This window comes from Phytobacter sp. RSE-02, assembly GCF_040578655.1.
GTDB lineage: Bacteria > Pseudomonadota > Gammaproteobacteria > Enterobacterales > Enterobacteriaceae > Phytobacter > Phytobacter diazotrophicus.
Map to the genome: position 1 here is coordinate 115,344 of NZ_JBEULY010000006.1, position 115,343 is coordinate 230,686.

The 115,343-nt window shown below is 52.9% G+C and carries 99 protein-coding genes and 1 riboswitch (2 of these 100 cut by a window edge); of the genes, 42 read left to right on the forward strand and 57 right to left on the reverse strand.

Going from position 1 to position 115,343, the window contains the following annotated elements; genetic code table 11:
* From ftsW to leuO, 13 genes are all read right to left on the reverse strand, one after another.
* Positions 1 to 852, reverse strand: partial view of a cell division protein FtsW gene (gene ftsW / locus ABU190_RS14740; protein ID WP_047371825.1) — the 5' portion only. It extends 393 nt beyond the left edge of the window; 852 of the gene's 1,245 nt are visible here — the first part of the coding sequence; its start codon is at positions 850 to 852; its stop codon lies beyond the left edge, outside the window.
* Positions 852 to 2,168 (reverse strand): UDP-N-acetylmuramoyl-L-alanine--D-glutamate ligase, encoded by a 1,317-nt coding sequence (gene murD, locus ABU190_RS14745; protein ID WP_354691700.1) that lies wholly within the window; start codon positions 2,166 to 2,168, stop codon positions 852 to 854. The genes ftsW and murD overlap by 1 nt, the downstream gene beginning before the upstream one ends.
* A 2-nt stretch (positions 2,169 to 2,170) precedes the next feature.
* Positions 2,171 to 3,253: a phospho-N-acetylmuramoyl-pentapeptide-transferase gene (mraY, locus tag ABU190_RS14750; protein WP_039078364.1), complete on the reverse strand. Its 1,083-nt coding sequence runs from the start codon at positions 3,251 to 3,253 to the stop codon at positions 2,171 to 2,173.
* Positions 3,247 to 4,605 carry a UDP-N-acetylmuramoyl-tripeptide--D-alanyl-D-alanine ligase gene (gene murF, locus ABU190_RS14755; protein ID WP_354691701.1) on the reverse strand — a complete coding sequence of 453 codons (1,359 nt, stop codon included), beginning with the start codon at positions 4,603 to 4,605 and terminating at the stop codon, positions 3,247 to 3,249. The genes mraY and murF overlap by 7 nt, the downstream gene beginning before the upstream one ends.
* A complete protein-coding gene (gene murE / locus ABU190_RS14760; RefSeq protein WP_354691702.1) occupies positions 4,602 to 6,089 on the reverse strand; it encodes a UDP-N-acetylmuramoyl-L-alanyl-D-glutamate--2,6-diaminopimelate ligase in 1,488 nt (495 codons plus the stop codon). The genes murF and murE overlap by 4 nt, the downstream gene beginning before the upstream one ends.
* A complete protein-coding gene (locus ABU190_RS14765; protein ID WP_296413770.1) occupies positions 6,076 to 7,845 on the reverse strand; it encodes a peptidoglycan glycosyltransferase FtsI in 1,770 nt (589 codons plus the stop codon). Before ABU190_RS14765 ends, murE begins: the two co-directional genes overlap by 14 nt.
* A 15-nt stretch (positions 7,846 to 7,860) precedes the next feature.
* The gene (gene ftsL, locus ABU190_RS14770) at positions 7,861 to 8,226 is read right to left on the reverse strand and encodes a cell division protein FtsL (RefSeq protein ID WP_039078360.1); all 366 of its coding nucleotides are present in this window, start codon (positions 8,224 to 8,226) and stop codon (positions 7,861 to 7,863) included.
* On the reverse strand, positions 8,223 to 9,164 hold the full coding sequence (gene rsmH, locus ABU190_RS14775) for a 16S rRNA (cytosine(1402)-N(4))-methyltransferase RsmH (protein ID WP_039078470.1): 942 nt from the start codon (positions 9,162 to 9,164) through the stop codon (positions 8,223 to 8,225). Before rsmH ends, ftsL begins: the two co-directional genes overlap by 4 nt.
* 2 nt (positions 9,165 to 9,166) lie before the next feature.
* Positions 9,167 to 9,625, reverse strand: coding sequence for a division/cell wall cluster transcriptional repressor MraZ (mraZ, locus tag ABU190_RS14780; RefSeq protein WP_039078359.1), 459 nt, complete (start codon positions 9,623 to 9,625; stop codon positions 9,167 to 9,169).
* A gap of 607 nt (positions 9,626 to 10,232) precedes the next feature.
* On the reverse strand, positions 10,233 to 11,237 hold the full coding sequence (gene cra / locus ABU190_RS14785; protein ID WP_085005538.1) for a catabolite repressor/activator: 1,005 nt from the start codon (positions 11,235 to 11,237) through the stop codon (positions 10,233 to 10,235).
* Positions 11,238 to 11,419: 182 nt separating this feature from the next.
* Positions 11,420 to 11,911, reverse strand: a complete 492-nt coding sequence (gene ilvN / locus ABU190_RS14790; protein WP_047371832.1) for an acetolactate synthase small subunit — start codon at positions 11,909 to 11,911, stop codon at positions 11,420 to 11,422.
* Between the two features lie 2 nt (positions 11,912 to 11,913).
* A complete protein-coding gene (ilvI, locus tag ABU190_RS14795; RefSeq protein WP_354691703.1) occupies positions 11,914 to 13,638 on the reverse strand; it encodes an acetolactate synthase 3 large subunit in 1,725 nt (574 codons plus the stop codon).
* A gap of 385 nt (positions 13,639 to 14,023) precedes the next feature.
* Positions 14,024 to 14,968 carry a transcriptional regulator LeuO gene (leuO, locus tag ABU190_RS14800; protein WP_354691704.1) on the reverse strand — a complete coding sequence of 315 codons (945 nt, stop codon included), beginning with the start codon at positions 14,966 to 14,968 and terminating at the stop codon, positions 14,024 to 14,026.
* Between the two features lie 626 nt (positions 14,969 to 15,594).
* Here leuO and leuL point away from each other — a divergent pair.
* The 9 genes from leuL to aroD all read left to right on the forward strand — a co-directional run bounded on the left by leuL (position 15,595) and on the right by aroD (position 25,766).
* Positions 15,595 to 15,681 carry a leu operon leader peptide gene (gene leuL, locus ABU190_RS14805; RefSeq protein ID WP_103244949.1) on the forward strand — a complete coding sequence of 29 codons (87 nt, stop codon included), beginning with the start codon at positions 15,595 to 15,597 and terminating at the stop codon, positions 15,679 to 15,681.
* A gap of 91 nt (positions 15,682 to 15,772) precedes the next feature.
* Positions 15,773 to 17,344: a 2-isopropylmalate synthase gene (gene leuA / locus ABU190_RS14810; protein WP_354691705.1), complete on the forward strand. Its 1,572-nt coding sequence runs from the start codon at positions 15,773 to 15,775 to the stop codon at positions 17,342 to 17,344.
* A complete protein-coding gene (gene leuB, locus ABU190_RS14815; RefSeq protein ID WP_039078353.1) occupies positions 17,344 to 18,435 on the forward strand; it encodes a 3-isopropylmalate dehydrogenase in 1,092 nt (363 codons plus the stop codon). The genes leuA and leuB overlap by 1 nt, the downstream gene beginning before the upstream one ends.
* Before the next feature lie 2 nt (positions 18,436 to 18,437).
* Entirely contained in the window at positions 18,438 to 19,835 is a 1,398-nt protein-coding gene (gene leuC, locus ABU190_RS14820; protein ID WP_039078352.1) for a 3-isopropylmalate dehydratase large subunit, read from the forward strand.
* An 11-nt stretch (positions 19,836 to 19,846) separates the two neighbouring features.
* Positions 19,847 to 20,452 (forward strand): 3-isopropylmalate dehydratase small subunit, encoded by a 606-nt coding sequence (gene leuD, locus ABU190_RS14825; RefSeq protein ID WP_039078351.1) that lies wholly within the window; start codon positions 19,847 to 19,849, stop codon positions 20,450 to 20,452.
* A gap of 397 nt (positions 20,453 to 20,849) precedes the next feature.
* Positions 20,850 to 22,883, forward strand: a complete 2,034-nt coding sequence (locus tag ABU190_RS14830) for an FAD-dependent oxidoreductase (RefSeq protein ID WP_354691706.1) — start codon at positions 20,850 to 20,852, stop codon at positions 22,881 to 22,883.
* A 10-nt stretch (positions 22,884 to 22,893) separates the two neighbouring features.
* Positions 22,894 to 23,757 (forward strand): shikimate dehydrogenase, encoded by an 864-nt coding sequence (locus tag ABU190_RS14835; protein ID WP_039078349.1) that lies wholly within the window; start codon positions 22,894 to 22,896, stop codon positions 23,755 to 23,757.
* 11 nt (positions 23,758 to 23,768) lie between these two features.
* The gene (locus ABU190_RS14840) at positions 23,769 to 24,980 is read left to right on the forward strand and encodes an MFS transporter (RefSeq protein ID WP_296414358.1); all 1,212 of its coding nucleotides are present in this window, start codon (positions 23,769 to 23,771) and stop codon (positions 24,978 to 24,980) included.
* Between the two features lie 30 nt (positions 24,981 to 25,010).
* Positions 25,011 to 25,766 carry a type I 3-dehydroquinate dehydratase gene (gene aroD / locus ABU190_RS14845; protein ID WP_354691707.1) on the forward strand — a complete coding sequence of 252 codons (756 nt, stop codon included), beginning with the start codon at positions 25,011 to 25,013 and terminating at the stop codon, positions 25,764 to 25,766.
* A 37-nt stretch (positions 25,767 to 25,803) separates the two neighbouring features.
* Here aroD and ABU190_RS14850 read toward each other — a convergent pair whose 3' ends face one another.
* The gene (locus ABU190_RS14850; RefSeq protein ID WP_354691708.1) at positions 25,804 to 26,700 is read right to left on the reverse strand and encodes a LysR substrate-binding domain-containing protein; all 897 of its coding nucleotides are present in this window, start codon (positions 26,698 to 26,700) and stop codon (positions 25,804 to 25,806) included.
* Positions 26,701 to 26,928: 228 nt separating this feature from the next.
* On the opposite strand from ABU190_RS14850, the gene ABU190_RS14855 reads away from it, so the two are divergent.
* Positions 26,929 to 28,239 carry an MFS transporter gene (locus ABU190_RS14855; RefSeq protein ID WP_039078346.1) on the forward strand — a complete coding sequence of 437 codons (1,311 nt, stop codon included), beginning with the start codon at positions 26,929 to 26,931 and terminating at the stop codon, positions 28,237 to 28,239.
* 42 nt (positions 28,240 to 28,281) lie between these two features.
* Here ABU190_RS14855 and ABU190_RS14860 read toward each other — a convergent pair whose 3' ends face one another.
* Entirely contained in the window at positions 28,282 to 29,460 is a 1,179-nt protein-coding gene (locus tag ABU190_RS14860) for a sugar efflux transporter (RefSeq protein ID WP_354691709.1), read from the reverse strand.
* 100 nt (positions 29,461 to 29,560) lie between these two features.
* A complete protein-coding gene (sgrT, locus tag ABU190_RS14865; protein WP_072039723.1) occupies positions 29,561 to 29,713 on the reverse strand; it encodes a glucose uptake inhibitor SgrT in 153 nt (50 codons plus the stop codon).
* 87 nt (positions 29,714 to 29,800) lie between these two features.
* On the opposite strand from sgrT, the gene sgrR reads away from it, so the two are divergent.
* From sgrR to thiQ, 4 genes are all read left to right on the forward strand, one after another.
* The gene (gene sgrR / locus ABU190_RS14870) at positions 29,801 to 31,456 is read left to right on the forward strand and encodes an HTH-type transcriptional regulator SgrR (protein WP_354691710.1); all 1,656 of its coding nucleotides are present in this window, start codon (positions 29,801 to 29,803) and stop codon (positions 31,454 to 31,456) included.
* 76 nt (positions 31,457 to 31,532) lie between these two features.
* Positions 31,533 to 31,633, forward strand: a riboswitch (TPP riboswitch).
* Positions 31,634 to 31,665: 32 nt separating this feature from the next.
* The gene (gene thiB, locus ABU190_RS14875; RefSeq protein ID WP_039078343.1) at positions 31,666 to 32,649 is read left to right on the forward strand and encodes a thiamine ABC transporter substrate binding subunit; all 984 of its coding nucleotides are present in this window, start codon (positions 31,666 to 31,668) and stop codon (positions 32,647 to 32,649) included.
* Positions 32,625 to 34,235 carry a thiamine/thiamine pyrophosphate ABC transporter permease ThiP gene (gene thiP, locus ABU190_RS14880; protein WP_354691711.1) on the forward strand — a complete coding sequence of 537 codons (1,611 nt, stop codon included), beginning with the start codon at positions 32,625 to 32,627 and terminating at the stop codon, positions 34,233 to 34,235. Before thiB ends, thiP begins: the two co-directional genes overlap by 25 nt.
* A complete protein-coding gene (gene thiQ, locus ABU190_RS14885; protein ID WP_354691712.1) occupies positions 34,219 to 34,914 on the forward strand; it encodes a thiamine ABC transporter ATP-binding protein ThiQ in 696 nt (231 codons plus the stop codon). Before thiP ends, thiQ begins: the two co-directional genes overlap by 17 nt.
* Here thiQ and ABU190_RS14890 read toward each other — a convergent pair.
* Both ABU190_RS14890 and araC read right to left on the reverse strand, forming a co-directional pair.
* Positions 34,907 to 35,671 carry a DedA family protein gene (locus ABU190_RS14890; RefSeq protein ID WP_079497263.1) on the reverse strand — a complete coding sequence of 255 codons (765 nt, stop codon included), beginning with the start codon at positions 35,669 to 35,671 and terminating at the stop codon, positions 34,907 to 34,909. The two genes, thiQ and ABU190_RS14890, sit on opposite strands and share 8 nt — an antisense overlap.
* A gap of 127 nt (positions 35,672 to 35,798) precedes the next feature.
* Positions 35,799 to 36,644 carry an arabinose operon transcriptional regulator AraC gene (araC, locus tag ABU190_RS14895; RefSeq protein ID WP_039078339.1) on the reverse strand — a complete coding sequence of 282 codons (846 nt, stop codon included), beginning with the start codon at positions 36,642 to 36,644 and terminating at the stop codon, positions 35,799 to 35,801.
* A gap of 335 nt (positions 36,645 to 36,979) precedes the next feature.
* Here araC and araB point away from each other — a divergent pair, with 335 nt between their 5' ends.
* The 7 genes from araB (at position 36,980) to rluA (ending at position 48,033) form a co-directional block, all read left to right on the forward strand.
* Positions 36,980 to 38,674: a ribulokinase gene (gene araB, locus ABU190_RS14900; RefSeq protein WP_354691713.1), complete on the forward strand. Its 1,695-nt coding sequence runs from the start codon at positions 36,980 to 36,982 to the stop codon at positions 38,672 to 38,674.
* 10 nt (positions 38,675 to 38,684) lie between these two features.
* Positions 38,685 to 40,187 carry an L-arabinose isomerase gene (araA, locus tag ABU190_RS14905; protein WP_039078337.1) on the forward strand — a complete coding sequence of 501 codons (1,503 nt, stop codon included), beginning with the start codon at positions 38,685 to 38,687 and terminating at the stop codon, positions 40,185 to 40,187.
* Positions 40,188 to 40,238: 51 nt separating this feature from the next.
* Entirely contained in the window at positions 40,239 to 40,934 is a 696-nt protein-coding gene (gene araD, locus ABU190_RS14910) for an L-ribulose-5-phosphate 4-epimerase (protein WP_079497267.1), read from the forward strand.
* 150 nt (positions 40,935 to 41,084) lie between these two features.
* Complete coding sequence (locus ABU190_RS14915; protein ID WP_354691774.1) at positions 41,085 to 41,711, forward strand: YdcF family protein; 627 nt, start codon at positions 41,085 to 41,087, stop codon at positions 41,709 to 41,711.
* 101 nt (positions 41,712 to 41,812) lie between these two features.
* The gene (gene polB, locus ABU190_RS14920) at positions 41,813 to 44,170 is read left to right on the forward strand and encodes a DNA polymerase II (RefSeq protein ID WP_354691714.1); all 2,358 of its coding nucleotides are present in this window, start codon (positions 41,813 to 41,815) and stop codon (positions 44,168 to 44,170) included.
* Between the two features lie 285 nt (positions 44,171 to 44,455).
* A complete protein-coding gene (gene rapA, locus ABU190_RS14925; RefSeq protein ID WP_354691715.1) occupies positions 44,456 to 47,362 on the forward strand; it encodes an RNA polymerase-associated protein RapA in 2,907 nt (968 codons plus the stop codon).
* A gap of 11 nt (positions 47,363 to 47,373) precedes the next feature.
* Complete coding sequence (gene rluA, locus ABU190_RS14930; protein ID WP_354691716.1) at positions 47,374 to 48,033, forward strand: bifunctional tRNA pseudouridine(32) synthase/23S rRNA pseudouridine(746) synthase RluA; 660 nt, start codon at positions 47,374 to 47,376, stop codon at positions 48,031 to 48,033.
* A gap of 257 nt (positions 48,034 to 48,290) precedes the next feature.
* Here rluA and djlA read toward each other — a convergent pair whose 3' ends face one another.
* The gene (gene djlA, locus ABU190_RS14935; protein WP_047371858.1) at positions 48,291 to 49,106 is read right to left on the reverse strand and encodes a co-chaperone DjlA; all 816 of its coding nucleotides are present in this window, start codon (positions 49,104 to 49,106) and stop codon (positions 48,291 to 48,293) included.
* A 195-nt stretch (positions 49,107 to 49,301) separates the two neighbouring features.
* Here djlA and lptD point away from each other — a divergent pair, with 195 nt between their 5' ends.
* The 6 genes from lptD to apaH are packed head-to-tail and all read left to right on the forward strand — an operon-like array spanning position 49,302 to position 56,029.
* Positions 49,302 to 51,659 carry an LPS assembly protein LptD gene (lptD, locus tag ABU190_RS14940; RefSeq protein WP_354691717.1) on the forward strand — a complete coding sequence of 786 codons (2,358 nt, stop codon included), beginning with the start codon at positions 49,302 to 49,304 and terminating at the stop codon, positions 51,657 to 51,659.
* Positions 51,660 to 51,704: 45 nt separating this feature from the next.
* The gene (gene surA / locus ABU190_RS14945) at positions 51,705 to 52,991 is read left to right on the forward strand and encodes a peptidylprolyl isomerase SurA (protein WP_107224014.1); all 1,287 of its coding nucleotides are present in this window, start codon (positions 51,705 to 51,707) and stop codon (positions 52,989 to 52,991) included.
* Complete coding sequence (gene pdxA, locus ABU190_RS14950; RefSeq protein WP_354691718.1) at positions 52,991 to 53,977, forward strand: 4-hydroxythreonine-4-phosphate dehydrogenase PdxA; 987 nt, start codon at positions 52,991 to 52,993, stop codon at positions 53,975 to 53,977. The genes surA and pdxA overlap by 1 nt, the downstream gene beginning before the upstream one ends.
* Complete coding sequence (gene rsmA, locus ABU190_RS14955) at positions 53,974 to 54,795, forward strand: 16S rRNA (adenine(1518)-N(6)/adenine(1519)-N(6))-dimethyltransferase RsmA (protein ID WP_039078327.1); 822 nt, start codon at positions 53,974 to 53,976, stop codon at positions 54,793 to 54,795. Before pdxA ends, rsmA begins: the two co-directional genes overlap by 4 nt.
* 3 nt (positions 54,796 to 54,798) lie before the next feature.
* Positions 54,799 to 55,176 (forward strand): Co2+/Mg2+ efflux protein ApaG, encoded by a 378-nt coding sequence (apaG, locus tag ABU190_RS14960; protein ID WP_039078326.1) that lies wholly within the window; start codon positions 54,799 to 54,801, stop codon positions 55,174 to 55,176.
* Positions 55,177 to 55,180: 4 nt separating this feature from the next.
* Entirely contained in the window at positions 55,181 to 56,029 is an 849-nt protein-coding gene (apaH, locus tag ABU190_RS14965; RefSeq protein ID WP_354691719.1) for a bis(5'-nucleosyl)-tetraphosphatase (symmetrical) ApaH, read from the forward strand.
* Between the two features lie 48 nt (positions 56,030 to 56,077).
* On the opposite strand, the gene folA is transcribed toward apaH, so the two are convergent.
* The 9 genes from folA to ABU190_RS15010 form a co-directional block, all read right to left on the reverse strand.
* Positions 56,078 to 56,557 (reverse strand): type 3 dihydrofolate reductase, encoded by a 480-nt coding sequence (gene folA / locus ABU190_RS14970; RefSeq protein WP_039078324.1) that lies wholly within the window; start codon positions 56,555 to 56,557, stop codon positions 56,078 to 56,080.
* Between the two features lie 189 nt (positions 56,558 to 56,746).
* On the reverse strand, positions 56,747 to 58,609 hold the full coding sequence (kefC, locus tag ABU190_RS14975; protein WP_354691720.1) for a glutathione-regulated potassium-efflux system protein KefC: 1,863 nt from the start codon (positions 58,607 to 58,609) through the stop codon (positions 56,747 to 56,749).
* Positions 58,602 to 59,132 carry a glutathione-regulated potassium-efflux system oxidoreductase KefF gene (kefF, locus tag ABU190_RS14980; protein ID WP_354691721.1) on the reverse strand — a complete coding sequence of 177 codons (531 nt, stop codon included), beginning with the start codon at positions 59,130 to 59,132 and terminating at the stop codon, positions 58,602 to 58,604. Before kefF ends, kefC begins: the two co-directional genes overlap by 8 nt.
* A gap of 224 nt (positions 59,133 to 59,356) precedes the next feature.
* On the reverse strand, positions 59,357 to 59,590 hold the full coding sequence (locus ABU190_RS14985; protein ID WP_039078321.1) for a YgdI/YgdR family lipoprotein: 234 nt from the start codon (positions 59,588 to 59,590) through the stop codon (positions 59,357 to 59,359).
* A 103-nt stretch (positions 59,591 to 59,693) separates the two neighbouring features.
* The gene (locus ABU190_RS14990; protein WP_335254954.1) at positions 59,694 to 61,025 is read right to left on the reverse strand and encodes an MFS transporter; all 1,332 of its coding nucleotides are present in this window, start codon (positions 61,023 to 61,025) and stop codon (positions 59,694 to 59,696) included.
* A 137-nt stretch (positions 61,026 to 61,162) separates the two neighbouring features.
* Positions 61,163 to 61,450 (reverse strand): ferredoxin-like protein FixX, encoded by a 288-nt coding sequence (fixX, locus tag ABU190_RS14995; protein WP_039078319.1) that lies wholly within the window; start codon positions 61,448 to 61,450, stop codon positions 61,163 to 61,165.
* Positions 61,447 to 62,733, reverse strand: coding sequence for an FAD-dependent oxidoreductase FixC (gene fixC, locus ABU190_RS15000; protein WP_354691722.1), 1,287 nt, complete (start codon positions 62,731 to 62,733; stop codon positions 61,447 to 61,449). Before fixC ends, fixX begins: the two co-directional genes overlap by 4 nt.
* A 55-nt stretch (positions 62,734 to 62,788) precedes the next feature.
* Positions 62,789 to 63,730 (reverse strand): electron transfer flavoprotein subunit alpha/FixB family protein, encoded by a 942-nt coding sequence (locus ABU190_RS15005; protein WP_039078317.1) that lies wholly within the window; start codon positions 63,728 to 63,730, stop codon positions 62,789 to 62,791.
* Positions 63,731 to 63,741: 11 nt separating this feature from the next.
* Entirely contained in the window at positions 63,742 to 64,515 is a 774-nt protein-coding gene (locus ABU190_RS15010) for an electron transfer flavoprotein FixA (RefSeq protein ID WP_354691723.1), read from the reverse strand.
* 535 nt (positions 64,516 to 65,050) lie between these two features.
* On the opposite strand from ABU190_RS15010, the gene caiT reads away from it, so the two are divergent.
* The 6 genes from caiT (at position 65,051) to caiE (ending at position 72,150) form a co-directional block, all read left to right on the forward strand.
* Positions 65,051 to 66,568, forward strand: a complete 1,518-nt coding sequence (gene caiT / locus ABU190_RS15015) for an L-carnitine/gamma-butyrobetaine antiporter (protein WP_039078315.1) — start codon at positions 65,051 to 65,053, stop codon at positions 66,566 to 66,568.
* Positions 66,569 to 66,598: 30 nt separating this feature from the next.
* Positions 66,599 to 67,741: a crotonobetainyl-CoA dehydrogenase gene (gene caiA / locus ABU190_RS15020; RefSeq protein WP_079497282.1), complete on the forward strand. Its 1,143-nt coding sequence runs from the start codon at positions 66,599 to 66,601 to the stop codon at positions 67,739 to 67,741.
* A gap of 60 nt (positions 67,742 to 67,801) precedes the next feature.
* Positions 67,802 to 69,022, forward strand: coding sequence for an L-carnitine CoA-transferase (gene caiB, locus ABU190_RS15025; protein ID WP_354691724.1), 1,221 nt, complete (start codon positions 67,802 to 67,804; stop codon positions 69,020 to 69,022).
* Between the two features lie 72 nt (positions 69,023 to 69,094).
* Complete coding sequence (gene caiC / locus ABU190_RS15030; RefSeq protein ID WP_354691725.1) at positions 69,095 to 70,651, forward strand: crotonobetaine/carnitine-CoA ligase; 1,557 nt, start codon at positions 69,095 to 69,097, stop codon at positions 70,649 to 70,651.
* A 110-nt stretch (positions 70,652 to 70,761) separates the two neighbouring features.
* Positions 70,762 to 71,547, forward strand: a complete 786-nt coding sequence (gene caiD / locus ABU190_RS15035; RefSeq protein ID WP_354691726.1) for a crotonobetainyl-CoA hydratase — start codon at positions 70,762 to 70,764, stop codon at positions 71,545 to 71,547.
* Positions 71,548 to 71,553: 6 nt separating this feature from the next.
* Complete coding sequence (gene caiE / locus ABU190_RS15040; RefSeq protein ID WP_354691727.1) at positions 71,554 to 72,150, forward strand: carnitine operon protein CaiE; 597 nt, start codon at positions 71,554 to 71,556, stop codon at positions 72,148 to 72,150.
* Positions 72,151 to 72,191: 41 nt separating this feature from the next.
* Here the strand turns inward: caiE and caiF are convergent, their stop codons facing one another.
* The 5 genes from caiF to ABU190_RS15065 all read right to left on the reverse strand — a co-directional run bounded on the left by caiF (position 72,192) and on the right by ABU190_RS15065 (position 79,426).
* Complete coding sequence (gene caiF, locus ABU190_RS15045; RefSeq protein ID WP_110295071.1) at positions 72,192 to 72,587, reverse strand: carnitine metabolism transcriptional regulator CaiF; 396 nt, start codon at positions 72,585 to 72,587, stop codon at positions 72,192 to 72,194.
* 270 nt (positions 72,588 to 72,857) lie between these two features.
* On the reverse strand, positions 72,858 to 76,082 hold the full coding sequence (gene carB, locus ABU190_RS15050) for a carbamoyl-phosphate synthase large subunit (protein ID WP_079497285.1): 3,225 nt from the start codon (positions 76,080 to 76,082) through the stop codon (positions 72,858 to 72,860).
* 19 nt (positions 76,083 to 76,101) lie between these two features.
* Positions 76,102 to 77,250, reverse strand: a complete 1,149-nt coding sequence (gene carA, locus ABU190_RS15055; RefSeq protein ID WP_039078307.1) for a glutamine-hydrolyzing carbamoyl-phosphate synthase small subunit — start codon at positions 77,248 to 77,250, stop codon at positions 76,102 to 76,104.
* 457 nt (positions 77,251 to 77,707) lie between these two features.
* A complete protein-coding gene (gene dapB, locus ABU190_RS15060; RefSeq protein ID WP_354691728.1) occupies positions 77,708 to 78,529 on the reverse strand; it encodes a 4-hydroxy-tetrahydrodipicolinate reductase in 822 nt (273 codons plus the stop codon).
* Positions 78,530 to 78,799: 270 nt separating this feature from the next.
* Positions 78,800 to 79,426, reverse strand: a complete 627-nt coding sequence (locus tag ABU190_RS15065) for an alanyl-tRNA editing protein (RefSeq protein WP_354691729.1) — start codon at positions 79,424 to 79,426, stop codon at positions 78,800 to 78,802.
* A gap of 92 nt (positions 79,427 to 79,518) precedes the next feature.
* Here ABU190_RS15065 and ABU190_RS15070 point away from each other — a divergent pair, with 92 nt between their 5' ends.
* A complete protein-coding gene (locus ABU190_RS15070; RefSeq protein ID WP_354691730.1) occupies positions 79,519 to 80,439 on the forward strand; it encodes a LysR family transcriptional regulator in 921 nt (306 codons plus the stop codon).
* On the opposite strand, the gene rihC is transcribed toward ABU190_RS15070, so the two are convergent.
* The 6 genes from rihC to ribF all read right to left on the reverse strand — a co-directional run bounded on the left by rihC (position 80,423) and on the right by ribF (position 87,224).
* The gene (gene rihC / locus ABU190_RS15075; RefSeq protein ID WP_354691731.1) at positions 80,423 to 81,337 is read right to left on the reverse strand and encodes a ribonucleoside hydrolase RihC; all 915 of its coding nucleotides are present in this window, start codon (positions 81,335 to 81,337) and stop codon (positions 80,423 to 80,425) included. The two genes, ABU190_RS15070 and rihC, sit on opposite strands and share 17 nt — an antisense overlap.
* A 65-nt stretch (positions 81,338 to 81,402) precedes the next feature.
* On the reverse strand, positions 81,403 to 82,353 hold the full coding sequence (gene ispH, locus ABU190_RS15080; protein WP_039078302.1) for a 4-hydroxy-3-methylbut-2-enyl diphosphate reductase: 951 nt from the start codon (positions 82,351 to 82,353) through the stop codon (positions 81,403 to 81,405).
* Positions 82,334 to 82,804, reverse strand: a complete 471-nt coding sequence (gene fkpB, locus ABU190_RS15085) for an FKBP-type peptidyl-prolyl cis-trans isomerase (protein ID WP_354691732.1) — start codon at positions 82,802 to 82,804, stop codon at positions 82,334 to 82,336. The genes ispH and fkpB overlap by 20 nt, the downstream gene beginning before the upstream one ends.
* Positions 82,805 to 82,901: 97 nt before the next feature.
* Entirely contained in the window at positions 82,902 to 83,402 is a 501-nt protein-coding gene (lspA, locus tag ABU190_RS15090; protein WP_071193614.1) for a signal peptidase II, read from the reverse strand.
* Positions 83,402 to 86,251: an isoleucine--tRNA ligase gene (gene ileS, locus ABU190_RS15095; RefSeq protein WP_354691733.1), complete on the reverse strand. Its 2,850-nt coding sequence runs from the start codon at positions 86,249 to 86,251 to the stop codon at positions 83,402 to 83,404. Before ileS ends, lspA begins: the two co-directional genes overlap by 1 nt.
* A 34-nt stretch (positions 86,252 to 86,285) precedes the next feature.
* A complete protein-coding gene (gene ribF / locus ABU190_RS15100; RefSeq protein WP_039078298.1) occupies positions 86,286 to 87,224 on the reverse strand; it encodes a bifunctional riboflavin kinase/FAD synthetase in 939 nt (312 codons plus the stop codon).
* Between the two features lie 327 nt (positions 87,225 to 87,551).
* Here ribF and rpsT point away from each other — a divergent pair, with 327 nt between their 5' ends.
* Positions 87,552 to 87,815, forward strand: coding sequence for a 30S ribosomal protein S20 (gene rpsT, locus ABU190_RS15105; protein WP_039078297.1), 264 nt, complete (start codon positions 87,552 to 87,554; stop codon positions 87,813 to 87,815).
* Between the two features lie 58 nt (positions 87,816 to 87,873).
* Here the strand turns inward: rpsT and ABU190_RS15110 are convergent, their stop codons facing one another.
* From ABU190_RS15110 to dnaK, 11 genes are all read right to left on the reverse strand, one after another.
* Positions 87,874 to 88,578: a winged helix-turn-helix domain-containing protein gene (locus tag ABU190_RS15110; protein ID WP_107224024.1), complete on the reverse strand. Its 705-nt coding sequence runs from the start codon at positions 88,576 to 88,578 to the stop codon at positions 87,874 to 87,876.
* Positions 88,562 to 88,960 (reverse strand): amino acid-binding protein, encoded by a 399-nt coding sequence (locus tag ABU190_RS15115; protein ID WP_354691734.1) that lies wholly within the window; start codon positions 88,958 to 88,960, stop codon positions 88,562 to 88,564. Before ABU190_RS15115 ends, ABU190_RS15110 begins: the two co-directional genes overlap by 17 nt.
* 4 nt (positions 88,961 to 88,964) lie before the next feature.
* Entirely contained in the window at positions 88,965 to 89,276 is a 312-nt protein-coding gene (locus ABU190_RS15120; protein WP_071193611.1) for an antibiotic biosynthesis monooxygenase, read from the reverse strand.
* A gap of 87 nt (positions 89,277 to 89,363) precedes the next feature.
* A complete protein-coding gene (gene nhaR / locus ABU190_RS15125; protein WP_039078293.1) occupies positions 89,364 to 90,257 on the reverse strand; it encodes a transcriptional activator NhaR in 894 nt (297 codons plus the stop codon).
* A gap of 62 nt (positions 90,258 to 90,319) precedes the next feature.
* A complete protein-coding gene (gene nhaA / locus ABU190_RS15130; protein WP_071193610.1) occupies positions 90,320 to 91,480 on the reverse strand; it encodes a Na+/H+ antiporter NhaA in 1,161 nt (386 codons plus the stop codon).
* Positions 91,481 to 91,651: 171 nt separating this feature from the next.
* Complete coding sequence (locus ABU190_RS15135) at positions 91,652 to 92,929, reverse strand: cytoplasmic protein (RefSeq protein ID WP_354691735.1); 1,278 nt, start codon at positions 92,927 to 92,929, stop codon at positions 91,652 to 91,654.
* Between the two features lie 21 nt (positions 92,930 to 92,950).
* Positions 92,951 to 94,156 carry an anaerobic sulfatase maturase gene (locus ABU190_RS15140; protein ID WP_071193608.1) on the reverse strand — a complete coding sequence of 402 codons (1,206 nt, stop codon included), beginning with the start codon at positions 94,154 to 94,156 and terminating at the stop codon, positions 92,951 to 92,953.
* 103 nt (positions 94,157 to 94,259) lie between these two features.
* A complete protein-coding gene (locus tag ABU190_RS15145) occupies positions 94,260 to 95,762 on the reverse strand; it encodes a sulfatase-like hydrolase/transferase (RefSeq protein WP_071193607.1) in 1,503 nt (500 codons plus the stop codon).
* A gap of 18 nt (positions 95,763 to 95,780) precedes the next feature.
* Positions 95,781 to 96,545, reverse strand: coding sequence for an outer membrane protein OmpK (locus ABU190_RS15150; RefSeq protein WP_039078288.1), 765 nt, complete (start codon positions 96,543 to 96,545; stop codon positions 95,781 to 95,783).
* Positions 96,546 to 96,975: 430 nt separating this feature from the next.
* Positions 96,976 to 98,121 carry a molecular chaperone DnaJ gene (gene dnaJ / locus ABU190_RS15155; RefSeq protein WP_039078287.1) on the reverse strand — a complete coding sequence of 382 codons (1,146 nt, stop codon included), beginning with the start codon at positions 98,119 to 98,121 and terminating at the stop codon, positions 96,976 to 96,978.
* Between the two features lie 86 nt (positions 98,122 to 98,207).
* The gene (gene dnaK, locus ABU190_RS15160) at positions 98,208 to 100,124 is read right to left on the reverse strand and encodes a molecular chaperone DnaK (protein WP_039078286.1); all 1,917 of its coding nucleotides are present in this window, start codon (positions 100,122 to 100,124) and stop codon (positions 98,208 to 98,210) included.
* Positions 100,125 to 100,421: 297 nt separating this feature from the next.
* Here dnaK and satP point away from each other — a divergent pair, with 297 nt between their 5' ends.
* The 5 genes from satP (at position 100,422) to ABU190_RS15185 (ending at position 105,554) form a co-directional block, all read left to right on the forward strand.
* On the forward strand, positions 100,422 to 100,994 hold the full coding sequence (gene satP, locus ABU190_RS15165) for an acetate uptake transporter (RefSeq protein ID WP_039078285.1): 573 nt from the start codon (positions 100,422 to 100,424) through the stop codon (positions 100,992 to 100,994).
* 118 nt (positions 100,995 to 101,112) lie between these two features.
* A complete protein-coding gene (locus ABU190_RS15170) occupies positions 101,113 to 102,432 on the forward strand; it encodes a chloride channel protein (RefSeq protein WP_354691736.1) in 1,320 nt (439 codons plus the stop codon).
* Between the two features lie 124 nt (positions 102,433 to 102,556).
* On the forward strand, positions 102,557 to 103,630 hold the full coding sequence (locus ABU190_RS15175) for an iron ABC transporter permease (RefSeq protein WP_354691737.1): 1,074 nt from the start codon (positions 102,557 to 102,559) through the stop codon (positions 103,628 to 103,630).
* The gene (locus ABU190_RS15180; protein ID WP_193795076.1) at positions 103,627 to 104,403 is read left to right on the forward strand and encodes an ABC transporter ATP-binding protein; all 777 of its coding nucleotides are present in this window, start codon (positions 103,627 to 103,629) and stop codon (positions 104,401 to 104,403) included. The genes ABU190_RS15175 and ABU190_RS15180 overlap by 4 nt, the downstream gene beginning before the upstream one ends.
* Positions 104,404 to 104,426: 23 nt before the next feature.
* On the forward strand, positions 104,427 to 105,554 hold the full coding sequence (locus tag ABU190_RS15185; RefSeq protein ID WP_354691738.1) for an ABC transporter substrate-binding protein: 1,128 nt from the start codon (positions 104,427 to 104,429) through the stop codon (positions 105,552 to 105,554).
* 48 nt (positions 105,555 to 105,602) lie between these two features.
* Here the strand turns inward: ABU190_RS15185 and ABU190_RS15190 are convergent, their stop codons facing one another.
* The 3 genes from ABU190_RS15190 to tal all read right to left on the reverse strand — a co-directional run bounded on the left by ABU190_RS15190 (position 105,603) and on the right by tal (position 108,680).
* Entirely contained in the window at positions 105,603 to 106,907 is a 1,305-nt protein-coding gene (locus ABU190_RS15190) for an MFS transporter (RefSeq protein WP_039078281.1), read from the reverse strand.
* A 126-nt stretch (positions 106,908 to 107,033) separates the two neighbouring features.
* Positions 107,034 to 107,621, reverse strand: coding sequence for a molybdopterin adenylyltransferase (gene mog / locus ABU190_RS15195; RefSeq protein WP_354691739.1), 588 nt, complete (start codon positions 107,619 to 107,621; stop codon positions 107,034 to 107,036).
* 105 nt (positions 107,622 to 107,726) lie between these two features.
* A complete protein-coding gene (gene tal / locus ABU190_RS15200; RefSeq protein ID WP_071193601.1) occupies positions 107,727 to 108,680 on the reverse strand; it encodes a transaldolase in 954 nt (317 codons plus the stop codon).
* A 200-nt stretch (positions 108,681 to 108,880) separates the two neighbouring features.
* Between tal and ABU190_RS15205 the strand changes: the two genes are divergently transcribed.
* Both ABU190_RS15205 and yaaA read left to right on the forward strand, forming a co-directional pair.
* Positions 108,881 to 110,308 carry a sodium:alanine symporter family protein gene (locus ABU190_RS15205; protein ID WP_354691740.1) on the forward strand — a complete coding sequence of 476 codons (1,428 nt, stop codon included), beginning with the start codon at positions 108,881 to 108,883 and terminating at the stop codon, positions 110,306 to 110,308.
* 77 nt (positions 110,309 to 110,385) lie between these two features.
* Positions 110,386 to 111,159, forward strand: coding sequence for a peroxide stress protein YaaA (gene yaaA, locus ABU190_RS15210; protein WP_354691741.1), 774 nt, complete (start codon positions 110,386 to 110,388; stop codon positions 111,157 to 111,159).
* Positions 111,160 to 111,204: 45 nt separating this feature from the next.
* Here yaaA and ABU190_RS15215 read toward each other — a convergent pair whose 3' ends face one another.
* The 4 genes from ABU190_RS15215 to thrA form a co-directional block, all read right to left on the reverse strand.
* Positions 111,205 to 111,498, reverse strand: a complete 294-nt coding sequence (locus ABU190_RS15215; RefSeq protein WP_354691742.1) for a DUF2502 domain-containing protein — start codon at positions 111,496 to 111,498, stop codon at positions 111,205 to 111,207.
* Positions 111,499 to 111,721: 223 nt separating this feature from the next.
* The gene (gene thrC, locus ABU190_RS15220) at positions 111,722 to 113,008 is read right to left on the reverse strand and encodes a threonine synthase (protein ID WP_039078275.1); all 1,287 of its coding nucleotides are present in this window, start codon (positions 113,006 to 113,008) and stop codon (positions 111,722 to 111,724) included.
* 3 nt (positions 113,009 to 113,011) lie between these two features.
* Positions 113,012 to 113,941: a homoserine kinase gene (gene thrB, locus ABU190_RS15225; RefSeq protein ID WP_039078274.1), complete on the reverse strand. Its 930-nt coding sequence runs from the start codon at positions 113,939 to 113,941 to the stop codon at positions 113,012 to 113,014.
* Between the two features lies 1 nt (position 113,942).
* A protein-coding gene (thrA, locus tag ABU190_RS15230) for a bifunctional aspartate kinase/homoserine dehydrogenase I (RefSeq protein ID WP_354691743.1) crosses the window boundary here: on the reverse strand, positions 113,943 to 115,343 show its 3' portion. 1,062 nt of this gene lie beyond the right edge of the window; only the last 1,401 of its 2,463 coding nucleotides appear in the window; its start codon lies off the right edge, out of view — the gene reads right to left on this strand; the stop codon is at positions 113,943 to 113,945.

A 115,343-nucleotide genomic window follows, 5' to 3' on the forward strand; every position in this document is an offset into this window, starting at 1 on the left:
CGAGTTCCCAAGCCCCTGCCCCCACAGTTCACCGCGACCAAATGCCATCAGCGACTGCGTTAGCTGGTAGCCACTGCCAAACGGATCATCCCAGGGGTTCCAGAACGATGTCACACGACGAATACGGTATGGCTCAGCCAAAATCAGCAAAATCACCGCTGCGATACCGGATCCGATAATGGCGATGAACTGCCACAGTTTTGCCCCGGCCAGGAATAACATCGCCAGTGTGGTAATAAAGAGCACAACCACGGTACCCAGGTCAGGCTGTGCCAGCAGCAGCACGGCGAGCACCATAATGACGCCCATCGGTTTAAGGAAGCCGCGCAAGTTATTGCGCACCTCATCAACCTTACGCACCAGGTAGTTCGCCAGATAACAAAACAGCGACAGCTTGGTAAATTCCGCAGGCTGGAAACGCATTACTCCAAGGTCAATCCAGCGCGATGCCCCGTTGATTGAGCTACCCACCACCAGAACCACCAACAGCATGACAATGGCGGCCACCAGCATTACCGAGCTCCAGCGCTGCCAGAACTCCATTGGCAACCGCAGCGTTACCAGCCCCAGACAAAACGCCAGAAACAGATACAGCGCATGGCGTTTGGCAAAGAAAAACGGATCCGCCGTCAGTCGCTGCCCTACCGGCATGGATGCCGAAGTCACCATGATGAATCCGATCGCCGCCAGGCCCAGCGTCAGCCAGAACAGCGTGCGGTCATACATGACCAGGCTGTCGTTGTCCTTCTGGCGTGAGCCCATCACCCAACCTTTTAATGCCCCAAATAACCAGCTCAGGATCCCAAATCCTGGCAGGTGCGGCATTCTCGGGCGGGGGAGACTTAAACGCATCAACCTAACTCCTGCGCCAGGCGGGTAAAGACATCGCCACGCTGTTCAAAATTCTTAAATTGATCAAGGCTGGCGCAGGCGGGTGATAACAACACCATATCGCCCGGTTGCACACGCGTCGCAATCAGGCGCATCGCCTGTTCCATATCCTGTGTTTGATCGGTAATTTCCGGACGCAACGTAGCCAGTTCTGCACCGTCACGGCCAAAGCAATACAAGCGAACATTACTGCCTTCGAGATAACGTTTCAGCGGAGAGAAATCCGCCGATTTACCGTCGCCACCGAGCAGCAGGTGCAGCGTGCCATCCACATGCAGGCCGTTCAGTGCCGCCTCTGTACTGCCGACATTGGTCGCTTTGGAATCGTTAATCCAGCGCACGCCGTTGTGCTCCAGCGCCAACTGGAAGCGGTGCGCCAGACCAGTAAACGTGGTCAACGCTTTCAGGCTGCTGGCGCGCGGTAACCCCACGGCATCGGCCAGAGCCAGTGCCGCCAGCGCGTTCGTATAATTGTGCTGGCCGCTAAGCTTCATTTCTTTAACGTTCAGCACCTTCTCACCTTTCACGCGCAGCCAGGTTTCACCCTGCTGGCGATTGAGATGGTAATCGCCGACATCCACGCCAAAGCTGACGCAGCGCTCATCGGCACCACGCACTGGCATGGTCAGCGCGTCATCTGCATTCACCACGCAAACCTTCGCATTTTCATAAACACGCAGTTTCGCCGCACGGTACTGCTGGAGACCAAACGGATACCTGTCCATATGATCTTCGGTAACGTTGAGGATGGTCGCCGCCGCCGCATGCAGGCTGGATGTGGTTTCAAGCTGGAAGCTCGAAAGTTCCAGCACGTAAAGATCGCAGGCAGATTCCAGCAGCATCAGCGCGGGCAGGCCAATATTGCCGCCGACGCCAACGTTCTTGCCGGCGGATTTCGCCATTTCGCCAACCAGCGTAGTGACCGTGCTTTTGCCATTCGACCCGGTGATCGCCACGATCGGCGCCTGCGCTTCACGGCAAAAAAGCTCGATATCGCCAACGATCTCAACGCCCGCATCTGCCGCTGCGCTCAGCGACGGATGCGCCAGTGCGATCCCCGGACTCGCGACGATCAGATCGGCCGCCTGCAGCCAGTCATCATTCAGACCACCAAGATAGCGCTCCACCTCTTCCGGGAGCTTATCCAGCCCCGGAGGCGAAACGCGGGTATCCATCACTTTCGGCGTAACGCCGCGCGCGCGGAAAAATTCCACGCACGAGAGTCCCGTCAGACCAAGACCAATAATGACGACTTTTTTACCCTGGTAATCTGCCATGATTAACGTACCTTGAGCGTTGCCAGACCAATCAGGACCAGCATCAGCGAAATAATCCAGAAGCGCACAATAACGCGCGGTTCCGGCCAGCCTTTCAGTTCATAGTGATGGTGAATCGGCGCCATACGGAAAATACGCTGACCACGCAATTTGAACGACCCAACCTGCAAAATCACAGACAGGGTTTCGACGACGAAGACGCCGCCCATAATGACCAACAGGAATTCCTGACGCAGCAGCACGGCGATAATGCCCAGTGCGCCGCCTAACGCCAGCGAGCCCACATCCCCCATAAAGACCTGAGCCGGATAGGTGTTAAACCACAGAAATCCCAGCCCAGCGCCGACAATTGCCGTACAGACGATAACCAGCTCGCCCGCATGACGCAGATACGGAATGTGCAGATAACTGGCAAAGTTCATGTTACCTGTCGCCCAGGCCACTAACGCAAAACCCGCCGCCACAAACACGGTGGGCATAATCGCCAGACCATCCAGGCCGTCAGTCAGGTTGACCGCGTTACCTGTTCCCACAATCACGAAATAAGCCAGCAGGATGTAGAAAATGCCCAATTGCGGCATAACATCTTTAAAGAACGGCACCACCAGTTGCGTAGCGGGCGTATCGTTGCCCGCAAGGTACAATGCAAAGGCGACGCCCAGGGCAATCACCGACATCCAGAAATATTTCCAGCGCGCAATCAGGCCTTTCGTGTCTTTGCGCACCACTTTGCGGTAATCATCGACAAAACCAATAATGCCGTAGCCAACCAGGACAACCAGAACGCACCAGACGTATGGATTGGACGGGTAAGCCCACAGCAGCACAGAAACCACGATCGCTGTCAGAATCATGATGCCGCCCATGGTCGGCGTACCGCGTTTACTGAAATGCGACTCAGGACCATCGTTACGCACGACCTGGCCAAAAGAGAGTTTTTGCAGACGGGCAATCATGCGCGGCCCCATCCATAAAGAGATGAAGAGCGCAGTCAGCAGGCTGACGATGGCGCGAAACGTCAAATAGGAGAAGACGTTAAAGCCAGAATAATATTTGACCAAATGTTCGGCCAGCCAAACTAACATGCCCTTTTCTCCTGTAATGCGCGTGCGACCTCTTCCATGGCGGCACTACGTGAACCTTTCACCAAAATGGTAATAATTTGCTTCTCGGCAATCAGCGCCTCTAAACGCGCAATCATTGCCGCCTTATCATCAAAATGCTCGCCGACGCCACTGGTATCACTGATGGCTTTACTGAGCTTGCCAACGCTTAACACATGATCGATACCAACAGCTTTTGTCGTTTCACCCACCTGAATGTGACACGCCTCGCTTTCATCACCCAATTCCGCCATGTCACCGACCACCATGACCCGATAGCCTGGCATTTCAGCTAACACATGCGCTGCCGCCGTCATCGACCCCACGTTCGCGTTGTAGCTGTCGTCCAGCAGTAATTGGTTTTCTCCAAGTTGCACCGGGAAAAGACGCCCCGGAACAGCTTTCAAATTTGCCAGACCTTTTTTCACTGCGTCATGCGGTGCCCCTACCGCCATCGCCAGCGCGGTTGCGGCCAGCGCATTCGCGATATTGTGGCGCCCAGGTAATGGCAACGTGACATCAATACCGCCCGTTGGGGTTTGCAGCGTAAATTCAGTACCGTGGGAGGTCACATGAATATTGGTCGCGGTAAAATCGCTGTTGGCGGCATTTGGCGAGAAACGCCAGACTTTGCGATCGCCAATGATGTTCTGCCAGTTCAGCCAGTCATTGTTATCGGCATTCATAATGGCGATGCCGTTGACAGGCAGGCCGGTATAAATCTCGCCCTTGGCTTTTGCCACCCCGGCCAGAGAGCCAAACCCTTCAAGATGCGCTGCCGCAAGATTGTTAACCAGCGCCGCTTCCGGGCGTGTCAGCGACACAGTCCAGGCAATTTCTCCCTGGTGATTAGCGCCAAGTTCAATCACTGCGTACTGATGTTCATTTGTCAGGCGCAACAGAGTCATCGGCACACCGATGTCATTGTTCAGGTTCCCGGCGGTATAGAGCGTATTGCCACATTCGCTGAGAATAGCGGCCGTCATCTCTTTCACCGAAGTTTTGCCAGATGAGCCGGTCAGCGCCACAACACGAGCGGGAACCTGCTGGCGAACCCAGGCTGCCAGTTCGCCAAAGGCGAGACGGGTATCCTTCACCACCAGTTGCGGCAGGTCGATATCCAGTTTGCGACTGACTAACAGCGCGCCAGCACCGCCCTCTTTTGCTTTATCAGCGAAATCGTGGGCATCGAAACGTTCGCCTTTCAGCGCCACAAACAGGCAACCAGAGGTCAGCTTGCGGGTGTCCGTAGTGACCGCCTCAATGGTTGCGTCTGCACCATGCAGTTCGCCATGCAAAATGCCGCTGAGCTGGCTAAGCGCTACGCTAATCATGCGATGACTCCCAACAGACGCGCCGCGGTTACACGGTCTGAATAATCGAGACGGTGGCTACCGACAATCTGATAATCTTCGTGACCTTTACCTGCGAGCAGAACAACGTCATTTTCTTTCGCTTGCATGATCGTGTTGGTAACCGCTTCTGCGCGGCCTTCCATCACATGTGCGCGGCCCGGATCGAGCATGCCCGCCAGAATATCGTCGATGATGGCGCGCGGCTCTTCGGTACGCGGATTGTCATCTGTCACGACCGGAATATCAGCGAACTGTTCAGCTATTGCGCCCATCAACGGACGTTTGCCTTTATCGCGATCGCCACCGCAGCCAAATACACACCACAGATTTCCGGTGCAGTGCAGTCGTGCGGCCTGCAGCGCTTTTTCCAGCGCATCGGGGGTATGGGCATAATCCACCACCACGGTCGGTTTGCCCGGCGCGCTGAACACTTCCATACGCCCGCATACCGGCTGCAGTCGTGCGCCAGTATTGATTAAATCGGCCAGCGGATAGCCCAGCGCCAGCAGTGTCGAGAGCGCCAGCAGCAGGTTGCTGACGTTAAAAGCGCCCATCAGACGGCTTTCAATCTCGCCCTCGCCCCAGGAGGAGGCAAAGTGGATAGTCGCGCCACTGTCGTGGTACACCACCTCGGTTGCTTTCAGCCAGCGGCCATGGCAATTCGGGTTGATATGGTCTTCCATCGACACGGCGACCGCATCAGGCAGTTTTGCTAACCAACGGCGTCCGACTTCATCATCCGCATTGACGATGGCCTGGCCGAAGTGGTGAGCAGAAAACAGCAGCCATTTAGCCGCTTCGTAATTGGCCATGTCACCGTGATAGTCCAGATGATCGCGGCTCAGGTTCGTGAAGACAGACGCGGCGAATTTCAACGCCGCCACGCGGTGTTGAACCAGCCCATGAGAGGAGACTTCCATCGCGGCGAAAGTTGCGCCTTGCTGAGCAAGGCTTGCAATCACATGCTGTACGTCAACGGCGGAACCGGTGGTATTTTCCGATGGGATAACTTTGCCCAACAGACCATTCCCCACCGTGCCCATTACCGCGCTGGTTTCGCCAAGCAATTGGCTCCATTGCGCCAGCAATTGCGTAGTCGTGGTTTTACCGTTAGTGCCGGTCACACCAATCAGACGCAGTTGCTCAGAAGGCTCGTTATAAAAACGCCCCGCAAGCGCAGAAAGACGCTCATTTAACTGGCTCAGATAGATAACCGGAACGCCGTGCATCTCGCGAATTTCGCCGTCAGTAGCCTCATCTTTCGCCTCGGCAATAATGGCAGCCACACCTTGCGCAATCGCCTGCGGGATATATCGACGCCCGTCCGCCTGATGACCCACTACTGCCACAAAAAGATCACCCGACGCCGCTACCCGGCTGTCGAGTGTCATTTCTCGCAGTGCTCGCTCCGGCGCACCTGGCACCCACGGAGCAAGAAGGTCGCGCAAATTACGATCTGCCACCTGTCCCCTCGCCTTGATTAATTACGAATTCATTCTTATCGCCCGTTGTCAGTGCATCCGGCTCGATGTTCATGGTGCGTAAAACACCGCCCATGATGGCACCAAACACCGGCGCAGAAACGGCGCCACCGTAGTATTTACCTGCTTGTGGATCGTTAATAACGACCACCAGCGCAAAGCGTGGATTACTGGCGGGCGCAACACCCGCGGTATAAGCAATGTATTTGTTGATGTAGCGGCCATCCGGCCCCACCTTCTTCGCCGTACCGGTCTTAATTGCGATGCGATAGCCTTTAATCGCCGCTTTCACACCGCCACCGCCAGGCAGGGCCACGCTCTCCATCATATGTACGACATTACGTACGATAGACTCATTGAAGATGCGTTCGCCCGGAACAGGTGGATCAACTTTGGTTATCGACAGCGGACGGTACACACCGTAGCTGCCAATGGTTGCATAGACTCGCGCCAACTGTAACGGCGTTACCATTAGCCCGTAGCCGAAAGAGAAGGTGGCCCTCTCTATGTCAGACCACCGTTGTTTTTGAGGAAATAAGCCACTGCGTTCTCCGACCAACCCCAAATTGGTCGCCTTTCCCAATCCAAAACGTGAGTAAGTATCTACTAACGCTGAGGACGGCATCGCTAACGCCAGTTTAGAAACACCAACGTTACTCGACTTCTGTAGTACCCCGGTCAGGGTCAATTCGCTGTAGCGCGCCACGTCTTTGATTTCGTGGCCGTTAATTCGATATGGAATGGTGTTCAACACGGTGTTAGGCGTCACGACGCCACGCTGGAGCGCGGTCATCACTACCATGGGTTTAACCGTTGAACCCGGTTCGAAGACGTCAGTAATCGCGCGGTTACGCATGGTGTCTTTCGCGGTACCGGTAAAATTGTTCGGGTTGTAAGAAGGGCTGTTCGCCATCGCCAGCACTTCACCGGTGCTCACATCCACCAGTACAGCACTGCCCGATTCCGCTTTGTTAAATGCCACCGCATTATTCAGCTCGCGATAGACCAGTGCCTGTAGACGTTCGTCAATGCTCAGCGCAAGGTTATGCGCCGCCTGGCTGTCAGTGGAGGAGATATCCTCAATCACGCGGCCATAACGGTCTTTACGCACAATACGCTCACCCGGCTGACCAGTAAGCCACTTATCAAAGCTTTTCTCGACCCCTTCAATGCCTTCACTGTCGACGTTAGTAAAGCCGATGAGGTGAGCAGTTACTTCGCCCGAAGGATAATAACGGCGGGACTCCTCCCGAAGGTGAATGCCAGGCAGCTTAAGCTTTTTAATGTACTCGCCAAGGTCCGGGTTGACCTGACGCGCCAGATAGATAAAGCGCCCTTTCGGGTTCGCATTAATGCGCGAGGAAAGCTGATCAAGCGGGATGGTCAATGCGTCGGACAGGGCTTTCCAGCGATTATCGAGCGTTACGCCACCGGCATCCTGCACCTCTTTAGGATCGGCCCAAATAGCTTTGACCGGCACACTCACTGCCAGCGGACGTCCGGAACGATCGGTAATCATGCCGCGCGAGGTCGCGACTTCCTGAACGCGCAGCGAGCGCATATCCCCTTCACGCACCAGCATATCGGGGTTTACAATTTGCAAATACGCGACGCGGCCCAGTAAAAAGCCCAGCGCCAGCAAAATGCAGCCGCAAAGCAAGGCAAAACGCCAGCTCACAAAGCTGGCCTGTTCTTCCTGGCGTTTCGGTTTTGGCGTTTTAACCGCTGCGGCTTTCATGCGTCGCGTGGTTCCTTATTTCTGTACAACAATGTTTTCCTGGGACGGATCGACATGCTGCATTTGCAGCTTCTCGGTCGCGATCCGCTCAACCCGGCTATGATCGCCGAGCGCATTCTCTTCAAGGATCAAGTTGCGCCATTCGATATCCAGCGCATCGCGCTCCAGCACGAGTTGTTCACGCTGGGCCGTCAACAGACGGGTATGATGCGAAGTGGTGACAACCGTCACCGCCGTCATGATGATGCAAATGAACAGGCAGAGTGGCAGTTTCCCAAATCGCAAAAGGTCGTCGCCGATCACGCCAGGCAAGGCGTGGCGCTCGTTGCTTCCTAACGACACTTTAACTTTGCTAAGGGTCTCTGACACTCTGCCGATCATGCGTTCGTCCTCTCTGCAATACGCAGAACTGAACTACGGGCACGTGGATTCTCAGCCACTTCTTCTTCGCCCGGCATCAACTTGCCTAGTGCTCGTAACTGACGTCCACCCAGTTTCCTGAGTTGTTCTTCCGTCATCGGTAACCCTGCCGGAACCTGCGGACCGCGGCTTTGTTCACGCATAAAACGTTTTACAATGCGGTCTTCCAGCGAGTGGAAACTGATGATCGAGAGCCGCCCTCCCGGGGCCAATACGTCGATCGAGCTTTTTAGCGCCAGCTCTATCTCCTCCAGTTCACTGTTTACCCAGATGCGCACCGCCTGGAAGGTACGGGTCGCAGGATGTTTGAATTTATCTTTCACCGGTGTCGCTGCCGCAACCACCGCAGCCAGCTCTTTGGTGCGGGTCATCGGTTCTTCACGGTTACGTTCAACGATGGCGCGCGCGATGCGTTTACCAAAGCGCTCTTCACCAAAGGTTTTTATCACCCATGCGATATCGGCTTCATCGGCCGTTCGTAACCACTCCGCAGCAGATTGACCGCGCGTGGGGTCCATACGCATGTCAAGCGGACCGTCGCGCATAAAGGAAAAACCGCGTTCAGCATCATCGAGTTGCGGAGAAGAGACACCAAGATCGAGCAGAATTCCGTCGATCTTACCGGTGAGGCCACGCTCGCTGACATACTCAGCCAGCGCGGAAAAAGGACCATGTACGATGGAAAAGCGGGGATCATCAATGGTTTTTGCGACGGCAATTGCTTCTGGATCACGGTCAATAGCCAGCAGACGTCCTTCCGCTCCCAGTTGGGAGAGGATCAGGCGTGAGTGACCACCGCGGCCAAAAGTGCCATCAATGTAAATGCCATCCGGACGAATGTTCAGGCCATTAACGGCCTCATCCAGTAGCACCGTTGTGTGTTTAAAATTTTCCATCATCATTACAGAGACAAATCCTGCAACCGGTCTGAAAGTATCTCAGTACCCGTTTGCTCAGCGTCGATATCTTCCTTGACCTGTTGATACCAGGTCGTTTCGTCCCACAGTTCAAACTTATTGAACTGTCCGACCAGCATCACTTCTTTCGTCAGCCCGGCGTGTTGCCGCAAAACGGGCGCGATTAATAAGCGCCCTGCGTTATCCATCTGACATTCGCTGGCATGCCCCAACAAGAGACGTTGTACCCGGCGCTCTTGCGGATCCATGCTCGACAGACGCGACAATTTTTGCTCAATAATTTCCCATTCGGGTAAGGGGTAAAGCAGCAGGCAGGTGTGACGGATGTCAATGGTACAAACCATTTGACCGGAAGCTTTCTCCAGCAGCAAATCCCGATAACGGGTCGGCACGGCTAACCGGCCTTTGCTGTCGAGATTGACTAATGTAGCTCCACGGAACATACCAGCCCCACCCCTGAGTGACCTATTTCACCACTTTATCCCACAAATCCCCACCGAAGGAGTTTACGGAGCGGAGGAAAAGCTTGTCAAGCCAGTGCAAAGGCTAACCAGAATAAAAGATCCCTTATTCGCGGTTACATTCCACTTTGGTGAAATACCGCTCAACTAATGAGGCAAATTAACGTCATGAATATTTGTAAGAAAAAAACTGAATATGCATTGGGGCGTTAAAAACCAGTTATTTCATGCGTGCCAAATATAAAGTGTCAGTTTGCGACGCGGGCGGCATTTTAAGACATATTGCAGGCAGATAACAGTGCCAGATAGCGCTTGCGCGCCGCGGAAGCGATAAGAAAAACCGTAGGGTTAAAACCCATAATCAAAAAGCGGTTGTTATTTCAACGATTGCGATGGGAAATGTAACAAAGTAATACAGGAGACACGTTCAGTTACCTCTTAATTACTTTAAAATGTGTCACAGGCGAAATAAGGCAAATTAATTAAATTAACGGCCTTAAAAATAAGGATTTATCTGAATTGGCTATAAAATTAATTATCGCCTTTCATTCGCAACAAAAAGGCAGCAATGACTGCCTTTATTGGATTACTAAACGCGGCTTAATACACCACGACGGTAGAGGTTGCGACGAATACGGCTCAAACCCGCTTTAGGTTTACGCGGCTCGTCCAGACTTGCCAGCACAATTTCCAGCACGCGCTCAGCAACATCACGATGACGCTGTGCCACCGCCAGAACCGGGCATTGCAGGAAGTCCAGCAGTTCATGATCACCAAAAGTAGCAATGGCCAGATCAGACGGTAGCTTACCATCGCGGCGTAGCGTAACGTCCAGCACACCTTGTAGCAGTGCAAAAGAGGTAGTAAACAGCGCCTGCGGCATGGTGTGCGTTTCCAGCCACTTTTCAAATAACTGTGCAGCGGCTTCACGCTCATAGCTATTGGCATAGAGATAATCCACTTCGCGCGGATCGTCCTTCCAGGCCGTACGGAAGCCCTGTTCACGCAGAAAGCTGACAGAAAGCTCAGGTAACGCGCCCAGGTACAGTACTTTTTCCGCCGGGAATTTACGTAATTCCGCCGCCAGCATTTCCGAATCGTCCTGATCAGCGCCAACAACGCTGGTGAAGTGTTCACGATCCAGCGCGCGGTCAAGTGCGACTATTGGAAACGCGTCATTGGCCCAACGCTGATAGAAAGGATGCTCCGGCGGCAACGATGTTGAAACGATTATGGCGTCGACCTGGCGCTGAAGCAGATGTTCAATACAGCGCATTTCGTTATCTGGCTGATCTTCCGAGCAGGCGATAAGTAGTTGATAACCGCGCTGACGCGCCTGACGTTCCAGATAATTCGCAATCCGCGTATAACTGGTGTTCTCCAAATCCGGAATAACCAGCCCAATGGAGCGAGTACGTCCCGCTCGCAACCCAGCCGCCACCGCATTCGGGTGGTAATTATGCTCACGTACGACCGCCATAACTTTCTCGACGGTTTTGTCGCTGACACGATATTGCTTTGCCTTTCCATTAATGACATAGCTTGCCGTGGTACGTGAGACGCCGGCTAGCCGGGCGATTTCATCCAGTTTCACAATTGCCCCTCAAAAAATAAAAGATACTCCATAACCTTTTTAGGGATATAGGTTAAATTCCATAACATCTAAGCGCAGAATAGACACTGCGGCAACCGCTTTTGTGTTTGCTTCCGGCGGATTTCGCAAAAAAAAAGCCTGGCGGATAGCGCCAGGCCAGGAAAATGACGTATGCGTAACACTTAACGCATGATTTTGTCGCCGCGAGATAAACCGACTACGCCAGACCTCGCCACCTCAACGATTTTCGCCACATCGCGAATGGTCGCCAGAAAAGCGTCAAGCTTATCACTGGTGCCGGCGAGCTGAACCGTATAAATAGAAGGCGTGACATCAATGATCTGCCCACGGAAGATCTCCGCGTTGCGTTTGACCTCTTCGCGGCCATACCCGCTGGCCTGGACTTTCACCAGCATAATCTCGCGCTCAACGTAAGCGCCCTGCCCAAGCTCATTTACGCGTAACACATCCACCAGCTTGTGCAGTTGCTTTTCAATTTGCTCCAGTACTTTGGCATCCCCGACCGTCTGAATCGTCATCCGCGAAAGCGTAGGATCATCTGTCGGTGCCACTGTCAGACTTTCAATGTTATAGCCACGCTGGGCAAAAAGACCGATCACGCGCGATAACGCGCCCGATTCATTTTCCAGTAAAACAGACAATATCCGGCGCATAATCAGGTCCTCTCCGTTTTGCTCAACCACATTTCATCCATGCCACCGCCACGGATCTGCATCGGATAAACATGTTCACTTCCGTCGACGGTCACATCGACAAAGACCAGGCGGTTATTTTTAACCTGCTCAAGTGCCTCAATCAGCTTCGCTTCCAGCTCGTCCGGACGGGTTATATTGATCCCTACATGGCCGTAAGCTTCGGCTACGCGTGCAAAATCGGGTAACGACTGCATATACGATTGTGAATGACGACCCGAATAGATCATATCCTGCCACTGCTTCACCATCCCCAGATAACGGTTGTTCAGGTTCAGTACCAGCACCGGAAGCTCATATTGCATTGCGGTAGACAATTCCTGAATATTCATCTGGATACTGCCGTCGCCCGTAACGCAGATAACCGTTTCATCCGGGTGCGCCATTTTCACACCCAGCGCGGCTGGCAGACCAAAGCCCATCGTGCCCAGACCGCCAGAGTTTATCCAGCGACGCGGTTTATCAAAACGGTAATAGAGCGCCGCAAACATCTGGTGCTGGCCAACATCCGAAGTGACGTAGGCGTCACCCTTCGTTAAGCGCCAGATCGTTTCGATCACCGCCTGCGGTTTGATCTTCTCACTTTGCGTGTCGTATTTTAGGCACTGGCGGGCACGCCATTGCTCAATCTGCAACCACCAATCGCGAATATCGTCCAGGGGTTGCTGAAACTCTTCTTGCCCCAATAACTCCAGCATCTGCTCGAGCACCAGCCGGGCATCCCCAACAATCGGCACATCCGCCTGTACGGTCTTCGAAATCGATGTCGGGTCAATATCAATATGCAGAACCGTGGCATTCGGGCAGTACTTCGCCAGATTGTTGGTTGTACGGTCATCAAAGCGCACCCCAACGGCAAAGATCACATCCGAATGATGCATGGTCATGTTGGCTTCGTAGGTACCGTGCATACCCAACATACCCAACGCCTGACGATGCGATGCCGGAAACGCCCCCAGCCCCATGAGCGAGGAGACCACAGGAAGATTCAATTTCTCTGCCAGCGTACGCAGTTGCGGTTCGCAAGCAGACGTGATCGCACCACCGCCCACATAGACAACGGGATGTTTCGCCGCTACCAGCGTTTGCAAAGCGCGTTTGATTTGCCCTTTATGACCGTGAGTTGTCGGGTTATAGGAGCGCATACTCACCGAATCCGGCCATACATAAGGAAGTTTATTCGCAGGATTGAGAATATCTTTCGGTAAATCGACGACGACCGGGCCAGGCCGACCGCTGGAAGCAAGCCAGAATGCTTTTTTCAGCACGCCAGGAATGTCTTCGGTCTGTTTTACCAGGAAACTATGTTTTACCACCGGGCGGGATATCCCCACCATGTCACATTCCTGGAAAGCATCATAGCCGATGAGGGAGGTCGCAACCTGCCCTGAAAGAACAACCAAAGGAATCGAGTCCATATAGGCTGTTGCAATCCCGGTGATCGCATTCGTGGCTCCCGGCCCGGAAGTGACGAGCACAACACCAACTTCACCGGTCGCCCTTGCCAGACCATCAGCCATATGCACAGCAGCCTGCTCGTGGCGCACCAGGACATGATCGATTCCACCGACTGTATGTAGCGCATCGTAAATATCGAGGACCGCGCCCCCAGGATAACCGAATACTTGCTTCACGCCCTGATCGATAAGCGATCGAACGACCATCTCGGCTCCAGACAACATCTCCATGGTTTGCCTCCAGGCTTGGGTTTGGCGACTGACGACAGAACGCATTTCCGTCTTGTCGCTCTGTTCAGTACAGGAAGTCCCTGCATTCTGATTATGAATGGCAGTTACCATAACCGCTGAAAATCTGGCAGGCAATTAGCAAACGATTCACCTCACCTTGCCCCAAAAGAGGAAAAATAAGGTTAACAGGCGGGAATTGGTGAAATTGTCTGTAATAAGCAAAGACGATGACAATTCGTCATTCGAATCACTTCCTGCTCAGTAATTCATGCATTTTTACGGCGCGATTTGATGCGCCAGAAAAATTTCTCAGCATAAAATTTCGCGCCAGGATGGCCAAACAGAAGAAATCAGCCATCGGCCCCCCATAACATTGGCTGCTTTTTTAACGGCGACAAACTGAGACCAGTAACTCTTCCATCCACTGGTGGCCTTTATCCCGTCCCGCCGCTTCATGCCATGAAAGATAACAGGTACGGCTATTCAGTTTTAACGGTAAAGGTAAAACGTGGAGTTCTAATTTTCCGGCAAACTCTTCGGCTAACCAACGCGGGGCAATTGCCACAAGTTGCGTTTGAGAAACCACATTGAGCACACTCGTCAATGCCATTCCCTGATAAGCAACACAGGTTTGTTTATCCGTCGTGTCATACCACGGTTGGCTAAAAGATGCATAACGATCCAGCGCAACGACTGCGTGCTGTTCACAATAAATATCACTTTCACGAAGTGGCCCATTAATACGTGGATGTTTTTTACTGGCTACCAGAACCATCTCATCCTTAAACAACGGCACGCATGAGAATTCTGGTCGACGAAATTCATCGTAGCCAATGACAAATTCTATTTCCTGGTAACGAAGTTGGTGCTCTGTATTTTGATTTAATGATGATTTAAAGGCCAGATGAATATTCGGTGCAACCTCATTCACGCTATTGTAGATGACAGAAGTGAGGAAGTTATCGAGCGGACTGCACACACAGAGATTAAAAACGCGCTCGCTGGTCACGGGTTCAAAGCCCGATCCCGGCAGCTCATTTTGCACAAGTTGTAACGCCTGCCTAACCGAGCCAAACAATTGGAAGGCGCGTGCCGTAGGCTGTATTCCTCGACCATAGCGCACAAAGAGCTCGTCGTTAAACATCACCTTAAGCCTGGCCAGGGCATTACTCACCGCCGGTTGCGACATTCCCAAAGAATGAGCCGCCCGCGTGATATTTTGTTCCTGCATTACCGCATCAAAAATAGTTAACAAATTAAGATCAACTTTACGCAGTTGCGGTTTCGTTACCTCACTAATATGAGTACTTTCAACTTTTTCTTCTGACATGTCCTTCTCCGATATCATGCTAAATTCCATTTATCCCGGCAGCAATAACCTTAAGAAATATGATTTATCACGCATATAAGATAAGGAAAAGAGGAATCCAGCAAAATAGGAATATATAAAGATAATTTAATGCCGGGATTTTTCACTCTCCCTAAAAAGCATCAAATCATATTTTCCCGCACAAATGAAACGGCAGACCAGAATCAAAACATAAATAGCGTGAATGTACAATACAACCTCAGTAAGCAATAAATGCTATCCGACAGAAATATTTCAATATTGCCAACAATGTAATTTAACTTAATTTTATCATTTCTTCGCATTGATTAAGAAAAACAATAACCCCAACAAATTAATCATGACTAATCATCAGGATAGCAAGCCCCTATAAATAATGTAAAAATATAACTAACTGCAAAGAAATGTTCATGAAAGGCACAAACAACGTCAAGTATGAAATAGCACTAATACCTTATTTTGCGTTTTCATTGAATTACAGCACGATTAACTAAAATAAAACCCACTGACAAACCCGTTTTCACACCCTTTTACGGAGTCAGGTGTTGACTTTGTTTTCTGGATCCAGTACCACTAATGGCATATCGCATTCATCTGGAGCATGGTTAATGATTCGCAATGTTCGCTTCCTCGGTCTACTACTACTAAACGCATCCCATGTGCGCGGTAGACCGGTGGGCGACACTCAGCGTTGAGTCATCCTCCAGTTACACTAAGAACCCGCGCCTTGGCGCGGGTTTTTTTATGCTCGTAGCAAGGCGACCGAAGAGAGATAAGGACCAAACCATGAGCCAGCAAGTCGTTATTTTTGATACAACCTTACGTGATGGTGAACAGGCATTACAGGCAAGCCTGAGTGTGAAAGAGAAGCTGCAGATCGCTCTGGCGCTGGAACGTATGGGTGTTGACGTCATGGAGGTCGGCTTTCCGGTCTCTTCTCCGGGTGATTTCGAATCCGTACAGACTATCGCCCGTCAGGTTAAAAACAGCCGTGTTTGTGCGCTGGCACGCTGTGTCGAGAAGGATATTGATGTAGCGGCTGAGTCACTGAAAGTTGCCGAAGCATTCCGCATCCATACTTTTATTGCCACCTCCCCCATGCACATCGCTACTAAGCTGCACAGCACGCTGGACGAAGTGATTGAACGCGCCATTTATATGATTAAGCGCGCCCGTAATTACACCGACGACGTTGAATTCTCTTGCGAAGACGCAGGCCGTACTCCGATTGCTGACCTGGCGCGTGTGGTTGAAGCCGCCATCAACGCGGGTGCGAAAACCATTAATATTCCGGACACCGTTGGCTACACCATGCCGTTCGAATTCGCCAATATCATCACCGGCCTGTATGAACACGTGCCAAATATCGACAAAGCCATTATCTCCGTTCATACCCACGATGATTTAGGTCTGGCTGTCGGCAACGCTATTGCTGCTGTCCATGCTGGCGCACGCCAGGTTGAAGGGGCGATGAACGGCATCGGTGAGCGCGCAGGAAACTGTTCGCTGGAAGAGGTCATCATGGCCATCAAAGTGCGCAAAGACATCATGAATGTGCACACCGGCATTAATCATCACGAAATCTGGCGTACCAGCCAGACAGTTAGCCAGATTTGCAACATGCCAATCCCGGCGAACAAAGCCATTGTCGGCACCGGTGCCTTTGCTCACTCCTCCGGTATCCACCAGGATGGCGTGCTGAAAAACCGTGAAAACTACGAAATCATGACCCCGGAATCCATCGGTCTGAACCAGGTACAGTTGAACCTGACGTCCCGCTCTGGCCGCGCGGCGGTGAAACATCGTATGGAAGAGATGGGCTACAAAGATACCGACTACAACATGGATCACCTGTACGACGCGTTCCTGAAACTGGCAGACAAAAAAGGCCAGGTCTTCGATTACGATCTGGAAGCGCTGGCGTTCATCAATAAACAGCAGGAAGAGCCGGAACATTTCCGTCTGGATTATTTTAGCGTGCAGTCCGGCTCCAGCGATATCGCTACCGCCTCCGTGAAGCTGGCCTGTGGCGAAGAAACGAAAGCCGAAGCCGCCAACGGCAACGGCCCGGTAGACGCTGTTTATCAGGCGATTAACCGCATCACCGGTTATGACATTGAGCTGGTTAAATATGATCTCAATGCCAAAGGTCAGGGTAAAGACGCGCTGGGTCAGGTGGATATCGTCGTCACTTACAACGGGCGTCGTTTCCATGGTGTGGGTCTGGCAACTGATATCGTGGAATCCTCTGCCAAAGCGATGGTACACGTGCTGAACAACATCTGGCGCGCCGCAGAAGTCGAAAAAGAATTGCAACGCAAAGCTCAAAATAAAGAAAACAACAAGGAAACCGTGTGATGTCGAAGAATTACCATATTGCCGTGTTGCCGGGTGACGGCATTGGCCCCGAAGTCATGGCGCAAGCCTTAAAAGTACTGGACGCCGTTCGTAGCCGTTTCGAAATGCGTATTACCACCAGCCACTATGATGTGGGCGGCATCGCAATTGACCGCCATGGCAATCCGCTGCCGCAGGCAACCGTGGAAGGCTGCGAGCAGGCAGACGCTATCCTGTTTGGCTCCGTAGGCGGTCCGAAATGGGAAAATCTGCCGCCAGCACAGCAACCGGAGCGTGGTGCTCTGTTGCCGCTGCGCAAACATTTCAAATTATTCAGCAACCTGCGTCCGGCTAAACTGTACCAGGGGCTGGAAGAGTTCTGCCCGCTGCGTGCCGATATCTCCGCTAACGGCTTTGACATTCTCTGCGTGCGCGAGCTGACGGGTGGTATTTACTTCGGTCAGCCAAAAGGCCGTGAAGGCAGCGGGCAGCACGAGAAAGCGTTTGATACCGAGGTCTATCACCGTTTTGAGATTGAACGTATTGCGCGTATCGCGTTTGAATCTGCGCGTAAACGCCGTAAAAAAGTGCATTCTATTGATAAAGCGAACGTGCTGCAGACCTCTCTGCTGTGGCGTGAAATCGTCAACGAAGTGGCACAGGAATACCCGGACGTCGAGCTGGCGCATATGTATATCGACAACGCCACCATGCAGTTAATTAAAGACCCGTCCCAGTTTGACGTGTTGCTGTGTTCCAACCTGTTCGGCGACATCCTCTCTGATGAGTGTGCGATGATCACGGGTTCCATGGGCATGCTGCCGTCTGCCAGCCTGAACGAACAAGGTTTTGGTCTGTACGAACCGGCTGGCGGCTCTGCGCCAGATATCGCGGGCAAAAATATTGCGAACCCGATAGCCCAAATTCTTTCTCTCGCACTGCTGTTGCGTTACAGCCTTGATGCCGACGACGCGGCAACCGCCATTGAAAGCGCCATCAACCGCGCATTAGAAGAAGGTGTGCGTACCGGTGATTTAGCCCGTGGCGCCGCAGCTGTTAGTACCGATGAGATGGGTGACATCATCGCCCGTTATATCGCAGAAGGGGTGTAATCATGGCCAGGACATTGTACGAAAAATTGTTTGATGCGCACGTTGTGTACGAAGCGCCAAACGAAACCCCATTGTTGTATATCGACCGCCATCTGGTGCACGAAGTCACTTCACCACAGGCGTTTGACGGCCTGCGCGCGCATAACCGCCCGGTGCGTCAGCCGGGCAAGACCTTTGCAACCATGGATCATAACGTTTCCACGCAGACCAAAGACATCAATGCCTCCGGTGAGATGGCGCGTATTCAGATGCAGGAACTGATCAAGAACTGCAAAGAGTTCGGCGTTGAATTGTATGACCTGAACCACCCATATCAGGGTATCGTGCACGTGATGGGGCCGGAACAGGGTGTCACCCTGCCAGGCATGACCATCGTCTGCGGCGACTCCCACACCGCCACCCACGGCGCGTTTGGTGCCCTGGCGTTCGGGATCGGCACCTCCGAAGTGGAGCACGTGCTGGCGACGCAGACCCTGAAACAGGGTCGCGCAAAGACCATGAAAATTGAAGTGAAAGGCAAAGCGTCAGCAGGTATTACTGCTAAAGATATTGTACTGGCGATTATCGGCAAAACCGGCAGCGCTGGCGGCACCGGGCACGTAGTCGAATTCTGTGGCGAGGCGATTCAGGCGCTGAGCATGGAAGGCCGTATGACCCTGTGCAATATGGCTATCGAAATGGGTGCCAAAGCGGGTCTGGTCGCGCCGGATGAAACCACCTTCAACTATGTGAAAGGTCGTTTGCATGCGCCGAAAGGCAAAGACTATGACGATGCGGTGGAGTACTGGAAGACGCTGAAAACCGACGACGGTGCGACGTTCGATACAGTTGTGACGCTGCAAGCCGAAGAGATTGCCCCGCAGGTCACCTGGGGGACTAACCCGGGTCAGGTCATCTCCGTTAATGACATCATTCCGGACCCGGCCTCCTTCGCCGATCCGGTTGAGCGTGCCTCAGCAGAGAAAGCGCTGGCCTATATGGGCCTGCAGCCAGGTGTACCTCTGACCTCCGTCGCCATTGATAAAGTCTTTATCGGCTCCTGCACCAACTCACGTATTGAAGATTTACGCGCCGCAGCAGAGGTTGCCAAAGGGCGCAAAGTTGCACCGGGCGTACAGGCGCTGGTGGTTCCAGGCTCTGGCCCGGTGAAAGCGCAGGCCGAAGCCGAAGGGCTGGACAAGATCTTTATTGAAGCCGGTTTCGAATGGCGTTTACCAGGCTGCTCTATGTGCCTGGCAATGAACAATGACCGTCTGAACCCAGGTGAACGTTGCGCATCCACCAGTAACCGTAACTTTGAAGGTCGTCAGGGGCGCGGTGGTCGTACGCACCTGGTCAGTCCGGCAATGGCAGCCGCGGCTGCGGTTACCGGTCATTTCGCTGATATTCGCAGCTTGTAAAGGAGATAATCATGGCAGAGAAATATACACAGCACACAGGCCTGGTTGTCCCACTGGATGCCGCCAATGTCGATACCGACGCCATCATTCCAAAACAGTTTTTGCAGAAGGTCACGCGTACTGGCTTTGGCGCACATCTGTTTAATGACTGGCGGTTCCTGGATGATAAAGGGGAAGTTCCGAACCCGGAATTCGTCCTGAACTTCCCGGAATATAAAGGCGCCTCTATTTTGCTGGCGCGTGAAAACTTCGGTTGCGGCTCATCACGCGAACATGCGCCCTGGGCATTAACCGACTACGGCTTTAGAACCGTTATCGCCCCAAGCTTCGCAGACATTTTCTACGGCAACAGCTTCAATAATCAGTTGCTGCCTGTGAAACTGAGCGATGAAGAAGTGGACGAACTGTTCAAACTGGTCCAGGCCAATCCGGGCATCTCGTTCGAGGTGGATCTCGAGGCGCAGGTAGTGAAAGCCGGGGGGAAATCGTACCCGTTTGTTATTGATGCGTTCCGCCGCCACTGCATGCTGAACGGTCTCGACAGTATTGGCCTGACTCTACAGCATGAAGATGCCATCTCCAGCTACGAAAACAAGCAGCCCGCGTTTATGAATTAAACCTCTCTGCTGCTCTGGTGCCCGGTTTTTCACCGGGCCTTTCACGTTTTATTTTGTGATTATCATCACAAAAACCATCACTTCTTTCTATCATATGCACAGATATTTGAACTTTTAAAATTTAATTATCTACTGTATCGCTCTTATTCTGTGCATTTCTTCTCTCTTTTTGTATAAACCCGGCAACACAAGTAAAAATACAGCTCAATTATTTAATATAAGAATACAAGCATGTGAAAAAACGGTTAATTGCATAGAAAGACACTATGGTTTCATGCAAAAAAAAGCATTATTTTTCCTCTTCCCCCCTCGTTATCTTTCCCACAGAAACATTTTAACTTTGGATATATCAGGGCCTCCGCATGTCGGCCTCCTGGATTTCCCGTGGAGAGAGCAAATGAGCCACTACCAACACCTTTTCACCCCGCTAACCATTAACGGGATGACGATAAAAAACCGGATCATCATGCCGCCAATGGGCACCAACCTGGCAAGCCTGAACGGTGAAGTCTCTCAGGAACAGTTGGAGTACTATGAACTGCGTGCAAAAGGGGGCACAGGCTTAATTACGATTGAGAATATTTGTATCGACTTCCCGTTCGCCTCAAATGGCACAACGCAGCTGCGTATCGATAACGATCAATATATCCCTGGGCTATTCAAATTAACTGAGACGCTGCATAAACACGGAGCCTGTGTCTCTATTCAGCTAAATCATGCGGGTGCTTCTGCTTATGCTTATCGCCTGAATGGCGAACAACCGCTCTCCTCTTCGAATATACCGTCGAAAAAGAACGGTAATATTCCTCGCCCCATGACACATGACGAAATATATCATGCGGTTAATAAATTCGGTGAAGCTGCAGAACGTGTAAAACGTGCGGGTTTTGATAGTGTGGAAATTCACGCAGGCCACTCTTATTTAATAAGCCAGTTCTTATCACCACTGTTTAATAAACGTACCGATGAATTTGGCGGCTCCCCGGAAAACCGCGCCAGAATATTAACGCTGGTGGTTGATAAAGTGCGCGCCAGCGTCGGTCCTCGCTTCCCGATTAGCCTGCGTTTCAGTGCCGATGATTTCCTTAAGGGCGGCAACACGCTGGTGGATACACTACGTATGCTGGCACTTTGCCAGGATAAGGTCGACATTCTCAATGTTTCCGCCGCGCAAAACGACAACCTGAATCTGCAAATTGATCAGATGTCACTGGAAGATGGCTGGAAGCGTTATCTCTCCCGCGCCGTACGCGATAAGTTTAATAAACCGACTGTTATTGCTGGCAATATTCGCTCACCGAAAGTGGCCGAAGACATTATCGCAACGGGCGATGCAGACCTGATTGCTATCGGCCGTGGCCTGATTGCCGAACCGGAATGGGTGCAAAAGGTCCAGAGCGGCAATGAACGCCTGATGCGCAAATGCATCTCCTGCAATATCGGCTGCGCCGACCACCGTATCGCGCGCTCTCGTCCGCTGCGTTGCTCCATCAATCCGGACATTATCCATGGCGACGCTTATAAACTGCGCAGGGTAAATCGCGACACCCGTGTTGTGGTTATCGGTGCGGGAACCGCAGGTATGGAAGCCGCATGCACCGCCGCAGAAGTCGGTTGCCATACCTGGTTGCTGGAAAAGAAAAACAGCCTCGGCGGACTGGCCTCTGAAATCTCGCGCCTGCCGGAGAAAAAGCGTATCGCCGACTTCCCGCAATTTATGAAAAATCGGATGGCCGGTTTAGACAATTTAATGCTGCAGGTTGGTCAGCAGGCCACTGTTGAGCATATTGCCGGGCTACGGCCGAACCTGATTGTCAACGCCACGGGCTCAACACCGCTGCTGCCGCCGATTAACGGACTGAAAGAGTGCATTGACGTTGAGGGCGGCCGCGTCTTCTCCATTATCGGCATGATTCAGCACCTGGAGCAATTTGCGAATGTTCAAGGAAAACGCATCGCCGTTGTCGGCGGCGGTGCTGTTGGCCTGGATGTTATCGAATATTTCTCTGCACGCGGTGCAAGTACCGTGCTGATTGAGATGCAAGAAGGTCCAGGACGCGATCTGGATATCATTACCAAAAATGCCATGTTGACCATGCTGGATGAGCACCACGTGGAACAGCACATGCAGACACAACTCATCGCCGTTCACCCCACACACTTTAGCGTCAAGAAAGCTGATCACGCTTGCGACATTCCTTTTGACTACGGCTTTGTGTGCCTGGGAATGCGCGCCAACACCAGCGGTCTCAATGAAATTGAGCAATGGGCCAGAGCCAATAACGTAAAAATAATGAACATCGGCGACAGCCTGATGGCCCGGCGAATCATTGATGGCGTGCGCGAAGGGCGCAACGTGCTGGACACCCTGGAGGATATGGGTGCTCTGGGCAACCGCGAATCAACCAAAATTCCACTTCTAACATATTAAGGACTTTATCATGGCTGAACGTATTACGGGTCACACTGAGCTGATTGGACTGATAGCAACGCCGATTCGCCATAGCATGTCGCCGACAATGCATAACGAAGCCTTTGCGCATCTGGGTCTGGATTATGTCTACCTGGCATTTGAAGTAGACAACCAGGAGCTGAAAGATGTTGTACAGGGTTTCCGGGCGCTTAAACTGCGCGGGTTTAACGTCTCCATGCCGAACAAAACTGCCATTTGCCAATACCTGGACAAACTTTCCCCGGCGGCAGAACTGGTCGGTGCGGTGAATACCGTGGTTAATGACAATGGCGTACTGACGGGTCATATCACCGACGGTACCGGTTATATGCGCGCACTAGCTGAAGAAGGTATTGATATCATCGGCAAGAAAATGACGGTCCTGGGTGCGGGTGGTGCGGCAACGGCACTCTGCGTTCAGGCGGCACTGGATGGCGTAAAAGCGATCTCCATTTTCAACCAGAAAGACAAATTTTTCGCCAATGCGGAGCAAACTGTCGCCAAGATCCGCAATAACACTAACTGTGAAATTCATCTGTACGATCTGGCCGATCACGACAAACTGCGTCAGGAAATCGATAGCAGTGTGATCCTCACCAACGCTACCGGTGTGGGTATGAAACCGTTTGAAGGCCAGATGCTGCTGCCGAACGACAGCTTCCTGCGCCCTGACCTGATCGTCTCTGACGTGATTTATAACCCGCGCAAAACCCACCTGTTGCAAGTGGCTGAGAAGAAAGGCTGCCGCACGCTCAACGGTCTGGGAATGATGCTCTGGCAAGGGGCGAAAGCCTTTGAAATCTGGACAGGTAAAGAAATGCCGGTCGATTACGTCAAAAATATCCTTTTTTAAGGGTAAACATGATGAAAAATAAATATGTCCCAACCGCGGCCGGGCTGTACCTCAACTATTTGATCCATGGCATGGGGGTACTATTAATTACCCTCAACATGGCGAATTTACAGGAACAGTGGGGAACAGACAGAGCCGGCGTTTCGATTGTTATTTCGTCCTTAGGTATCGGCAAACTCGCCACCATCGTGACGGGTTTTCTGTCCGATCGCTACGGGCGTAAGCCTTTTATCTATCTGGGTATTTTGAGCTATTTGCTATTTTTCTTAGGCATTTTGCTGACCAAAAATATCTATGTTGCCTATTTCTTTGGCATCCTGGCTGGCCTGGCGAACAGCTTCCTCGACTCCGGGACCTACCCGGCGCTGATGGAATCTTTCCCGAACTCAGCAAGCCGTGCGAATGTGTTAATCAAAGCGTTTGTCTCGGCCGGGCAATTCCTGCTGCCCTTCATTATTAGCCTGTTGATTTGGGCAAACCTGTGGTTTGGCTGGTCATTTATCATTGCGGCTGTGTTGATGGTGATTAGCGCCATCTATTTGATAAAAATGCCCTTTCCTGACAACGGGGCCAAAAAAGAGACCGCAGAGAAACCTGGCGCAGCGACAACACGGCAGTCAGATGCCGGTACCATGGATATGCTGGTGTTCACGCTGTATGGCTATATTGGTATGGCGACCTTTTACCTGGTCAGTCAGTGGCTGGCGCAGTACGGTCAGTTCGTTGCGGGTATTCCCTACGAATCAGCAATCAAGTTACTGAGTATCTACACGGCGGGCTCGTTGACCTGTGTGTTTGTCACCGCGACCTTTGTGAAAAACGTCATTAACTCTGCCGTTGCGATGATTCTCTACACCGGCATCTCGATGATTTCGTTGTTGATTGTTTGCATGTTCCCGACGCCGATGATTGTCACCGGTTTTGCTTTCGTGATCGGTTTCTCAGCCGCAGGCGGGGTATTACAGTTGGGTGCAACCATCATGGCAATGAGTTTCCCGCAAGGGAAAGGTAAAGCCACCGGGATCTTCTACACCGCAGGCAGTATTGCCAGCTTCACGATCCCGTTGATCACGGCGAAACTGTCCAAAATCAGCATCGCCAGCATTATGTGGTTTGATTTGATTATCGCCATAATCGGCTTTGTGATTGCGCTGTACATCGGTTATCGTCAGTTTCAGGCTCGCGCTGCCCAAAAAACGGTCCGCGCAACCGCCACAGCCTGACGGTTCGGCGAGAATATTATGGATACCAACATGACTAATGCAGTAACGGTTAAAAACATCACCTTTCAGGAAGGGAGCACGCTTATCTGTGTGCCGCTGATCGGCAAAACGCTCGACGAACTGAAAGCAAATGCACGTACTCTGGCCACAGCAGGTGTCGATCTTATCGAATGGCGTGTCGACCACTTTACGCAAGTCCGCGAACCGCAGCTTGTGCAACAGGCGCTCAGCGACATTCGTCAGATTCTGGCTGATATTCCGCTATTGTTTACCTTCCGCAGCAAAAAAGAAGGCGGCGAAACAGAAATCAGCGATGAGGCCTATTTCGAGCTTAATCGTCAGGCAGCCATCAGCGGTCTGGCCGATCTTATTGATATTGAGCTGTTCAACGATGAAGCGCATATTCGTGCAGTAATCGATGCGGCCCATGGCGCCGGTGTCAAAGTCATCATGAGTAATCATGATTTCCACAAAACACCCGCCCAGGAAGATATCATCTATCGTCTTCGCCGCATGCAGGAGCTGGGCGCAGATCTGCCGAAGATCGCGGTTATGCCGCAAACGCCGCAGGATGTACTGACACTGCTCTCTGCCACGCTGACCATGAAAGAGAAATATGCGACACGCCCCATTATTACCATGTCGATGGCAAAAATGGGGGGCGTCAGTCGTGTAACGGGTCGCCTGTTTGGTTCAGCAATGACGTTCGGTACCGTAGGCCAGGCCTCGGCACCAGGGCAAATCGCCATCAAAGAACTGCGTGAAATGATGGATATTCTGTACTAAAACAAGAAAACCCGGAGCCTGTCTCCGGGTTTTCTTGTTAGCGTTTTTGCTGGCTGTCATCAATGATAAAGTTTCTAAAGGATTGAATCGCTGGTGAAAGCACGCGATCTTTCATAGTCGCCAGATAGATATAACGCGGCGGGATCTTATTTTTAATCGCCAGAATATGGACGTTATAATACGAGAGCGCAGAAATTCTTGGCATGATCGCAATACCGTAATCAATACTGACCAGCCCCGCCATCGCCGTATCCTCATCAACATAACAGGCAATATCAGGTACCAGTTTTTGCTGCATAAAGACATTATCAATAAACGGACGTAAGCCGCTGTTCTCCGAAAAGTAAACATACGGGTAATGAATCGTCTCCACAAGGTCCACTTCATGTTGATACAAGCGGGCCAGTGGATGATCCTTCGCAGTGACGACGACCAATTCCTGCTGAATAATAGGGATAAAATCAATATCCGGTTCATCCGGGATATATGAGCAAATCGTTAAGTCGCTCTTGCCAGCTTTCAGCTCCTGCAATAAAGTCAGTGACGTCCCCTGAGTAAAGGAAAAGGTCACATTATGTCGGGCAGGAAGTATAGAATATTTGTGAATTAGCTGCGGGACAACATATTCACCCATTGTATATATAAAGGCAATGCGAATATTCTCCTTATTTTCCAGGCCACTTTTCTGCAAGGTCATTCGGCCATTTTCCAGCGACGTTAGCGCATCTTCGACATAGGGAAGAAAGCGTTTTCCATTTTGCGTAATTTCGACATTTCGACCTTTTCTGGCAAACAAGGAGACGCCCAATTCCTTCTCCAGCTCAGAGATAGCGTGGCTTAGGGAGGGTTGAGTGATGAAGAGACTGGAGGCCGCCTCAGTGTAGTGCTCCGTTTCCGATAATCGCTTAAAATAATAAAGTTGCTTTAGGTTCATTATTTTTGACCGTATAATATAAGATTGATATTGCATTCAATATAGCACAGCAGCGGTCATCCCCTGTCGGTAAAACATGAATTCTTGGGCAATATCAAATATTCATATGATGCGGTGAATAATATGTTAAGCGTTAGTTTATAGCGTGAAAATAAAGAGCAGGAAGATAAAGTATTTCTGCATATTAAGGAATATGCAAAAATATTTTAAATATTAAAGGAAACTACTATGAGGACAAGTATCAGCCAGGAAAGTGCTGTGCCTTTAGCAGGCCAACAAAAGCGAACCAAAGCGAGAATTGTAATTTTATTGTTATTATCTATCGGTACGATGATCAATTATCTGGATCGGACTATCTTAGGCATTGTCGCTCCGGCACTCAGCAATGAGATCCATATTGATCCCGCCATGATGGGTATTGTGTTCTCGGCCTTTGCCTGGACCTACGCGCTGGCACAAATCCCTGGAGGCATGTTTTTAGATCGCTTCGGAAACAAAATAACCTACGCCCTTTCTATCTTTTTCTGGTCGGCTTTTACCTTACTGCAAAGTTTTTCAGTGGGCTTAAAATCTCTACTGCTATTTCGTTTAGGCCTGGGGATCAGTGAAGCCCCCTGTTTCCCGGTTAACAGTCGCGTCGTAGGAACATGGTTTCCACAGCATGAACGCGCCCGGGCAACGGCAACATATACCGTTGGAGAATATATTGGCCTGGCCGCTTTCTCGCCGATTTTATTTTTAATCCTTGAGCACCACGGTTGGAGAACATTATTTTTCATCACCGGCGCACTCGGCATCGCCTTTACGTTTGTATGGTGGAAATTTTATAAAGAGCCCCACGAATCAACAACGGCAAATAAAGAAGAGCTGGAATACATTGGCGTCGGTAATAAAGAAAAAGGGAGTGAAAACATCCCTTTTAACTGGCCGGATGCCAAAAAACTGCTGTGTTGCCGACAGGTCATTGGCGCCAGCTTAGGGCAATTTGCAGGTAACACCACGCTGGTGTTCTTTCTGACATGGTTTCCCACTTATCTTGCCCACGAGCGGCATCTCCCGTGGTTGCACGTCGGTTTTTTTGCGACCTGGCCGTTTCTCTCGGCGGCGGTAGGTATCATTTTTGGCGGATGGATTTCAGATAAATTATTGAAGAAAACCGCATCGGTAAATATCAGCAGGAAGCTGCCGATCATCTCCGGCCTGCTGCTCTCTAGTTGTATTATCACAGCGAACTGGGTATCGAATAACACGCTGGTGATTGTGATTATGTCGATTGCCTTTTTCGGCCAGGGCATGGTCGGACTAGGCTGGACGTTAATTTCCGATATTGCGCCGAAAAATATGGCGGGGCTGACAGGTGGGATCTTTAACTTCTGCGCTAATATGGCGTCCATTATTACGCCGCTGATCATAGGGTTTATTATTTCAGGTACCGGGAATTTCTTCTACGCGCTTATCTATATTGGCCTGACGGCACTCATTGGCGTTGTCGCTTATATTTTTATCATTGGCGATATCAAACGTATTGTACTGAAATAACCCACTGCTCCCGGCAACAGTCAGCCGGGAGCGTTTTTCGCATCAAACGTCTTTGACCCGGCTGGTCAGAAAAAGCGTCACCAGCGAAAGCACCGCTATCACCCAGTACACCTTCGCATGGCCGAAGCTTTGTGCCAGCGCGCCCTGTATCACCCCGGCGAGGATCACCCCCGTAGAGATACTGTTAGTGAATAGCGTCGTTGCGGACCCGGCGCGGCCTGGCATCAGATCCTGAAACCATAGCATGCCTATACCGGCAATAATCCCAATAAAGATAGCGTTAAAGAGCTGCAGACCAAGCAGAGCTTCACGGCTATGGAACATGATAAGCCCTGCATAGAAGACCACGCCCGCCGCCACTGCGCTGACCATCATCCTGCGTTTACCAAAGCGCTTAACGTAGTAACCTGCCAGGATCATTGCCGGGATCTCAAGCCCCGCGGCCGTTCCCATTAATACGCCCGCCAGGCTGTCCGGTAACCCCAGCTCGCTACTGATCCACAGCGGCATATCAATGATGTATATCGTGTTGCAGGTCCACATCATCGTCGAGGCGATAAACAACATACGGACGTTCTTATTGCCCCAGCCACTGACTTCCGTGACGGCAATATCCGCAGGCTGTTCAATTCGCTTCACGGAGGGCAACCAGAGCGCCACCAGTACCAGGCTGATAACGAAGATACCTGCGGCAATCGAGTACATGGCGGTAAAGCCATAGTTGAGTGCCAGCATGAATGCCATCGGCGGGCCAATAACCCATGCCACCGAAATTTGCGCACGCATGATCGAACTGAACATCACCACTTCACGCGCCGAACTGTCTGCGTATTCCCGCGCCAGCGCGAAAAGCTGGGGCATAGCAGTACTGGCCAGCGACGCCAGCATCACGCCACAGGTGATTAAGGTCAGGTAATGTCGATTGAAGGCAAACAGAAGGGCGTTACCCACCGCCATCAGACAGCAAAACATAATCAGTTTTTTGCGATCACCCTGTTGGTCAGAGCGTTTTGCCAGCCCGAGGCTGACCAGGATCCCGGCAATGGCGTTAACGGTATAAAACAGTCCAACCCAAAACGGTTGCGCCCCCACCTCGCGACTCAGAAACAGGCTCAGCGTTGGGGCCTGCAAAGCACCAGCAACGCCGATCATAAACGCGACGATCATAAAAGCGATGAAGACCCCATTCAGGCGACGTCCCATCGTGACTAACCAGAGCATAAAGATCCCTTGCATGCGAAAGAAACGAAAAAAGCCAGCAGATAATAACTGCTGGCGTGGTGATTAGCACCAATACTCAGTCACACATGATGGACGCGTTTCAGGGTTTCGAGACCGGGATTGTCACTTCCCACTGCATTAATTCTTCGAGCATTTTCAGCCGCTGATTCGTACTCAAACGAAAGAGCCGGGACGCATTCTGCGTCGCACGAAAATACGCTAAGTAAAATTGCTGTGTAGACGATCTCTTCATAACCACCTCCTCGCTTCATCACGGAAGATTATTGGCTTAATATAGGGATAAATAAATTGCTGACTTTTCATCAGGAGTTCCCCTTTTATGCCATCAGGTCGCCTGCAACAACAGTTCATTCGTCTGTGGCAATGTTGCGACGGGAAATCTCAGGAGACAACGCTCAATGAGTTGGCCGATCTGCTGAGCTGTTCCCGTCGCCATATGCGGACCCTGCTCAATACCATGCAAGAGCGCGGCTGGCTGACGTGGGAGGCTGAAGCCGGTCGCGGCAAGCGTTCGCGCCTGACTTTTCTTTATACCGGCCTCGCTTTACAGCAACAGCGGGCAGAGGATTTGCTGGAGCAGGATCGTATCGAGCAACTGGTTCAACTGGTGGGTGATAAGAGCGCCGTCCGCCAGATGCTGATCTCGCATTTGGGCCGCAGCTTCCGCCAGGGGCGGCATATTCTGCGGGTTTTGTACTACCGTCCGCTGCGTAACCTACTGCCAGGCACCGCCCTGCGGCGCTCTGAAACCCACATGGCGCGGCAAATTTTTAGCGCTCTGACTCGCATAAATGAGGAAAATGGGGAACTGGAAGCCGATATCGCGCATCACTGGAAAGCGCTCACGCCACTCCACTGGCGTTTTTATTTGCGCCCCGGCATCCATTTTCACCATGGTCGTGAACTCGAAATGCGCGATGTCATTGCGTCCCTCGAACGCGTCTGTACGCTGCCGCTCTATTCGCATATCACTCAGGTTATCTCCCCGACGCCCTGGACGCTGGATATTCATCTTTCACAACCGGATAACTGGCTGCCCTGGCTGATGGGGCATGTACCCGCCATGATCCTGCCGCAGGAGTGGAACTCGATGGCCAACTTCGCCAGCCATCCGGTCGGCACCGGGCCTTACGCTGTCACCCGCAACAACAATAACCAACTGAAAATCCATGCGTTTGATGATTACTTCGGGTATCGCGCGCTTATTGATGAAGTCAATGTCTGGGTACTGCCGGAAATTGGTGATGAACCGAACGGCGGCCTGACAATCGACGGGCCAACCGACGGTGAAAAAGCGGTCGAAAGCCGCCTTGAAGAAGGCTGTTACTATTTGCTCTTCGACGCACGCTCGCACCGGGGAGCAAACCAGGGGGTTCGCGACTGGATAAGCCAGGTGCTCTCTCCTACCCGGCTGCTCTATCACGCTGAAGAACACTATCAGCAGTACTGGTTCCCGGCGTACGGACTGCTGCCGCGCTGGCACCATGCGCGACCAGGCAGTGGTGAAAAACCGGCGGGGCTGGAATCGCTCACGCTGACCTTCTACCGCGATCACAACGAGCATAAAGCCATTGCCAACACCATGAGCAAGCTACTGGCGCAACATGATGTACGCCTGGAGATACAAGAGGTGGATTATGAAGAGTGGCACCGTGGCGATATCGTCAGTGATATCTGGCTTAATAGCGCCAACTTCACGCTGCCGCTCGATTTTTCTCTCTTCACGCATTTGTATGAAGTTCCGCTGATTCAACACTGCGTTCCGCTGGACTGGCAGGCCGATGCTGAGCGTTGGCGCGCTGGTAAAATGAATCTGGCCGTCTGGTGCCAGCAGTTACTGGAAAGCAAAGCCATGGTACCGCTGATTCACCACTGGCTACGGATTCAGGGCCAGCGCAGTATGCGCGGTCTGCGTATGAACACCCTTGGCTGGTTTGACTTTAAATCCGCATGGTTCGCCCCGCCGGACCCGTAATCAATAAGATTCCGGCTCTTCCTGCTGAATGATGAAGGGGCGCTTTCAGAAAACTTACAAAATCATTACAATGGCGCGGTGCTCAACGGGGTGCTGCGCCAAAAGCGTGTGCTGAGAAAATACCCGTCGAACCTGATCCGGATAACGCCGGCGAAGGGATTTGAGGCTATCGCTTAAATCCTCTTTGCCACCCATTTTTGAGGTGCAAAGTGCTTAAAAAAGTTCTACCATTCCTGCTGCTTGCCGCAGCGCCTGCTTTCGCGAAACCGACCCTGACCGTTTACACCTACGACTCCTTCTCTGCGGAATGGGGACCGGGGCCAGCGGTAAAAAAAGCCTTCGAAGCCGACTGCAACTGCGAACTGAAATTTGTCGCGCTGGAAGATGGCGTATCGCTGCTTAACCGCCTGCGTATGGAAGGTAAAAACAGCAAAGCGGACGTGGTGCTGGGGCTGGATAACAACCTGCTTGAAGCCGCCACGCAGACCAAACTGTTCGCCAAAAGCGGTATTTCACCCGACGCCGTTACCGTGCCTGGCGGCTGGAAAAACGACACCTTCGTTCCTTTCGATTACGGCTGGTTCGCGTTCGTTTATGACAAAAATAAACTGCAAAATCCGCCAAAGAGCCTGAAAGAGCTGGTAGAAAGCTCGCAGAAATGGCGTGTGATTTATGAAGATCCGCGTACCAGCACACCAGGTCTCGGCCTGCTGCTGTGGATGCAGAAAGTGTACGGCGATAAAGCCCCGGAAGCCTGGCAAAAACTGGCAGCCAAAACCGTGACGGTCACCAAAGGCTGGAGCGAAGCGTACGGTCTGTTCCTGAAAGGGGAAGGCGACCTGGTGCTGAGCTATACCACCTCTCCGGCCTATCACATCATTGAAGAGAAGAAAGACAACTACGCAGCCGCAGCATTTACCGAAGGCCACTATCTGCAAGTTGAAGTCGCAGCCCGAACCGCCGCCAGCAAGCAGCCGGAACTGGCAGAGAAGTTCCTGAAATTTATGGTCTCTCCGGCATTCCAGAATGCCATCCCGACCGGCAACTGGATGTACCCGGTCAGCAATGTCTCGCTTCCCGCCGCATTCGACACACTGGTGAAACCGCAGACCTCGCTGGAATATACCCCGCAAGACGTCGCAACCCAGCGCGGCGAATGGATTAACGCATGGCAACGCGCCGTCAGCCGCTAACCTTCGGCTGGCTGGTTCCCGGACTGGCCGCCGCTGCCCTGATGGTGGCAGTGGCCTTCTCCGCGTTTCTCGCGCTCTGGCAAAACGCTCCCGCGGCCGATCTGGCGGCACTTCTGCACGATAGTTATCTGTGGCATGTCGTGCGTTTCTCTTTCTGGCAGGCCTTTCTGTCGGCGCTGCTCTCCGTCGCACCGGCTATCTTTCTCGCCCGGGCGTTCTATCGGCGACGCTTCCCTGGCCGTCTTGCCCTGCTGCGTCTGTGCGCCATGACGCTGATCCTCCCGGTGTTGGTTGGGGTATTTGGTATTCTGAGTGTTTATGGCCGCCAGGGCTGGCTTGCCTCGGCGTTTCGCGCAGCAGGCCTGGAGTGGACATATTCACCGTACGGATTGCCTGGCATTCTGCTGGCGCATGTCTTTTTTAACCTGCCGATGGCGGCCCGTCTGCTGCTCCAGACGCTGGAGCAGATCCCCGGCGAGCAGCGACAACTGGCCGCGCAGTTGGGTATGCGCGGCTGGTCTTTCTTCCGCTATGTCGAGTGGCCCTGGCTACGCCGCCAGCTCCCGCCTGTCACCGCCCTGATTTTCATGCTCTGCTTTGCAAGCTTTGCCACCGTGCTGTCGCTGGGCGGCGGCCCGCAAGCGACGACGATTGAACTGGCTATCTATCAGGCGTTGAGTTACGACTTCGACCCGGGCCGCGCGGCACTGCTGGCGTTAATTCAGATGATCTGCTGCCTGGGGCTGGTTCTGCTTAGCCAGCGCCTTAGCAAGGCCATTTCCGTGGGCAGCCATCAGATTCAGGGCTGGCGCAACCCGGAAGATCGCTTTTTCAGCCGTATCGCCGACTACACGCTCATCGCACTGGCGCTTCTTCTTCTGTTGCCCCCCCTGCTGGCGGTCATTATCGATGGCCTGAACCTCAGCCTTTTTCATGTGCTTGCCCAGCCCGTGCTCTGGCAGGCAATCTGGACCTCTGTGCGCATTGCCCTGGGAGCGGGGTTGCTGTGTGTCACGTTAACCATGATGCTGCTCTGGAGCAGCCGTGAGCTACGCGCCCGCCAGCATCAACTGGCCGGACAAACGCTGGAGATGAGCGGCATGCTAATTCTGGCGATGCCTGGTATTGTGCTGGCGACCGGCTTTTTCCTGCTGCTCAACAACAGCATCGGCCTGCCTTCGTCCGCCGATGGCATCGTGATTTTCACCAATGCGTTGATGGCTATCCCCTATGCCCTGAAAGTACTGGAGAACCCCATGCGGGATGTGACGGCACGCTACAGCCTGCTCTGTCAGTCTCTGGGTATTGAAGGTTTCAATCGATTAAAGGTCATCGAACTGCGTGCCCTTAGAGCACCGCTGGCGCAAGCGCTGGCATTTGCCTGCGTGTTGTCGATTGGTGATTTTGGCGTTGTGGCGTTATTTGGCAATGACGATTTCCGTACGTTGCCCTTCTATCTTTATCAGCAAATTGGCGCCTATCGCACGCAGGATGGTGCGGTTACCGCGCTGATTTTGCTGCTACTGTGCTTTTTACTGTTCACCCTTATCGAAAAACTTCCGGGCCGCCATGCTAAGACTGACTGATGTAACCTGGCTGTATCAACATTTACCCATGCGTTTTACGCTGTCGATCCAACAGGGCGAACAGGTCGCCGTGCTTGGGCCTAGTGGGGCCGGGAAAAGTACGCTGCTGAATTTAATCGCCGGTTTTCTCTCCCCGGCCAGCGGCGTCATTATGATTGAGAATAGCGATCACACGCGCACGCCACCTTCGCGGCGCCCGGTGTCGATGCTGTTTCAGGAGAACAACCTCTTTACCCATCTCACGGTGCGGCAAAATATTGGTCTGGGGCTGAACCCTGGCCTAAAACTGTCTTCTGCGCAAAATACAAAACTTGAGGCCATTGCCAGCACTATGGGGCTGGATACGTTGCTTGGCCGCATGCCGGATCAGCTTTCTGGCGGCCAGCGGCAGCGTGTGGCACTTGCCCGTTGTCTGGTGCGTGAACAACCCGTGCTCTTGCTGGATGAACCCTTCTCCGCGCTCGATCCGGCCCTGCGCCAGGAGATGCTTGCACTGGTAAAAGAGGTTTGTCATCGCCAGCAGTTAACGCTGTTGATGGTGTCGCACAATGTGGAAGATGCCGCTCGTATCGCGTCGCGCGCGCTGGTGATAGCCGATGGTCGTATCGCCTGGGACGGGAAAACAGACGAACTGCTCAGCGGCAACGCGCCTGTCTCCTCGCTGCTTGGGATCAGGTAACCACTTTTTGCAAAATAGACAGGTAGATGGGCATTAAAGGGTGGCGAACCAGAATAGTCACCGCAAACACGGCCCCCACCGTCAGCAACGGCGCCAGCCAGAACAATCGGCGACGCGGCAGATATACCGTTAAACGATCCAGTCCGGCTTTACCACTACGCCACAGGCGCCAGCACATCCAGAACGCCAGCCAGAGCAGCACCGCTGCGAGCAGCAGCAGCCATTTAAAGTTACCGCTCTGCTCACCTGCCGGGATATCAATCGCCGCTCCCGCCAGAATACCAGGCAAGAAATAGAAAGGCGGCCACAGCAGGCAGCCAAGGATGTTAGGCGGGATAAACTTCGTGACCGGCAGATCAAGCATGCCCGCGACCATCGGCACAACCGGACGCGTCGGCCCCACAAACCGCCCCACCAGAATGGTGAACATGCTGTGCTGATGCAGCGCATGTTCGGTTTTATTCAACAGCGCTTTGTTCTTGCGAATGAATGACCAGCGGTGCAGCGGTTTTTTGAAACGCCAGCCGAGCCAGAATGAGATCCAGTCCCCCAGCAGACAACCCACAATCCCTGCCATCCAGGCGTGCCAGAAATTCACTTCACCGCTGCCAATCAGCGCCCCGAGTGCCGCCATCATCACGGTGCCCGGTAGAATAAGCCCCACCAGCGCCAGCGACTCCAGAAAAGCCACGAGCGCAATCGCAATCAGCGTATAGGCCGTAGATTGGGTAACAAAGTGTTCCAGCAGTGCTTGCATATGTTTTCCGGTCAAAAAATGAAGCTGGAATTCTCCAGGCGCATACCCTGAGGGTCAAGCTTCAATTATCTGAATATTTTGCCGGTTATGACAGGTTGCCGGGCCACTCCTTGCCTATCTTTACGCTCTATTCACATCCTGCACGAAATTCACTGGGGCTGGCGCCGGTACATTTTTTAAAAACGCGTGAGAAATAGAGCTGATCTTCAAAGCCGACATTACGCCCCACGCTGGCGATTGGCATACGCGTAGTGCTCAACAGCAGCTTCGCCTGACTGATACGCTGATCCTCACGCCAGCTCAGCACGCTCACCCCCAATTGCTGACGGAACAGGTGCGAGAGACGGGACGGCGACAGACACACATGCTGCGCGACGCTGGCGATATCAAAATGGTTGTCCGCCAGATGATCGCTGATGTACTGGCAGGCGTCGCGAACGCGGTTATCGAGCGGCGGATGCAATGATTCATTGATGGCATCCATACGGCGCAATAACAGTTGTTCGAGCAGATTTATCGCCAGCAATTCTGCGTAACGCCCTCCGCTCTGCCCGGCATCGATAATCTGCCCAAAGAGTTCGCTAAACTGCGCCAGCCAGGGCTCCTCCGGGCGAAAGAAACCAGTCTGCGCGAAAATGGTTGGCCAGCTTAGCCACTCATGCCAGTAGGCGCGCGGACGGAAGTAGACCCACTGGTGATACCACTCTTTGGCATCCGGGTGGCGGCCATAGTGATGAATTTCTCCCGGCGGGAACAAAATCATGTCGCCGGGGCGGCAAACGTACTGTTTTCCGTGGTTATTGATGACCCCCTCACCGCGAATGGTGAAATTGAGAATGTACCCCTTCATTCCCAGCGGACGATCGATAAAGAAATCGAGATAGCCCTCGGACTCGATAGGGGTCAACCCCGCCACCAGATGGGCGTTAAACGAGTAACCAGGCAACAGAGGATCATTTTGTGACTCAGCCATAAACTCGATACTCCGGGCATCATGAAGGAAACCAATTGTCCATATTGATACGCTTTTCATTAATCAGGCGTTTTGACCAGGCACAAGGAAAACGCCGCCACTTTTAACCCCGCCAGATAAAAGCAATTACGCCATTTTTATGACGCAAAGGGGACAAAAACGGTCAACCAAAGTGTCTATAAAGGCGATTAAAATGTCCACATGGAATTTTTGCACACGGTCACACTTTGCACTCCCATAGCATTTTCGTCCATAAGATTAGCGAATCCTGCCTGACGCTTTTTCCCGCCGATCACTATGTTTCTCCATAAGGTTATTCTTCATGGAGCAACACGATGGCAATCACAATTGGCCTCGATTTTGGCAGCGACTCCGTTCGCGCACTGGCGGTGGACTGTACCTCTGGGGCAGAAATCGCCACCAGCGTGGAGTGGTATCCTCGCTGGCAAGAAGGGCGTTACTGCGACGCGGCACATAATCAATTTCGCCACCATCCCCGGGACTATATCGAGTCGATGGAAATGGCGCTTAAAAGCGTGCTGGCAGAACTGACGCCTGAACAGCGTGCCCAGGTCAAAGGCATTGGCGTGGACAGCACCGGTTCAACGCCTGCTCCTGTCGACGCAGAAGGCCGGGTTCTGGCACTGCGTCCGGAATTTGCAGACAACCCCAATGCGATGTTTGTGTTGTGGAAAGATCATACGGCGGTCGAAGAAGCCGAAGCGATCACCGCCCTGTGCCACGCAACGGGTAAAGTCGACTATTCACGCTACATCGGCGGGATTTATTCCAGCGAATGGTTCTGGGCAAAAATCCTGCACGTGACCCGCGCCGACAGCAATGTCGCCCAGGCTGCCGCATCGTGGATTGAACTGTGCGACTGGGTGCCAGCCCTGCTCTCCGGTACCACCCGTCCGCAGGATATCCGCCGTGGTCGCTGCAGCGCCGGGCATAAATCTCTGTGGCATGAAAGCTGGGGTGGTTTACCCCCCGCCAGCTTCTTCGATGAACTGGATCCAATCCTCAACAAACACCTGCCCTGCCCACTCTTTACCGACACTTATACCGCCGATATTCCGGTTGGCACGCTGACGGCGGAATGGGCGCAACGCCTTGGCTTACCGGAAACGGTGGTTATTTCCGGCGGCGCGTTCGACTGCCATATGGGGGCAGTAGGCGCAGGCGCACAGCCCAACACGCTGGTCAAAGTCATTGGTACATCGACTTGCGACATTCTTATCGCTGATAAGCCGAGCGTCGGCGACCGTGCCGTGAAAGGCATCTGTGGTCAGGTGGATGGCAGCGTGGTACCCGATTTTATTGGTCTGGAAGCAGGTCAATCGGCGTTCGGCGATATCTACGCCTGGTTTGGCCGCATTCTCGGCTGGCCGCTGGAGCAACTGGCGCTGCAAAATCCTGAACTGAAGACGCAAATTAAAGCCAGCCAGAAACAACTGCTGCCAGCCCTGACAGAGGCCTGGGCGCAAAACCCATCGCTGGAACACCTGCCGGTTGTCCTCGACTGGTTCAACGGCCGCCGTACGCCGAACGCGAACCAGCGCCTGAAAGGGGTGATCACCGACCTGAATCTTGCAACCGATGCCCCGGCGCTCTTTGGCGGGCTGATTGCCGCTACTGCCTTTGGCGCACGCGCCATTATGGAATGTTTCACCGAGCAAGGTATTGCGGTGGACAACGTCATGGCGCTGGGGGGGATCGCCCGTAAAAACCGCGTCATCATGCAGGCCTGCTGCGATGTGCTTAATCGCCCGCTGCAAATTGTCGCCTCGGATCAATGCTGTGCACTCGGTGCGGCTATTTTTGCCGCCGTCGCCGCAGGGGTTCATACCGATATTCCTGCCGCACAGCAGCAAATGGCCAGCCAGATCGAAAACACGCTGCAATCCGCACCTGCGCAGGCTCAACGCTTTGAACAACTCTACCGCCGCTACCAGCAATGGGCGAAAAGCGCCGAGCTTCACTATCTCCCTGTAGCTGCGCCAGCAACGCAGGCAGCGCTCACTCACTAAGGACACAATAATGACGATTTTTGATAATTATGAAGTTTGGTTTGTGATTGGCAGCCAACACCTTTACGGACCCGAAGCTCTGCGTCAGGTGACGCAGCATGGCGAGCAAGTGGTTAACGCGCTGAACGCTGAGGCCAAACTGCCCTGCAAACTGGTTCTTAAGCCGCTCGGCACCTCGCCGGATGAGATAACGAATATCTGTCGTGACGCCAACTATGACGACAAATGCGCCGGTATGGTGGTGTGGCTGCATACCTTCTCACCGGCAAAAATGTGGATTAACGGCCTGACAATCCTCAACAAACCGCTTCTGCAATTCCACACTCAGTTTAACGCTGCCCTGCCGTGGGACAGCATCGACATGGACTTTATGAACCTGAACCAGACCGCGCACGGCGGCCGTGAGTTCGGCTTTATCGGCGCCCGCATGCGCCAACAGCATGCGGTGGTGACCGGCCACTGGCAGGACAAAAAAGCGCACCAGCGTATTGGTGCCTGGATGCGTCAGGCCGTGTCCAAACAGGATACCCGTCATCTGAAAGTGTGCCGTTTCGGCGACAACATGCGTGAAGTGGCGGTGACCGACGGTGATAAAGTAGCCGCACAAATCAAGTTCGGTTTCTCCGTCAACACCTGGGGTGTGGGCGATCTGGTTCAGGTAGTGAACAGCATCAGTGAAGGTGATGTTAACGCGCTGGTCGACGAGTATGAAAGCAGCTACCGCCTGACCGCAGCCGCACAGGTGAACGGCGACAAGCGTCAGAATGTGATTGATGCCGCACGCATTGAGCTGGGTATGAAACGCTTCCTGGAACAGGGGGGCTTCCACGCCTTTACCACCACATTCGAAGATTTACACGGCCTGAAACAGCTTCCGGGCCTGGCGGTTCAACGCCTGATGCAGCAGGGCTACGGCTTTGCGGGCGAAGGCGACTGGAAAACTGCCGCTCTGCTTCGCATCATGAAGGTGATGTCGACCGGTCTGCAGGGCGGCACCTCCTTTATGGAGGACTACACCTATCACTTCGAAGAGAACAACGATCTGGCACTCGGCTCGCACATGCTGGAAGTGTGCCCGTCTATCGCGCTGGATGAGAAACCGATCCTGGATGTCCAGTACCTCGGCATTGGCGGTAAAGCCGATCCGGCACGCCTGATCTTCTCTACCAAAACCGGCCCGGCCATTAACGCCAGCCTGATCGATTTAGGAGATCGCTTCCGCCTGCTGGTGAACTGCGTTGATGCCGTTAAGACACCGCACGATCTGCCGAAACTGCCGGTTGCGAACGCATTGTGGAAAGCACAGCCGGATCTACAGACCGCCTCCGAAGCCTGGATTCTGGCGGGCGGCGCGCACCATACCGTGTTCAGCCACGCCCTGAACCTTGATGACATGCGCCAGTTCGCTGAGCTACATGGTATCGAAATTGTGACTATCGATAACGAAACTCGCCTGCCTGCCTTTAAAGACGCTTTGCGCTGGAACGAAGTGTATTACGGCTCCAAACGTTAACAGGGGAACATTAGGCCTGCTCCGGCAGGCCGCTTTTTCCTGGAGGAAAGCATGTTAGAAGCATTGAAACAGCAAGTACTGGAAGCCAATCTGGCGCTGCCAAAACACAATCTGGTGACCCTCACCTGGGGCAATGTCAGCGCCGTTGACCGCGAACGTGGCGTACTGATAATTAAACCGTCCGGGGTCGATTACAGCGTCATGACCGCCGGGGATATGGTGGTGGTCAGTCTCGAAACCGGGGAAGTCGTGGAAGGGAAAAAGAAACCCTCTTCCGACACCCCAACGCATCGCCTGCTCTATCAGGCGTTCCCGACCATTGGCGGCATTGTGCATACCCATTCGCGGCACGCTACCATCTGGGCACAGTCCGGCCAGGCCATTCCGGCGACCGGAACCACCCACGCAGACTATTTCTACGGTACCATTCCCTGTACGCGCAAAATGACGGATGCCGAAATTAACGGTGAATACGAGTGGGAAACCGGCAACGTGATCGTTGAAACCTTCAGAAAGCAGGGTATCGATCCGGCGCAAATGCCCGGCGTACTGGTGCACTCACATGGGCCGTTCGCCTGGGGGAAAAACGCCGACGACGCGGTGCACAACGCCATCGTGCTGGAGGAAGTGGCCTATATGGGCATTTTCTGCCGCCAGCTCGCGCCAGAGCTCCCGGCTATGCAACAGACACTGCTGGACAAACACTATCTGCGCAAACACGGCGCAAAAGCCTATTACGGGCAGTAAGTTTTACCCTCTCCGACCCGTAGCCTGGCTATGGGTCGGTCATTTTTAACTTCCTAATTTTCCGCCTTATATCCAGCATGTCGTTGCCATTTCACGGCAAACTGGCAATGCTATGCGATACGGCAACCGGCGGGAGAAAAGCCAGTGAAAATAAAGGGAGCAGGAAAATGGATACTGCTGGGGCTCGTCACGGCGGCGTTCGTGATCATTTATAACGCCATCGCGATTTACCGCTTTAGCCAACAGGACCAGACACGCAAGGCAGATTGCGCGATTGTTGCCGGAGCCGGTATCAATAAAAAATCCCCCAGCCCGGTTTTTACCGCCAGATTAGACCACGCGATTTGGTTATATCAGGAAGGTAAGGTGAACTCGCTGATCCTGACAGGCGGTCTCAGTAATGGCGCAACCGAGTCCGATGCCGCCATCGCCCGAAATTATCTCTTGAATCGGGGTGTCCCTGAATCGGTCATTTTTATCGATGAGCACTCTACCGTTACCCGTGAAAATATCCATAACGCCAAAATAATCATGACACGCCAGAATATGCAAACCGCGCTGCTGGTCAGCGATCCTTTGCATATGCTGCGCATGCGGCTTATCGCACACGATAACGATATTGTGAGCTGGTCCTCGCCCACCACCACAAGCCGATATCGTTCCTGGCAAACGCAACTGCCTTTTCTGCTCAGGGAATCGTTCTACTACACCGGTTATCGCATACTGCGATATCTCCCGCATATTCCGATACAAAAAGTCGACCGCCAGCCCGGTTGAGTGCAGCGGCGGGCGGGCATCCGCACACCTGTACAAAAAATCAGTATCTCCGGGCAAACCAGGCTATAATCTCGCCGATAATGAGGCGATGAGAGAATGGTGTGACGCAAGCGCGAGAAGGCTTTTTACTGACCCGACACTGGCGGGACACGCCACAGGGAACCGAGGTGGAATTCTGGCTGGCGACGGACAACGGGCCGCTACAGGTCTTTTTGCCGCCACAAGAATCGGTTGCGTTTATCCCCAGTGCGCAAGTCAGCCAGGCACAGCGTTTACTCGCCGGAGAAAACCAGTACCGCCTCACACCGCTGCAACTTAAGGATTTCCACCGCCAGCCCGTTCACGGGCTATATTGTCGGGCGCACCGCCAGTTGATGCGCTATGAAAAGCTGCTGCGCGACGGTGGCGTTACGGTTTATGAAGCCGACGTCCGCCCGCCAGAACGCTTTTTGATGGAGCGCTTTATTACCGCGCCGGTATGGGTGGATGGCGAGCCGCGCGGCGAGCAACTGACCAACGCGCGCCTGAAACCTAATCCGCATTACCGCCCGCCCCTCAAATGGGTCTCGCTGGATATCGAAACCACCCGTAACGGCGAACTTTACTGTATCGGGCTGGAGGGGTGCGGCCAGCGCACGGTCTATATGCTCGGTCCGGAAAACGGTGATGCCAGCGGACTGGATTTCACTCTTGAGTATGTCGCCAGCCGCCCGCAACTGCTGGAAAAGCTCAACGCCTGGTTTGCGCTGCACGATCCCGACGTGATTATCGGCTGGAACGTCGTGCAGTTCGACCTGCGCGTGCTGCAAAAAAGCGCGGAACGTTATCGCCTGCCTTTATTACTCGGGCGCGGCAATCAACCGCTCGAATGGCGCGAGCACGGGTTTAAAAACGGCGTTTTCTTCGCCCAGGCAACTGGCAGGGTGATTATCGACGGGATTGAAGCGCTTAAATCCGCTTTCTGGAATTTCTCCTCTTTTTCGCTGGAAACGGTATCGCAGGAGTTACTGGGTGAAGGCAAAGCGATCGATAACCCATGGGATCGCATGGACGAAATCGATCGCCGTTTCGCCGAGAACAAGCCCGCCCTTGCCACCTATAACCTGAAAGATTGTGAACTGGTTACGCGCATCTTTCACAAAACGGACATTATGCCGTTCTTGCTGGAACGCGCTACGGTGAACGGTCTGGCGATTGACAGACATGGCGGTTCGGTGGCGGCGTTTAGCCATCTCTATTTTCCACGGATGCACCGCGCGGGATATGTCGCGCCAAACCTTGGTGATGTGCCACCGCAGGCTAGTCCCGGCGGCTATGTAATGGACTCACGCCCGGGACTGTACGATTCCGTGCTGGTGCTGGACTACAAAAGCCTGTATCCCTCGATCATCCGCACTTTTTTGATCGATCCGGTCGGTCTGGTGGAAGGGATGGCGCATCCGGATCCTGAACACAGCACAAGCGGCTTTCTGGGCGCACGCTTTTCCCGGCAGACCCATTGCCTGCCCGGGATCGTCGGTCAAATCTGGCATGGCCGCGATGAAGCCAAACGAGTGGGAAACAAACCGCTGTCTCAGGCGCTTAAGATCATCATGAATGCGTTTTACGGCGTGCTGGGTACCAGCGCCTGCCGTTTTTTCGATCCGCGTCTTGCTTCATCGATCACCATGCGCGGCCACGAGATCATGCGGCAGACCAAAGCGCTGATTGAGTCTCAGGGCTATGACGTCATTTACGGCGATACGGATTCCACCTTTGTCTGGCTAAAAAAAGCACATAATGAGGCCGATGCGGCACGTATTGGTCAAGAACTGGTGGCCTATGTGAACAACTGGTGGGAGGCACATCTGTCCGCTGAGCACTTGACCAGTGCGCTGGAATTGGAATTCGAAACCCACTTTTGCCGTTTTTTAATGCCGACCATTCGCGGCACTGAGCAGGGAAGTAAAAAGCGCTACGCCGGATTAATACAGGAAGGTGAAGAACAACGGATGGTGTTCAAAGGGCTGGAGACCGTACGAACCGACTGGACGCCGCTGGCGCAGCAATTTCAAAAGACACTTTATTTACGTATCTTTCGCAATGAGCCCTATCAGGACTATGTGCGCGAAACAATCGATAAGCTGATGGCAGGCGAGCTGGATGCGCTGCTGGTCTACCGCAAGCGCCTGCGCCGCCCGTTAGCCGATTACGAGCGTAACGTGCCGCCTCATGTTCGCGCAGCACGACTCGCAGATGAACAGAATCTGAAACGCGGCCGCCCGCCCCAGTATCAAAATCGGGGCACCATCAAATATGTCTGGACGACGCAGGGGCCGGAACCGGTGGATTATCAGCAATCCCCCCTGGATTACGACCACTATCTGACCAAACAACTTCAGCCAGTCGCTGATGGAATACTGCCCTTCACCGACGATGATTTTGCTACACTACTGACAGGGCAACTGGGACTGTTTTGACTTGGTATCCGGCTGGCACAGTAACAGAGGGCCAGCCTTCGAGCCTCTGGATTGCGGGTTGCTTCACGACCATTGTTGGGCTGGTTTTCGGCGTACAGCGAACAAGGTGATCAACGTGCCAACAACGTGGTGACTTGCAAAACAACGGGCATAACGAGAGTGACGAAAGCATTGCCATCCAGTACCATAGCGCCCTTTCTATTCCTGGCCCCAAACTTAGCCGTCCGCCTGATTCTCAGGCGGTGACGAACTATTGCCTGCAATTTGAGATATAGAGTTCAATTTATGCCCTTTACACTTGGTCAACGCTGGATAAGCGACACGGAAAGCGAACTCGGACTGGGTACAGTCGTAGCGATGGATGCGCGAACCGTTACTCTGCTTTTTCCCGCGACGGGAGAAAATCGTCTGTATGCACGCAGCGATTCCCCCGTTACACGCGTCATGTTTAATCCTGGCGATACGGTAACCAGCCACGAAGGCTGGCAGCTAACTGTTGAAGACGTAAAAGAAGAAAACGGCCTGCTCGCCTATACCGGTACGCGCCTGGATACGCAGGAAACCAACGTCATGCTGCGCGAGGTCTTTCTCGACAGCAAACTGGTCTTTAGCAAACCGCAAGACCGCCTGTTCGCCGGGCAAATCGACCGTATGGACCGTTTCGCGCTGCGTTATCGCGCGCGTAAATATCAAAGTGAACAGTACCGTATGCCGTGGAGCGGGCTGCGCGGCCAGCGTACCAGCCTGATCCCTCACCAGTTGCATATCGCCCACGATGTTGGCCGTCGCCATGCGCCACGTGTCCTGCTGGCGGACGAAGTTGGCTTAGGTAAAACCATTGAAGCCGGGATGATCCTCCACCAGCAGTTGTTGTCTGGCGCAGCAGAACGTGTGCTGATCATCGTGCCGGAAACGCTGCAGCACCAGTGGCTGGTCGAAATGCTGCGTCGCTTCAACCTGCGCTTTGCGCTGTTTGATGACGAACGCTATGCCGAAGCGCAGCACGATGCCGACAACCCATTTGAAACAGAACAACTGGTGATTTGCTCACTGGACTTCGTGCGCCGTAATAAACAGCGCCTGGAGCACCTGTGTGACGCCGAATGGGATTTAATGGTGGTGGATGAAGCCCATCACCTGGTGTGGAGCGAAGAGGCTCCAGGCCGCGAATACCAGGCCATTGAACAGCTTGCTGAGCGCGTGCCGGGCATTTTGCTGCTTACCGCGACACCGGAGCAACTCGGCCTTGAGAGCCACTTTGCGCGCCTGCGCTTGTTGGATCCAAACCGTTTCCACGATTTCGCTCAGTTCGTTGATGAACAACAGAACTATCGCCCGGTTGCTGATGCGGTTGCCTTGTTACTGGCGGGCAAACACCTGAGTGATACCGAGCTCAATACGCTCAGCGACCTGATTGGCGAACAGGACATCGAGCCGCTGCTGCAGGCTGCCAACAGTGACCGTGACGACGCTGAGGCAGCGCGTCAGGAGCTGATTTCGATGTTAATGGACCGCCACGGCACCAGCCGCGTGCTGTTCCGTAACACCCGTAACGGCGTGAAAGGCTTCCCGAAACGTGAACTGCACACCATCAAGCTGCCGCTACCGACCCAGTATCAGACGGCAATTAAGGTCTCCGGCATCATGGGCGCGCGTAAAAGTGCTGAAGACCGTGCCCGCGATATGCTCTACCCGGAACAGATCTATCAGGAATTCGAAGGCGACAGCGGTACCTGGTGGAACTTCGATCCTCGCGTCGAATGGCTGATGGGCTATCTGACCAGTCATCGTTCACAGAAGGTTCTGGTGATCTGCGCCAAAGCGGCCACCGCGCTGCAACTGGAGCAGGTGTTGCGCGAGCGTGAAGGTATCCGTGCCGCAGTGTTCCATGAAGGCATGTCGATTGTAGAACGTGACCGTGCAGCGGCCTGGTTTAGCGAAGAAGACAGCGGCGCGCAGGTGTTGCTGTGCTCTGAAATCGGTTCCGAAGGACGTAACTTCCAGTTTGCCAGCCATCTGGTCATGTTCGATCTGCCGTTCAACCCGGATCTGCTCGAACAGCGTATCGGTCGTCTGGATCGTATCGGCCAGGCGCATGACATTCAGATCCACGTGCCTTATCTGGAAAAAACGGCGCAATCCGTGCTGGTGCGTTGGTACCACGAAGGCCTGGACGCGTTCGAACACACCTGCCCGACAGGGCGGACGATTTACGACAAGGTCCACACCGATCTGATTAATTACCTTGCATCGCCGGAAAATACCGACGGTTTTGATGACCTTATCAAGGCCTGCCGCGAGCAGCATGACGCGCTGAAAGCGCAGCTTGAGCAAGGTCGGGACCGTCTGCTGGAAATCCACTCCAACGGCGGTGAAAAAGCGCTGGCGCTGGCAGAAAGCATTGAAGAGCAGGACGATGATACCGGGCTTATCAATTTCGCCATGAACCTGTTCGATATCGTCGGTATCAACCAGGACGATCGCGGCGAGAACATGATTGTGCTGACGCCATCCGACCATATGCTGGTACCGGATTTTCCGGGCCTGCCGGAAGATGGCTGCACCATCACCTTTGAGCGTGAGGTGGCACTGTCCCGCGAAGATGCGCAGTTTATTACCTGGGAACATCCGCTGATTCGCAACGGGCTGGATCTGATTCTCTCTGGCGATACTGGTAGCAGCACCATTTCATTGTTGAAAAACAAGGCGCTGCCTGTCGGTACACTGCTGCTGGAACTGATTTATGTCGTTGAGGCACAGGCGCCGAAACAACTGCAGCTTAACCGCTTCCTGCCGCCGACGCCGATTCGTCTGCTGGTGGATAAAAACGGCACTAACCTTGCCACACAGGTCGAGTTCGAGAGTTTCAACCGTCAGCTCAGCGCGGTTAATCGCCACACCGGTAGCAAGCTGGTGAACGCCGTACAGCAGGATGTGCACACCATTCTGCAAAAAGGTGAAGCGCAGGTCGAGAAAGCCGCACAGGCATTGATCGACGCCGCGAAGCGCGAAGCGGATGAAAAACTGTCAGCGGAACTGTCGCGCCTCGAAGCCCTTAAAGCCGTTAACCCGAATATTCGTGATGACGAGCTGAGCGCTATTGAGAGCAACCGCCTGCAGGTGCTGGAAAGCCTTTCTCAGGCAGGCTGGCGTCTTGACGCGCTGCGTCTTATCGTGGTGACGCATCAGTAACGGAGCAGGCTATGGTAATGGAGTCCTACAATCCGCCTCAGGATCCCTGGCTAACCATCCTCTATCAGGATGAGCACATTATGGTGGTCAACAAGCCGAGCGGGTTGTTGTCTGTTCCTGGGCGTCTTGAAGAGCATAAAGACAGCGTGATGACGCGTATTCAGCGCGATTTCCCGCAGGCGGAATCTGTGCATCGTCTGGACATGGCGACCAGCGGCGTGATTGTGGTGGCTCTGACCAAAGCGGCGGAGCGCGAGCTCAAGCGCCAGTTTCGCGAGCGCGAACCGAAAAAGCAGTATGTGGCGCGCGTTTGGGGACACCTGGAGCACGACGAGGGGCTTGTCGATCTGCCTCTGATTTGCGACTGGCCGAATCGTCCGAAGCAGAAAGTCTGCTACGAGACCGGTAAACCCGCGCAGACCGAGTATGAAGTGCTGGAATTCGCCGCCGACAATACCACGCGCGTGCGGCTTAAGCCGATTACCGGTCGCTCGCACCAATTGCGTGTGCATATGCTGGCGTTGGGGCATCCGATTCTGGGCGACAGGTTTTACGCGATGCCAGAGGCTCTTGCTCTGGCGCCACGCCTGTTACTGCATGCGGAAACGTTGACGATAACCCACCCGGCGTATGGCAACAGCATGACGTTCAGGGCGCCGGTGGATTTTTGACTTAACGCGGCTTACGGTCCCGGATGGCGGCTGCGTTTTCTCCGGGCTACCGTCAAAACCAGCAGGTAGCCCGGGCGAGGCGTTTTACGCCGGCTCCCGGGGTTATTGCGAAGCCTACCGCCAGGCCATCGACGGCGGGCGTCAGCGGCGCAGGCAGATTATTAACGGCCTGCGCGCAGCAACCGGAGCGTACTCAAAGTACGTGAGGATTGCGAGCACAGCCCGGGGATAATCTGGCAAGTAAGCTAGCCCGCAACTTACTTAAACCCTTTCTGCTCTTTAATGAGTTCATAAGCCTTCTGAATCTCCTGCGCTTTCTGCTTCGCCATCTCCATCATCTCCGGCGGCAGCCCTTTCGCCACCAGCTTATCCGGATGGTGCTCGCCCATCAGCTTACGGTAGGCGCGCTTAATGGTGGTGGCATCATCCGTTGGCTTCACACCCAGCACATTACAGGCATCTTCAAGCGTAGGGCCTCGTTGCGCCTGCTGCTGCCAGCCGCCGCCCGCTTGCTGCTGATAGCCACCGCCAAACTGCGCCCCCCCCTGCATCATGCGCAAAAACTGATCGAACTGACCACGAGAGATCCCCAGTTCTTCGGCAATGACGTACAGCACTTCGCGCTCATTAGGATGCAGCGAGCCATCGGCGAATGCCGCCTGAATCTGGATTTCCAGGAACATTCTGATTAAATCAAAGCGTCCGAAGCAAACACTGCGAAACTGACGCATTTTGTCACGTAATGGGTAGTTATCCGCTTTGCCCACGCGAAACGCCTGCTGCGCGGCCGCACGCGAGTCACCATGCAGGTTCATCCGGTCCATAAACAGACTGGCAACCTGAATATCAGCCTGCGTCACGCGACCTTTGGACTTTGTTAAATGGCCCATCACCTCGAAGGTGGTGGCAAAAAAGAGCGTCTGACGTTCCCGTTGATTGGCAAACCACGCCATTTTTCGGCTGCGAGCCTTATCAAACATATGGCCGATTAACAGCCCGAGAACCGCGCCCCAAAAGCCTCCGCCCATGATCAGAGCGAAAACCACACCAACCACTTTTCCCCAATACTGCATATACTCCCCAAATCGTCATGCCGTCGGCTAAAATTTGCTTTATCATACCCGTCATTCTATGCCGTGCACAGGCACAGTCTTCTCTGACCTGGCTCGAAAACGGGCAGGATTAACTAGCGCTGCGAAGATGAGTACGTTAGTCTCTGACCGTTTGCCAGCGTAAAGCCACAGATGACGGAACAACAAATACAACGTATGAAAAAACGTATTCCCACCCTCCTGGCCACAATGATCGGCACAGCCCTTTATAGTCAACAAGGGATGACAGCCAGTCTCGCCTCGCAATGTATGCTTGGCGTTCCGAGCTATAACCGTCCATTGGTGACAGGCGATACTAATAATCTGCCTGTGACCATCAATGCCGATGACGCCAAAGGTAACTACCCTGACGACGCCAATTTTAAAGGCAATGTGGATATTAATCAGGGCAATAGCCGCCTGCGTGCTGATGAAGTTCAACTTCACCAGAAACAGGTGGAAGGCCAGCCTGACCCGGTGCGTACAGTGGATGCACTGGGTAATGTGCACTACGACGACAATCAGGTCATCCTGAAAGGTCCGAAAGCCTGGTCAAATTTAAATACGAAAGACACCAACGTCTGGCAAGGCGACTACCAGATGGTGGGACGCCAGGGACGTGGTGATGCAGACCTGATGAAACAGCGTGGCGAAAACCGTTACACCATCCTTGAAAACGGTTCATTCACCTCCTGCTTACCGGGTTCAAATACCTGGAGCGTCGTGGGTAGCGAAGTCATCCATGACCGTGAAGAACAGGTCGCAGAGATCTGGAACGCGCGCTTTAAACTCGGCCCGGTGCCGGTTTTCTACAGCCCGTATCTGCAATTGCCGGTGGGTGACAAGCGCCGTTCTGGTTTCTTAATTCCGAATGCCAAGTACGGCACGAACAACGGCTTTGAATTTTATTTACCGTACTATTGGAATATCGCCCCCAACTTCGATGCGACCATCACGCCGCATTACATTCAAAAACGCGGTAACACTCAGTGGCAGAACGAATTCCGCTACCTGACGCGAGCGGGAACAGGGCTCATCGAATTTGACTATCTACCGTCGGATAACGTCTATCAGGACGACTATCCTGCCGAGTCGAATCGTCATCGCTGGTTATTCTACTGGAATCACTTTGGCGTGATGGACCAGGTTTGGCGTTTTAACGTCGATTACACCAAAGTCAGCGATCCATACTATTTTAACGATTTTTCGTCGAAATACGGTACCAGTACCGACGGTTACGCCACCCAGAAATTCAGCATGGGTTATTGGCTGGAGAATTTTAACGCCACCGTATCGACCAAACAGTTCCAGGTATTTAACCGGCAGAACAGTAATTCTTACGCCGCAGAACCACAGCTAGACGTGAATTACTACAAAAACGACCTGGGTCCGTTTGATGCACATATCTATGGTCAGGCGGTGCATTTTGTTAATACCAACGGAACTTACCCGGAATCCACGCGTGTTCATCTTGAACCAACGTTAAATCTGCCTCTGTCGAATAACTGGAGCAGCCTCGATACTGAGGCGAAGCTGATGGCGACTCACTATCAGCAAACCAATCTTGATGCCTACAACGCGGCGAACGGTACTGATTATAAAGATTCCGTTAACCGTGTGTTGCCGCAGTTTAAGGTTGACGGGAAGCTGATTTTCGAGCGTGATATGACTCTTGCGGAGGGGTATAGCCAGACACTGGAGCCGCGCGCACAGTACCTTTACATACCGTATCGCAACCAGAGCACTATCAAAAACTACGACTCATCTTTGTTGCAATCCGACTTCAGCGGCCTGTTCCGCGACCGTACCTACGGCGGTCTGGATCGTATCGCATCGGCAAACCAGGTTACCACCGGCGTCACATCCCGTATTTATGATGACGCTTCTGTTGAACGTTTTAACGTTTCTGTTGGTCAAATCTACTATTTCACGGAGTCACGCACTGGCGATGACAACATAAACTGGGAGAAAGACAACAAAACGGGTTCACTGGTATGGGCGGGAGATACCTACTGGCGCATTTCGGATCGCTGGGGCTTACGTGGCGGCGTGCAGTATGACACGCGTCTGGACAATATCGCTAACAGCACCGCGTCAATTGAATATCGCCGTGATGAAGACCGTATGGTACAGCTCAGCTATCGCTATGCCAGCCCGGAATACATTCAAGCGACACTTCCAAGAGACAAAAATGATACAACATGGACCCTGCCGCAGTACAAAGACGGCATTTCGCAAGTCGGTGCTGCGGCAAGCTGGCCGATCGTCGATCGCTGGTCTGTCGTCGGGGCTTACTACTACGATACCCATACAAGCAAGCCTGCCGACCAGATGTTAGGTCTGCAGTATAACTCCTGCTGTTATGCGATTCGCGTTGGGTATGAACGCAAAATCAACGGCTGGGAAAACAACCAAAGCAAGTATGACAACGTCATCGGTTTCAACATTGAGTTGCGCGGTTTGAGCTCAAATTACGGCCTGGGCACGCATCAAATGCTGCGCTCGAACATTCTGCCGTACCGTAGCTCGTTATGATGTGGTTGATTTGCAAAGTTATCGGTTAATTGAAATGGAAAAAGTATGAAGAACTGGAAAACGCTGCTTCTCGGTATCGCTATGGTTGCGAATACCAGTTTCGCTGCACCGCAAGTTGTCGATAAAGTAGCTGCCGTCGTGAATAACGGCGTGGTGCTCGAAAGCGACGTTGATGGTTTGATGCAATCCGTGAAACTTAACGCGGGCCAGGCGGGTCAACAATTGCCTGATGACGCTACGCTGCGTCATCAGATTCTTGAACGTCTGATCATGGATCAAATCATTCTGCAAATGGCGACGAAAATGAACATCAAGGTGACCGATGATCAACTCGATCAGGCCATCGCCAATATCGCCAAACAAAACAATATCTCCATGGATCAGATGCGCAGCCGTCTGGCTTACGACGGTGTGAATTTCAACACCTACCGTAGCCAAATCCGCAAAGAGATGATCATTTCCGAAGTCCGCAACAACGAAGTTCGCCGCCGCATCACCGTGCTGCCGCAGGAAGTTGAAGCGCTCGCGAAACAAGTAGGCAACCAAAACGACGCCAGTACCGAATTGAACCTGAGCCACATTCTGGTTCCGTTGCCGGAAAACCCAACCTCTGACCAGGTAAATGAAGCAGAAAGCCAGGCACGTTCTATCGTTGACGAAGCGCGTAAAGGCGGCGATTTCGGTAAACTGGCGATTACCTACTCTGCCGACCAGCAGGCGCTGAAAGGCGGCCAGATGGGGTGGGGGCGTATTCAGGAACTGCCGTCAATCTTCGCTCAGGCGCTTAGCACGGCGAAAAAAGGCGACATCATTGGCCCCATCCGTTCAGGCGTTGGCTTCCATATTCTGAAAGTGAACGATCTGCGTGGCCAAAGCCAGAGCATTTCCGTGACCGAAGTTCACGCTCGCCACATTCTGCTGAAACCGTCGCCGATCATGAGTGACGACCAGGCTCGCGTGAAACTGGAACAGATCGCGGCGGACATCAAGAGCGGTAAAACCACCTTTGCTGCGGCGGCAAAAGAGTTCTCTCAGGATCCAGGTTCTGCCAATCAGGGCGGCGATATGGGCTGGGCGGCAGCAGATATCTACGATCCGGCATTCCGTGATGCGTTGATGAAGCTTAGCCGTGGTCAGATGAGCGGCCCGGTACACTCCTCTTTTGGCTGGCATCTGATTGAGCTACTGGATACCCGTAACGTGGATAAAACCGATGCTGCGCAAAAAGATCGCGCTTACCGCATGCTGATGAACCGCAAATTCTCCGAAGAAGCGGCAACCTGGATGCAGGAACAGCGCGCCAGTGCTTACGTTAAAATCCTGAGCAACTAATGAACGCACATCGTGTCGTTATCACTCCCGGCGAACCCGCCGGGATTGGTCCTGATTTAGTCGTACAACTCGCCCAGCGTGACTGGCCCGTAGAGTTAGTGGTGTGTGCAGATCCAACGCTGCTCACCGGGCGTGCGGCGCTGCTGGGTTTGCCCCTCGTCCTGCGCGAGTACCACGCCGGACAACCGGCCCGTGCACAACAGGCAGGCAGCCTCACCGTATTACCCGTTGCACTCAAAACGTCAGTAGTGCCGGGTGAGCTGGAGGTCAAAAATGGGCCATACGTGGTCGACACACTGGCCCGTGCCTGCGATGGTTGCCTGAGCGGCGAGTTTGCTGCGCTGATCACCGGCCCCGTGCATAAAGGGGTGATCAACGACGCGGGTACGCCGTTTACCGGACATACCGAGTTCTTCGAAGAGCGTTCGCGCGTTAGCAAAGTTGTGATGATGCTGGCAACAGAGGAACTCCGCGTTGCGCTGGCCACGACCCATCTGCCCATCAAAGCGGTTGCAGAGGCCATCACGCCAGATTTGCTGCGCGAGGTCATCACCATTTTGTATACCGATTTGCAGCAAAAGTTTGGTATCCGCCAGCCACATGTTCTGGTGTGCGGCCTGAACCCACACGCCGGGGAAGGCGGACATATGGGCACCGAAGAGATCGATACGATCATTCCGGTTCTTGATGAAATGCGCGCAAAAGGCATGAATCTTAGTGGTCCACTGCCTGCCGATACGCTTTTTCAGCCTAAATATCTTGATAATGCCGACGCCGTACTGGCGATGTACCACGATCAGGGCCTGCCCGTGCTAAAATACCAGGGCTTTGGCCGTGGCGTGAACATCACGCTCGGTTTACCTTTTATTCGTACATCTGTTGATCATGGCACCGCGCTGGAACTGGCGGGCCAGGGAAAAGCCGATGTCGGCAGTTTTATCACGGCGCTTAATCTCGCCATCACCATGATTGTTAATACTCAATGACTAATCGAGTCCATCAGGGCCACTTAGCCCGTAAACGCTTCGGGCAAAACTTCCTCAACGATCAGTTTGTGATCGACAGTATTGTTTCAGCTATCAATCCGCAAAAAGGCCAGGCGATGGTCGAAATCGGCCCGGGCCTTGCCGCGCTGACCGAGCCGGTAGGTGAACGTCTGGATAAGCTCACCGTTATCGAACTGGACCGCGATCTGGCTGCACGTCTGCAAACACACCCGTTTCTCGGGCCAAAGCTGACGATTTTTCAGCAAGATGCGATGACCATGAATTTTGGCGAGCTGTCGCAGACTATGGGTCAGCCGCTGCGCGTATTTGGCAACCTGCCTTATAACATCTCAACGCCGCTAATGTTCCATCTGTTTAGCTATACTGATGCCATTGCCGACATGCACTTTATGTTGCAAAAAGAGGTCGTCAATCGTCTGGTTGCAGGGCCAAACAGTAAGGCGTATGGTCGTTTAAGCGTCATGGCGCAATACTATTGCCAGATTATTCCGGTGCTGGAAGTGCCGCCAACAGCCTTTACCCCACCGCCTAAGGTGGATTCCGCTGTCGTGCGCCTGGTACCACATCGCACGTTGCCACATCCGGTCAAAGAAGTCCGGGTGCTGAGTCGGATCACGACGGAAGCCTTTAACCAGCGCCGTAAAACGATCCGCAACAGCCTTGGTAATCTCTTCTCCGTTGAGGTATTGACGGAGCTGGGCGTTGATCCGGCGATGCGTGCGGAAAACATCTCTGTTGCGCAGTATTGCAAGATGGCGAACTATCTGACTGATAATGCGCCGCCGAAGGAGAGTTAAGTCATGATCAATTCGCCCCGAGTTTCTGTTCAGGTGCAAAGTGTCTATATTGAATCGCAATCTTCACCCGATGAAGAACGCTATGTTTTCGCTTACACCATCACTATTCGGAATCTGGGGCGAGCGCCGGTCCAGTTGCTTAAACGGTACTGGCTTATCACCAACGGGAATGGCCGTGAAACTGAGGTTCAGGGTGAAGGTGTGGTCGGCGTTCAGCCGCACATTGAACCCGGCGGAGAATATCAGTATACCAGCGGTGCGGTAATTGAAACGCCGTTTGGTACCATGGAAGGCCATTATGAAATGATCGATGCGCAAGGGAAGGCGTTCCGCATCGCTATCCCGGTCTTCCGACTTGCCGTTCAAACACTAATCCACTGAGACAATGTCTACATATCTTATTGGCGACGTTCATGGTTGCTATGATGAACTGCTCGCATTGTTAAATCAGGTGCAGTTTGTACCTGGGCAGGACACCTTATGGTTAACGGGTGATTTAGTCGCGCGCGGCCCCGGCTCGCTGGATGTATTGCGCTACGTTAAATCGCTGGGCGACAGCGTTCGCCTGGTCCTCGGCAACCACGATCTGCACCTGCTGGCGGTGTTTGCCGGCATCAGCCGCAATAAACCCAAAGACCGGCTTAATTTGCTTCTGGAAGCGCCCGATGCCGACGACCTCATCAACTGGCTGCGTCGTCAGCCGCTGTTGCAGGTCGACGAGGAGAAAAAGCTGGTGATGGCCCATGCGGGTATCACGCCGCAGTGGGATCTGGAGACGGCTCAGCAATGTGCACGCGACGTTGAAGCCATTCTCTCCAGCGACTCCTACCCGTTCTTCCTTGACGGGATGTATGGCGACTATCCGAACAGTTGGTCAACGGAACTGAGCGGAATGGCACGGCTGCGTTTTATCAGCAATGCCTTTACGCGGATGCGCTACTGTTTCCCGAACGGGGAGCTGGATATGTATTGCAAAGATGTGCCGGAATACGCACCGGCACCGTTGAAGCCCTGGTTTACCATTCCCGGACCTGTCTCGCAGGCGTACAGCGTCGTGTTTGGTCACTGGGCATCACTGGAAGGGAAAGGCACGCCAGAAGGCATTTACGCACTGGATACCGGCTGTTGCTGGGGCGGCACACTAACCTGCCTGCGCTGGGAAGACCAGGCCTGGTTTGTACAACCGTCGAACCGTCAGATGGATTTAGGTGAAGACGAGGCGGTCGCCTCTTAAGAAGGTATGCTGTCGCCCCGGCGCGCAACGCGCTACCGGGGCAGACAATTACCGACGTTCCAGAATCTCGAAGCAATAGCTGTGAGAATTCTGCTCATCCGCATCGTTAAACTCGCTAAATACCGACTCCCAGTCATCCGGATCGTAATCCGGAAAATGGGTATCCCCTTCGACTTCGGCATCAATGTGCGTCAGATAGAGCTTTTGTGCCTTCGGCAGGAACTGCTCATAAACACGGCCACCGCCGATCACCATGATCTCTTCCGCGTCACCGCACTCGGCAATCGCCGCGTCAACCGAGGTGACCCACTGTACGCGATCGTCAGTGCCTGGCTTGCTGCTGATGACAATGTTTTTACGACCTGGCAGCGGGCGCCCAATCGACTCCCATGTCAGGCGTCCCATAACCACTGGTTTGTTTAGCGTATTACGTTTGAACCAGGCGAGATCGGCAGGTAGGTTCCATGGCATGGCATTCTCCATGCCAATGACGCGATCCACCGCTAACGCCGCAATCAGACTGATCATTGATAATTTCCCGGATGCAAAAAATTGTCGCCACTATACGGAAAGCGCATTCTTTCGTCGACTGGCGACAGGGTAAAGAGACAGAAAATTTTCGTAATCTGTAAGCAAACCCGCGCTGCACGATCGCATACCTTGCTTTCCACTTTTTCGCGAAGCAAACCCTTAACCGTCAATCAGCCGTAACACGCGCTATGGCTGTGGTTTCGCCTCAGGTTCATCGGCGACATCCCCCGTGTGACGGCCCTCTTTGGTCCCCTGCCAGCCATGGCGCTGGACCACGGACAGATGCGCCCGGTCTTCGCTGATAATCTCCGTCAACATCGCACTGGTGCGTTTAAAGACATCCGCTCTGGCCTGAGCGGTGTTATCCACTCCGGCCATCTCCTCAACCATCTGGGTGTTGAACTGGCGGAAAAGGTCGGCACGCTCACGCGCCTCATAAGGCCCCAGACCTAACCCTTCGAGCGCCATTCGCCCGGCTTTCAACGCCGCTTCAAATGTTTCACGCTCCGGCTTCTCAACACCCGCCTGGCGAAGACGAATGTAGTGATCGACGTCGCGGGCACGGGCAATAATACGCAGCGCCGGGAAATGGGTTTTCGCCAGCTCAGTAAGCTGGAGATTGGCCTGCGGATCGTCAATCGCGTTGATCAGCACTTCGGCTTTTCCGGCACCGGCTGACTCCAGCAGATCCACGCGCGTCGCATCGCCATAAAAGACTTTCATGCCGAATTTGCGCAGCGTTTCAATGTGGTCCGGGTCGTGATCGAGAACAACCATTTTGACTCCACTAGAGAGTAGCAGACGCCCGGCAATTTGGCCGAAGCGGCCGAATCCGGCCACAATAACCCGCGGTTCATCTTCGTCAATCTCATCGGCTTCACGCGCTTGTCCGGTGGCAGCGCTTTCCAGACGCGTCAACAGGACTAACAGCACAGGCGTCGCCGCCATGGACAACGCCACAGCCAGCGTCAAGGCTTTGACCCACTCCGGGTCGAGCACGCCTGCCATTTGTGCTGCACCAAAAACCACAAACGCGAACTCACTGCCCTGCCCCAGCAGTGCCGCAAACCAGCGCCGCTGTTTGCCAGGCACACTCAGCGGGCGAGCAATCAGCCAGAGAATGAGGGTTTTAATGACCAGAAAACCGACCAGCAAAAGCAGGATACGCAGCGGATGAGTGACCAGGGTGCCAAAGTCTATCGACATACCGACGCCGATAAAAAAGAGCCCCAGCAGCAGACCTTTAAAGGGTTCGATATCGCTTTCCAGCGCATGACGGTATTCCGAGCTTGCCAGCAGCACGCCAGCCAGGAACGCCCCCATCGCCATGGAAAGACCAGCCTCTTCCAGCAACAAACCGAAGCCGAATACCAGAAACAGCGCCACGGCGCTGAATACTTCACGTAATCCGGAGCGGGCAACAAAACGCAGTGCCGGACGTGCGACATAGCGCCCCAGCACGACCACCAGCGCCAGCGCGCCAACCACTTTCAACGCCGACAGGGCAAACGCCCCCACCGTTGTGGATGCGCCACTGCTGGCCAGTAGCGGAATCATTGCCACCAGTGGAATGGCCGCGATATCCTGGAAAAGCAGCACGGAAAAGGCACTACGCCCCATTTGCGAAACGGTCAGGTTACGCTCATTCATCGCCTGCATGGCAATCGCGGTTGAGGAGAGCGCCAGCGTCAGGCCGATAAGCAGCGCCACCGGCCAGTCGAGCCCCAGCACCATACAAAACGCCCCCAACAAAACGCCGCAGGAGGCCATTTGCAACGCGCCGCCGCCAAAGACCGACACGCGCAACTTCCACAGTCTCTGGGGATCCAGCTCAAGGCCAATCACAAACAACATCAACACCACGCCGATTTCAGCGAAGTGGAGGATAGATTCAGCGTCAGTGACCAGGCGTAAGCCCCACGGACCAATAATACAACCGGCGATCAGATAACCCAGCACGGACCCCAGCCCCAGGCGTACCGCGATCGGTACGATGAGCGCGGCCGCCCCCAGGTAAATCAGCGCCTGAATAAGCGTATGACTATCCATGGTGGGTCTCCTGCCAGTCGAGCAACAATTGTTTGTAGCGACGGGCCTGCGCCTGCAGAGTTTCGTCGTCGCAAATGAAGGTGCAGTGAGTGGCAAACGACGGCAACCAGTTCATCCCGCAATAGAGCGCCGTGGCCTGTAATGGCTGTCCCAGAACATCAAAGCCGGGGTGTGAACCAATATCAAAGTGCTGATCCCCGCCGCCTGTGGTCACGGCCCATAACAGACTTTTCCCCTGCAACGCACGCGCGCCATGGCCATATGCCCAGCCGTGGGCCAGGACTTTATCAATCCATAATTTGAGGAGCGGCGGTACACTGTACCATTGCATGGGATGTTGCCAGACAACCAGGTCAGCACGGTTCAATGCCTCCTGCTCGGCGGCGATATCAATATTGAAATCGGGGTAGAGGTGATAAAGAGAGCGAATTTCCACCCCCTCCAGAGTCCCTGCATGCTCAATCATCCGCTTATTCGCATGGGAATACTGCGGATAGGGATGGGCATAAATTATCAGAATCATCGATTAACCTGTTTTCACTGCACACTTTTTTCTTTGAGTGTAGACAGTTAATCGTCGTGCTAACAGCGACAATCTGTGCGGGATTAGCAGGCACCAGCGTAGCACCGGTCAGAAAAGCGGCTAAAACAGCGAGAGGGGCTGGCGTTACCGGTCTGCCGCCACTGAGGGGTGAGACAAAAAAAGTCCCGCGCTAATGGCGGGACGCTTTCTGGCACGGAGTGAAATTAATTGTCCAGTTCACTCATGTTCTTCACCTGGTCGCGGTTAATCTGCTCGGTTTTACCCGTTTCCGCATTTTTGTAAGAGACCAGGCCGGTGTCGCTATCGATTTCCGGTTTGCCATCAGTCACGATAGTTTTGCCATCGGTGGTTTTTACAGCCTGATTGGATGAACAACCGGCAACGGTAAAGAGCGTGGCAGCAGTAAACAGTGACGTTAATAACAGTTTCGTTCGCATGGTGTTCTCCCCTGCTTTTCAGTCGTTTTCAGTTAAATACAGGGTAACTTTAGACTAACTGACTGACCTTAAAAGAAAATACAGAACACTCTGAAGGTTTGACTTAATTCAGGGAATTGCGTCGAATCGTCATACTCCCCGTCTGAGCAAGCGTCAAACCACGCGTCTCCGGTGCAAAAGCGATGGAGATGAGCAGGCCAACGAGCGAAATTCCCGCCCCCATCAGCATGACGTAACTGATCCCATATTTAGTGATAAAAATCGGCAGCGCCCAGGTTGAAAGAATGGTACCAATCCGGCTCAGGGACATGATGACGCCAACGGCAGAGGCGCGAATATCGGTCGGGAACAGCTCATTCGGGTAAAGCCACTGGAGATTTCCTGGCCCGCCGGAGAAAAAGGCATATACCGCGAATGCCGCAACCACCAGCCAGATACCCATTTCAGGGATCAATCCCAGCACGGCCAGCGCCAGTGTCATCATCATAAAGCTGCCGATCAGTAGCGGTCGCCTCCCCATGCTGTTCAGCCAGTACATCGGTGGAATGCAGCCCAGCATAAAGAACAAGCTGATCACCACATTGCCCAGCGCCGCGCTTTTCCCGACGCCCAACCCCAGCAGGCCAACAATCTGCGGACCAAAGGTATAGATGGCGAACATCGGAATAACCTGGCACGTCCAGATAGCGGCGACAAACAAGACAAACGGGAAGTGACGACGATTAAACAGTTGTAAGAAGCGAGTTTCTTGTGGTGGTTCATCATCGAACGCTACCGGCTCGCCAAACAGTTTAATCATCATCTCCTCACACTCTTTCACCCGCCCTTTACGCAGGAGCCAGCGCGGAGATTCTGGAAGATCAAAACGCCCAATCAGGATCATGATACAAGGGATTACCGCACTCCCCAGCATCCAGCGCCATCCGCCGTCCACATCGTACAACCAATAACCGACCAGATCGGCACAGGTCGCGCCGACATACCACATCGCAGCAATAAAACTGATTGAGAAAGCTCGTTGGCGGGTACTGGAAAATTCAGTGATCATGGAGGTTGCGATAGGGTAATCCGCGCCAATCACTACGCCAATCAGCACTCGCATAATGAGCAATTCCATGGGCGAGGAGACAAACATCGTGGCCACCGATATCACCCCAATGGCAATGATATCGATGAGGAACATTTTCCGTCGCCCCACTTTGTCTGAGATGTAGCCAAACAACGAGGTGCCGACAAACAGACCCGCCAGCGTTCCCGCCCCCAACAATCCCAGCCACTGTGCATCCAGCTTTAATGCTGGCGTGAGCTGCTCCAGTGCAACGCCAATCATGACAAGCACATACCCATCCAGGAAAGGTCCGCCGCTTCCCCACAACATGATTCGACGGTGAATAGATGAGAATTGGATATCATCAAAATTTCTGATCTGCTGCATGGTTATGTCCTGTCTCAACGGCAAAATACGAGGTTTGTCACCTCAAGTGCCGAATGGCCCGGCAAAAGCACCTTCTCCAGCCAATACTTCACGTAGTTTTTATAGGCCGGATAAATCTCTGTTATCCGGCACCGGTTTTAGCCGTAGCGAAACTCCACACCAAACGTACCGCGTGGGTAGTCCCATTTTTCGAGGACCGTATCCAACCCCAAAATCCGACAGGTACCGCACTCCAGGCATCCGGCGTAATCAAAACGCACGCTGCCGTCATCCTGCTTTTTGTACAGGCCCGCAGGACAGGCTTTAACTAACACCTCCAGCACCTGCTTATCGGGGTCGGTTTTTAAAATGATGTGTGGGTTTTCTTCATCCACGTTGAATTTGTTAACACCCAGTTTGATGTCCACATTGACGGGGGAAGTCATAGTACAGTCGCTCCTTTTAGACCATCCTTTATCAAGTTGATAAAACCGACCTTTTTGGCATGCCGAAGGATTTTCTTACGCATTGCTACCGGGGCGGTACCATCGACGGTAAACAGATCGCGTGCCACGCCAACCGCCATTTCTGGGTAACGGGTAAACATGCGCGGGTTATCGAGGAAGGCAGGTAAACGCTGATACATACGCATATCCCGCATCGGACCGTCATCAAGGAGCTGACGATAAGCCGAAAGCCCCTGACGGCTGAAATTGTTACTTTGTATCGCGGAAAGTACCGTTTTCGCGGCGGCTTCCCCTGCCGCCACGGCCAGGTCCATGCCACGAATGGTGAAACCAAGATTCATACACATGCCGGCGGCATCACCCGCGATCAGGACACCGTCGCCAACCAGTTCAGGCTGCATATTCATCCCGGATTCCGGAACAACATGAGCGGCGTATTCCACCATTTTGCCGCCGCTAATCAACGGCGCGACGGCAGGGTGCTGTTTAAAATCCTCCAGCATTTGCGGGACTGATTTTTTGGCCTCTTTGAGATGATGCAGACCGCATACTAACCCAAGCGAAATTGTCGTTTGATTGGTATAGAGGAACCCGCCCCCCATCAGGCCATCTGTCGGTGCGCCGGCAAATAGCCAGGCCGCCCCTTCGTTGCCCTGTAACTGGAAACGATCTTCAATGACCGTTTTTGGCAATTCGATGAGTTCTTTAACCCCAACCGCAACATTCGAAGCCGTAACGCGTTTCGCCATGCCCAGTTGTTCAGCCAGCAAGGAATTCACACCATCCGCCAGAATCACGACTTTCGCTTCCAGAATGTCGCCATCGGCTTCCACGCCAACCACTTTGCCATCACGTTGCACGACATTGTCAACGCGGATCCCGGTGATCAATTGCGCTCCCGCCTCTTCTGCCTGCTCCATCAGCCAGGCATCAAATTTACTGCGTAAGACGGAATAAGAGGCTTGCTCAGGTTCACCGTGATCGCCGTTGAGGTAATCAACCGTCATTGCTCCCTTATCGGTCATAAACGAGAGCTTTTCATGTGTAATCAGGCGTTCGACGGGAGCATGCCCGGCAAAACCGGGAATAATACGTTCGAGACTATGGGCGTAAATACGCCCGCCAGTTACATTTTTCGCTCCGGCGGAATTGCCCCTCTCAATCACCAGTACTTGCGCACCTTCCCTGGCAAGCACCAGCGCTGCCACCGAGCCCGCCACCCCCGCCCCCACGATGATGGCGTCAAAAATATCTTCTGACATAAAAACTCCAGAAATTACCTGTAATAACAGAGCGGTCACCGCTCTGCTTAAGGAATTAGCGCGCTAATGCGGCTGTCAGTGCGGGTAAAATTTTCAGCGCATCGCCGACGATACCGTAATCGGCATACTGGAAAATCGGCGCATTTTTGTCTTTGTTAATGGCAAAAATCGTCTGTGCACCGTTTGCGCCCACCATGTGCTGAATCTGACCGGAGATGCCTACAGCCAGGTACAATTCCGGTTTGAGCATCAGGTTAGAAATGCCGACATAGCGTTCGTGTTCCATCCATTTTTCGTTTTCAGCGACCGGACGCGAACAGGCCAACTCCGCACCAATGGACTGGCACAACGCTGTTGCCAGCGAGATATTCTCCTTGCTACCGATACCGCGTCCGACGCTGACAACCCAGCGCGCTTTATCAAGATCAACGTTACTGTTCTGGCGAGCCTGAGTTGCAGTGCGAATGACGGTGATTTCCGGCGACTGCCATGCGACAGTCTGCGCCACGCCGCTTCGCGAAGTGTCTGGCTGCGCCGGCTCAAATGTGCCGCTGCTGAGCGTAATCACGGCGAAAGAAGAACGTAGCGTTTCTTCGCCAATGGCAAGTCCGCCATACACCATATGTTTTACCAAAGCGTTATCACCCGCGATGGCGACGGCATTGGCATCATTAGAGACTGCGGCCGTCAGGCGGAAACCCAATTTTGCCGCCAGTAATTTGCCCCGACGTGTATTGGGCAGCAGTACCAGCCCTTTCGAACCCTGCTGGCGAATGGTCGCCGCCATGGCGTCCGCATAATCTTCAATCATGCGGTCTTCCGGTTTACCGCTGAGATGCCAGACGCTATCGGCCCCCAGGTGGAATGCTGTGGCACTGTCGGTTTCACTGAGCACAAATACATTGATCTGTTCGCCCAACATGCGTGCGCCGCCCATCAAATCAGCCAGCCGGGAAACGGTATCGCTGAATACCCATACAGTGGAAAACTTGCTCATAACATCCCCTTTTAATTGATGATCTTGCGCAGATGGTCAGCAAATACGGCGATTTGTTCTTCGCCATCACCTTCAATAACGATGCGCTGGCGCTCACGTTGTCCCGGCGCAGCGATCTGTTGCACGGAGTTCGCTTCCCCGTGGGTAAAACCAATATCTGCTGTCGTCCAGACCTGAACCGGTTTTTTGGCCGCGCCCAGAATGGCTTTCATGGAAGGAATTTGCGGGGAGTTAATATCCGTAGAGACCGCAATGACCGCCGGAAGCGGTATGCTCAGGGTTTCGATCTCGTCTTCCAGAGCGCGCTCAACGGTCAGCGTGTTATCCACCAGCGATAAAATTTTACTGACGCCGTTGATTGCCGGAATGTGCAGCATTTCACCCAGCAGCAGACTGACCTGTTGGGCATAGAGATCGGAGGAACCGTCGCCACAAATAATCAGATCAAAGCCGGATTTTTTCGCTGCCTGCGCTAACGCCACTGCGGTTTGCTGCGGCAGCGCATTCTCAAACGCATCATCAATCACAACAATCAGTTCGTCCGGGCCGCGCGAAAGCACATCTTTGCGTCCTTTCGCATTAGTCAACGCCTTACCGCCAACACTCATGGCGATCACTTGCGCGTCTCCGGACTGCTGTTTTAACTGGCAAGCAGCTTCAATCGCATTCAAATCGTATTGGCTAATTTTGGAATCCGCTTTACTAATATCTAACGAACCATCCGCGTTATTGATCGCAATATCCTGTTCATCAGGTACGCACTTGTAACAAGTAATTATCTTCATTGCCTCTCCAGAAATCATGAAGGAATCGTCGTCCATATCGGCGATGGTAAATACAGATATCACACCATTTAATTACGGGATAAAACATTAATCACCAATATTGAAAATGTCACACCCTGTAAAATAGGACTTTCAATATTGTTAGCGACTTCACCAATATTGAAGAATTGGTTTCACCTTACAAATTTTCAATATTGTTAGCGACTTCACCAATATTGAAGAATTGGTTTCACCTTACAAATTTTCAATATTGTTTCCGGGATCACCAATATTGAACGCCACAAGGATGAAAAAACAGAAAAATCACAAGTAACAAATTGTTTTTAAAGAACTTATCAATCACTCCCAACCAAATAAAAACCGACAAAAAAGTGTGACGCGAATAACAGAATACGCTGTAGCGAATACCCATCATGGAGTACTCGCCGAAGCTCCCTTGAGGTTAAAGAGTCATTAAATAAACACTCACAAAAATGAACATAAATATAACAAACGGGAACGAAATATAAATCAATTATGACACTGGAATTCGAACATGAAAAATGACAAGAGAAAGTCAGGTATAGAGCCAAAAGTTTTTTTCCCACCGCTAATAATCGTCGGAATACTTTGCTGGCTAACTGTTAGAGACCTTGATGCCGCCAATGTGGTTATTAATGCAGTATTTACTTATGTAACGAATGTCTGGGGATGGGCATTTGAGTGGTATATGGTCGTGATGCTCTTTGGCTGGTTCTGGCTGGTCTTTGGCCCTTACGCCAAAAAGAAACTGGGCGATGAGAAACCTGAATTCAGCACCGCGAGCTGGATTTTCATGATGTTCGCCTCCTGTACCTCCGCAGCCGTGTTGTTCTGGGGATCGATAGAGATTTATTACTATATCTCTACACCACCGTTTGCATTAGCCCCCAACTCTACCGGCGCCAAAGAGCTCGGCCTCGCCTACAGTTTGTTCCACTGGGGACCGCTACCGTGGGCCACCTATAGCTTCCTTTCCGTCGCTTTCGCCTATTTTTTCTTTGTTCGCAAAATGGATGTGATTCGCCCCAGCTCAACGCTTGTGCCTTTAGTGGGTGAGAAACATGTGAAAGGGTTATTCGGGACCATCGTCGATAACTTCTATCTTGTGGCACTGATCTTCGCGATGGGTACCAGCCTCGGTCTGGCTACGCCGCTGGTCACTGAATGTATGCAGTATCTATTCGGCATCCCCCATACGCTGCAACTGGACGCGATCATCATTACCTGCTGGATCATTCTTAACGCAATCTGCGTGGCCTGCGGCCTGCAGAAAGGAGTGAAGATTGCCAGCGACGTGCGTAGCTACCTGAGCTTCCTTATGCTCGGCTGGGTATTCATCGTCAGCGGCGCCAGCTTCATCATGAACTACTTCACCGATTCCGTCGGTATGCTGTTGATGCATCTGCCACGTATGTTGTTCTACACCGATGCTATCGGCAAAGGCGGTTTCCCGCAGGGCTGGACCGTTTTCTACTGGGCCTGGTGGGTCATTTACGCCATCCAAATGAGTATCTTCCTCGCCCGTATATCGCGTGGCCGTACCGTTCGTGAACTGTGCTTCGGAATGGTGCTGGGCCTGACGGCTTCCACCTGGATCCTGTGGACTGTGCTGGGCAGTAACACGCTACTGCTGATGGATAAAAATATTCTCAATATTCCGCAGCTTATTGCAGAGCATGGCGTACCACGCGCCATTATCGAGACCTGGGCCGCCTTACCCCTGAGTACAGCAACAATGTGGGGGTTCTTTATTCTCTGCTTTATTGCCACCGTCACACTTATCAACGCGTGTTCTTACACGCTGGCCATGTCGACCTGCCGCGAAATACGCGATGGTGAAGAGCCGCCTCTGCTGGTACGTATCGGCTGGTCCATTCTGGTCGGCATCATCGGTATTGTGCTGTTGGCTCTCGGCGGGTTGAAACCGATACAAACGGCAATCATCGCGGGCGGCTGCCCTCTCTTCTTCGTCAATATCATGGTCACGCTGTCCTTTATTAAGGACGCCAAAGCGCACTGGAAAGATAACTAAGATAAATCAACCATATCAAGAGGTTAAAAGATGGACTTTAACTTGAATGATGAACAGGAACTGTTCGTCGCCGGTATTCGTGAATTAATGGCCAGTGAAAATTGGGAGGCCTATTTTGCCGAATGCGATCGCGATAGCGTCTATCCTGAGCGTTTCGTAAAAGCACTGGCCGATATGGGCATTGACAGCCTGCTGCTCCCGGAAGATCGCGGTGGTCTGGATGCCGGTTTCGTTACCGTGGCGGCTGTGTGGATGGAATTAGGTCGCCTGGGTGCGCCAACCTACGTGCTCTATCAACTTCCTGGCGGCTTCAACACGGTGTTACGCGAAGGCACTCAGGAACAGATCGATAAGATCATGGCGTTTCAGGGTACCGGTAAACAGATGTGGAACTCGGCGATCACCGAACCGGGCGCCGGGTCTGACGTGGGCAGTTTAAAAACCACTTATACCCGTAAAAATGGTAAGGTTTATCTTAATGGCAGTAAGTGCTTCATCACCAGTAGCGCTTACACCCCTTATATCGTGGTAATGGCGCGTGACGGCGCGTCTGCGGATAAACCCATTTATACCGAATGGTTTGTCGATATGAGCAAACCTGGCATCAAAGTTAACAAGCTTGAGAAACTCGGTCTGCGCATGGATAGCTGCTGCGAAATTACCTTTGACGATGTTGAACTGGATGAAAAAGACATGTTCGGCCGTGAGGGTAATGGGTTTAACCGTGTTAAAGAAGAGTTTGACCACGAACGCTTCCTCGTTGCTCTGACGAACTACGGAACCGCAATGTGCGCCTTTGAAGATGCAGCGCGCTACGCCAATCAGCGAGTGCAGTTTGGCGAAACGATCGGTCGCTTCCAGCTCATTCAGGAGAAGTTTGCCCATATGGCAATCAAATTAAACTCCATGAAAAACATGCTGTTGGAAGCCGCCTGGAAAGCAGATAACGGCACCATTACCTCCGGCGATGCAGCCATGTGCAAATACTTCTGCGCCAATGCGGCATTTGAGGTCGTTGACAGTGCGATGCAAGTACTCGGTGGCGTTGGGATTGCAGGCAATCACCGTATTACCCGTTTCTGGCGCGATCTGCGCGTTGATCGGGTGTCCGGCGGTTCCGACGAAATGCAGATCCTGACTTTGGGTCGCGCAGTGCTCAAACAGTACCGTTAATCGGGTGATAACCCCATCACGCTGTGATGGGGTTCCAGGGATGCCACACAGGAGTATGTCATGAGTCATCGTTTACCAATGTCCGTGTTTGGACCACTTGCGGGTGTGCGGGTCGTTTTCTCCGGTATCGAAATTGCCGGGCCCTTCGCCGGACAAATGTTTGCCGAGTGGGGCGCAGAAGTTATCTGGATTGAAAATGTCGCCTGGGCCGACACAATTCGTGTCCAGCCGAATTATCCGCAACTCTCACGCCGCAATCTGCACGCGCTATCGCTGAATATCTTCAAAGATGAAGGCCGGGAAGCGTTCCTTAAATTAATGGAAACCACCGACATTTTTATCGAGGCCAGTAAAGGTCCGGCATTTGCTCGCCGGGGAATTACCGATGAAGTGTTATGGGAACACAATCCGAAGCTGGTCATCGCCCACCTGTCTGGTTTTGGGCAGTTTGGGACAGAGGAGTACACCAACCTTCCTGCTTATAACACCATTGCGCAAGCCTTCAGTGGTTACCTGATTCAAAATGGCGACGTTGACCAGCCGATGCCCGCCTTCCCGTACACGGCAGACTATTTTTCCGGCATGACGGCGACAACCGCAGCACTTGCGGCGCTGCATAAAGTACGTGAAACAGGCAAAGGGGAAAGCATTGATATTGCGATGTATGAAGTGATGCTGCGCATGGGCCAGTACTTCATGATGGATTATTTCAATGGCGGCGAAATCTGTCCGCGTATGACCAAAGGCAAAGACCCCTATTACGCTGGCTGTGGTCTGTATAAATGCTCGGATGGCTACATCGTGATGGAACTGGTCGGTATCACGCAAATTACCGAGTGTTTTAACGATATCGGGCTGGCGCATATTCTCGGCACGCCAGAAGTTCCGGAAGGTACACAACTCATTCACCGCGTCGAGTGCCCGTACGGCCCACTGGTGGAAGAGAAACTGGATGCATGGCTGCTAACGCATACCATTGCCGAAGTACAAGCGCGCTTCGCCGAGCTGAATATTGCCTGTGCAAAAGTACTGACCATTCCTGAACTGGAGGGTAACCCGCAGTACGTCGCCCGCGAATCAATCACCCAATGGCAAACCATGGATGGCCGTACCTGCAAGGGGCCAAACATTATGCCGAAATTCAAAAATAACCCTGGGAAAATCTGGCGCGGCATGCCGTCACACGGTATGGATACCTCCGCCATCTTGCAGAACATCGGTTACAGCGAAGCAGATATTAAGGAACTGGTAAGCAAGGGGCTGGCCAGGGTTGAGGATTAAATACGTAGCGCTAACGGGATCGTGTAGCCACCCTGTTAGCGCTTACACCTAATTTCAGTGGATAAAAGTGCGATGGATGTTATTGGCGATCAAAACTTACGTCAGATGTGGGACGACCTGGCAGAGGTCTATGGCGATAAAACGGCGCTGATTTTTGAGTCATGTGAAGGTGAAGTACAGCAATTCAGCTATACCTTCCTCAATGAGGAAATCAATCGCACAGCAAACCTGTTCAACGGGCTGGGGATCCAAAAAGGCGATAAAGTCGCGCTGCATCTGGATAACTGCCCTGAGTTTTTCTTTTGCTGGTTCGGGCTGGCAAAAATCGGTGCCATCATGGTGCCGATTAACGCCAGACTATTGCATGATGAAAGTCTGTGGATCCTGCAAAACTGCCGGGCTCGTTTGTTGGTAACCACTGAAAACTTCTATCCCCTTTACCGTCAGATTCTGCAGGAAGGTGAAACGCAGCTCAATCATATCTGCCTTATCGACCGGCAGTTCTGTGTCTCAGATAGCGCGGTGAGTGATTTTTATCAACTTAAGCGCGTCCAACCCACTACCCTGAACTCTACGCCGACGTTAAGCACCGACGATACCGCAGAAATTCTTTTTACCTCGGGCACGACCTCACGACCAAAAGGCGTGGTCATTACCCAATATAACTTACGTTTTGCGGGTTACTACTCCGCCTGGCAGTGTGCATTACGCGATGACGATATTTATCTGACCGCTATGCCCGCTTTTCATATCGATTGTCAGTGTACGGCGGCAATGGCCGCCTTTTCCAGCGGTGCCACCTTTGTGCTGCTTGAGAAATACAGTGCGCGTGCGTTCTGGAGCCAGGTGCGAAAATACCGTGCCACAGTTACCGAATGCATTCCCATGATGATTAGAACCCTGATGGTGCAACCGCCAATGCCTGCGGATAATCAGCATTGCCTTCGTGAAGTGCTTTTCTACCTCAATCTTTCCGTGCAGGAAAAAGACGCCTTTGTTGAACGTTTCGGTGTCAGGTTGCTGACATCGTATGGCATGACGGAAACGATTGTCGGCATTATTGGTGACAGACCCGGTGATAAACGGCGCTGGCCGTCAATTGGCCGCGCGGGGTTTTGCTACGAAGCGGAAATTCGTAACGATCAAAATCAGCCCCTTCCTCCCCATGAAATCGGTGAAATATGCATTAAAGGCATGCCGGGGAAAACGCTTTTTAAAGAGTATTACGAACAGCCGGACGCAACCGCGATGGCGCTGGATGCAAGCGGTTGGTTACATACCGGTGATTCGGGTTACTACGATGAAGAAGGCTTTTTTTATTTTGTCGACAGGCGTTGCAATATGATTAAGCGCGGTGGTGAGAATGTCTCCTGTGTAGAACTGGAGAATATCATTTCGACCCATCCAAAAATTCAGGATACGGTGGTTATCGGCGTTAAAGACAGTATCAGGGATGAAGCTATAAAAGCCTTTATTGTTCTTCATGAAGGCGAAACATTAAGTGCTGATGAATTTTTTTCTTTTTGCGCCAGTAATATGGCGAAATTTAAAGTACCGACGCTTGTTGAATTCAGGCGCGATCTGCCACGCAACTGTTCAGGGAAAGTCATAAAGAAAAATCTAACATAACGTATTCGGCTGAATTTATGTTCGCCGAAATAGAAATAACGTGAACACTTCATATCTTGCAGAGGCGGTATGCCTCTGCAAAGCATACACATATTTAAAAGGAGCAAAATATGAGTGAATCATTACATCTGAACCGCCATGGGCATATTCTGGAAATTACTCTCGATCGCCCCGTTGCCAATGCCATTGATGCAAAAACCAGTTTTGCCATGGGCGAAGTATTTCTGAATTTCCGCGATGATCCTGAATTACGCGTAGCAATTATTACTGGCGCCGGCCAGAAATTCTTTTCCGCGGGCTGGGATTTAAAAGCAGCAGCAGAAGGTGAAGCACCGGATGCAGATTTTGGGCCTGGCGGGTTTGCGGGATTGACCGAACTTTTTGATCTCGATAAACCGGTCATTGCCGCAGTAAACGGCTATGCCTTTGGCGGAGGGTTTGAACTGGCGCTGGCAGCAGATTTCATTATCTGCGCTGAAAATGCCAGCTTTGCCTTACCCGAAGCCAAACTCGGCATCGTGCCGGACAGCGGTGGGGTTTTACGCCTGCCTAAACGCTTACCACCCGCTATCGTCAATGAAATGGTGATGACCGGGCGGCGCATGAATGCCGAAGAAGCACTACGCTGGGGTATCGCTAATTATGTTGTCAGTCAGGAAGCATTAATGGAGAAAGCGCGCGAACTGGCACAGCAACTGCTTCAAAGCGCACCACTGGCTATTGCCGCATTAAAAGAGATAACCAGAACAACCAGTGAAATGCCGGTAGAAGAAGGCTATCGTTATCTCCGTAGCGGTGCGCTGAAACACTATCCGGCGGTCCTGCATTCCGAAGATGCGATTGAAGGGCCGCAGGCCTTTGCCGAAAAACGCTCACCGGTATGGAAAGGACGTTAATAACTCATGAGCTATTACGCCTTTGAAAGCTTGATCCCGGTCGTCCATCCAGAGGCGTATATCCATCCGAGCGCGGTATTGATTGGCGACGTCATTGTAGGGGCTGGTGTCTACGTCGGCCCTCACGCTTCGCTTCGCGGTGACTATGGCCGCCTGATTCTGGAACCAGGTTCGAATTTACAGGATGGCTGCATTATGCACGGTTACTGCGATACCGACACCGTCGTCGGTGAGAACGGACATATCGGACACGGTGCGATTTTGCATGGCTGCGTGATTGGCCGGGATGCGCTGGTCGGTATGAACAGCGTGATTATGGACGGCGCGGTCATTGGCGAAGAGAGCATTGTTGCCGCCATGAGCTTTGTGAAAGCCGGATTTATCGGGGCAGCAAGACAGTTATTGGTGGGATCGCCAGCCCGTTTCATACGTGATGTAACCGAAGAAGAGTTGCACTGGAAGCAACTTAATACCCGGGAGTATCAGGATCTGGCTATCCGCTGTCGCTCATCATTATATGAAACGCAACCGCTGCGCCAGCCAGAAAAAAACCGACCGCGGCTTAAAGGTACGACAGAGGTGAAGCCGAAATCAGCGCAATGACTTTATCGAATGGCGCACTCGCGCCATTCGATATTCGCTCATTAACGACGCAAACTTTTTGACAACATCATTTGCCATTTCTGTTCCGTCTTAAGTCCTGCTGGCAGGACTACAGGCATATGGGATGTTTTCGTGGTACTGAGCATTTTTTCCTGCGCATTATTTTTCAGCCTGGTATAGATTTGATCATCAATATTTTTTACACGCACCAGACGCTGACATTGACATCCTCTACCTTGCAGTTGATTTGGAATTGTCCTGGTCTCACAGGTAATTTCTTCTACCTCAGAAAGAATATAAGAAACCGTATTGATCGCTTTACAGTGGTCCATGTCAAAATGCCTGGCAATTTCCTTAGCGCTCACCCAACGATTTTCCGCCATCATCCAATCGGCAATTAACAAATAAAGGGGTTTTTCAACATATTCTTTACTCATAAGCACACCATTTTTACAAATTAAAAATCTTGTTATGGTCAGGCTTGCCTGAATATCAACAAAACCATTAACCATATTAAAAATACGGATAACAAGAAATAGTATGCAGGTTTGAGGATCATTAGTGTGAGCAAAATCGTGCTAGTAGCATTAGAAAAATGCGTAACAATGATTTGCACGTTCAGCACGAATGGTATGTATAAAAAAACGGCTCCTGATCAGGAACCGTTTATTTAATCGGTAATACTGTGCGCTGGTCTGCGCAGCAAGTTACGCTTTAATCTGCGCGTGCATCTCCTGAACGGAGGTCACCTTCTCGGTGGCATCGGCGTTCAGCGCCATCGCGGTAGCAAAACCACCGTTCAGCGTGGTGTCGTAATGCACTTTGTACTGCAGCGCGCTGCGGCGAATGACCCTGGAGTCTTCTATCGCCCGACGGCCTGCGGTGGTGTTGATGATGTAGGTGTATTCGCCATTCTTAATACGGTCCTGAATGTGCGGACGACCTTCATGCACCTTGTTCACCAGACGCGGGTTAATACCGGCTTCGCCCAGGACAATCGCCGTACCGTGGGTTGCATCGAGTTCGAAACCAAACTTGAGCAGCTTCGCTGCCAGGTCAACCACACGCTCTTTATCCCCTTCACGTACAGAAAGCAGCGCACGACCCTGTTTCTTCATCGTGGAGTTGCTACCCAGTTGCGCTTTAGCGAACGCTTCGGCGAAGGTACGGCCCACACCCATCACTTCCCCGGTAGAGCGCATTTCTGGCCCTAACAGCGGGTCAACGCCCGGGAATTTATTGAATGGCAGCACCACTTCTTTCACCGAGTAGTACGGCGGGATAATTTCTTTGGTGACGCCCTGCTGTGCCAGCGTCTGACCGACCATCACACGCGCCGCCACTTTCGCCAACGGTACGCCGGTGGCTTTGGAGACAAACGGTACGGTACGCGCCGCACGCGGGTTCACCTCAATCAGATACACTTCGTTATCTTTTACCGCAAACTGGACGTTCATCAGACCGCGAACCTGCAGTTCGAAGGCCAGTTTCTGCACCTGCTGGCGCATCACGTCCTGGATGTCCTGGCTCAGCGTGTAGGCTGGCAGGGAACAAGCGGAGTCGCCGGAGTGCACGCCGGCCTGCTCGATATGCTCCATAATGCCGCCAATCAGCACCATTTCGCCGTCGCAAATAGCGTCAACATCCACTTCTACCGCATCGTCCAGGAAGCGATCCAGCAGGACTGGCGCATCATTGGACACGCTCACTGCGGTCTGGAAGTAACGACGCAGGTCGGCTTCGTCGTAGACGATTTCCATCGCACGGCCGCCCAGTACATAAGACGGACGCACCACCAGCGGGTAACCAATCTCTTTCGCCTTTTCAACCGCTTGCTCAATGGCGGTGACGGTGGCGTTCGCCGGTTGTTTCAGTTTCAGACGGTCAACCGCCTGCTGGAAACGTTCACGGTCTTCGGCACGGTCAATGGCATCCGGGCTGGTACCGATAACCGGTACACCCGCCGCTTCCAGCGCGCGCGCCAGTTTCAGCGGAGTCTGGCCGCCGTACTGCACGATAACGCCTTTCGGCTTCTCGATACGCACGATTTCCAGCACATCTTCCAGCGTTACCGGCTCGAAGTAGAGACGGTCGGAAGTGTCATAGTCGGTGGAGACGGTTTCCGGGTTACAGTTGACCATGATGGTCTCGTAGCCGTCTTCGCGCAGCGCCAGCGAGGCGTGTACGCAGCAGTAGTCAAATTCGATCCCCTGACCGATACGGTTCGGGCCGCCACCCAGTACCATGATTTTATCGCGGTCCTGGTTCGGATTCGCTTCACACTCTTCTTCATACGTGGAGTACATGTAAGCGGTGTCAGTCGCGAATTCTGCCGCACAGGTGTCCACACGCTTGTAGACCGGGTGCAGGTTGTACTGATCGCGCAGCTTACGCACTTCCGTTTCGCGCACGCCTGCCAGTTTAGCCAGACGCGCATCGGCAAAGCCTTTACGCTTGAGCATACGCAGGAAATCCGCGTCGAGGCCGTTAATACCCACTTCGGCGACTTTCTCTTCCAGACGCACCAGTTCTTCAATCTGCACCAGGAACCAGCGGTCAATATTGGTCAGGTTGAAAACGCCATCAACGGACAGGCCTGCACGGAAAGCATCGGCGATGTACCAGATACGCTCAGCGCCAGCGTCTTTCAGTTCGCGACGAATTTTGGTCAGCGCTTCCGGGTCATCCAGGCTCACTTTCGGGTCAAAGCCGGTGGCGCCGACTTCCAGGCCACGCAGCGCTTTTTGCAGGGATTCCTGCTGCGTGCGGCCAATCGCCATCACTTCACCGACCGATTTCATCTGAGTGGTCAGGCGGTCATTGGCGCCAGCGAATTTCTCAAAGTTGAAGCGCGGGATTTTCGTCACAACGTAGTCGATAGACGGCTCGAAGGACGCCGGGGTACGGCCACCGGTGATATCGTTCATCAATTCGTCGAGGGTGTAACCCACCGCCAGTTTCGCCGCCACTTTGGCAATCGGGAAGCCGGTCGCTTTCGAGGCCAGCGCAGAGGAGCGGGAGACACGCGGGTTCATTTCAATAACAATCAGACGGCCATTTTTCGGGTTAACCGAGAACTGGACGTTAGAACCGCCGGTTTCCACGCCAATTTCACGCAATACCGCCATCGAGGCGTTACGCATGATTTGATACTCTTTATCGGTCAGGGTCTGTGCAGGCGCAACGGTGATGGAGTCACCGGTGTGGATGCCCATGGCGTCGAAGTTTTCGATGGAGCAGACGATGATACAGTTGTCGTTTTTATCACGCACCACCTCCATCTCGTACTCTTTCCAGCCAATCAGCGACTCATCAATCAGCAGCTCTTTTGTCGGGGAAAGGTCCAGACCGCGTTCACAAATCTCTTCAAACTCTTCGCGGTTGTAGGCGATACCGCCGCCCGTTCCGCCCATGGTGAAGCTGGGTCGAATGATGCACGGATAGCCCACGTCAGCGGCAACGGCGAGCGCTTCTTCCATATTGTGCGCGATACCGGAACGCGCGGTTTCCAGGCCGATTTTCTTCATCGCCACGTCGAAACGGCGGCGGTCTTCTGCTTTATCAATCGCGTCAGCGGTAGCACCGATCATAGTGACGCCGAACTCGGCCAGTACGCCCTGGCGTTCCAGTTCCAGCGCACAGTTCAGCGCTGTCTGGCCCCCCATGGTCGGCAGTACCGCATCCGGACGCTCTTTTTCGATGATTTTGCGTACCACTTCCCAGTGGATCGGCTCGATATAGGTTGCATCCGCCATTTCCGGGTCGGTCATGATCGTCGCCGGGTTGGAGTTCACCAGAATGACGCGATAACCCTCTTCACGCAGCGCTTTACACGCCTGCGCACCGGAGTAGTCGAACTCACACGCCTGACCGATAACAATCGGGCCGGCGCCAAGGATCAGGATGCTTTTTATGTCTGTACGTTTTGGCATGGCTCTTTTTCGCTCCTGATTATTTAGCAGACTGACGGTAAATCTCAATTAACTCGATAAAATGGTCAAACAGCGGCGCAGCGTCGTGCGGGCCCGGGCTTGCCTCAGGATGGCCCTGGAAGCTGAATGCCGGTTTATCCGTGCGATGAATCCCCTGCAGGGTGCCATCAAACAATGACTTATGCGTGACGCGCAGGTTTGCAGGCATGGAGGCTTCATCTACTGCAAAACCGTGGTTCTGTGCGGTAATCATCACGGTGTTGTTATCGATATCTTTTACCGGGTGGTTGCCGCCATGGTGACCGAACTTCATCTTCACGGTTTTCGCGCCGCTCGCCAGCGCCAGCAACTGGTGGCCAAGACAGATACCGAATACCGGAATGTCGGTCTCAAGGAATTTTTCGATTGCCTCGATAGCATAATCGCACGGTGCCGGGTCGCCAGGGCCGTTAGAGAGGAAGATACCGTCCGGATTCATTTTCAGGACATCTTCCGCCGACGTTTTCGCCGGAACGACCGTCAGACGGCAGCCTCTGTCCACCAGCATACGCAGGATGTTACGTTTTGCGCCGAAGTCGTATGCCACGACATGCAGCGGCAGTTCATCTTCGCTTTTCGCTTCCGGCAGTTCGCCTTTCAGTGTCCAGCTCCCCTGCGTCCAGCTATATGGCTCGGCAGTCGTCACTTCTTTCGCCAAATCCATCCCGTTCAGCCCCGGGAAGCTTTTCGCTTTCTCCAGCGCCAGAGCGGCATCCAGATTGTCCCCGGCGATAATGCAGCCATTCTGTGCGCCTTTTTCACGCAGCAGACGCGTCAACTTACGGGTATCAATATCGGCAATCGCCACGATGTTATGGCGTTTCAGGTATGAAGAGAGGTCTTCGGTATTACGATAGTTGCTGGCAATCAGCGGCAGGTCGCGAATGACCAGGCCTTGCGCATGTACCTGAGAGGATTCTTCATCGGCGGCATTGGTGCCGACATTACCAATATGGGGATAAGTAAGGGTGACGATTTGGCGGGAGTAGGAAGGATCAGTGAGGATTTCTTGATAACCGGTCATTGAAGTATTGAAAACGACTTCCCCAACCGCCGAACCTGTTGCCCCTATGGCCCGACCGTAAAACTGGGTTCCGTCTTCCAGAACCAATAGCGCTGACTTAATCAAAACACCCTCCAGAGAATATTCACTCACTTTATTTGCATATTAATTCAATTATAAGCCTCGAATCAATGCAAATTTGCGTAACCGCGAATTTTTTGCAAACGGCGGCATTCTGGAGACATGAAGGGTAAAAGTCAACTCATAGCGCATCTTTTTCATGTCTTTTTGCGCCCCAGAAAAGAATAGCACGATTTAGAGGGCAAAAAGATCACATTACCGGAGGAAGGAAAACGCTTGCGTCGCCATAAAACTGGTTTTACGGGCTTAGCTCTAGTAGAAAGTGGACCAAACGGTCAAAATTTACATTTCAGCAACCATAATGAGACGGAAGATAGGCATTAATAGAGGTTTAAAAGGGCGCAACACATAAAATAAGGAAAAATAAAAGGGCAATAAAATATTGCCCTATGCAATCAATGCATTACGACTGCAACAACCACATCACGATGGGTAATAACTTTTACAAATTGTTCAGATCCAGCACATCCCGCATGTCAAAAAGGCCGGCTTCTTTGTTTTTTAGCCATAAAGCAGAGCGAACAGCGCCATTGGCAAACGTCATTCGGCTTGACGCTTTATGGCTAATTTCAATGCGTTCACCGATATCAGCGAACATCGCTGTATGTTCGCCGACAATGTCGCCCGCGCGAACGGTAGCAAAGCCAATTGTGCCTGGTACACGCTCGCCGGTATGGCCTTCACGTGCATAAACCGCACAACCTTTTAAATCTTTATTCAATGCCTGGGCAATAGACTCTCCCATAGCCAGGGCGGTTCCTGACGGCGCATCCACTTTATAACGGTGATGTGCTTCGATGATTTCTATATCGGTGTAATCCCCCATCACCTTCGCCGCTTTTTCCAGTAGCTTAAGCATTACGTTCACGCCAACGCTGAAATTCGCCGCAAAAACAATGGCAATCTCTTGCGATGCCTCGCGAATTGCCGCTTTGCCTGCATCATCAAAACCGGTGGTACCGATAATCATCCCTTTGCCGTGCTGGCGACAAAACGCCAGATGAACAAGGGTTCCCTCCGGACGGGTGAAATCGATCAGTACATCAAAATCGTCCTTTACCGCCTGCAGATCGCTGCTCACGGTAACGCCTGTCGTACCCACGCCAGCGAGCTCTCCTGCATCGCTGCCCAGCAGGGAAGAACCTTCGCGCTCCAGCGCTGCGCCAAGCGCGACGCCATCCATCTGCTGGGTTGCCTGAATTAACTGGCGGCCCATACGCCCGCCGGCCCCCGCGATGGCTACGCGGATTTGTGCATCATGCATAGTTGTACTCTTTTGTTAATGAAATGCTGAAAATCGTTCTCAGATTAACCAGCCCGCGTCGGGGCTACCAGCCGAAAACACCGATAATTAGAATTAAATGATAAACAGCGGGAAATATCAGTAAAAGACATGTGTTCGCATGTTGCGAATTGAATAGCAAAACCCACAGAAGACACTGATCATCGGTATGCTAAGAAGATTTTTCACTACAGCGATGCGTTACCACCTCGTCTTTTGCTACATGACAACGCACCGCGCGTCAGCGAACGGTCAGCGTTCGTCCACTGTATAGCTGACCACGAGCTGACCTTTTTTCATTTTGACATTGGTAAGTGTGATGAGCCCGATTTCACGCAGTGCGCTGACATGGGTACCGCCGCAACCATAGGCAGACAATTCGCCGAAGCGAACGTGCCGCTTTCCTTCGGAAAAGCCGATGTGTCGCGGCAGATTTTCCTCCATCCAGGCACTGATTTTCGCCGTTAACATCTCCGCAGTGAGAGTCCCGTTACCGCTAAAAGTAATGCGCCCCTCACCTGGCCAGTGATGGGCTTTTACAGGCTGCCAGCCGAATGTTTCACCTGCACAACCAATCAGATGTCCGGCCGAATGCCAGCGTGCATGAAGATGACGTAATTCACCGTCGACACTGAGCGTGACCGGGCCTGGCGCGACCGGCGTGGCGGTGCGATGCCATACCGTATCACCGTCGGCGAAAACGCGTTGTATGGGCACGCCGTCGATGGTTCCGCCATCAGAGGGCTGACCGCCTCCCTGTGGGTGAAAGAGCGTGGCATCCAGTTCAATCACATAACCGTCCTCCCCATCGGGAATACATTGCACAACATTGGCCTGGCCCTGTGTCTCATCACTGGTGTAGTAATTTCGTGTTGTCATCTTCTTCCTCCTGATTACACGACCAGTATATTATCTTCACTGACTTTTATAATCCGTTGCGCTCTCAACACACTTTTGCCTGGCAGACACAAATGAATACCACCCTACTTCCCGATCTCGCGACCTTTGTTCTGATTGTCGATCAGGGCAGCTTCTCTGCCGCCGCCCGTGTTTCCGGCGCGACACCATCTGCAATGAGCCGCTGCGTTTCACGCCTTGAGCAGGCGCTGGGTAATAAATTACTGCACCGCACAACGCGCAAACTGCGGCTGAGTGAGTCCGGGCGTAGCGTGTACGAACATGCGCAAATGATGCTCGACGCCGCCAGACAGGCAATGAATGCTGGCAGCAGCGTGCAGGATATTGCGCAAGGCCCCCTGACTATCAGCGTGCCCAAAGCCGTTGGGCGATTTGTTATCCACCCCCTCATGCGCGAATTTCTGGTCCGTTATCCGCAGGTTGATGTACGGCTGCGTCTGGAAGATCGGTATATGGATTTAATTGATGATGGCGTCGACCTGGCGCTGCGCATTACCGACTCGCCTTCTCCGGGCCTGCACGGTAAGCCGTTAATACCGATTAAACATCTGATTTGCGCCACGCCGGAATATCTGCGTCAGCACGGCACACCCGAGAAGCCGGAAGATTTACGCCAGCATAGCTGCATCAGTCTTGGCGAAACGCCAGCAGACTCACGCTGGAAATTTCGTAAGCGTGGCAAAAGCGAAACCATTCAGACCCACGGACGCTATGCCGCTAACCACACCGGTGTGCGCCTCGATGCGGTGCTAAACCATCTGGGGATAGGCAGCCTGCCACTGTTTACCGCAAGTGCGGCACTGGCGCGAGGCGAGGTAGTTCAGGTGCTACCAGACTGGGAATTTATTAGCGACTATTCCGGGCAGCTCTGGCTACTGTGGTCGTCAGGAAAGCATATGCCCGCCAGAATGCGGGCAATGATTGATTATTTAAGTGAGAAGATGCCGCAGGTCTCGCTTACGGCGCCTTACTGAGTACGTCCGCAACCCAGGCGCGGAATGCATCAATATTTATGCCCAGGGCCACCTGCGCATTCGCGGGTTTCCCCAGACGGCCTTCAATGTCCACCACAGTCGTGCCCGCCGTGTACGTGCCCTGGGTTTCCACCGCCACAAAGCAGGATTTCAGGGTAAAAATGTCCGGGCGCACCAGCCAGGCAATCGCGCAGAGATCGTGCATCCGTAGCCCGGTCGCCATACTGCCGCTGCGGTAGTGGCTAAACAGGGCATGCAGCATTTTCCCGGTTTGATTTCCGGCAGGCAGCATGGACAGATAATCCGGGGTAAGCGTTGCATGGTTAGTCACATCCAGACCGCACATCACAATCTCCAGCCCGCTTTCGAAGACACGCGCGGCCGCCTCCGGGTCAATGGCGATATTAAATTCGGCGTTCGGCGTGAAGTTACCGCGTCCGGCAGAGCCACCCATTATCACCAGACGACGAATGTTGAACTGACATTCCGGGTAGTGGGATAACAGCAGGGCAATGTTGGTCAACGGGCCAATCGCTACCAGTGTGACCGGCTCCGGTGAGGCCATGAGCACATCGCGGATAGCCTGAAACGCTGGCTTTGCCAGCGGCTGGCGCTGATGTTCAACAAAGTTATAGCCTTCCATGCCAGATTCACCGTGGACACTTGCCGCATCGCGCAACGGGCGCAGCAACGGCGTCGCCGCACCTTTCGCAACCGGGATATTGGCATTCCAGAAGTGAAGCAATTGCAGGGCGTTACGGGTGGTTTTCTCCAGCGAGACATTACCTGCGACCGTGGTCATCAGTTTGAGATCAAGCTCAGGAGCAAAAAGCGCAGCGGCAATGGCAGCCGCGTCGTCAATACCAGGATCGGTGTCGAGAATAATCGGCAGGCGCATACATCCTCCATAAAAAATGCCAGGCGTCAGGCCTGGCATCTTCTCATAAACTCAAAGCGAAAAAGTTATTCGACTTCGCGAACATCGACCCGCAGCTCTTTCGGTACTTCGAAAACGATATTTTCTTCACGGCCTTCAAGCGGAATGGCTTCCCCACCGCCAAGCTCCTGCAGACGGGAGATAACGTTTTGCACCAGAACGTCAGGCGCCGATGCCCCGGCCGTTACGCCAACGCAACTGATTTCGCGCACCCACTCTTCCTGAATATCAGAAGCATCATCGATCAGGTAAGCGGATTTCCCCATACGCTGGGCCAGCTCCGCCAGACGGTTGGAGTTCGACGAGTTCTTCGAGCCGACAACCAGTACCACTTCCGCCTGTTCCGCCAGTGCGCGCACGGCTTCCTGACGGTTGGTCGTGGCGTAGCAGATATCATCTTTACGCGGCCCGACAATTTTCGGGAAGCGCTGACGCAGCGCATCAATCACGTCGGAAGTATCATCCACGGAGAGTGTCGTCTGCGTCATAAAAGAGAGCTTATTGATATCTTTGATATTGAGCGTTTCTACGTCTTCCGGCGACTCCACCAGGTACATTCCCCCTTTCGGGTTGCTGTACTGCCCCATGGTGCCTTCGACTTCCGGATGACCAGCATGGCCAATCAGGATAGCTTCTTCCCCACGACGACTGGCACGAGCGACTTCCATATGCACTTTGGTCACCAGCGGGCAGGTGGCATCAAAGACGGTCAGGTCGCGGCTTTTCGCTTCGTTACGTACCGCCTGTGAAACACCATGAGCAGAGAAAATCAGGATCGCGCCGTCCGGCACTTCGCTGATTTGCTCGATAAAAATCGCCCCGCGTTCACGCAGGCTGTCTACCACGTAACGGTTGTGGACCACTTCGTGACGGACATAAATGGGCGCGCCATAAATCGCCAGCGCGTTTTCAACAATACTAATCGCGCGGTCTACGCCCGCACAAAAACCACGTGGGTTAGCCAACAGGATCTGCATGCATCCCCTCCAGTGCCGGTTCCACTTCCAGCACGTCGACATCAAAATGAACGGTCTGCCCTGCCAGCGGATGGTTAAAGTCAACGGTAATAGAATCACCGTTGATCTCACGGATCACGCCTGGCATTTCGCTGCCATCCATTGCGGTAAAGAGCATAATCGCGCCGATTTCCGGCTCACCCACGTCCATAAAATCACGGCGCGAGAAATACTGAATCAGATCGGGAACCGGCGTGCCAAATGCCGCGTCCGGTTCCAGCGAAAACGCTTTTTTGTCGCCTGCTTTCAATCCCAGCAAGTGCTGCTCAAGCCCTTCGGACAGCGAACCATCCCCCAGACGAAACAGCGCAGGTTTACCATTGTTGCGGGTTGACTCAGCGGTGGAGCCATCTTCGAGTTTGAGCATAAAGTGCACCAGCACCGCGCTATTACTCTGTACAGATTTTGACATGCAGGTACGCTCACTTGTTTTGCCCGGTGACGATAACGCTTACCGGGCCTGAGGATAACCCAGGCCGGGCAAGCGTAACGCCGCCCGGCAGGTTTTGTTACGCCTGTTTCTTCGCAGCCGCGTTCGGCAGGAAGCCTTCCAGCACAATCAGCGCCGCGCCGACGCAAATGAAGCTGTCGGCCAGGTTGAAGGTGGCGAAATGCCAGTCGCCGACATAAAAGTCAATCATATCAACGACAAAACCGTGCCACAGGCGGTCGAACAGATTGCCTAACGCACCGCCGATAATCATCGCGTAGGCGATATTGTTCAGCTTCTGCGAGGCTTTTGAACGGTACATCAGTACCGCCAGCACGACAGAAATACCGATAGCGATACCGGCAAAGAACCAGCGCTGCCAGCCACCGCTGTCCGCGAGGAAACTGAATGCCGCGCCATAGTTACGCGCGTAATGCAGATTAAGCGACGGGAACAGCGGCACCGTATCCCCCAGCGCAAAATGCTGGAGGATAAGGAACTTGCTGCCCAGATCGATAATCAGCACGACGACGACCAGCCACAACCAGCGTAGCCCTGTTGAAAAGATCGGTTTACTCATCAGGCAAACTTACGTTTTTCGCCGTCACCGGCGACGTTGCTGACACAGCGTCCGCAGATCTCTGCGTGTTCCGCTACCTTGCCGACATCCTGAGTGTAATGCCAGCAACGCGGGCATTTCTCACCTTCGGCTTTGCTTAACGCCACTTTCAGACCTTTGAGCAGCTCGCTCTGTTGGGCATCAGCACAAGCGTTGGCATAATCTTCAACTTTCGCACCGGAGGTCAACAGGACAAATCGTAATTCGTCACCCAGCGCCGTCAGTTTCGCAGACAGTTCCGGTTCAGCGAACAGGGTTACTGCCGCTTCCAGCGAACCGCCCACTTTCTTGTCGGCACGCGCCTGTTCGATAACCTTGTTCACTTCGCCACGCACTTTAAGCAGTTCTTCCCAGTAGGCGTCGTTCATGGCTTCGGTTTCCGCCAGACCAAACAGCCCCTGATACCATTCGCCGGTGAACACATACTTTTCGCGCTCGCCTGGCAGGTAGCCCCAGATTTCATCTGCGGTGAAGGACATGATCGGCGCCATCCAGCGCACCAGCGCTTCTGCGATATGGTACAGCGCAGTCTGGCAGCTACGACGGGCAACACTGTCCGCTTTTGCGGTGTACTGACGATCTTTGATGATATCGAGGTAGAAAGAGCCCATCTCGATGGAGCAGAAACGCATCAGGCGTTGCACAACTTCATGGAAATCATAGGAGTCGTACGCGCTGATGATATCTTTCTGCGCTGCCTGCGCACAGCCAACCGCCCAACGATCCAGTACCACCATCTCTTCCGGTTTCACCATGTCTTTTGCCGGATCGAAACCATTGAGGTTCGCCAGCAGGAAGCGCGCGGTGTTACGAATACGACGATAACTATCGGCGGCACGTTTGAGGATCTCATCGGAAACCGCCATTTCACCGGTATAGTCGGTTGATGCCACCCACAGACGCAGGATATCCGCGCCCAGTTTGTTCATCACGTCCTGCGGAGAAACGGTATTACCGATAGATTTGGACATCTTACGACCCTGACCATCGACGGTGAAGCCGTGGGTCAGTACCTGGCGGTAAGGTGCTTTGCCTTTCATCGCGACGCTGATCATCAGAGAGGACATAAACCAGCCACGGTGTTGATCAGAACCTTCCAGATACATATCCGCTGCGTGGCCGCCAAATTCCGGACGCGCGTCAACCACAGAGTAGCTTGTTGAACCGGAGTCAAACCAGACGTCCAGGGTATCCGGCACTTTCACGTAGTTGTCAGCGTCATCGCCCAGAATTTCGCGCGGATCGAGATCCCACCATGCCTGAATGCCGTCTTTCTCAACGTATTTAGCGACAGCTTCCATCAGTTCAGTGGTACGCGGATGCAGCTCTTCAGTGTCTTTATGCACGAACAGCGCCATCGGCACGCCCCAGGTACGCTGACGGGAGATACACCAGTCAGGACGGTTCGCGACCATCGATTCGATACGTGCTTTACCCCATGCCGGGATCCAGCCGCTCAGGTTCTCTTTCGCCAGACCTTCCTGCTCAATGCGATCGATCTCTTTGAGAGACTGAATACGCAGGCCTTTCTGATCCATGCTGACGAACCACTGCGGGGTCGCACGGAAAATGATCGGCGACTTGTGGCGCCAGCAGCACGGATAGCTGTGTTGCAGTTTTTCGACATGCAGCAGTGAACCGTTGTCACGCAGCAGGTTGACGATAATATCGTTCGCTTTGAAGACGTTTACGCCATCCAGAATCGGATACGTACCCGCCAGATATGCCCCATCCGGACCAACCGGGTTAGCGATTTCCAGACCGTATTTTTGGCTGATGGTATAGTCATCAGGGCCATGACCACCGGCGGTATGCACTGCACCGGTACCGGCTTCCAGCGTCACGTGATCGCCCAGGATCGCAGGCACATCAAAATCGAGGAACGGGTGTTTAAAGCGCATCAGTTCCAGGTCAGAACCTTTCACCACGCCCAGTACGGTAAACTCACTGATACCAGCGCGTTTCATCACGCTTTCCAGCAGATCTTTCGCGAGGATCAGCGCCTGGCCTTCAACCTGCACCAGCGCATAGTCAAATTCCGGGGACAGAGAGATCGCACGGTTCGCCGGCAGCGTCCACGGGGTGGTGGTCCAGATAACCAGAGAGACAGGACCGTTAACGCTGGCAACGCCAAATTTCGCTTTTACCGCGTCGACATCGACGGCATGGAACGCCACGTCGATAGACGGAGAGGTTTTGTCGTAATACTCAACTTCCGCTTCCGCCAGCGCAGAACGGCAGTCAACGCACCAGTGCACCGGCTTGGCGCCTTTATGCAGGTGACCGTTACCGATGATTTTACCCAGCGCACGGATAATGTTGGCTTCGGTTTTGAAGTCCATGGTGCGATACGGATGTTCCCAGTCGCCCAGTACGCCAAGACGGATAAAGTCTTTGCGCTGGCCATCGATCTGGGTCGCAGCGTATTCACGGCATTTTGCACGGAATTCCGCGGCGGTGAATTTCTCACCCGGTTTACCAAATTCCTGCTCTACTTTCAGTTCGATAGGCAGACCGTGACAGTCCCAGCCCGGCACATACGGCGAGTCGTAACCCGCAAGGCCTTTGGACTTCACGATAATGTCTTTCAGAATCTTGTTAACAGAGTGACCAATATGAATGCTGCCATTCGCATAAGGAGGGCCATCATGCAGAATGAAGGTTTTTTTGCCTTTTTTGGCTGCACGAATGATGCCGTACAGGTCATCATCAGTCCAACGCGCCAGCATTCCCGGTTCGCGTTTGGCGAGGTCGCCACGCATCGGGAACCCTGTTTCCGGCAAATTCAGGGTTGATTTATAGTCACTCATCAGATTCTCGGTTCCGTATTGATCACACAGGCATTTAAGCCGGGTTTGATAGCCCAAAAAACTCGCGGGCGGTTAACTCATCACGCGCGATCTGCGCTTTAAGCTCATCCAGCGATGTAAATCGCTGCTCGTTGCGTATCTTTTTACGCAGTACTACATCTATATGGCGTCCATAGAGGTCCATTACAACATCCAGCAGATGGACTTCAAGCTGCTGGCGAACCCCGGCAACCGTCGGGCGCGTACCAATGTTGGCCACGCCGGGCAGTAAAGTATCGCCTAAGCCAGCCACTTCTACCGCATAGACACCTTTGACCGGGGAAACCTGGCGGCGCAGCGGTATGTTCGCCGTCGGAAAACCGATAGTACGCCCCAGCTCGTCGCCGTGAACCACACGCCCGGAGATACTGAACGGACGGCCCAGCAGTTGTTCAGCGAGCTCAAGGTTGTCATCAGCCAACGCCTGGCGAACCGCCGTACTGCTCACGCGCGCGCCACCAGAGCAGAAGGTTTGCGTGCTGGTAACATCAAAGCCATATTTCAGACCGGCTTTCTGTAATAACAAGAAATCACCCTGGCGACCAGCGCCAAAGCGGAAGTCATCGCCCACGGCGAGGAATTTCACGCCAAGTTTGTCAACCAGCAGGTCGCTGACGAAGGTTTGCGCCGTCAACGCGGCAAAACGCCGGTCAAAACGTACGCACAGTACGTAATCGACGCCACATTCGGCCAGCAGGCGCAGTTTTTCCCGCAGTCGGGTCAGGCGCGCAGGCGCTTTATCGCTCGCGAAAAGTTCGAGAGGTTGCGGCTCGAATATCATCACCACCACGGGGAGAGCACGGGTACGACCTTCTTCGCTAAGCCCTTGTAAAAGTGCCTGATGGCCGCGATGCACGCCGTCGAAATTACCAATAGTCAGCACACACCCGTGCGGTGCCTGGCTGAGATTATGTATGCCGCGTATCAGCTTCATGTCTGGCTCAAAACAGTGAAAATCGTCAAAGTATACCTTGTACAACGTGCAACGTTAACCGACGATTGCCCGAACCCGCCAGAAAGGAGAAGGATTTCATCAGGCTGCCTTCTTACCGCATGAAAAACTGGGCCGGAAAGCGATTTTTATAGTGGAAAGGCTGTATTCGATGACCACAAGCTGGTAGAATCCTGCGCCATCAATACGTAACGTAGCGTCGCACATTAACGGCGCTTATTTGCACAAATCCATTGACAAAAGAAGGCTAAAAGGGCATATTCCTCGGCCTTTGAATTGTCCATATAGATCATATTTGGGAGTTGGACCTTGGCTAATATCAAATCAGCTAAGAAGCGCGCCGTTCAGTCTGAAAAGGCTCGCAAACACAACGCAAGCCGTCGCTCTATGATGCGTACTTTCATCAAGAAAGTGTACGCTGCGATCGAAGCTGGCGACAAAGCTGCTGCACAGAAAGCATTTGACGAAATGCAACCGATCGTGGATCGCCAGGCCGCTAAAGGTCTGATCCACAAAAACAAAGCTGCGCGTCATAAAGCAAACCTGACTGCACAGATCAGCAAACTGGCTTAATCGCCCGCTTGTTGTACTTTGTGAAAGAACCCGCGTAAAGCGGGTTTTTTTATGCCTGCTACCCGACGTCGATGCCGAGTAATGTCTGTAACCCCTGCCGACCTTTCGCAGTCAGCGCAACTTCACGAAACCCGGGCGTCCTGCGGATCCACCCCTTCGTTTCAAAATAAATAAGCAACACCGCTCCTGCATGCCCGCCCAGATGAAAGCGCCGCTCGCTCCAGTCAAGACAGGCACAGCTACGTTTACGCGTTGATTTATTTTCCAGCGGTAAACCCATCCGGATAAAAAATGCCAGCCCTGCTTCGGTAAGCGACGCACCATCCGCGGTCAGGTAATCTTTCGCCACCAGCGCGTCATAAATGTTTACCGCCAGCTCACCAGCCAGATGATCGTAACAGGTGCGCGCATGCCGCAGCGCCACGGGCGTGCGTGTGGTTAAAGGTTTATCCTGCCGCCAGGAAATGCCCATCATCATTTCAATCAACCGGGCAACCTCCTGGCCTGCCAGACGGTAGTAACGATGACGCCCCTGTGACAGGAAACAGACCAGTTGGCTGTCAACCAGCTTACTCAAATGTGCGCTGGCGGTGGAGGCCGCAACGCCTGCCGCCACACTCAATTCCGTTGCCGTCCATGCCCGCCCATCCATCAGCGCACACAGCATTTTCACGCGTGATGGATCGGCCATCGCTGCGGCAACTGCCGCGACCGAAAGCTCAAGTGCGTCGTCATCAGAAAGATGTTCAGGATGAAGTTGCATAAACCGCCCAGGGTTCTGTTGCCTCGCTGGCAACGAGATCATTATCCGTCACCAGTATGAGCTGATTTGCATGATCGCTATACTGCACGAGAATATTTACGCCATGGGATGCAAGCTTTGCCGTTATCTCGCCCAGCTCGCCGGGCCGCTCCTGTTTGAGCTTACGGATCACAGGCCTGCGCAGCTCGCGGACATCAAAACCGTGTTGCTCCAGTACCGCTTTCGCCCGTATGCCCTCTTCCACCAGAAAGTGGGCATGCCCTTCATTATTGTGGGTAAAGACACCACCACCCTCAAGGCCGATACCGTTACTGCCCAGCGTTTTGCCCAGTTTCGCCAGCTCACCCGGCAGGTTTTTGAGTACTACATAAATATCGTACATCACCTTACCTCCGGTTTTCCGATGAATATTCCCGTTCCAGACGGGCAATACGGATGCGATAAAACGAAAAAATTGCCTCGCGCCCCTCCGTCTGCGCCTCACGGTGAAAATGATTATTTTTCCATGTCTGAATGGCTTCCTCATCACGCCACCAGGATAACGAAAGTATCTTCCCCGGTGTGGTCAGGCTTTGAAAACGTTCAATCGCGATAAAGCCATCGATATCGGCAAGCAGCGGTTTCAGTTCCGCAGCCAGCTCAAGGTAGCGCTCTTGCTTTGCCGCAACCGCGTCGGCTTCGAAAAGTACAGCAATCATGATTTATCTCCTGTATGGGTAGGAGAGATAAATCTACCGTGCTGAAAAAGTCATGCTTCGGTGGTTAACGAAATATGGCGCGTATCATCAGAGGTCATGAAATAGCCGGGAGTAATCACGGTTACAAATACGCTGTACGGCGGGGTGCTGAATCATTCGTTCGGCAAAAATGGCGTGGTACTCTTCCATCACGTTATCCACTCGGCCAATTTCGACGATATTCTCATCCGCAAAATAGTCTTTTGCATAGAGCGTCGGAGCCACAAAAATGGCATTGTGCGCTGCGCCAAACGATTTCATCAACGCCGCATCATCAAACTCGCCCAGCACTTCAACATTCAGCCCCTGCGAATTAAACCAGTTGAGTAACTTACGCCCAAGCATCGACCGGCGGCCTGGAATCAGCAAACGGCGTTCTTCAAGGCAGGCAGGAAAAGGCTTTTTAAGTGCCGGTTTCTGGCACCAGAAGCTGACGCTGCATTCGCCAATCTTCACCGAAAAGAGCCCTTCCTGATGGGTAGAATCTATCGGGCAATCTGAAATAATCATATCGAGCTTATGCTGGCTCAACTGTTCGAGCAGCATTTCATGGGTGGATTCAAAACAGCGTAAATGGATAGGCTCGCCTTCCTGAACCGCAGCCTCAAGAATACCGCTCACAAGTTGTTTTGACAGCGCATCCGCTACCCCGACGTCAAACAACAAATGTGACTCTTTGCGATAATTAACGATATCCAGCATTTCCTGGCTTAGCGTAAACATCTTATCGGCGTAACGAAAAACCAGCTCACCAAGTTCCGTTGGTTCCAGCCCCCTTCCCCGGCGCTTAAAGAGCTTGCCCTGCAGGCGCTCTTCCAGCGCTTTTATTTGCCCGGTGATGGTTTGTGGCGTGAGATATAACGCTTCCGCAGCACCGACAACGGACCCCGCGCGGTATACCTGCCAGAAGTAGTACAGATGGTTGTAATTGATGTTCGACATCGTGTCTTCGCTCCCTGAGTGACGTTTTCGGGAAGGCTATCGTTCGCCTTCCCCTTCAGGAATTAGCGGACTATACGCGAACGCAGCAGACAGTATCCCACCACCGCCGCCAGGATTGAACCGGTAAGAATGCCTAATTTCGCCCAGGCAACCATATGTGTATCGACGTCACCAAACGCGAGGGTAGCGATGAAAATCGACATGGTAAAACCAATACCGCACAGCACGCCGACCGCCATTATTTGTTTAAACGCCGCCCCCTGCGGCAGTTTTGCCAGTTTGAGACGAAGCGCCAGCCAACAAAAAATGGTTATGCCGACGGGTTTACCGATAAACAGACCAGCAATCACCCCCATTGGCAACAGCGACGTCAGCCCGGCAAAGGTCACCCCTTCAAGCGATACGCCCGCATTAGCAAAGGCAAACAGGGGCAAAATCAGCCAGCCAACCCAGGGGTGGATCGCATCAATCACCTGACGGGCCGGAGAGACGCCATTCTCCTCTTTCAGAGGAATGAAGAAGCCCAGTACGACCCCGGCCAACGTGGCATGAATGCCCGATTTCAACACCGCAGTCCACAACACTATGCCCACCAGCATATAGATGCCGATCCGGCGAACATTAAGGGCATTCAGTACCGCCAGCGCCACGATGGCCGCCGCCGCAACGCCCAGCGATACCAGCGAGAGATCGCTGGTGTAAAACAGCGCGATAATAATGATCGCACCCAGATCATCGATAATCGCCAGCGCCATCAGGAAGATTTTCAGCGCCGGGGGAATGCGATCGCCGAGCAGTGCCAGAACGCCAAGGGCAAAGGCGATATCCGTCGCCGCAGGAATAGCCCAGCCGTGACGCGCCAGCGGATCGTGCATGTTAAACGCCAGAAATATCAGCGCTGGTGCCACCATACCGCCCAGGGCGGCAATCACCGGAAAAATAGCCTGTTGACGACTGGCAAGCGAACCTTGCATCAGCTCATATTTCACTTCAAGGCCGACCATCAGGAAAAAGACCGCCATAAGCGCATCATTTATCCATAACAGCATATTTTTATTGATTTCCAGCGCTGCAAACTTGAACGCAACCGGTGTATCAAGGAAAGCTTGATAACCTGCTTTGGTCACATCCAGATTGGCGCAAAACATCGCCAGTACGGCAGCAATGATGAGGACAATCCCGCCTGAGATATCACTGCTAAAAAAACGTTGTAGAAATTTCATGGTCTTCTCTCGATTTACGACTCCCTGGGGCGCTTATATTACCCCGCCAGAATCATCGATAAAATCAGATAAATTTTTGGGATAAACTCGGTTTTACCGAGTTTATATGATAATACGGTTATCAATGAGGTGTTCAGGCTTTGCATACTTCGCCTGAATAGGGGGGATATTCTAGTGGCAGAGAGAAGGCTCGAGCGGCAGTACCGTGCGGGTCTGGTTGTATTCATACTTCATAAAATCAAGGACCATTGTCAGATTTGCCGGGGAAAGGCGCGTCATCTGAGCGTAAAAAGGATGCGACTCGACATAATGAATAAATCGCGTCGCGGGTAACAGCGTCGCACGACACAATTCTCCAGGTTTTTTACTGCCGGTCAAATTGGAGACGGCCATCGCGTAGTCAGGCGTGGAAAAATAGCGCCAGACATTGTTACGAATACCTCCCGCCAGAAAATATCGCGGTGGCCGCGCCTGCTGCTGCGCGACAAGCCCGCGCTCAGCAACAAACGATATATGGCATCGTCCACGCACCACGTCATCGTGATTGGCTATCAGGCATCCGCCATAAATAAAGCATTCGTGTTCAAGAAAATGCTGAACATTGATAGACCTTTCATCCGTCAATTTTTTCACCAACTCAAAATGACGATAAGCAGGCAAAACGGGCTTCACTATCATCCCTGCATCGTTTTTACGCAATGTGGCCATGCCGTAATCAATATCGAATAACGTCGCCCGTTGCGCAGTCAGCTTCTCTTTTCGTTGAACGATGTGGGCAAACGTTCCGCTCAATGAGCGCTCGGTAAAACTGTGAGTGTACTGATATTCTTTTTCTACGCAGACTGGCGAGTAATTGGTGGAGACGGCAACAACGTTGCCGCTATCCGCCTCGGCGGTCACCAGAATATAGAGCAAATTGCCCGAACCCAGATAAGGCAGAACAAAAGCGCGCGTACACAAAGCAATGTCATATGCCTGGAAAAGACATTGTGATTGAAGGCTATTAACCTGCCGCGCCAGTCGGGAAAATTGTCGGCTCAGGGCGGTACTGTCCAGACGCAGCTCTCTGCGAAGATCTATCAAAGTAGCGCCTGCCGCAATGCCTTTACGCAACTCGCTTAAATTCTCTTTTTCCAGACTCACCGGCGTAAAAAGGAAGGTTCTGCTGCAATGACGGCAGAGGAGTCGGCTTTTACCTTGCGAAGAATAACCGTGTCGTTTAAAAGCCGTCCCGCCACAAAAAGGGCACTGTTTTATTAATCCCTTCCACTCTTTATTGACAGCCGTACGAAAAACATTCAAAGCGTGTCTGGAAATCCGTGGAAAGGTAAAACCACATTCGCGGCAAAGCATATCTTTCCCCTGCGGTTGGTAATCGGGGCTATTCAGGATACCCAGATTTTTGCAGCCAAAAGTTTTGCAGCAGTCGACATCATGATGACCAAACATTGCGTTTCCTCCCTGAAATGCTCAGTTTGCCGATAAAACATACCTTATATCTGCCGGCGAGTATCCATTTTCAAACAGGGTTTTCATCGCTTGCATTAACGCGGAGGTATGAGAAAAGAAGTGCTGATAGCCCTGGCAAAGATAATTTTGCGGGAATGATCCCTCTGCCTGAGGCAAAAAACGATGTTTCGGGCAACCGCCATTGCAGGCAAACAGCCATGGGCAGGAGTGACACTCACGAGAAAGGTATTTGTTTTTCGCTTCGCCAAACGTGTGGTTTTGCCGGCTGTTGTTCATCTCTCTGATGGTAGTGTTATTGATATTGCCAAGTTTGTACTGCGGATAGACATAATGATCGCAGTTATACACATCGCCGTTCATTTCCATAGCAAAAGCACTGCCGCATGTCGGGGCAAACACGCAAACCTGAGGCGGCAATCGACACCACGCCGCAAGAGTTTGATCAAAGAGTTGCACAGAAATGTCGCCGATATCCTCCCGGATCCACACATCAAAAATCGTCGAAAGAAATTCGCCAAACGCCAGAGAGCCCACTGACCAGGGCATCATCTCCGCTTGCGGTTCCTGCGGATGGGCCAGTGATGCAGTGTCAGGCGTTTTGCTTCTTCGCTCCACCAACGGGATAAACTGCATGTACTGACTACCCAGCGATTTCAGATAGCGGTAAACCCGAAGCGGGTGGGCCGCGTTTGCCGCGTTAACCACTGTGAGGGTATTAAATGCAACCTCATGGCGGGCAAGAAGATAGATCGCGCGCTCTACTTTTTCATGCGTTGGTTTTCCCGCTCGCGTCACCCGCCATGCATCATGCAACGCCGCATCACCATCAATTGAGATGCCAACCAGAAAGGCGTTCTCACGGAAAAACTCAGCCCAGCGATCGTCGATGAGTATTCCATTGGTCTGAAAGGTGTTCACAATCTGTTTGCCATTGGCATAGCGTTTTTGTAGCGCGATGGCCTGCTGATAAAACGCTATCCCCATCAGCGTGGGTTCGCCTCCCTGCCAGGCGAAAATCACCTCGTCAACATCCTGCGCAGCGATATGCTGGGCAATGAAGCGCTCAAGGGTGCTTTCGCTCATGCGGAAATTTTTATTTCTCTCAGGGTAAAGCTTCTCTTTTTCGAGATAAAAACAGTACTGGCAATCAAGGTTGCATACCGAACCGGTGGGTTTGACCATGACCTGGCAGCTTTTTCTTAACATGATGTTCGTCCCTGAAATAAAAATAACCCGATCCCTCTATATGAAAGATCGGGCGGGCAGTGCCCTAAGTGGCATAATTACTTCTTTTTATTATTAAATGCGTTTAACCCCAGGTAACTGGCGTAGGTTTTTCACCGCGCGCTTTCATCAGTGAATCGTTATCAATATCCTGCTTATATTTCAGGAATTCCTCATACAGACGCTTTTCAACCTCTGGATTTTTGCCGATCTGGTTCATGGTTTCAGCCCGATCCTGTTTGAGGTTGTAGAGATATTTTGCCTTCCCTTCGCGGTCGATGATCATTTTCCAGTCTCCGTCGCGAAGCGCCCACAGGTCGGTCGGATCGTCCTGGAAAGGCATATCAATACCAAAAATCAGCGGTTTCTCGCGTTTCAGCTCAGCCTTCTCGAAGACAGGCGTCAGAGACTGACCGTCAATAGTGCGATCTTTTGGCAGATCAAATTTCATCATCTGTGCGAGTGTCGGCATCCAGTCCAACCCGGAAGCCGGCGTGTCGGTTACCATCCCCTGCGGCAGATGCTTGCCATATTTAATGATCGCTGGAACACGTATGCCCCCTTCCCAGAGATTATCTTTACGTCCGCGCAGGCCGTCGGTCTCACCGGCCATGTTCAGTTCGTAGACTTTGCGAACTTCACGCGTTACCGGTCCGTTATCACTGGTAAAGATAATGATGGTATTGTCTTCTTCACCCATCGCCTTAATTTTTTCTACGACTTTACCTACCTGCTCATCCATATAGCTGATATTGGCATAGTACTCACCCGGTCCACGCCAGGGTTTATCCGCCCAATCGCCGTAATACATATCCGGGTGTTTCTTCTGAAATTCGCTCATATATTGCGAATACATATCGAGGTATTTCTTCGGCGACGCGACAGGGGTGTGTACTTCGGTGAAGGCAACGTACAGGAAGAACGGTTTGTCCTCTTTCTTCTTCTCGCGCTCGTCCAGCCAGTTCACCACTTCGGTACTGACCAGCTCACCGCTCAGTAATTTCGCTTCGCCGATGGGCTTACCGTTGCGAATAAAGGCATCCGGATAAACGGCGCCGTAGCGAGGGCGCTCTTTTGCATTTGCCAGTCGTTCGTTAGTGATAAATCCACCGGCGTGAACCAGTGAATAATCAAACCCAACATCTTTAGCCTGCGGCTGGTCTGTGCGATCCGCCCCGGCGTTAAGGTGTAATTTGCCCATTAACGCCGTATCGTAACCTTGCTCACGTAATAAATTCGCGATGGTGACTTCGTTACGACCAATCGACACATCTTTGCCTGCCGGTATCCAGGAACGAATACCGGTGCGGAAAGGCATACGCCCTGTGAGTAAGCCCGCACGTGAAGGCGAACAGAGCGGCGCGGGGGCGTAGTAATCGGTAAATTTGACGCCCTCCTGTGCTAATTTATCGATGTTTGGCGTTTTGACAATTTGATGACCATAAGTCCCCAGATCACCGTAGCCTAAATCATCCGTTAAAATTATCACCAAATTAGGGCGTTTCGCCTCTGCGGCATGAACGGGAGAGATTGTGCTTCCTGCATATAACGCCAGACCAATCATACTGGCAACAAATGTTTTCTTCATTTCAGATCCTCTGAAAAATTAAAACTCATAGCCCAACATATAAATCATTTGATCGCCGAATCCATCATAACCAAGTTTATTATCAAAATAACGCCAGGTGACAGATGCTTTCCAGCGGGGATAAAATTTCCATGCTAATGTTAAACCACCATTAATTCCGGTATGCCCATGCTGTTGTTCGGCGTATGCATCATTTCTGTCGAGCTCAATTTCATTCCAGTTCGACAATACAAACTTCTCATTAAAAGCATTGAAGAAGTATGCTGCGGTCCAGCCAATAACGTAACCGTTCCAGCCACTGGTTTGCCCATATTTTTTTGAGTAATAATCCCCGGACTGGTTATGCAATCCAATATAGGGTTTAAAAAAACCCGATTTCCCTTGCCAGCCCAGATAGCCAAGCCCATAGAACATATCTAAATCATCGCTCCATGAGTTGTCCCACTGACCATATAGTTTTCCGAAAAAGGAGTAGTCAGAATCGAAGAGACGGACATGGGCCATCGCCGATACGGTATGGTTTCGTCCCTCAACGGAGTGATTTAAGACATTGCTTTCAAAAAATGAATAAATTTCTGCTTCGCGGAAATTAACGCCAAAATCGGCAGTTGCTTTCCATACTTCACCACGATGAACATTTTCAAAACCGCTATTCCAGTCAGCATAACCGGCATTTATAGAACCAAAAGCCCCTTTATACTCCAGAGACCATGCAGGGAGACTGCATAATGCGGTCGTCGATATCAGGGCACACGCCAGCAACTTTCCCTTTTTTTGGGGCATATAATGCATTCCTCATTATTATAGTTAACGTGAATACTTCAATAATAAAAACGATCTCAGGCAAGAATGAAAACGAGGCCAGTTTATTAAAAAGAACAAATTGGTTTGTGATAGAGATATCACATTGATGGATTAGCTAAGCCGTTAAAATGCAGGTGTCAGAAAATGTTGTTTTTCGTATCGTTAACCTATGAAAATAAGAAATTGCACTAAAATTTGTTTTTTACGACCAGCAGGAAGGTAATTCAATTTAGTAGAAGGAATAATTCGGGGGTTTACGTTAATAACATAACACGCCGTTCGATGTAATTTTTTTCACACCACGGCGGCAAGGAGAGATCCATAAAACAAGATAAGTGATAAGCCGTTTATGGCTGCGGAGGCAATAAAAAAGGGTTGCGTTAAGCAACCCTCTAAAAGTTATACCTGATTAACGCGTCAGGTCATCAAAGAACTTTTTGACACCGTCGAAGAAGCTTTTGGAGCGCGGGCTGTTGTGTTCACCTGTCGGTCCACCAAAGCTTTCCTGTAAATCCTTAAGCAGTTGTTTCTGCTTATCGTTCAGGCCAACCGGCGTTTCAACCACCACACGACACAGCAGATCGCCCTGCGCACCGCCGCGTACCGATTTCACGCCTTTACCGCGCATGCGGAACAGCTTGCCGGTCTGAGTTTCGCCAGGGATCTTCAGATTGACGCGACCATCCAGCGTCGGAACCTCGATTTCTCCCCCCAACGCCGCCATAGCAAAGTTAATGGGGACTTCACAGTACAGGTTGTTACCTTCACGCTCAAAGATAGCGTGCTGTTTCACCTGCACCTGAACGTACAGATCGCCTGCCGGTGCGCCGTGCTCACCCGCTTCACCCTCACCCGCCAGACGGATGCGATCGCCCGTGTCCACGCCTGCCGGAATTTTAACGGACAGGGTTTTGGTTTTTTCTACGCGACCATGACCGTGACATTTATTGCACGGATCTTTAATCAGCGTACCGCGCCCCTGACAGTGCGGACAGGTCTGCTGAACGGCGAAGAACCCCTGGCGCATCTGCACCTGGCCAGAACCATGACAGGTCGGACAGGTCTGCGGCTGGGTACCGGCTTTCGCGCCGCTGCCGTGGCAAACGTCACACTCTTCCAGCGTCGGGATACGGATCTCTTTACTGACGCCGCGAACGGCTTCTTCCAGCGTCAATTCCATGTTGTAACGTAAATCGGCGCCACGCGCCGCACGCTGGCGACCACGGCCACCGCCAAAAATATCGCCGAAGACATCGCCAAAGATATCGCTAAAGTCAGCGCCGCCGCCAAAGCCGCCGCCGCCGAATCCACCGCCGCCCATGCCGCCTTGTTCAAACGCCGCATGGCCATACTGGTCATACGCAGCACGCTTTTGCGCGTCGGTCAGAACTTCGTACGCTTCTTTGATCTCTTTAAATTTGGCTTCGGCCTCTTTATCACCCTGGTTACGGTCCGGGTGATATTTCATGGCCAGGCGCTTGTACGCCTTCTTGATTTCGCGCTCTTCCGCTGTTTTGGAAACGCCCAAAATCTCGTAGTAGTCTTGTTTCGCCATCTTTTTTTATCTACCCCTAACATGCGAGCACGGGCGTGGAGAAATCTCCTACGCCCGTGCCGATTAATTACCCTGCATCAGGGCGATTATTTTTTATCTTTTACTTCTTCGAACTCAGCGTCGACAACATCGTCGTCTTTCGCGTTGTTCGCAGAAGCGTCAGCGCCACCAGCCTGCTGCTGTGCGTGCTGCTGCTGTGCGATTTCCAACAGTTTCTGAGAAGCCTGAGCCAGAGCCTGCATTTTCGCTTCGATATCCGCTTTGTCTTCGCCTTTGAGAGACGTTTCCAGCGCGGTCAGCGCAGCTTCGATAGCGGTTTTATCTTCTGCTGGCAGTTTGTCGCCAGCTTCTTCAACCTGCTTACGGGTGCTGTGCAGCAGGTGGTCACCCTGGTTACGGGTCTGAACCAGCTCTTCGAACTTACGGTCAGATTCAGCGTTCGCTTCTGCTTCGCGAACCATTTTCTGAATTTCTTCCTCGTTCAGGCCAGAAGATGCCTTGATGGTGATCTTCTGCTCTTTACCGCTGTTTTTGTCTTTCGCAGATACGTGCAGAATACCGTCAGCATCAATATCGAAAGTCACTTCGATCTGCGGCATGCCGCGCGGTGCCGGGTTGATACCATCCAGGTTGAACTGACCCAGAGATTTGTTATCAGACGCACGTTTACGTTCACCCTGCAGCACATGGATGGTTACCGCAGACTGGTTGTCTTCCGCAGTAGAGAACACCTGGCTGTGCTTGGTCGGGATAGTGGTGTTCTTGTTGATCAGCGCAGTCATCACGCCGCCCATGGTTTCGATACCCAGCGACAGCGGAGTAACGTCAAGCAGCAGCACGTCTTTCACATCACCGGTCAACACACCACCCTGGACCGCAGCACCGATAGCAACAGCTTCGTCCGGGTTAACGTCTTTACGCGGCTCTTTACCAAAGAACTCAGCGACTTTCTTCTGCACCATCGGCATACGGGTCTGACCGCCGACCAGGATAACGTCCTGCACGTCGGATACAGACAGGCCAGCGTCCTGCAGCGCAACTTTCAGCGGCTCGATGGAACGGTTCACCAGGTCTTCGACCAGGCTTTCCAGTTTCGCGCGAGTCACTTTGATGTTCATGTGTTTCGGACCAGTGGCGTCTGCAGTAATGTACGGCAGGTTCACATCGGTCTGCTGAGCGGAAGAAAGCTCAATTTTCGCTTTTTCTGCTGCTTCTTTCAGACGCTGCATCGCCAGCGGGTCGTTGCGCAGGTCAATGCCCTGATCTTTCTTGAATTCTTCAACCAGGTAGTTGATCAGACGGCTGTCGAAGTCTTCACCACCCAGGTGGGTATCACCGTTGGTTGCCAGAACTTCGAAGGTTTTTTCGCCATCAACTTCGTCGATTTCGATAATAGAGATATCGAAGGTACCGCCACCGAGGTCGTAGACCGCGATAGTACGGTTGCCCACTTCTTTATCCAGACCGTAAGCCAGTGCAGCGGCAGTCGGTTCGTTGATAATACGTTTGACTTCCAGACCCGCGATACGGCCAGCATCTTTAGTTGCCTGACGCTGCGCATCGTTGAAGTATGCCGGTACGGTGATAACCGCTTCAGTTACTGGCTCACCCAGGTAATCTTCAGCCGTTTTCTTCATTTTTTTCAGCACTTCGGCAGAGATCTGCGGCGGTGCAGTTTTGGTGCCTTTCACATCAAGCCATGCGTCACCGTTGTCAGCAGCGATGATTTTGTACGGCATGATAGAAACGTCGCGCTGAACTTCTTCGTCCTGGAAGCGGCGGCCAATCAGGCGTTTAATCGCAAACAGGGTGTTTTGCGGGTTTGTCACTGCCTGACGTTTAGCCGGCTGACCAACCAGAGTTTCACCATCCTGGGTATAAGCAATGATAGAAGGCGTGGTGCGGTCGCCCTCGGCATTCTCCAGCACACGCGCGGTAGTGCCATCCATAATCGCTACACAAGAGTTGGTAGTACCCAGGTCGATACCAATAATTTTACCCATCTAAACGTCTCCACTAAAAATTCGGTCAACATGTGGTTGTGAACCTGTAATAAGGGCGAATCGTGCGGTTTCAACTACCCTCGTTCGTTTTTTTTCAGGTCCACACATTGCGGTTGACTACAAGATGGGGTCGCAACGAAGCTCATCAAGGGGTAAGGAATAAAAAAATTTTTAATTTCCACCTGTTCAGATCATAGACACAGCCAGTGACGCTATTTATGATGCCGCGCCCCGCCTCCTCTATATAGACGCGGGGAATACATTTCATCCTTCAATGTTGATTTATTTTGAGGAATTATGGGCAACATCAAGTTGGCTAATCCGGCTCCGCTGGGCCTTATGGGCTTCGGCATGACCACTATTCTGCTTAACCTGCACAATATTGGCATGTTCCCGCTGGATGGTATTATCCTGGCTATGGGTATTTTCTACGGTGGTATCGCGCAGATTTTTGCGGGGCTGCTGGAATATAAAAAAGGCAACACCTTCGGTTTAACCGCATTTACCTCTTACGGTTCTTTCTGGCTCACCCTGGTTGCGATTCTTCTGCTGCCTAAAATGGGTCTGGCAGATGCAGCGAATGGCCATTTCCTGGGTGTCTACCTGGGTATCTGGGGTGTGTTCACCCTGTTTATGTTCTTCGGCACGCTGAAAGGCGCACGTATGCTGCAGTTCGTCTTCCTGAGCCTGACCGTGCTGTTCGCACTGCTGGCGGTAGGTCACCTGGCAGACAACGAAGGCATCGTTCATGTCGCCGGCTGGATTGGTCTGGTATGTGGCGCAAGCGCTATCTACCTGGCGATGGGTGAAGTCCTCAACGAGCAATATGGCCGTACCGTTCTGCCAATTGGCGAACAAGGGCAGCACTAATCCCTTCTTCGTGCCTGCACTGCAGGCACGAATTCCCCCGTTTTTGCCTTCCTGTTGATTACGCATTCATCCACTTTATGGGATGATGACGGCACTTCTTCGCAGACAGAATCTGACAATGACTACGCTTTTCCAGGGCCGTGCTTACTGGTTACAACGCTGGGTTGCGCTTCTTCTCACCGGGGTCATGGCCGGGCTTAGCGGTATGTTGCTTGCCATGTTGCTACATGAAATTCAGCACCTCGCGTATGGCTATAGCCAGAATGTATTGATAAGCCCACAGACCTTTTTGCAGGGCGTAAGCGACGCCAGTGCACAGCGACGCTTTATCGTGTTGGTCGCCGCAGGCATCGTTGCCGGGGGAGGATGGTGGCTGCTTGCCCGTTATGGCAAAAAGCGCGTCAGCATCAGTACGGCGGTAAGCAATCCGGACAAACCGATGCCGCCACTCACCACACTTGTTCATATTCTGCTGCAAATCATCACCGTAGCGATGGGCTCACCGCTCGGGCGCGAAGTCGCTCCACGTGAAGCGGGCGCCCTGTTCGCCGGAGGCGCTGCGCGGAGATTGCACCTTTCCCCTGCCGATATCCAACTGATGACCGCCTGCGGTGCGGGTGCAGGGCTGGCTGCGGTATATAACGTGCCGCTGGCGGGTGCTATCTTTACGCTTGAAGTTTTGTTGGTGCGTTTTAGCTGGGATGCGGCTATCGCGGCGCTGGTCACATCGGCGCTGGCGGCCTGGGTCGCCACGCTGGGGCTGGGAGATGAACATCAGTATCACTTCACAACGGAGTTCGCTGCCTCATCATTAATTTTCTGGAGCGTGCTTTGTGGCCCATTGCTGGGCGCGGGCGCTTTTCTTTTTCGCCGCCTCACCCAATATGCGAGCTGCAAAGTTCAGGATAACTGGCAAATGCCTGCTGTCAGTCTGATTGCCTTTACGTTGCTGGGTATTTTTTCCGTCTGGTTCCCACAGCTTCCGGGCAACGGTAAAGGTGCTGCGCAACTGGCGCTGAGTGGCGAAATGACGGCCTGGCTCGCGGTGGTTTTACTGGTACTCAAAGTATTGGTTATCAGCGCCGTACTACGTGCAGGGGCGGCTGGCGGATTGTTGACACCGGGCCTTGCCGTCGGCGGTCTGCTGGGGTCATTACTGTTTATGCTTGTCGGGCCGCTTTTCCCCGGTAGCGATATGGAAAGTTTCGCCCTGTTGGGTGCTGCCGGGTTCCTGGCCGCTTCAGCGAATATGCCCGTCACCACACTCGCCTTAGTGATGGAGTCCACGCGAATGGACCACAGTTTCCTGGTGCCTGCGGCACTCTCCATCGCCGGGGCGTACGCCACCTCGCGCGCGCTGGGAACCTGGCAGAATGCGCGTTTTTCGACCAAAACCATAACCGAAGCTAAACGAGATGGTAATAAAAATCCCATTTAATTGATAAGCATTATCATTTCTAATATGGTCGCCGGGAGCATCCCGGATATTGGATATCATGCAACAGCCTGAACAGGAACGTTGGGGGATACATCGATTCTGTTGTGTTGCATAAGGTAAGCCAATGAGTTCCCCTCTTGTCGCCAGTATCAAGCCTGACGAATCCGCCGTGTCGTCACATTACAGAAAAGTCGTGCTGCGGCGTTTTGCGCTGGCAGGCGCGATACTGGCGTTTATTCTCTTTTCACTGATTCTCGATTTCACTATTGGCCCTTCCGGGCTCTCTCTTTCCGCACTCTGGCATGCGCTGGTTGATGCCGGGTCTGCCGATGCGGGCACCCGCGTTATTGTCTGGGAGTTACGCCTGCCCATTGCCTTAATGGCGATCGTGGTCGGAATGGCGCTCGGTCTGGCGGGGGCAGAGATGCAAACCATCCTCAATAACCCGCTCGCCAGCCCGTTTACCCTCGGGGTCTCCTCCGCCGCGTCATTTGGTGCCGCGCTGGCTATCATTCTTGGCCTGGGTATTCCAGGCATTCCCGATCAGTGGGTTATCTCGGTTAATGCCTTTGTTTTCGCCCTGCTGGCCTGCTTTATTCTTGATGGCATTAGCCGCTGGATACGGGTGGCGACCTCCGGCGTAGTGCTGTTTGGCATTGCGCTGGTATTTACCTTCAATGCGCTGATCTCCATTCTGCAATTTGTGGCCAGCGAAGATACATTGCAGGGGCTCGTCTTCTGGACCATGGGCAGTCTGGCTCGCGCCTCATGGGACAAGCTCGCAATTCTGAGCATCGCCCTGCTTCTCATCGTTCCGCTGTCGATGAAAAATGCCTGGAAGCTTACCGCCCTGCGTCTGGGGGAAGACCGGGCCGTCAGTTTTGGTATCAATGTGCGCCAACTGCGTATGGCGACGCTGCTGCGTATCAGTATCATCTCCGCGCTGACCGTGGCCTTTGTTGGGCCTGTTGGCTTTATTGGCCTGGTGGCGCCGCATATCTCGCGAATGCTGTTTGGTGAAGACCACCGCTTTTACCTGCCCGGCAGCATGTTGATTGGCGCACTGGTGCTCTCACTGGCGTCCGTGTTATCGAAGAACATTGTCTCCGGCGTCATCATTCCCGTCGGTATTGTTACCTCCCTGGTCGGCGTCCCCTTCTTCCTGAGCATCATCATTCGCCATCGGGGGAATATATGACCGACGGACTGCGCATCCACGCCCTGCATACCGGCTATCGCAAAAAGAAAATTATCGACGGGCTAACCACCCCGATGCTGCCACGCGGGCAAATCACCGCTCTGCTGGGGCCGAATGGCTCCGGCAAATCCACCCTGCTACGTGCGCTTGCCGATCTCAACCCGGCCCAGGGACAACTGTGGCTGAATGGCGAAGATTTAATGGCCCTCTCCCCGGCAAAGCGGGCGCAAAAGGTGGTTTATCTGCCGCAATCCTTGCCACAGGGCGTGCATCTGCATGCGCTGGAGTCGATTATCGTCGCCCGACGCGCCAGCGGCTTCTATGGCGGCGATAACGTCGAACAGGAGGCCTACGACATTCTGCATAAGCTCGGTATTTCGCACCTGGCGATGAGCTTTTTAGACCAGCTTTCCGGCGGACAGAAACAGTTGATTGGCCTTGCCCAGTCGCTGATTCGCAAACCGGACCTGCTGCTGTTAGACGAGCCGCTGAGCGCACTCGATCTGAACTACCAGTTCCACGTAATGGACATCGTCGCCCGCGAAACGCGCCTGCGTAACATTGTGACGGTGGTGGTGATCCATGACATCAACATTGCGCTGCGCCATGCCGAATATGCGGTGATGCTAAAAAACGGCGCGCTGGTTGCCAGCGGCATTCCAGGCGAGGTCGTCACGCCCGCGAACCTGGCGGCAGTCTACGGGGTAAAAGGCCGGGTCGAATATTGTTCGCAGGGACTACCACACGTGGTGGTCGATGGATTAACAACCTAAAACAGTCATAAGACGGGAAAGAGATGAATCTGAAAAAGACAATCATGGGGATCGCGCTGATCTTTGCTCCCCTGCTGGCGATGGCGCAAAACTGGCCGGTCACGGTGACGGATCTGGATAACCGCAGCGTCACGATCCCTAAGGAGCCGCAGCGCATCATCTTGCAGGATGGCCGCGATATCCTGGCGCTGGCGCTGCTGGAGCGCGACAACCCCTTTGCCAAAGTGGTGGCGTGGAACAACCTGCCGAAAAAACAGGATACGGAAACCTGGAACGTCCTTAAGCGCAAATGGCCGGAAGCCGAGAAGATCCTGGACATGCAGTTTTCGGATCAGGGGAATGTTGATCTGGAGACCATCATCTCGCGCCATCCGGATCTGATGATTGCCCAGCTCCGCGCTAAACCTTCACTGGTACAAAGCGGTGTGCTGGCAAAACTGGAGGCACTGCATGTGCCGGTGGTGTTTGTCGATTACGAACTGCATCCGGTAGAAAACACCCTGCCAGGTATCGCGCTGCTCGGTAAAGTGCTCGGCCAAAATGAGCGCGCGCAACAGTACATCACTTTCTATCAGCAACGTCTGGATATACTGCATCAGCGTCTGGCCAACGCTCACAAAAAACCGCTGGTGTTTATCGAACCGATCGCGGGTGTCGCAGGGCTGGATAATGGTTGCTGCTTTACCCATGCCCGTAATGGCTGGGGCGGTCTGGTCGAAGCGGCGGGCGGTGTGAACATTGGTTCACAACTGCTGCCAGGGGCAACCGGTAATGTGTCAGTGGAAAAAATCATCTCCATGAACCCGGACTACTACCTGATGACCGGTTCAAAACGCCCGGGTAAAGGAACGGCGATCATTCCGTTCGGCTACAACGTGGACGAAAAAGAAGTGGCAACCGCCTTCAATGCCTTACTGGCACGCCAGGGGGTCAGCAGCATTCCTGCCGTTACTCAGGGTCATACCGGCGCGCTCTATCACCACTTCTACAATAATCCGTACAACATTATCGCGATTGAAACGTTAAGTAAGATTTTCTACCCGGAGCTGTTTAAAGACATCGATCCGCTGGCGGATTATCACACTATCATCAAGGATTTCACCCAGATCCCGGATGACAATATCGTCCTGAGCTACACGCCTTCGCACTAATCTTTCTCAGTGCCATCGTCCGATGGCGCTTTCTTTCCAAACGCGCACTTAGCGCGTGGATTTCGCCAACGCCGGGCTCTCGGTAGCAACCAGGTCCTGGCGCAGCCATAACCCCAACCCCAGGCCAATCAGCGACAGCGCCAGTACATACCAGGCGGGCGCCATTGGCGAAACCCCCATTAGCATCGTCACCGCAATCGGCGTCAGCCCGCCAAAAATGGCGTAAGAGACGTTATAGGAGAAGGAGATCCCGGTAAAACGCACTTCCGCCGGGAAAGCGCGAACCATCACATAGGGTACGGCTCCGACAACCCCAACGCAGAACCCGACCAGCCCATACAAGGCAAAAAGCTGCTCCGGGTGGCTGCCCGTCAGGTGATAGAAGAACCAGCTTGAGCAGGCCAGCATAATGCTGCCGACAATAAAGGTTTTGCTGGGACCAACGCGATCCACCACCAGCCCGGCGGTCAAACAGCCGAAACAGAGCATAATGGTCGCGATACTGTTCGCCTGCAGGGTTAAGGCTGGCGCGAAACCATACTGTTTTTGCAGCCAGACGGGCGACATCAAAATCACCACTACGATCCCGGCCGACAGTAGCCAGGTCAGCAGCATCGAGATCACCACCGCTTTCTTATGCTTCATGACGACGGCTTTCACCGGTAGCTCTTGCGCCAGTGCTTTACGCTGCTGCATTTCAAGGAAAATCGGCGTCTCTTGCAACCAACGGCGCAAATACATTGCCACCAGGCCAAACGCACCGCCCAGCAGGAAAGGTATACGCCATCCACCATCGTGAATCGCCTGCTGCGTCATGCTGGTATTGATCAGGGTAGCGACCACAGAGCCAAGCAGGATCCCCACCGTCAGCCCGGCGGTTAATGTTCCGCAGGCAATCCCGATACGGCGTTCCGGCACATGTTCCGCCACAAACACCCACGCACCCGGCACTTCGCCGCCAATCGCCGCCCCCTGCAAGACACGCATCAATAGCAGCAGCAACGGCGCAACGATGCCCATAGAGGCATACGTCGGCAGCAAGCCAATCGCCAGCGTAGGCACCGCCATCAGCAAGATGCTCAGGGTGAACATCTTCTTACGCCCCACCAGATCGCCAAAATGGGCCATCACGATACCGCCCAACGGGCGCGCCAGATAACCTGCGGCAAAGATGCCGAATGTCTGCACCTGACGCAGCCACTCCGGGATATCCGCCGGGAAAAACAGCTCACCGACAACGGCGGCAAAGAAAACAAAAATGATGAAGTCATAGAACTCAAGCGCACCGCCTAACGCGGCAAGCGTGAGGGTTTTGTAATCCTGCTTATTGAGGGGACGTGTGTAGTTTGACATAGCGGACCATTTGTAAAGAGGAAGTGTTGATTTCGTTTTTACGCAAACTGTAAATTAAAAATTACTATACCGTAAATAAATCAACACTCCAGTGCCCGCATGACTTAATTTAAAAAACCACTATTTTTAGGATATTGTCTCGCGTCTTGCACTTTTTGGGCGAAAAGCCGCTACGACTTTGGGATCGGTTTCGATATATGGCCCGTCGAGAAGCTGTACACAATACGGTACACTGGCAAAAATACCTGGCACGGTTACCTGCCCGTCCGCCTGCTTCACCCCTTCAAGTGTCTCTTTGATGGATTTTGGCTGCCCCGGTAAATTGAGGATCAGCGCCTGCTTGCGAATCACCCCCACCTGGCGGGAGAGAATGGCGGTAGGCACAAAGTTGAGGCTGATTTGACGCATCTGTTCGCCAAACCCCGGCATTTCGCGGTCAGCAATGGCAAGTGTTGCATCAGGAGTGACATCACGGCGCGCAGGACCGGTGCCGCCCGTCGTCAGGACCAGATGGCAGCTCATCTCGTCCACTAGCTCACACAGTGTCTGTTCAATGATGCTCTGTTCGTCCGGGACAAGCCGCTTTTCGATGGTAAAAGGGGTGGTCAGCGCCTGCGCCAGCCACTCTTCCAGTGCCGGGAGGCCTTTATCCTGGTAAACACCGCTGGAGGCGCGATCGGAAACAGAAACTAAGCCAATGCGTAATGTATCCATATTCATTCCGTTCAAAAAAATAATGACTAACGGAAATGATACACGCTGAGGGGAAATGCAGACAGAGGGGAAAGTGTGGCCGGGTCTCCGGCCACACCTGAATGATTACAGCAGATCGCCGATCATTTTTTCCAGTTTTTCCTGGTCAACAGCAAACTTACGGATACCGTCCGCCAGTTTGTCTACTGCCATCGGATCCTGGTTGTGCTGCCAGAAGAATTGCGCTTCGGTAATACGTTCCGGGCGTGCTTTCACTTCGCCAGCATAGGACAGTTTACGTTCGATAGCGCCTTCGCTTTCTGCCAACTCTTTCAGCAGGCCCGGAGCGATAGTCAGACGGTCACAGCCTGCCAGTTCCAGAATTTCACCGACGTTACGGAAGCTTGCGCCCATCACGACGGTTTCATAGCCGTGCTGTTTGTAGTACTGGTAGATTTCGGTTACGGAAACCACACCCGGATCTTCTGCCGGTGCGTACTCTTTTTTATCCGTGTTGGCTTTGTACCAGTCGAGGATACGGCCCACAAACGGGGAAATCAGATAAACGCCAGCTTCTGCACAGGCGCGTGCCTGGGCGAAGGAGAACAGCAGCGTCAGGTTACAGTTGATGCCTTCTTTTTCCAGTTGTTCAGCCGCGCGAATACCCTGCCAGGTAGAAGCCAGCTTGATCAGGATGCGATCGTTGCTGATACCCGCGTCGTTATACAGTTTGATCAGGCGTTTTGCTTTCGCGATGGACGCGTCGGTGTCATAGGACAGGCGTGCGTCAACTTCGGTAGAAATGCGACCAGGGATCAGTTTGAGAATTTCCAGACCGATATTCACCGCCAGTTTGTCCGTTGCATCTACCACTTGCTGCGCGCGGTCGCTGCTCTGTTCTTTCGCCCAGGCAATAGCGTCATCAATCAGTTTGCGGTATTCAGGGATTTGGGCAGCGCCAAGAATCAGAGAAGGGTTGGTGGTAGCGTCCTGCGGCTGGTACAGCTTCATCGCCGCGATATCTCCGGTGTCAGCAACAACAGTTGTGTATTGACGCAGAGAAGTCAATTTATCCGTCATGATAGTGTTTCTCTTTGAACTTGTTAGGGGGATGTAACCGGTCTGCCCTGATGATAACACGACGCCCTGCCAGCGCAACCGCAGACATTGCGCACGCCCGGTATGGTAAACTAGATTTATTAATTGCCTGCAAAGTAGTGCTTTATTAATAATAGCGCTGCTTATTAACCTGCGAACCGGCATAGACAAGAGGGATGTTAATGCCTGAATTCTTCTCTTTTATCAGTGAAATACTTTGGGGTTCATTGATGCTCTACCTGCTGCTTGCGGCAGGTATCTGGTTTGCTTTTAAAAGCAAATTTGTACCGTTTCGCCTGATTGGCGACTTCTACCATAATCTCAAACATAGCCGTGCCCAGTCGGGTGGACTGACGTCGTATCAGGCGCTGTTTCTCAGCCTTGCCGGACGAATGGGGTCCGGTAATTTAGCCGGTGTGGCGTTAGCGATTACGGCAGGCGGCCCCGGCGCGATTTTCTGGATGTGGATATCGGCCTTGATTGGCATGGCAACGTGTTTCGCCGAAAGCACACTGGCGCAACTCTACAAAGAACGCGACGCCAACCAGCAGTTTCGCGGCGGTCCTGCATGGTACATGGCGCGAGGCCTTGGCATGCGCTGGATGGGCGTGCTGTTTTCCGTATTCCTGCTGTTGGTTTACGGGCTGTTATTCAATACCATTCAGGCCAATTCGGTAGCGAATGCCGTCCATTTTGCCTGGCATTTTAATGAGATTTACACCGGTCTTATTTTTGCTGGAATGATTCTGCTATTGATCACGAAAAGCATGAAACAGATTGCTCGTATCATGCAGTGGGTGGTCCCGATCATGGCCCTGGCCTGGGTAATGACCAGTGTCGGTATTGGCATTGCGCACTTCACCGCACTGCCGGAGATGTTCGCCAATATTGTGAAAAGTGCCTTTGGCTGGCAGGAAGCGGCGGCAGGTACCATGGGTTACACGCTTAGCCAGGCGCTCACCAGCGGTTTTCAACGCAGTATGTACTCCAACGAGGCAGGGATGGGCTCAACGCCGAATGCCGCCGCAGCCGCGGCTTCATCTCCCCCTCATCCTGCCGCTCAGGGCTTTGTGCAAATGGTCGGCGTAGTTGTCGACACGTTTTTGGTATGCACCGCCAGCGCGTTTATTCTTCTCCTGGCAAAAGATACGCCAACAGATAACGCAGTCATTGGCGTCCAACAGGTTCAGGAAGCAATGGTAGCGCTGACGGGTTCATGGGGAGCCAGCTTTGTCGCCGTCATCATCATCATGTTTGCGTTTAATTCCATTATCGCCAATTACGTTTACGCCGAAAATAATCTCATTTTCCTGCGTATGAACAGCAGGCGTAATATTTGGCTGTTGCGTATCGGGATCTTACTGATGGTGTTGATCGGCTCTCAATTGCGCATCCCGGTACTCTGGCATGTGGCAGATGTAATGATGGCGTTTATGGCTATCACTAACATGACGGCGATTCTGCTACTGTCTCCCGTCGTCACCCTTATCGCCGCCGATTATCTACGCCAGCGCAAGATGGGAGTGATGCCAGTGTTCGATCCGAAGCGTTATCCGGATATTAACCCGCAGCTCGCGCCCGGCGCATGGGATGATAAAACGGGATCGTAAATGACAATCGCAACTATTGATCAATTGCAGGCCGTTTTTTGTTACAGTCAGCGGAAATTTTCCTGCAAGGACTGACTATGCTGATTCTCATCTCGCCCGCGAAAACGCTGGATTATCAAAGTGAGCTGGCCACTACGCGCTACACACAGCCTGAATTGCTGGATTATTCGCAGCAGTTGATTAAGGTTGCGCGTAAGCTTAGCGCGCAGCAAATCAAAGCCCTGATGGGTATCAGCGATAAGCTTGCCGACCTGAACGCCACCCGCTTTCACGACTGGCAGCCGGACTTTACGCCAAAAAACGCCCGCCAGGCCATTCTGGCCTTTAAAGGCGATGTCTATACCGGCCTGCAGGCAGAAACCTTCACCGAGGCTGATTTCGATTTTGCACAGCAGCATTTGCGTATGCTCTCTGGTTTGTACGGCGTTTTGCGTCCGCTGGACCTGATGCAGCCTTACCGTCTGGAGATGGGGATCCGCCTGGAAAATGAGAAGGGGAAGGATCTTTATCAGTTCTGGGGCGAGGTCATCACCAATACGCTGAATGAAGCCATTAAGGCGCAGGGCGATGACATCGTGGTGAATCTGGCATCCGATGAGTACTTTAAATCGGTCAAAACACAAAAACTGAACGCGCAAATTATCAAACCCGTCTTTCTGGACGAGAAAAATGGCAAGTTTAAGGTCATTAGTTTTTACGCCAAAAAAGCACGCGGCCTGATGAGTCGTTACATCATTGAAAACCGCCTGACAAAACCAGAGCAGTTAACCGCGTTTGATAGCGAAGGCTATTTCTTTGATGAAGAGCTGTCCGGCAAGGGCGAATTGGTCTTTAAACGTCACGAACAGTAAGGCTGTGGCCCCCTCTCTGAGGAGGGGGCAGGATAAGCGAAGAGATTAATCGTGGCGCCAGTCCGGCCCCGGACGATGGTCATCGTGGCGATCATCATGATGGTCGCCACGGAAGTCGCGACGGTCGTCACCGTGCGGACGCCAGTGGTTTTCGCGCCATTCGTAATGTCTGTGCCACCAGTCATGATCGCGCCAGTGGCCGCCATCCCAGTAGTTGCCGTGACGATCCTGATCGCCGATTTGCAGTTTTACTGCTGGCACAAGGGTAATTTCAGCAGCCTGTGCCGCCAGCGGAGCCACCATCAACAACGAAAGCGCGAAGAATACAGGTTTCAACATGGGTTACTCCTTTGTTCATCTTGCCCGTAGTGGGCCGATGTGAGGAGCTTAAGCAAAGTGATGGCGGCTTGTTATTCTCTGCAATCCTAATCTCTAAGTGCCCGCATTTTATGGGAATTCCTCCGTTTTTCCTGCCATATTCCTCCTTAATTTCTCCGTATTCAGGCGTAAAAAAACCGGGCAGCGATTACGCTCACCCGGTTCAGGTTTGAGACGAAGTGGATTACGCTTTGCTCATCATCAGCTTACGCAATTCAGCGAAGTCCGCAGGCAGATGGTGCGACAGCAGTTCCAGATCTGCGCGCTCTGCCAGTTCTTTCGGTAATGGCAGTGTTTCGCCGAGAATCTCTTCGACGCTCTCTTTGAATTTCGCCGGATGCGCGGTCCCCAGGAACAGGCCGTACTCGCCCGGATGCAGTTGATCGCGCAGCGCACGGTAAGCGATTGCCGCATGCGGTTCAGAGAGATAACCCTTGCCTTTCAGCTCACGCATGGTCTCTTTGGTCGTTTCGTCGTCCACTGCGGCATAGCCCAGTTCGTTCAGACGCCAGATTTTACGGCGGAACAGCTCTTCCACGCGCGGCCAGTTGTTCGGCTGGCTGACGTCCATCGCGTTCGACAGAGTTGCCTGTGTCGCTTTTGGCTTCCACTCACCGTCCTGCAGGAAGCGCGGTACGGTGTCATTCGCATTGGTCGCCGCGATAAAACGCTTAATGGGCAGCCCAAGCGATTTCGCCAGCAGGCCCGCCGTTAAGTCGCCAAAGTTGCCGCTTGGCACGGAAACAACCAGCTGATTACGCGCCTCTTGTGGCAGTTGCGCCACCGCTTCAAAGTAGTAGCAAATCTGCGCCAGCAGGCGGCTAATGTTGATTGAGTTCGCTGAGTTCAGGCCCAGCGCCACTTTCAGTTCTTCATCATCAAAAGCCTGTTTTACCAGTGCCTGACAGGCGTCGAAATCCGCATCAATGGCGACGGTTTCGATATTGCCACCCAGCGTACAGAACAGTTTTTCCTGTAGCGGACTGATTTTTCCGTTCGGGTAAAGGATCACGACACGAACGTTTTTCAGGCCGTAGAAGGCATGCGCCACTGCCGCCCCGGTATCACCGGAGGTCGCAGTCAGGATCGTCACCGGCTTGTCGCCGCTGATTGTGGTCAGCATTTGCGCCATAAAGCGCCCACCGAAGTCTTTAAACGCCAGCGTCGGGCCATGAAACAGCTCCAGGCAACCAACATCGCTCTCAACCGGCTGTACGGGCGCCGGGAACGCAAACGCATCCCGAACGCGCGCTTCCAGAATGTCCTGTGGAATTTCATCACCGATGAACGCCCCGAGGATTTTGGCGCTGCGCGCAACGAAATCCATGGTCAGCATGTCATCAATTTCAGTCAGGCTGAATTCCGGCAGGTCATGCGGGAAAAACAGCCCCTGGTTCTTGCCAAGCCCTTGTGTGACGGCCTGCGCGAAGCTGACCTGTTCGTTGTGATCTTTTAAGTTATAGAGTTTCATTGGTTATCCCACTACTCGTGCACCCGTCGTGTCCAGACGGCAAATATGAACAAAGCCTTCCTGATTTTGCAAATAGTGTTTGCTCAGCCAGTCTGCCACACGTTGCGCTGTTTCCGTTTTATCGCACAACGCAAAAAGCGTTGGGCCGGAACCAGAAATACCACAGGAGAGCGCCCCCATTTCGGCGACCGCCTGACGTGCCTCATTAAACCCAGGCAGTAATTTCATGCGATACGGCTCAGCAATAACATCTTTCATCAGCTTCGCCGCAAGCTGGGGCTGACGGGAATAGCAGGCGTGAATAAAGCCCGCCAGATGCCGACCATGAGCAATACAGTCCTGACGACGATACTGCGCCGGCAGGATAGCGCGGGCCTCCGCGGTAGAAACTTTGATGCCCGGATAGGCCAGCACCCACAGCCATTCATCAAAGCCAGGCACCTGCTGGCTGATAATGCCGTTTTCCTCGATCATCAATTGCATGCCGCCAAGGTAGCAAGGCGCCACGTTGTCGTAATGCACGCTGCCGGAAATGCGCCCTTCCAGCTCGCCCATCAGCGCCAGCATTCGCGTCTCATTTAACGGTTTGCCGCAATACTCGTTCATTGCCACCAGCGCCGCGACAACAGAACAGGCACTGGACCCCAGCCCTGAGCCAATCGGCATGTTTTTTTCCAGTGTCATTGCTACAGGAACCGTTTTGCCAATCTCCTGGCAGAAACGCTCCCAGCACTGGTAGACAATATTTTCACGAGGCTCTGTCGGCAGTTTACTGGCAAAACGCCCCAGATTTTTCAGGCTAAAACTGTCCGCCGCCTCAACTGAGACATTATCACCCAACAGCGTGCCATCTATCGGCGTCACCGCGGCGCCCAACACATCAAAACCCACGCTCATATTGGCGCTGGAGGCCGGAGCATATACTTTCACCATCTTAAACTCCCAACTTCCAGGACAGCGTACGCAGCAAGTCTGCAAACACCCCTGCCGCAGTAACATCATTGCCCGCACCATAGCCTCGCAGGACCAGCGGCAGCGGTTGGTAATAGTGGCTATAAAACGCAAGGGCGTTTTCGCCGTTTTTCACTTTGAACAGTGGATCATTACCATCCACTTCGGCAATTTTCACCCGACAGGTGCCATCTTCTTCGATGTTGCCGACGTAGCGCAGCACTTTGCCTTCGTCGCGCGCTTTCGCCACACGATCGGCGAAGTGATCATCAAGCTGTGGCAGACGCGCCATAAAACTTTCAACGTCACCGCTGTCGTCGAATGTAGCTGGCAGCACAGGTTCAATCACAATATCGGAAAGCTCCAGCTCACGCCCGGTTTCACGAGCCAGGATCAGGAGCTTACGCGCCACGTCCATACCGGAAAGATCGTCACGCGGATCAGGTTCGGTGTAACCCATTTCACGTGCGATCTTAGTCGCATCCGACAGGCTCATCCCTTCATCGAGCTTACCGAAAATAAACGATAGCGAACCAGAAAGAATGCCGGAGAAACGTTGTAACTCATCACCCGCATTGAGCAGGTTTTGCAGATTTTCGATAACCGGCAAGCCCGCGCCCACGTTGGTGTCATAGAGGAACTTCCGGCGTGATTTCTCCGCCGCATGGCGCAACTGATGGTAGTAAGCCATCGATGAGGTGTTGGCCTTTTTGTTGGGCGTCACCACATGGAAACCTTCGCGCAGGAAATCGGCATACTGATCGGCCACTGCCTGGTGTGACGTACAATCTACAATAACCGGGTTCAGCAGGTGGTATTCCTTCACCAGACGAATCAAACGGCCCAGGTTGAAAGGCTCTTTGGCCTCAGCAAGCTCAGCCTGCCAGTTTTCCAGATTTAACCCGTGTACGTTGGTGAGCAACGCTTTCGAGTTTGCCACGCCGCAGACGCGCAAATCGATATGCTTACTTTTGAGCCATGCCTGCTGACGCTTAAGCTGTTCGAGCAGCGCACCACCAACACCGCCCACGCCAATCACAAACACTTCAATAACCTGGTCGGTGTTAAACAGCATCTGGTGCGTGACGCGCACACCCGTGGTGGCATCATCGTTGCTCACCACGACAGAAATCGAACGCTCGGAAGATCCTTGCGCGATCGCCACGATGTTGATATTAGCGCGCGCCAGTGCAGCAAAGAATTTCGCGGAAATACCACGCAGAGTACGCATGCCGTCGCCCACGACAGAGATGATAGCCAGACGCTCCATCACGGCCAGCGGCTCCAGCAATCCTTCTTTCAGTTCCAGGTAAAATTCATCGCCCATTGCACGCTGCGCGCGGACGCAATCGGATTGCGGTACACAGAAGCTGATGCTGTATTC

Coding starts and splice junctions, on each gene's coding strand:
- djlA (WP_047371858.1), bottom strand. CDS start 49,106: ATGCAGTATTGGGGAAAAGTGGTTGGTGTGGTTTTCGCTCTGATCATG.
- ABU190_RS15215 (WP_354691742.1), bottom strand. CDS start 111,498: ATGTTGAAACCTGTATTCTTCGCGCTTTCGTTGTTGATGGTGGCTCCG.
- leuD (WP_039078351.1), top strand. CDS start 19,847: ATGGCAGAGAAATATACACAGCACACAGGCCTGGTTGTCCCACTGGAT.
- kefC (WP_354691720.1), bottom strand. CDS start 58,609: ATGGATAGTCATACGCTTATTCAGGCGCTGATTTACCTGGGGGCGGCC.
- leuL (WP_103244949.1), top strand. CDS start 15,595: ATGATTCGCAATGTTCGCTTCCTCGGTCTACTACTACTAAACGCATCC.
- ABU190_RS15150 (WP_039078288.1), bottom strand. CDS start 96,545: ATGCCCCAAAAAAAGGGAAAGTTGCTGGCGTGTGCCCTGATATCGACG.
- ileS (WP_354691733.1), bottom strand. CDS start 86,251: ATGAGTGACTATAAATCAACCCTGAATTTGCCGGAAACAGGGTTCCCG.
- apaH (WP_354691719.1), top strand. CDS start 55,181: ATGTCTACATATCTTATTGGCGACGTTCATGGTTGCTATGATGAACTG.
- thrB (WP_039078274.1), bottom strand. CDS start 113,941: ATGGTGAAAGTATATGCTCCGGCCTCCAGCGCCAATATGAGCGTGGGT.
- sgrT (WP_072039723.1), bottom strand. CDS start 29,713: ATGAAGAGATCGTCTACACAGCAATTTTACTTAGCGTATTTTCGTGCG.
- fixC (WP_354691722.1), bottom strand. CDS start 62,733: ATGTCAGAAGATATTTTTGACGCCATCATCGTGGGGGCGGGGGTGGCG.
- ABU190_RS14830 (WP_354691706.1), top strand. CDS start 20,850: ATGAGCCACTACCAACACCTTTTCACCCCGCTAACCATTAACGGGATG.
- kefF (WP_354691721.1), bottom strand. CDS start 59,132: ATGATTCTGATAATTTATGCCCATCCCTATCCGCAGTATTCCCATGCG.
- ilvN (WP_047371832.1), bottom strand. CDS start 11,911: ATGCGCCGGATATTGTCTGTTTTACTGGAAAATGAATCGGGCGCGTTA.
- caiD (WP_354691726.1), top strand. CDS start 70,762: ATGAGTGAATCATTACATCTGAACCGCCATGGGCATATTCTGGAAATT.
- thiQ (WP_354691712.1), top strand. CDS start 34,219: ATGCTAAGACTGACTGATGTAACCTGGCTGTATCAACATTTACCCATG.
- ABU190_RS14890 (WP_079497263.1), bottom strand. CDS start 35,671: ATGCAAGCACTGCTGGAACACTTTGTTACCCAATCTACGGCCTATACG.
- murF (WP_354691701.1), bottom strand. CDS start 4,605: ATGATTAGCGTAGCGCTTAGCCAGCTCAGCGGCATTTTGCATGGCGAA.
- ABU190_RS15005 (WP_039078317.1), bottom strand. CDS start 63,730: ATGAGCAAGTTTTCCACTGTATGGGTATTCAGCGATACCGTTTCCCGG.
- caiA (WP_079497282.1), top strand. CDS start 66,599: ATGGACTTTAACTTGAATGATGAACAGGAACTGTTCGTCGCCGGTATT.
- ABU190_RS15185 (WP_354691738.1), top strand. CDS start 104,427: ATGAATCTGAAAAAGACAATCATGGGGATCGCGCTGATCTTTGCTCCC.
- ABU190_RS15175 (WP_354691737.1), top strand. CDS start 102,557: ATGAGTTCCCCTCTTGTCGCCAGTATCAAGCCTGACGAATCCGCCGTG.
- araC (WP_039078339.1), bottom strand. CDS start 36,644: ATGGCTGAGTCACAAAATGATCCTCTGTTGCCTGGTTACTCGTTTAAC.
- yaaA (WP_354691741.1), top strand. CDS start 110,386: ATGCTGATTCTCATCTCGCCCGCGAAAACGCTGGATTATCAAAGTGAG.
- ABU190_RS15135 (WP_354691735.1), bottom strand. CDS start 92,929: ATGTTTGGTCATCATGATGTCGACTGCTGCAAAACTTTTGGCTGCAAA.
- pdxA (WP_354691718.1), top strand. CDS start 52,991: ATGAACGCACATCGTGTCGTTATCACTCCCGGCGAACCCGCCGGGATT.
- leuO (WP_354691704.1), bottom strand. CDS start 14,968: ATGTCAGAAGAAAAAGTTGAAAGTACTCATATTAGTGAGGTAACGAAA.
- aroD (WP_354691707.1), top strand. CDS start 25,011: ATGACTAATGCAGTAACGGTTAAAAACATCACCTTTCAGGAAGGGAGC.
- dnaJ (WP_039078287.1), bottom strand. CDS start 98,121: ATGGCGAAACAAGACTACTACGAGATTTTGGGCGTTTCCAAAACAGCG.
- fixX (WP_039078319.1), bottom strand. CDS start 61,450: ATGACTTCCCCCGTCAATGTGGACATCAAACTGGGTGTTAACAAATTC.
- ABU190_RS14985 (WP_039078321.1), bottom strand. CDS start 59,590: ATGCGAACGAAACTGTTATTAACGTCACTGTTTACTGCTGCCACGCTC.
- surA (WP_107224014.1), top strand. CDS start 51,705: ATGAAGAACTGGAAAACGCTGCTTCTCGGTATCGCTATGGTTGCGAAT.
- ABU190_RS15145 (WP_071193607.1), bottom strand. CDS start 95,762: ATGAAGAAAACATTTGTTGCCAGTATGATTGGTCTGGCGTTATATGCA.
- rihC (WP_354691731.1), bottom strand. CDS start 81,337: ATGCGCCTGCCGATTATTCTCGACACCGATCCTGGTATTGACGACGCG.
- ABU190_RS14835 (WP_039078349.1), top strand. CDS start 22,894: ATGGCTGAACGTATTACGGGTCACACTGAGCTGATTGGACTGATAGCA.
- leuA (WP_354691705.1), top strand. CDS start 15,773: ATGAGCCAGCAAGTCGTTATTTTTGATACAACCTTACGTGATGGTGAA.
- lptD (WP_354691717.1), top strand. CDS start 49,302: ATGAAAAAACGTATTCCCACCCTCCTGGCCACAATGATCGGCACAGCC.
- mog (WP_354691739.1), bottom strand. CDS start 107,621: ATGGATACATTACGCATTGGCTTAGTTTCTGTTTCCGATCGCGCCTCC.
- ilvI (WP_354691703.1), bottom strand. CDS start 13,638: ATGGAGATGTTGTCTGGAGCCGAGATGGTCGTTCGATCGCTTATCGAT.
- thrC (WP_039078275.1), bottom strand. CDS start 113,008: ATGAAACTCTATAACTTAAAAGATCACAACGAACAGGTCAGCTTCGCG.
- ABU190_RS15010 (WP_354691723.1), bottom strand. CDS start 64,515: ATGAAGATAATTACTTGTTACAAGTGCGTACCTGATGAACAGGATATT.
- caiT (WP_039078315.1), top strand. CDS start 65,051: ATGAAAAATGACAAGAGAAAGTCAGGTATAGAGCCAAAAGTTTTTTTC.
- mraY (WP_039078364.1), bottom strand. CDS start 3,253: ATGTTAGTTTGGCTGGCCGAACATTTGGTCAAATATTATTCTGGCTTT.
- folA (WP_039078324.1), bottom strand. CDS start 56,557: ATGATCAGTCTGATTGCGGCGTTAGCGGTGGATCGCGTCATTGGCATG.
- ABU190_RS14855 (WP_039078346.1), top strand. CDS start 26,929: ATGAGGACAAGTATCAGCCAGGAAAGTGCTGTGCCTTTAGCAGGCCAA.
- ABU190_RS15065 (WP_354691729.1), bottom strand. CDS start 79,426: ATGACAACACGAAATTACTACACCAGTGATGAGACACAGGGCCAGGCC.
- dapB (WP_354691728.1), bottom strand. CDS start 78,529: ATGCATGATGCACAAATCCGCGTAGCCATCGCGGGGGCCGGCGGGCGT.
- araB (WP_354691713.1), top strand. CDS start 36,980: ATGGCAATCACAATTGGCCTCGATTTTGGCAGCGACTCCGTTCGCGCA.
- nhaA (WP_071193610.1), bottom strand. CDS start 91,480: ATGAAATTTCTACAACGTTTTTTTAGCAGTGATATCTCAGGCGGGATT.
- rsmH (WP_039078470.1), bottom strand. CDS start 9,164: ATGATGGAAAATTTTAAACACACAACGGTGCTACTGGATGAGGCCGTT.
- leuB (WP_039078353.1), top strand. CDS start 17,344: ATGTCGAAGAATTACCATATTGCCGTGTTGCCGGGTGACGGCATTGGC.
- carB (WP_079497285.1), bottom strand. CDS start 76,082: ATGCCAAAACGTACAGACATAAAAAGCATCCTGATCCTTGGCGCCGGC.
- ribF (WP_039078298.1), bottom strand. CDS start 87,224: ATGAAGCTGATACGCGGCATACATAATCTCAGCCAGGCACCGCACGGG.
- ABU190_RS15140 (WP_071193608.1), bottom strand. CDS start 94,156: ATGTTAAGAAAAAGCTGCCAGGTCATGGTCAAACCCACCGGTTCGGTA.
- araD (WP_079497267.1), top strand. CDS start 40,239: ATGTTAGAAGCATTGAAACAGCAAGTACTGGAAGCCAATCTGGCGCTG.
- ABU190_RS15180 (WP_193795076.1), top strand. CDS start 103,627: ATGACCGACGGACTGCGCATCCACGCCCTGCATACCGGCTATCGCAAA.
- satP (WP_039078285.1), top strand. CDS start 100,422: ATGGGCAACATCAAGTTGGCTAATCCGGCTCCGCTGGGCCTTATGGGC.
- mraZ (WP_039078359.1), bottom strand. CDS start 9,625: ATGTTCCGTGGAGCTACATTAGTCAATCTCGACAGCAAAGGCCGGTTA.
- caiC (WP_354691725.1), top strand. CDS start 69,095: ATGGATGTTATTGGCGATCAAAACTTACGTCAGATGTGGGACGACCTG.
- lspA (WP_071193614.1), bottom strand. CDS start 83,402: ATGAGTAAACCGATCTTTTCAACAGGGCTACGCTGGTTGTGGCTGGTC.
- caiF (WP_110295071.1), bottom strand. CDS start 72,587: ATGAGTAAAGAATATGTTGAAAAACCCCTTTATTTGTTAATTGCCGAT.
- murD (WP_354691700.1), bottom strand. CDS start 2,168: ATGGCAGATTACCAGGGTAAAAAAGTCGTCATTATTGGTCTTGGTCTG.
- rluA (WP_354691716.1), top strand. CDS start 47,374: ATGGTAATGGAGTCCTACAATCCGCCTCAGGATCCCTGGCTAACCATC.
- ABU190_RS14765 (WP_296413770.1), bottom strand. CDS start 7,845: ATGAAAGCCGCAGCGGTTAAAACGCCAAAACCGAAACGCCAGGAAGAA.
- ABU190_RS15115 (WP_354691734.1), bottom strand. CDS start 88,960: ATGTACGATATTTATGTAGTACTCAAAAACCTGCCGGGTGAGCTGGCG.
- caiE (WP_354691727.1), top strand. CDS start 71,554: ATGAGCTATTACGCCTTTGAAAGCTTGATCCCGGTCGTCCATCCAGAG.
- araA (WP_039078337.1), top strand. CDS start 38,685: ATGACGATTTTTGATAATTATGAAGTTTGGTTTGTGATTGGCAGCCAA.
- ABU190_RS14840 (WP_296414358.1), top strand. CDS start 23,769: ATGAAAAATAAATATGTCCCAACCGCGGCCGGGCTGTACCTCAACTAT.
- ispH (WP_039078302.1), bottom strand. CDS start 82,353: ATGCAGATCCTGTTGGCTAACCCACGTGGTTTTTGTGCGGGCGTAGAC.
- thiP (WP_354691711.1), top strand. CDS start 32,625: ATGGCAACGCGCCGTCAGCCGCTAACCTTCGGCTGGCTGGTTCCCGGA.
- ABU190_RS15070 (WP_354691730.1), top strand. CDS start 79,519: ATGAATACCACCCTACTTCCCGATCTCGCGACCTTTGTTCTGATTGTC.
- rsmA (WP_039078327.1), top strand. CDS start 53,974: ATGACTAATCGAGTCCATCAGGGCCACTTAGCCCGTAAACGCTTCGGG.
- nhaR (WP_039078293.1), bottom strand. CDS start 90,257: ATGTCGAACATCAATTACAACCATCTGTACTACTTCTGGCAGGTATAC.
- ABU190_RS15110 (WP_107224024.1), bottom strand. CDS start 88,578: ATGCAACTTCATCCTGAACATCTTTCTGATGACGACGCACTTGAGCTT.
- apaG (WP_039078326.1), top strand. CDS start 54,799: ATGATCAATTCGCCCCGAGTTTCTGTTCAGGTGCAAAGTGTCTATATT.
- ABU190_RS15205 (WP_354691740.1), top strand. CDS start 108,881: ATGCCTGAATTCTTCTCTTTTATCAGTGAAATACTTTGGGGTTCATTG.
- ftsL (WP_039078360.1), bottom strand. CDS start 8,226: ATGATCGGCAGAGTGTCAGAGACCCTTAGCAAAGTTAAAGTGTCGTTA.
- ABU190_RS14850 (WP_354691708.1), bottom strand. CDS start 26,700: ATGAACCTAAAGCAACTTTATTATTTTAAGCGATTATCGGAAACGGAG.
- tal (WP_071193601.1), bottom strand. CDS start 108,680: ATGACGGATAAATTGACTTCTCTGCGTCAATACACAACTGTTGTTGCT.
- rapA (WP_354691715.1), top strand. CDS start 44,456: ATGCCCTTTACACTTGGTCAACGCTGGATAAGCGACACGGAAAGCGAA.
- dnaK (WP_039078286.1), bottom strand. CDS start 100,124: ATGGGTAAAATTATTGGTATCGACCTGGGTACTACCAACTCTTGTGTA.
- ABU190_RS15170 (WP_354691736.1), top strand. CDS start 101,113: ATGACTACGCTTTTCCAGGGCCGTGCTTACTGGTTACAACGCTGGGTT.
- ABU190_RS15190 (WP_039078281.1), bottom strand. CDS start 106,907: ATGTCAAACTACACACGTCCCCTCAATAAGCAGGATTACAAAACCCTC.
- leuC (WP_039078352.1), top strand. CDS start 18,438: ATGGCCAGGACATTGTACGAAAAATTGTTTGATGCGCACGTTGTGTAC.
- sgrR (WP_354691710.1), top strand. CDS start 29,801: ATGCCATCAGGTCGCCTGCAACAACAGTTCATTCGTCTGTGGCAATGT.
- fkpB (WP_354691732.1), bottom strand. CDS start 82,804: ATGTCAAAATCTGTACAGAGTAATAGCGCGGTGCTGGTGCACTTTATG.
- ABU190_RS15120 (WP_071193611.1), bottom strand. CDS start 89,276: ATGATTGCTGTACTTTTCGAAGCCGACGCGGTTGCGGCAAAGCAAGAG.
- ABU190_RS14990 (WP_335254954.1), bottom strand. CDS start 61,025: ATGCAGCAGATCAGAAATTTTGATGATATCCAATTCTCATCTATTCAC.
- ABU190_RS14860 (WP_354691709.1), bottom strand. CDS start 29,460: ATGCTCTGGTTAGTCACGATGGGACGTCGCCTGAATGGGGTCTTCATC.
- caiB (WP_354691724.1), top strand. CDS start 67,802: ATGAGTCATCGTTTACCAATGTCCGTGTTTGGACCACTTGCGGGTGTG.